Origin of the sequence: Vitreoscilla sp. C1 (assembly GCF_002951955.2) — a bacterium.
GTDB classification, from domain to species: Bacteria; Pseudomonadota; Gammaproteobacteria; order Burkholderiales; family Neisseriaceae; genus Vitreoscilla; species Vitreoscilla stercoraria.
Genome location: NZ_CP019644.2, coordinates 2,300,164 through 2,415,506 on the forward strand (window position 1 = coordinate 2,300,164; position 115,343 = coordinate 2,415,506).

The window sequence follows — 115,343 nt, forward strand, 5'->3', positions numbered from 1 at the left end:
TCACGCCAAGATTCCGCTTCTAAAATATTAGGCTGGTTTGAAACTTGCTCTAATGCAGCAGGATTCAGATGAATATGATTCATGTATTGATTGTTATTAATGCCGCCAATAAACTGACATTTCACTTCAGACATCAAGTCCGCCACTTGGTGTAAAGTGAAACAATCCCAGTTTGCATTAAAATATTCATGCAACAAATAATTGCGATTGGCATTGACCACACGACCCCAAGAGTTTTTCAAACTTGGATTTTGCTCTAACAATTGCGGGTTTTTTTCAAAAATTCCAGCAATATATGCCAACGTCGCTTCAATTCGCTGTAATGCAGGACCTGATTGGCTGTTGAAATGATTCACCATCATATTGCGCCACGGAATAAATGCCGCATGACCTGCAAGAATGTTATAGCTGTTGTAAACCACTCCACCGGGTTTCAAACAACGTTGAATCAGATTCAACATGTGTTGGCGGTTTTCATCATTAATCCAACTCCAAATACCATGAAAACTGATACTGCTACACATAGGCAAATCACTTCTGGCATCCAATTGGGCAAAACTCTCATCGCTGAATTGAGTATGCGCCCCTGAAGCCAATGCCAGTTGCTGCGCATGTGCAGCATGAGTAGGATTGAAGTCGTTACCAATAAAAAATCCAGGCTGCACCGCAGCATGAATATTGATACTCACCCCTTGACCAAAACCCAACTCCATATGTGCATCATTGGGACCCACTGGAGGCAAATCATAACCATTAAGCAACGCAGAAAAACGTTGCATTGTTGGGCTTAATTCTTTGTAATAGCCAGAAGTATATTCCGCTTCTACATGATATCCGTCAGACCAGCTCATCATGACTCCTTTATCTTAAGTGTCAATATTGTTTATTTTTAGCAACGCATTACGTCCAAACAAACAAGTCAAAAAATATTCAAGCAGACTATTCTAAATTCATAATAGTTCACTAAGTCAATTCAATACACCCATTTTTTAACTTAAAGTGTACACTCTCGTTTTTCATTTCTTCTTTAACTTGTACTGTGTATCACAATGAATTTATTAAAAACATTAGCTAAAGTCAGCAGTATGACGATGGTTTCACGGATATTAGGGTTTGTTCGTGATGCCATTATTGCGCGTATGTTTGGTGCAGGCATGGCAACAGATGCTTTTTTTGTAGCCTTCAAATTGCCCAACTTATTGCGCCGTATTTTTGCCGAAGGCGCTTTTGCACAAGCTTTTGTGCCCATCTTGGCGGAGTATCGTCAAACTCGTTCACCAGAAGCGACCAAAGCATTTGTACAACACATCACAGGTTTGCTCAGTTTCGTGCTGGTCATTGTCACAGCCATCGGTATTTTGGCAGCACCTTGGATTATTTATGTGACGGCACCCGGATTTGGCACTGACGGAGACAAATTTGCCTTGGCCACAACCATGTTGCAAATCACTTTTCCATATATTTTGCTGATTTCACTGTCGAGCTTGGTTGGCAGTATTTTAAATACTTACCACCAATTTTCCATTCCCGCGTTCACGCCCACTTTTTTAAATATTTCATTCATCGTCTTCGCTTTGTTTTTCACACCTTATTTTGATCCCCCTGCTTTGGCATTGGCATGGGCGGTATTTGTAGGTGGTATTTTGCAATTGGGCTTTCAATTGCCTGCTTTGGCAAGATTGGGCTTTTTGAAAATGCCGAAAATCAATTTCAAAGACCAAGCGGTTAAACGGGTTTTAATCAATATGGGCCCAGCCATTTTGGGCGTATCGGTATCACAAATTTCTTTGGTGATTAACACCATTTTTGCATCCTTCTTGGTCGCAGGTTCGGTGTCGTGGATGTATTACGCTGACCGCTTAATGGAGTTACCCACAGGCGTTTTGGGTGTAGCATTGGGGACAATTTTATTGCCAATGCTATCGAAACATGCCGCCAATCAAGACACACAGAATTTTTCTGCCTTGCTCGATTGGGGATTGCGCTTGTGCCTATTATTGACTTTACCAGCTGCGGTAGGATTGGCTGTCTTAGCATTCCCACTGGTGGCCACTTTGTTCATGTACAACCAGTTTAGCGCCTTGGATGCAGTCAATACGCAATGGGCCTTGATAGCGTATTGCGTGGGCTTGGTGGGTTTGATTATGGTAAAAGTCTTGGCACCTGGTTTTTACTCACGCCAAAACATCAAAACTCCTGTCAAAATCGCCATTTTTACATTGGTTATGACCCAAATCATGAACTTAATCTTTGTGAATCTGTTTGCTGAAGGTTATAAACATGCAGGCTTGGCTTTGGCCATTGGTTTAGGTGCTTGTTTGAATGCAGGTTTATTGTATGTATTGTTGCGCCGCACAGGTTTTTACCAACCCAAAGCAGGTTGGAAATCCTTTTTGCTAAAAGTCATCGTCGCAGTCTCAGCCATGGGTGGCGTATTGTGGGCTTTGCTATACGCTCAAACCTTTTATTACTTCGATTGGTATGCCTCAGGCTGGATACGTTGTGTGCAATTGTTTGGCTTAGTGGGTCTTGGCATCTTCGTGTATTTCTTGGTTTTAGGTTTACTAGGCTTCAGACCTCGCCACTTTAAACGCTCTGAAATGTCATAACCTCAACTTAAAAACCTCCCCAAAAGGGAGGTTTTTTTACAGGACGCTGATAATTCATTCATGGTTTTGTGGATAACGCTTGGAAAACCAATTCAAAGTTTGACCCAAAACAGGACCAATCAACAAAGCAAACAACACCGTACCCAAACCCAAATTACCACCCATCATCCAACCACTTAAACAGGCAAAAATTTCAATTCCCGTACGCACGTGACTGACTTGCCAATGATAACGTGCACTCAATACCACCATCACACCATCACGCGGACCTGCACCCATATTGGCACTCAAATAAAACGCACCGCAAACGCCTGCCAACACAATTCCAAATACGCCCAAAACCACTTGCTGCCACAACAATTCAGGTGTCGGCACAATATAACGGGTCAAATCGATGGCAGCAGCAATCAACAATGCATTTAAAATCGTGTTCAAACCCGGCTTAATCCGCAATGGTAACCACAATAATAAAATCACGGCGCTGATCAGTACGCTGGCACCACCAACCGACAAAGGCGTGTGTAAAGACACACCTTCGGCAAAAATCGTCCACGGTGAATTGCCCAGTTGTGATTGCAATAACAAGCCGTCACCGATGCCAAAACCAAACAAAGACAACACGCTCACCCACAAAGAGTAGGGGCGCAAAGACCATAGCTTTGGCGCACGCCAAGGCACAATGGGAATGGGTGTTTTTTTCATACCAAGTCCAACTAAAAAAGCGCTCAGTGAGCTCTGAACGCTTGTATTTATTATTGTTTCATTCAAGCGTCCTGTAACAATTGAGCGGCGTTACAGGACGCCTTATTAATGTTGTTTGGCTCTAAAGTGACGCAAATGTTGACTGGTTGCCAAAGTCGCGCCAACGATCGCCAACACGCTCATCAAACCAAACAACACTGCCAATTCAGTCGGCGTGAAAAACCGCCATGCCATATTGATACCATAAGGTGCCAACACGCTGCTAAGCATCGGTGTCGTTTGTTGCACCAAAACCGCACACAAACCCAAACTCAACCCTAAAGCCAATAAACCTTGCCACCAAGCTTGGTATAAAAATGGACGGCGCACAAATGACGACGGTGCGCCCAAAAGTTTGGTGATTTCGATTTCTTCTTTTTGACTCAAAATCTGCAAACGAATGGTATTGTGTGCCACCAACACAAACGCCACACACAAAGTCACTGCCAAAAACCACACCAATTGTTGAATCAAATGATTCAATTGATACAAAGTACGTATCCATTGAGCATCCATTTGCACCAAATCTACATTGGGTAAAATACTCAAAGCGTCCTGTAAACTTTGCATTTGCGCTGGGCTGTATTCAGGCTTTAAGGTCAATACAAACGCATCGGGCAAGGGATTTTCTTCTAAAATCGACACCAAATCTTGCTCGCCCATACTGTCTTGCAAAGCTTCCAAAGCTTGCTGCTTGGGCACATATTCTATCTGCGCCAATTCAGGACGCTGCGACAAAGTGTTTTGCAAAGTCTGCACAGCACTGTCATCTGCAGTCAAATCCACAAACACCGTCATTTGCGGCTCTGTGGTCAATTGCCCTAATATTTGCTCATTGCTTTTCACCAACAAATAAAATGCCAATGGCAAAGTCAAAGCAATGCCCAACATCACCAAAATCAACAATGTTCCAAAAGGTTGGCGCAAAAATGTCTTCAACGCACGCAACGCCGCTTGCGTGTGCATGGAAATGGCATGCTTCATTTAGATTAACCTGCCTTGTTGTAAACGCAAAATGCGATGGCCGTAGTCTGCCATCAAAGATTCATCATGAGCGGAAATAACCACAGTGGTGCCCGCTTGGTGAAAAGAACGGAACAATTCCATGATATCCAAAGCATAAGCACGGTCTAAATTGGCAGACGGCTCATCGGCAATCAACAAAGTCGGTTGATTAACCACCGCTCGTGCGATGCACAAACGCTGTTGTTCGCCACCTGACATCGTCACAGGCAAAGCTTTTTCCTTGCCAGCCAAACCGACTTTCTCAATCGCCATATGGGCACGCTTAAGCGCATCTTTATGACTGTATTTACCCGAAATTTGCAAAGGCAATAACACATTGGCCAATACATTGCGATCAAACAAAAGTTTGTGATCTTGAAACACAATACCAATGTGTTGACGTAAAAAACCCAAATGGTTGTCACTCAAATCGCCCATATTGTGCTGATTGAGCCATACCGCACCATCTGATGGCTTGGTAATGCCAGCAATGAGTTTCAAAATCGTGGATTTTCCAGCGCCAGAATGTCCCGCCAAAAAAATCATTTCCCCTTTGTCTATTTTGAAACTCAGATTTTTCAATGCTTCATGGCCACCAGGATATACCTTGGTGACTTGTTCAAATCGTATCATGTCAGCCTCTTTGATTGTTTTCAGGACGCTTTAAAACGTGCAGACACCACAACAGCCATGATGATCAAACTGCCCCCTAACATCATGCGCAGCGTGGGCACATCGTGCAAAAAAATCCAAGCAATGGCAATGGCGTATACAGGCTCTAAAGCAATCACCATCGCAGCAGTGCGTGCGCTGATGACTGTTAAGCTGTCAATGAACAACCAATATGCCAAACCCGTACACAACACACCCAAGCAAGCCAACCAAAACCAGCCTGCTATGTCCAAACTGCCCAATTGCGGTATCGCAAACGCGCTGACCACACTAATCGCCGCAAATTGCCACCAACAAGATTGCATCGAATCGGCTTGGCGTTGCGCAGCACCTGCTCGGTTCAGTGCGGCAATCACGGCATACACCAAGCCTGAAAAAATGCCCCACAACAAACCCACTGTGCCAGAATTGCCCATATCAAAACTGGGTACCACTAAGATTAAACCGATGCTGATGAGAACAATCAACACCATTTCCAAACGGCTGATTTTGTCTTTGAATATGAGCGCTTCAATGATGGCAATCGCGGCAGGAAAACAGGAAAACCCCAAAGTACCTATCGCCACGCCACCAAGTTGAATGGCATAAAAAAATGCCCACCAATGCAAACCCAATAAGCAACCAATGAACAGCAATTGGGCAATTTCTTTCGCTGCCACATCTTGCCACGGCAAACGTTTTTTCAGGGCGCACACCAAACCCAAAACCACTACTGCAAATGCACAGCGCCCCCAAACCATGGCTGCCGCAGTAGTGGGCACCAAAGCAGCAAACACTCCAGATAAACCAAAGAAAATCGTTGCAAAATGCATGTTCCACAGCGCGCGGCTTCGGGTCATGATGTGGCTTTCAAAAAGTTAATCAATCACCTAACAAAGCTTCGGCATAATCGCGCGCATTGAATGGGCGCAAATCTTCGATGCCTTCACCCACGCCAATGAAACGAATTGGAATCGGACGGGTTTTTGCCAAAGCAGCAATCACGCCACCTTTGGCAGTGCCATCGAGTTTGGTCAAAATCAAACCTGTCAAACCCAAAGCATCGTCAAACGCAATCACTTGATTGATGGCATTTTGACCAATATTGGCATCCAAAACCAAGATAATTTCATGTGGTGCAGTGTCCATAGACTTTTGCATCACACGTTTGACTTTTTTGATTTCTTCCATCAAATGCAATTGTGTCGGCAAGCGGCCTGCAGTGTCTGCCAAGACAATATCGGTACCACGCGCTTGCGCTGCATGCATCGCATCAAAACACACCGCTGCAGAATCGCCTGTCGCTTGAGAAATCACGGTCACATTATTGCGTGCGCCCCACTCAATCAATTGCTCACGTGCTGCCGCACGGAAAGTATCCCCTGCCGCCAACAACACTGATTTGTCTTGTCGTTGGTAATGCGTCGCCAATTTACCTATTGAAGTGGTTTTGCCCGCACCATTCACACCTGTCATCATAATCACAAAAGGTTTGGCATCCGCAGGAATTTCCAATGGTTGTTGCAAGGGCTCAATCAACTCAACCAACGCATCTTTCAAGGCCTCACGCAGCTCTTGTGGGTCTTTCAAACCTTTCAAACTCACACGCTCGCGCACTTCTTTTAACAAATGCTCAGTTGCGGCCACACCCATATCACTGGTCAACAACACATCTTCCAACTCTTCGTACAAATCTTCATCGATTTGCGCACCACCAAAAACGCCCGCCAAAGACTTGCCCAATTTGTCACGCGATTTGCTCAAGCCTTGCTTCAAACGTGCTGTCCAACTGCTCACAGATTCATTGGGTTCAAAATTGCTAACAGGATTGCTATGCACCGGCTTCACAACAGGTGCCGTCGTTGGCGCAATCGTTTCAATAATGGCTTCTTCTACTTCAACAACATTGGTTGCCCAATTGCCCGTAAAGAACGAAGATTCTGAAGATACTGGTACTGTTTCTTCTACAACAACTGCCACCGCTTCTTGAGTCGTCACGGCAATATCCTGCACCTCTGCCAAGGCTATCGGCTCAACTGTTGCCGCAACGTTTTCAACCTTAGTCGGCACAATACCTCTTGCCCAACCTTGTACGGCTGGCTGGGCGTCCTCCACTAAAGCTGCTGGTTTTTCTGCTTCGTCAGCCGAGATAGTCTCCTCCGCAGGCACCACCATAACCACTTCTTCAGGTATTGTTGCAATTTCAACAGCCGCACTTACCAAAGGTACAGGTGCTTCTAATCCCGACTCCGTCAACACTTCAGACTGTGGCAATACTGCTGCTTCTGGTGCGGTCACAGTCTCAACAGCTTTTTGCGCAGGCTCTTGGGCTATCAATGCAACCGATTCTGGTGTCACTTGCGCCATCACAACAGGTTCTGTTACCACAACAGACTGAGGCTGATTGTCCAACGTATCAAAACTCAATGCCGTAACGCTAGGCGACACAGTGTCAGAAACCTCTGGCGCCACAACAGGCTCAACAATCGGTTCTGCCACTTCAACGTCATGGATGACTATGGGCGCCTCTTTAGGCTCAATAGCAATATTTTCAACAGGCAATGTCGCCTCAGCCACAACTTCCTGAACCACAGCTTCCTTGCTAGAATCTATCAGTGGTTCAGCAGGAAGTTGCTCTTGAATGTGCTCTGGCTGGGTTTCCGGTACGTTTTGTTCCGGTTCAGATTTTCTAAATCGTTTGAAAAATTTGGAGAACATTTAGTCTTTCAATCACAATATGCCTAAGTAAGGGCTATTGTAGCGTAAAAATCAAGGATAAATCATGTATCTAAAAGTTTGGAGCAGTGCTTTATTACTCGCTGCATCGTATAGCAGTGCTTGGGCTCAAACCCTCAGCCACACCTTGGACAATGGTTTGAAAATCATCGTGCGAGAAGACCAACGTGCACCCGTTGTCGTCACACAACTTTGGTACAAAGTCGGCAGCGTGGATGAAGAAACAGGCAAAACAGGTTTAAGCCATGTTTTGGAACACATGATGTTCAAAGGCACACCAAACATACCATCAGGTGAATACGCCAAACGCATCAGCGCCTTAGGCGGCTCACTCAATGCTTACACCAACCGCGATGAAACGGTTTATTACCAAACCATTGCCAGCCAACATTTGCCTGAAGTCTTGAAAATGGAAGCCGATCGCATGGTGAATTTAAGCTTTAGCAATGCCGATTATGTCAATGAATTGGAGGTTGTCAAAGAAGAACGTCGCTTGCGCACCGACGACAGCCCTTCAGGACGCTTGTTTGAAACCTTGTATGAAACGGCTTTTGTCACCAGTGGCAACCGTTCACCCATCATTGGCTCGATGTCTGATTTAGGCAAAATGACAGGCGATGATGCCAAAGCATGGTATCGAAAATGGTATGCACCCAACCATGCCACTTTGGTCATTGTTGGCGATGTGGATGCGAAAAAAACCATTCAAAATGTCCAACAAACTTTTGGTGACATTCACGCCAATACATTTACGCCACCTACTTTGCCACAAGAGCCGATTCAAACCCAAACACGCCATGCGCAAACCTCAGCGCCATCTGAAGTGCCTATGGTCGCTTTGGCTTATCAAGTACCACACTTAAAAACATTAGACGAGCGCTTGCCTTATGCTTTGGATACCTTAGCCAACGTTTTGGATGGCAATGCTGCCAGTCGCTTAGAAAAAAATTTGGTGCGCGGTCAACCGATTGCATTGTCGGTCGGTGCCAATTATTCTTTGTTAAGCCGTTCGGATGAGTTGTTTATTTTATCGGGCGCACCTGCACAAAACATCGATGTCACCACCTTAATCAATGCCTTAAAGCAAGAAATCAAGAAAATTGCGACCGATGGCGTGGACGAAGCAGAATTAACCCGCATCCGCACACAGCGTGAAGCTTCTGAAATTTACGCCAAAGATGCCATTACAGCCCAAGCGTCTTTATTGGGCAACTTAGAAAGCAAAGGTTTTTCGTACCAAGACGAAGATGCCATCCGCCAAAAGCTCAACAGCGTTACTGCCCAAGAAGTACAACAAGCAGCGCAATATTTAACCGATGACAAATTGACCCAAGTGATTTTGCAGCCTGAATCCTTGTCAAGCAAAGGAGCGGCGCAATGAAAACCATCGCCACCATCAGCATTTTAAGTTTGGCTTGGCTTAGCCAATCGGCTTTGGCACAAACCACCACCACGCCATCTACCATAGCTCAAACCAACCCACATCAACTGCATATTCAAAGCTGGCATTTAAAAAATGGTGCCAAAGTATTGCTAGTCGAACGACACGCGCTACCGATTGTAGACATCAACGTGGCTTTTGATGCTGGCAGCCGCCGCGATGATGCACAAAAAATAGGTGTCGCCAATTTTGCAGGCAGCTTGATGGACATGGGTGCAGGCAAATGGAATGAAGAAGACATACGCCGCTTGAGCAGCGATTGGGCAGTCACTGTGAGCAGCTTCAGCGACACCGAACAAGCGGGCATCCGCATTCGCAGCCTCAGTCAGCCGCAAACTTTACAGGACGCTTTAAAACTTGGACAAACCATTTTAAGCCGACCGACTTATCCACAGACTGTTTTAACACGTGAACAAGATCGTGCCGTATTGGGATGGAAACAAAACCAAACCGATCCTCAATTTTTATCTTCACAAGCCATGACCCGTTTGAATTATCCACAACATCCTTACGGTTATTGGGCACAAGAAAACGAAGCCAGCATTCGCGCCATCAAACGCCAAGATTTAATTGATTTTCACCACCGCTATTTCCGCCCTAGCACCGCTGTGGTTTCGATTGTCGGCGATATAAACCGCTCCCAAGCGCAAAAAATCGCCACCGAACTATTGGCAGACTTGCCACAACAAAAACTCAAACTGCCAAACATCGCAGCTGTGCCTTTGCACAAAGGTCAAACCACACACATCCATCATCCTGCCAGCCAAACCCATTTGGATTTGAGCTTGCCTGTTATCAGCCGCGATGATGTGGATTATTTTGCGCTATTGATTGGCAATTACACTTTGGGTGCGGGCGGTTTTGACAGCTTATTGATGAAAGAATTGCGCGACAATCGCGGTTTTACTTATGGCGCTTACAGTCATTTCAATCCGATGGCGCAAAAAGGCACATTTTCCATAGGCTTGAGCACGCAAGCGGCCAATGCCCCTGAAGCTTTGAAAGTCACCAAGCAAGTATTGGCCGACTACATCGCGCAAGGTCCTACTGAAGCGCAATTGCAACAAGCCAAAAACAATATCATAGGCGGCTTTCCGATGCGTTTTGATACCAACAACAAATTATTGGGCTGGCTCAGCACCATCGGTTTTTACCAATTGCCATTGGATTATTTAGACACTTATCCACAGAAAGTCCAAGCTTTGACCACCGAACAAATTCGCGATGCATGGCAGCGACGTTTGAAAGTCGAAGATTTGAACGTGGTGACAGTCGGACAAAGCCTAAAACAATAAATCATTTCATCATTTAAAGCGTCCTGTAAAAGTTACAGGACGCTTTTTTAAGTGGTTTATCATGATTTAATTCATTCAACTAGCATTTAAAATGCCGCTCGGTTTACACTGTTCACAGTTTGACAAAATCCGATTCATCGACCCCATCACAAAGGAAACCCATATGCAAAAACACTCAGTCGAATATTTCAATCAAGTGGTTAAAACCGAATTGCCTGCTGCACATTTTTGCGATGTGCGCGTCAAAAATCTGGATGAGAAGGTGTGCGATGTCACAATGACACACCAACATGCCAACCAAAATCCTTTTGGCTCGATTTATTTTGCCGCCTTGGCGATGGCAGCAGAGTTATCCACAGGTGCTATGGTGATTCGTGCCGTAGAAAATGCGCCTGAAGTCATTTCCATGTTGGTGTTGAACCAAAATGCCCATTTCAGCAAAAAAGCCCGTGGCACCATCACCTTTACCTGTACCCAAGGTCATTTCATCAATGCCGCTATCGAAGAAACCTTGCGCACGCGTGAAGGCGTGACTTTGTGGTTACAAAGCGTGGGAACAGACGAAGCAGGAGATGTAGTCACAACCATGAATTTTGAATGGACGATGAAAGTGAAAAACGCTTAAATTTTGTCAAAAATCAAAAGATTAAGACAAGCGTCCTGTAAACTTACAGGACGCTTCATTTTTATTCCAACCAACTTATCCACAAGCATATGGTTTGATATTTCTATCTCTGATTTAAGATATCCACATTTACTTTCCATCCATTTCTATCCTTTAAAGAGTGAATAAATGGCAAATATGGCAATTTATTGTCAAAAACCTGTGGATAAGTTGTGTATAACGTGGATAAGTCGCTGTTTTAGGAATTATTTCAAAGTCAAAATGAGTCTAAATCGTTCGAGCAATCAATGCCACAGCAAATTGTGTTACAATACGCGCCGCATTACAGTTTGCCAGACAGTCGCCGCGTGGCAACACGGGGAGGAAAGTCCGGGCTCCATAGAGCACAATGCCAGCTAACGGCTGGGCGTCGAAAGGCGACGGAAAGTGGAACAGAAAGCAAAACCGCCGATGGCCTTCGGGCACAGGTAAGGGTGAAAAGGTGCGGTAAGAGCGCACCGGGCACTTGGCAACAAGATGTCGCAGGCTAAACCCCATTGGGAGCAAGACCAAACAGAACCCGCTAATGTGGCTCGCATTGGGTTCGGGTAGGTTGCTTGACGGCATGAGCAATCATGCTGCTAGATGAATGACTGTCCAACGACAAAACCCGGCTTATCGACAAACTGTAATGCCCTCTCTCGCTACTTCATGCCCCTTCATATTTAGCCGTAATATCCCGCCACACCCAAACCAATAGTCCAGAAATGTTTGCCCATTTCCAAATCACGCGCCAACCATTCGTCTTCATCTGAATCACGGTCTTCTGCGGGGGTTTCATCCATGCTTTGTTGCACATCTGCATCGGTAAATTGTCGCCAAATGCCCATGGCCAAATGTGAAAAGGTATAACAATAAGGCGCATCGCTGTCATCAATAGCACTGCCACGATTGCATTTGGTCAACAAAGCCACCAAATCTGCCGCATCCAATTCAAACGGATTTTGTTCATACACCGACAACACCGTGCGCTCAGGATTGGGGCCAAAGACAAATTCAATGAATTCAATATTGCCTTCTTCATCAAAATCCAAACGGAACTCATGTTTTTTATAAAACCAAGAATGGTCATCGTGTTCTGATGGCAGACCCAAAAACTTGTGCACCGCTTCTTTGCTGGTACCCAGTTTTAATAAGCCTATGCCTTCTATTTCAATACCTTCTAAAGGCAACAAAGTGATGGTTTGCATGGTTGTTTGCTTTCGTACAAAAAGATGTGCACAAGCTTACCTTAAGTGTTTCGTTTTGTAAGTGTTATCCACAACAATGCTCAAAATAAATATTAAAAAAGCGTCCTGTAAACTTACAGGACGCTTGTGAATCATTTTGGACTTATCCACAGCTCATTACAAAACATAAAAATAAATACAAAAGAATTGGAACAAACTGCCCATCAACACAAACATGTGCCAAATACCATGACCGTGTTTAATTTTAGTGTCTTGGATAAACCAATAAATACCACCGCTATAAGCCACACCTCCTGCAACCAGCCAAAATAAGCCCCAACTTTCCAAACCGCGCAGCAAAGGCATAATGGCCACCACAACCAGCCAACCCATCAACACATAAATCAACATGGACAGCCAACGAGTAGGAGAGCGCAAACCGATGGTCAATTCTTGGATGATGCCAAACAATGCCAATCCCCACGACACACCAAACAAAGACCAGCCCCAAGGACCATTCAAAGTAATCAAAGTGAACGGTGTATAACTGCCCGCAATCAGCAGATAAATGGCGCAGTGATCAAATTTTTGTAACACGGTTTTGGCCAACTCAGGCTTGATGCTGTGGTACAAAGTTGAAATCAAATACAAAAAAATCAACGTGCCACCATAAACACTCGCTGCCCAAATAGCCAATTCACCTTGACCTATGGATTTTAAAACCAATAAAACCGTCGCAGCGACCGCCAATATGACACCAGACAAATGACTGTATGCATTGAACCGCTCACCATAATACATGGATTTTTCCCTCAATTTTTAATCAAAATCACCCCAGCGCGCTTGTAAACAAGCAGTGGCCGTCATGGCAGCCGTTTCAGTGCGCAAAACACGCGGTCCTAAACTCAAAGGTACAAAACCACTGTCTAAAATCGCCGCTTCCTCTGCTTCGCTGAAACCACCTTCAGGACCTGCCATCAACACCGCTTGATTCACAGACTCAGGCAATGTATTCAAACCTTGCTTATTCACCACACTAAGTAAAATACACAGCTTATCAACAGGGGCTGTGGATAAGTATTCGGATAACTTAATCACAGGCAATACTTCTGGCACAACCGAACGACCACTTTGCTCACAAGCTGAAATCACAATTTCTTGCCAACGCTGCAAACGCTTGTCTGCACGCTCGCCCTGTAAACGCAACACACAACGCTCACTGATAATCGGTTGAAACTGACTCACGCCCAACTCGACACATTTTTGCAAAGTGAATTCCATGCGCTCACCACTGGACAAAGACTGTACCAAACTTAAATGTAATTTGGATTCAGTCTGACATGCTTTAACCTCTTTCAAACAAACGCTTACGAACTTTCTGGTCATTTCTACAATATGAGCTGTCACATCATTGCCATCACCATTAAATAACACAATCTCATCTTGTTCTTGCAAGCGCAAAACTTGTACATGACGCATTACACGCTCGGGCAATTCCAAATTTTGACCCACGACCAATTCAACAGGACAATAAAAACGTGGCATAAGACATCACTTTATATAAAAATATTAATGAACACTCATTGTACAATAAGCTTCATCAACGTAATGGATTGACTTCTCTCCATCATCGCCTAATAATCAATTTGAAAATAATTAGGCAATAATTTGCTAAAAGGTTGATGTATCGTGCTCAATGCTTTGATTCAATTGGTAAGAGATGTGGCACAAAACGAGGTGATGCCTCGATTTTTACGTGTCGGTAGCACACGCAAACAAGATGGTTCTTTGTTCACAGAAGCCGATTTAGCGGCTCAAAATGCATTTGCAGAAGGCTTAAAAAACTTATCCACATATCCCATGTTGGGTGAGGAAATGTCACGCCATGAACAAATGCAGTTGTGGCAAAACAATCCACAAGGTTTGTGGGTGGTCGATCCGATTGATGGGACAACCAATTTTATCAACGGGCTGCCTCATTTTGCTTTGTCTGTGGCTTTGGTCAAAAATGGTGTGAGTCAATTGGGCGTCATTTTCAATCCTTATACCAATGAAATGTATGCCGCAGAACGAGGTAAAGGGGCACATATGAACGGTATTCCTTTACCATTAAAAAAAACCTTAAATCCTTTAAGTGAGGCCATTGCAGGCGTTGAAGTCAAATATTTACGCTCAGGAAAACTGGCCAGCCGCATGCAAACTCTCGCTCCTTGTGGCAGCCAACGCAGCATGGGCAGCTCCACTTTGGATTGGTGTTATTTGGCTTCAGGCCGCTACGATGTTTATGTACACGGCGGTCAAAAATTGTGGGATTACGCCGCAGGTGCTTTGATTTTTGAAGAAGCTGGTGGACAACTTGCCACATTAGAAGGAGATGATTTTTGGAATGGAGAACATGTATTCAGTCGCTCTGCCATTGCGGCTTTACAACCTGAGTTATTCACAGCTTGGCTCAATTGGATACGCAAAAACCAATAAATCACCCAAAATCAATCAACAAAATCAAAGCGGCCTGTCACATTACAGGCCGCTTTTTATCAGCAGAATAATTACTTATCCACTTTATTCACAACTTATCCACAGACTTATACAGATTCATTCACAGGATGGAATGCCGTTGGCAAGTCTTTGTCACTTGGAAAAGTAACCCATTCAAAGCTATCTGGCTCAGAAAACATCTTACGTAACAACGCATTGTTCACCGCATGACCGGATTTATAACCTGTAAATGCACCAATAATCGGATGACCTGCAATGTATAAGTCACCAATGGCATCCAAAATTTTATGGCGCACAAACTCATCGGGATAACGCAAACCTTCAGGATTCAAAACATCAAAATCATCAATCACAATGGCATTGGTCAAATTGCCACCTAGACCTAAATTGTGGCTGCGCATCAATTCTACTTCTTGCATAAAACCAAATGTACGCGCACGAGCAATTTCTTCCAAATAAGAAGCACCTGCAAAATCAATACTGTAAGTTTGATTCGAGCGATTGAAAACAGGATGGTCAAACTCAATGGTCAAAGTCACTTTAAAGCCATCATAAGGCTCAAAAGACACTTTTTTACCCGGCTCTTCCACCACAATCGGGCGTTTGATGCGAATGAATTTCTTCTGGGCATCTTGATCGACAATACCAGCGTCCTGTAACACATAAATAAACGGCAAACTAGAACCGTCCATAATCGGAATTTCAGGCGCATTCAATTCAATCAAAACATTATCCACACCCATCGCAGATAAAGCAGACATGATGTGTTCTATCGTACCGACTTTAGCGCCATTTTCAGTTACAACAGTGGAAGACAGACGTGTATCGTTGATTAACCAAGGAGTTAAAGCAATAATTTCACCTTGCTCACCACTTAAATCTGTACGACGAAAGCGAATACCGCTGTCCACAACCGCAGGATGCATGGTCAAAGACACACGTTCTCCAGAATGCAAGCCAACGCCTGTCACATGTACTGATTTGGCTAAAGTTCTTTGTAACATAATCGTTTTACCAATAATAATGATTGCATTGCTGAAATTGTAACGGAGTTTACAACACAAAGTGACTTAAATTTCTGTACTAGAATATAGTTAAAATTTATCCACATTTTATCCACAAAATGCCTGTTTTTATCCACAATCTATCCACACCCATACACAGCTTATTAACATGCCAAAAAACTGTCCACAAACTATCCCCTGAGTACAAGACCATTTATACACAGACTTATATTTTCATAAACCATTTATTTAACAATAAAAATAGACTTATCCACAGATTTTCACTGCCTTCAGCATCATCATCTTTTTATATATAATAATATAATAATAAAAAACAGCTTCTTTAAAATTCTGACAATTTAATTAAATCTACAATTTGAACAACATTCTCTATAATTTTAAATCTGACCTCAAAACCATCTACTTGCATAAAATAAATGCGTTCAGGAATATTTTGATAAGCAGGTCTAGGATCTTGCGCTAAGGTTTGTTCAATTAATTTTTGATTGACTTGATTGAAATGCAATTGTTCTTGAACTTCTAAAGACCAAATTACTTGTAATTGTGGCGGTATACCATCTACAAAACCACTTTGAGCATTAGGCTTGGCTTCTACAAAAGCAATATAAGGCTTAATATCAATAATAGGCGTACCATCTAATAAATCAGCACCACTACAAATCAATGTAATAGGTTTACTGGTAATGACTTTGTCTAATTTTAATAAAGACAAACCCAAATGATTAGGACGATGCGGTGTACGAGTAGCAAAAATACCTTTTTTGGTTTTACCACCCAGTCTTGGAGGTCTAACCAATTCAGACCAACCCTCCCCTATTGCATCATGAAACACAAAATGCACCCAAATATATTCAAAATCTTCTAAACCACGCACAACATCTGGCGAAAATTCTTGATTTAAAACAATGCTGATTTTAGCTTCAGGTACCAGACCAGGCTGTCTTGGAATACCAAACTTTTGTTTGAATTGCGCTTGCACCATACCAATGGCTTCAATTTGAAACGATAAACCCATAATGACTTTTTCCAGTAAAATAAACCCCATTATGTTACCTGAAAGCACCCATGAACATTTTGTTGCTGCGTTTATCTAGCATGGGCGATTTAATACACACGTTGCCAGCCATTGAAGACTTATCCACACACAGACCAGATGTAAAGTTAGATTGGATGTGTGAAGCATCGTTTGCAGATATTGCTGCTTTACATCCATTTGTACAAAATGTCATACCAATGCATTGGCGACAATGGCGCAAACAATTGTGGCAATCGCAAACACGCTCTGCAATGATGCAATTGCGTAATCAATTAATCGGCAAAGATTACCAATTTGCATTAGACAGCCAAGGTTTAATCAAAAGTGCTTTGTTCGGAAAATTCGCCCACACTCCTATTGTTGGGTATGACCAACACAGTATTCGAGAGCCATTAGCCAGTATGTTTTATCAAAAAAAATATGCTGTGGATAAGTATGCTGATGCAATTTGGCGCAATCGCCAATTGTTTGCTTTGGCATTTGGTTATGAGTTTGATGTGGATAAAGTGGTGTTTGGTGCCAAAGTACCCACAACGGTGAATAACATTGTGGATAACATGACGCCTTATATTGTTGCATTACATGCAACTAGCCAAGATGAAAAACTGTGGCCTGAAACATTGTGGTTTGAATTATTTGAACGCTTGCATCAACAAACTGGTTTTGATATCTATTTACCTTGGGGAAACGATATTGAAAAAAATCGAGCTATCAAATGGGCTGCTCAATTTAATTATGTAAAATTGGCGCCAAAAATGAATTTACAGCAAGCAGCGAAATTATTAGCAGATGCACAATCTGTGATTGGTGTGGATACTGGCTTGTTACATTTGGCCAATGCGCTCAACAAACCTACAGTTGGAATTTATTTACATTCTAATCCTATGTTAACTGGTGTTCAAATTACGCCAATTTCTACCAATGTAGGGGATGTTGGTGTTTGTCCAACGGTTGACATGGTTTTCAATGCTTGGCAATATTGCTCTGCAGCAAAAATATAACTGAAATAATTACCGTAAATTAGCGTGAAAAACAGCATATATTTTGGCAGGGTGATGGCCTAACAAAGGCATTTTTCATGTTAATGAGTCGTACAAATGAGGATAGAGAATGAAAGCATTAGTAGCAGTGAAGCGTGTTGTTGATTACAACATTAAAGTGCGCGTCAAAGCCGATGGCTCAGATGTGGATATTGGCAACGTAAAAATGTCGATGAACCCATTTGATGAAATTGCAGTAGAAGAAGCAGTTCGTTTGAAAGAGGCAGGTCAAATTTCTGAAGTCGTTGCCGTTTCAATTGGTGTGAAGCAGTGCGAAGAAACTTTGCGTACAGCTTTGGCAATGGGTGCAGACCGCGCCATTCATGTTGAAACCGATGGCAAATTGGAGCCTTTGGCAGTGGCCAAATTATTGCAAGCGGTTCAGGCACAAGAAAATGCTGATATCGTGTTGCTCGGTAAACAAGCGATTGATGACGATGCCAATCAAACAGGTCAAATGTTGGCGGCTTTGTTAAATGCGCCACAAGCGACGTTTGCGAGCAAAGTAGCAGTCAATGGTGGTGAAGTGGAAGTGACACGTGAAATTGACGGTGGTTTGGAAACTGTGGCAATCAAATTGCCAGCGGTGATTACCACGGATTTGCGTTTGAACGAGCCTCGCTATGTGAAATTGCCTAATATTATGCAAGCGAAGAAAAAACCGTTGGCCAAACACACGCTTGCTGATTTTGGTGTGGATGTAACCCCTCGCTTTAGCGTTGTGAAAGTTGCTGAGCCTAAAGGCCGCAGTGCTGGTGTGAAAGTAGAAACCGTAGCGGATTTGGTTGGTAAATTGAAAAACGAAGCCAAAGTGATTTAAGGGGAAACAACATGACAGTTTTAATCATTGCTGAACACAATAACAGCGAATTGAATTTGGCGACTTTGAATGCGGTCACTGCTGCTCAAAAATTGGGTGCAGTACACGTTTTAGTGGCAGGTAGCGGTGCTCAATCGGTTGCTGATGCAGCCAAACAAGTTGCTGGTGTGGAAAAAGTATTGTTAGCTGATGCAGCGCATTATGAAAACAGCTTGCCAGAAGAAGTAGCACCTTTGGTGGTGTCTTTGGCAGGTGATTACAGCCATGTTGTTGCAACTGCAACGGCGTTTGGTAAAAACTTGTTGCCACGCGTAGCTGCTTTGTTAGATGTTTCTCAAGTGTCTGATGTGACCGAAGTCATCGATGCACAAACTTTCACACACCCGATTTATGCGGGCAATGCGTTTGAAACAGTGAAAGCATCTGATGCCAAATTGGTTTTGACCATTCGTGCAACCGCTTTTGATGCGGCAGCAAACGAAGGTGGCAACGCGGCAGTTGAAACAGTTGCAGCTTCTGCACCACAAGGCTTAAGCCGCTTTGTCGGTCGTGAATTGACCAAGTCTGATCGTCCTGAATTGACCCAAGCGAAAATCATCGTTTCTGGTGGTCGTGCAATGGGCAGTGCTGAAAAATTCAACGAATTGTTGACGCCATTGGCAGACAAATTGGGTGCGGCCATTGGCGCGTCTCGTGCGGCTGTGGATGCAGGTTATGCACCTAATGATTACCAAGTGGGTCAAACAGGCAAAGTGGTGGCGCCTAGCTTGTACATCGCTGTGGGCATTTCTGGTGCGATTCAACATTTGGCTGGTATGCAAGACAGTAAAGTGATTGTGGCCATCAACAAAGATCCTGATGCGCCGATTTTCAATGTGGCTGATTACGGTATTGTGGGCGATGCGTTTACCTTGGTACCTGAATTGGTGGCTGCATTGTAATAAACATGGCTAAAATTGTGATGATTTGAGCCAAAAAATCAATAAAGCGTCCTGTAAACGTTTACAGGACGCTTTATTATCGCTGTACAGCGTGTTTTACGCCTTAAGCAAGGTTCGGGTAGCCTTGTTGTCTTAAAGCCTCGTAAATCACGATGGCAGCGCTGTTAGACAGGTTTAACGAGCGAATGTGTTCCGATTGTGGAATACGCAAACAGTCTTGAGCGCGCGCTTGGGCAAATTCTTGTGGCAAACCGGTGGTTTCGCGTCCAAATAAAAAATAAATATCTTGTTCTTGGTGGCTAAAATCATGTTCACTGAACGGTACATCGCTGTAAGTTTCAATCAAATACACTTTGGCATTTTGGCTTTCGGTGTGGGCGATGAAAGCGTCTAAATCATCGTGGTAATGAATGTCGACATGTGCCCAATAATCCAAACCTGCTCGTTTGAGCATTTTGTCATCGGTAGAAAAACCCAACGGGCGAATCAAATGCAAGCTGGTGTGAGTGCCAGCGCAGGTGCGGGCGATGTTGCCTGTATTGGCAGGAATTTCAGGTTGGTACAAAGCAATGTGTAAAGGCATGTTTATCTTTCAGCGTAAAACAGTTGTTCTCAATCGAACAGCTTGGCAATAGTCAAATTATAAGCCAAAGTTTTTGTGATGGCTTAAGGGAAAGATTTGTTTGAAGCATTTTGATGTGGATGTTTATAATGTTTGCATGGAACCGACACACATCACTTCAATTGCTTCCCCTACCCTTTCTGAACACAAAGCCAAAGGCAGCCGTTTTTTGGGCTATGCTTATCCTTTGTCGCAAGCAGATGATTTGAAGCCTTTGTTGCAAAAATTGTATGACGAACACCCCAAAGCGGTGCATTGGTGTTATGCCTATCGTTTGGGCAGTGATGGCATGCAATTTCGTGCCAATGACGATGGCGAGCCTTCAGGCAGCGCGGGCATGCCGATTTTGCGCCAAATTGATTCGGCGGGCTTGTCGGATGTGGTCGTGATTGTGGTGCGTTATTTTGGCGGGACTTTGCTAGGTGTGCCAGGTTTGATTCAAGCTTACAAACAAGCGACAGTTTTGGCTTTACAGGACGCTATTCGTGTGGAAAAACCGATTTTAAAAACGGTTTCTTTGCGTTTTTCATATGAAAAAATGAGTGAAGTGATGCGTTTGATCAAGCGCACCGAAGCGCAAATGCTCCATCAGGAAATGGAAATGGAAGTCAGTTTGAGTGTGGCGGTGCCAAAATCACATGAAGAGGCTTTCATGCAACAAGTACAAGACTGGCATTGGTTACAATGGGAAGCTTAGCCTTTGGCTGAACTTCCCATTGCCGTGAACCAAAATCAGTTTGGCACGTGGTATTGTTTTAACTCTTCCAAGCGTTTTTGATTGGATTGTACTTCGCAATGCGCCAAAACATTTTTGCGTTCTGCATCGCTGCTGGCATTGGCAGCGGCTTGTTGACAAGTTTGTTGGCGTTTGTTGCGCCATTGATTTTGCTCGTTTTCCAAAGTTTGTTGCACGTCGCTTGGCAATTCAGACCAAATTTGTTCGACTTGCGCTTCAGAGCGATTGCGTTGTGCTTGGTTATGCGTCAAATCGTTAGGATTGGTATTGGTTTGGGTGTTTTGATTTTGTTGCACTTGATCAATCAAATCACTGATGGCATCTTTTGCTTCTGAAGCCGCCGCAGGTTTGGCTGGGGTTAAATCAATGGGTGCCTCCAAAACATCTGACACTGAGGCAGGCGTATTGGTTTTGAGTTGACCAATAGTGAGCAAGCGCAATAAAAACTGCGTCAGTTTGGTATCGGCATTGGATTGCACCATTGGGCTTTTGGTATCTGCTGCACCGCTGGCTTGGTATTGCACTGGCACTTGGTAAAAACCATTAGGAGATTGACCTAATTGCGCTTGGAATGCTTCGGCAGCTAAATTAAAGGTTTGATTCAATTCATTGGCTTTTAACTGAGCAGAGATGATTAAATCATTGGGAATCAAAACTTGTACATCTGCTTGACAAATTTGAGGGCTGTCAGTGGCAGCAGATGCGGTATTGATGCCGTCTAAATTGAATTGGATTTGCTTCAAGTCTTGCTCAATTTGGCTGAAATTCAAACTGCCATAAACCTCAGGTTGTGCTTGTGCCAAATATTTGAGTTTGGCCATGATTTGTTGTTTGGTGCCCAAATCAAAAGTGGTTTTGACCACGTCGCTGTCACATGCAATAGTCGGTGTTGCTTCTGGTGTTTGCGGTTGGCAGGCAGTGAACAATCCCAAAACAAGCAGTGATAAAGCGATTTTTTTCATGCAGTGCGTCCCATATAATTTGGTTAATTAAAACCAATATTATCCCCAAATTCAAACCAAAGCAGATTAATTTTTGCTTAGTTTGGCATTTAACTAGGCAAGGATGCGACACCGCTTTAAAATACGCCTTTGTTATTTCCTTTGATGCGGATGGATGATGAAAGTATTGGTAATCGGTTCAGGCGGGCGTGAGCACGCATTGGCATGGCGTTTGGCGCAATCTGCGCGTGTGGATGAGGTTTTTGTGGCGCCTGGTAATGCAGGTACGGCTGTTGAGCCAAAATTGACCAATATTGCTGTTTCAGCACATCAAGATTTGATTGAGTTTGTCAAAGCCAACGATGTGGCATTCACCGTTGTGGGTCCTGAAGCGCCATTGGCTGCGGGTGTGGTAAATGATTTGCGTGCTGCAGGTTTGAAAATTTTTGGCCCAACGCAATATGCTGCACAATTGGAAAGCTCAAAAGATTTTGCCAAAGCATTCATGGCGAAATACCACATCCCAACTTCGGGCTACCAAACATTCAGCGATGCTGCTTTGGCGCATGAATATGTGAACGGTAAAGGTGCTCCGATTGTCATCAAAGCCGATGGCTTGGCGGCAGGCAAAGGCGTGATTGTGGCGTTGACATTGGACGAAGCGCATGCGGCGATTGACGACATGTTGCTTGGTAATAAAATGGGTGATGCGGGCGCGCGTGTGGTGATTGAGGACTTTTTACAGGGCGAAGAAGCCAGTTTCATTGTGATGGTCGATGGTGAAAATGTGTTGCCTATGGCAACGAGCCAAGACCACAAGCGTTTGTTAAACGATGATTTGGGACCGAATACAGGCGGCATGGGTGCTTACAGTCCTGCGCCTGTGGTGACCGATGCGGTTTACCAACGTGTGATGGATGAAATCATTCATCCAACCGTACAAGGCATGAAAGCCGAAGGCCATCCATTCACAGGCTTTTTGTATGCAGGTTTGATGATTGATGCAAACGGTGCACCGTTTACGATTGAATTCAATTGCCGCTTTGGCGACCCTGAAACACAGCCGATTATGAGCCGTTTAGAATCTGATTTTGCGGACTTGGTGGAAGCGGCCATTGATGGTCGTTTGAATGAAGTCGAAGCAACGTGGAGCGATAAAACTGCGGTTGGTGTGGTTTTGGCGGCACAAAACTACCCAGAAACGCCACGCAAAGGTGATGTGATTTCAGGTTTGGATGCTGCCAATCAAATTGGCAAAGTGTTCCATGCGGGCAGTGCTTTGAATGAGCAAGGTGAATTGGTCACCAATGGTGGTCGTGTGTTGTGCGTAGTGGGTTTGGGTGATGGTGTGCAAGCGGCCAAAGACCAAGCTTACCAAGCTTTGAGCCATGTTTCGTTTGATGGCATGCAATACCGTACTGACATTGCCGACAAAGCATTGCGTTAATCTTTGAGTTAAACTGAGTCAGCGTCCTGTAAATCTTTACAGGACGCTTTTATAATGTCTGTTATGTACACACACAGAATCATGGGCGCCTTTGATTTGCGCCGTCTCAAACAACATTTGCGCCGTGGTGGCGTGATTGCTTATGCTTGTGAAGCTTGTTTTGGTTTGGGTTGTTTGCCCAATAATCAACGTGGTTTGCGCCAAATCATGACCATTAAGCAACGTCCTCAAAGCAAAGGTTTGATTGTCATTGGTGACAGTCTGAACCGCTTGCAACCTTTGTTAAAACCTTTAACACCTTCCCAAACCGAATTGGTGAATCAAGCTTGGCCTGCTGCCAAGACGTTTATCATTCCATGTTCAGATAAAGTGTCTGCCTTATTGCGTGGCAATGGGCGCGATAAATTGGCGGTGCGTGTTCCTGCGCATAATGATGCCCGTTTGCTGAGTAAGTTGGTGGCATCTCCGTTGGTTTCCACTTCTTGCAATCGCAGTGGTAAGCGTTTTTGTACCAATACCCGTGAAGTCAAACGGCAATTTGGTCGTCAAGTGATAGTGGTGGATGGGCGGATTGGTCGCAATAAACAGCCAAGTCAAATTTTTGATTTGCTCAGCGGTCGCCGCTTGCGTTGATTTTTCACCATGTATCTTTGCCTGAAAAACCAATACAGGTTTTTCAGGACGCTTTGCGTTGGTTTGCTTTGAAAGAGTTTTCACTTTAAAGTAGCAGTAATTGATACTTAAATAATAAAAAGGTGCAAACTATGGAGCAACAGCAAATTTTCAGGGTGTTGAAACAACAATTGCATGGTCAGGGGAAAAGTTATGCTGATTTGGCCGAATATTTAGAGGTTTCAGAATCCAGTATCAAGCGCTTGTTTGCCAAAAAAAGCACTTCGCTAGAACGTTTATTGGAAATTTGTGAATATTTGCAATTGAGTTTTGTGGAATTGGCGCGTTTGGTGGATGAGCAGCGTCCTGTATTGGATCAATTGACTTTGGTGCAAGAAAAACAATTGATGAGCGATCCGAAATTGATTTTGATGGCAGTTTGCATGATGAATCATTGGCCGATTGAAGCTGTGATTGCCCATTATCAAATTGAAATGCACGAATGTGTTTTGAAATTGGCACAGCTCGATAAAATGGGCATGTTGCAATTATTGCCTAATAATCGGGTACGTTTGCGGGTGAGCCAACAGTTTTCTTGGCAGCCTAATGGACCAATTCAGCGTTATATTCAAGAACAAGGCATGGCAGATTTTTTTGATTTTGAAAACGATGTCGCAGGTTATGAAGAGTTGTTGTTTGATCATGGCATGCTCAGTGCCGATGCGATTTTAACCATGCGCAGCACGTTGAAAAAATGCCAACAACAAATGGCACAGTCACACCGCCAATCTTTGAATGTGCCACAAGATCGCAAGCAAGGTATGGCTATGGTTTTGGCTTTGCGCACTTGGGAGCCTAAATGGTTTCGTGATTTGCGTCGGGATCAAAAATGAGGTTTATATGACGGCATTTTCATTTAAATGTAATAAAAAATAGCTATTTGCTTGAAATGATTTACATGAATATGAATGTGCTTTTATAATAGCGCCACTTCTTGAGGGAGTAATCATTACAGGACGCTTCTAGCGTTTTGAAACTCAGGTCAACATATTTGCTTGATTCAAGCATGGTCTGAGTGTCTGTTGCGGTGACGTAATCGGCTGATGAGACTTAAGACTGAATAAACGACCTATGTGGGCGGCGTTTATTTGGTCTTTTGTACATAATTCAGCCCACAAAACGGAACCTTGTACATGGACGCTTTCTTATCTTCTACCGCTGCGGTAGCTCTTGCCGAAATCGGTGACAAAACCCAATTATTGACTTTGTTTTTAGCGGCGCGTTATCGCAAGCCTATGCCTATTATTATGGGCATTTTGGTGGCAACAATTCTAAACCATTTGGTTTCAGGTTGGATCGGTGCATGGGTAGGACAGTCATTTAACGCCAATATCATGGCGTGGGTGATAGGCATCAGTTTTATTGCAGTGGGTTTTTGGTTATTGGTACCAGACAAAGACGAAGAAGTGAGTGAAAAATGGCTGACTGGTAGTGCGTTTGTGGCAACGGCAGTATTGTTTTTCTTGGCCGAAATTGGCGACAAAACCCAATTGGCAACCGTGTTTTTAGCAGCAAAATACCAAGATGTTTTTTGGGTGGTTGTGGGTTCGACTTTGGGCTTGATGATTGCCAATGTGCCGATGGTGTTTTTGGGTGATTGGTTGTTGAAAAAATTGCCTTTGAATATTATCCGTGTGGCTGCGTGTGTGTTGTTTGTTGTGTTAGGTTTGGTCACTTTATACCAACCCTTGATGGCATTGTTCAGTTAAAAAAACAGATTAAAAAAGCGTCCTGTAATATGTTTACAGGACGCTTTTTTAATATTTAAACACAATTAAGGCAAGCGTCTTGACGGTGTTTGGATAGAAGATGGAATGGTCACGCTACTGTCGTAACCGACGTATTCAAACCATGGATTGACTTCTTTAGGGTTGGTATGGGGGCTGGTTCGGTCTGCTAATTGTAAAGGGTGACCCATTACGTTTAAGTTGGATGCCGCATATGGATTGACCATAGGACCATTTTTATTGGCACCTGTGTATTGTGCTTGTGCCAACGATGCGCTCAGTAACAAAGTCATGGCAGTGGTGAACAGTATTTTGTGTTTCATGATGTCAAATTCCTGTAATCAAAAACAAGTGTATGTTCACATTTGTTTAATGGAACACACGTTGTTATTAAGACCGAATATGTTCAGTTAGGGTTTGTAGCATGAAGGTTAAAAGCAATTTGGATTTGTGTGTTTGAACACTGGTTGTGAAAATCCATTAAAAAGCGTCCTGTAAGGGTTTACAGGACGCTTTTTTAAGTTTACAGGACGCTTATTCTACAAAATGGGTGAATTCGCTCGCATCTACTCGTGGTGTGATGAATGTGTTGACAGTTGCGCTTGTGTCGGCATAACCCACAGCCATGCCGCACACCAATTCTTCGTCTTCACCTGCACCGATTATCGGTAAAATCACTTTGTGATAATGGTTCCACGCAGCTTGTGGGCAAGTGGCCAAACCGCGCGCTTGCGCTGCGATCATCACATTTTGCATCATCATGGCGATGTCCATTTTCGAGCCGATGCCCATGGCTTTGTTAACAGTAAAAAACAAAGCCACAGGTGCATCAAATAAGCGGAAATTGCGTTGATGCTGCTCGTGCATTTTGTCTTTTTCGCCTTTTTGAATGCCCAATAAGCCATACAAACCCCAACCATTTTCACGGCGGCGATCGATGTAAGGTGAAATCCATTTTTCAGGATAATAAGGATACGATTCGGTGTGTTGTTCGTTGATGCTGGCATCCAAGCGAGCCGCATCGTGCAAAGCGCACACTTCAGCCACGATTTGGTCACGTTTGTCGCCTGTCACCACATATACTTGCCACGGTTGGCAATTGGTGCCTGATGGTGCACGAGCAGCCACATTGAGCAATTCTAAAATCAAATCTTTTTCGACAGTTTGTGGGGTGAACGCACGCACAGAGTGGCGGCCTGTAATGGCATCGTAAACTGATTGGTAATCCATGTATCCATCCTAATTATTGGCTGAGAGTATGCAGCAATTGTTGTAAAAAACGGTCGCAACGTGCCAGTTGCGCCAGTTCAATGTATTCGTTCGGTTTGTGCGCTTGATTGATGCTGCCCGGGCCGCAAATCAAGGTTTGCATGTTCGCCAATTGAAAATGTCCGCCTTCGGTCGCGTAAGCGACTTTGCTTTGTTTTTGCTCATCCACCAAATTGGCAATTAACTCGAGCAAGGCGTGATTGTGAGTATCTTGCATCGCTGGTACTTGTGCCAGTTGTGTTAAGACGATGTCTGTGTGGATTTGCACCGCTTGCATTTCCGATACCAGTTGTGCCAAAAATGCTTTGAGCGGTGTTTCCAAGACAGCGGCTGATAAAGTGGGTAAATTGCGGAAATCAAATTGTACCTCACATTCGTTAGGCACAATATTGACGGCAGTTCCGCCACGAATGCGTCCGACATTGATGGTGCTAAATGGCACATCGAACGCAGCATCTTGAGCGTGCTCATTTTGTATTTTTTGTGCCAATTGCTGCAAAAAAACGATGATGCGAGCAGCGTAATCAATGGCATTTACACCAGATGGCGTCAATGAAGAATGTGCCGAATGTCCATGTATTTTGCATGAATAAACTTGTATGCCTTTGTGCGCGGTAACCATTTGCATGCTGGTGGGTTCTCCGACTATGCATTGTGTTGGTGACAAGCCGCGCGCTTTTAATTCATTTAACATTACAGGTGCGCCCAAACAACCTACTTCTTCGTCATAACTAAAAGCCAAATGCAAAGGCTGAGTCAGCTTGCTTTGCAGGGCGCTTGGTACCAGATTCATGCAAGCGGCAATAAAACCTTTCATATCACAAGCACCACGACCATACAATTTGCCATCGGCAATATGCGCTTGAAATGGGTCGCTGTCCCAAACCTGTCCATCCACAGGCACCACATCCGTATGACCTGACAACACCAAGCCACCATGGGTTTGTCCATCATGGGTAGGAATGGTGACAAACAAATTGGCTTTACTTTGGTCTGCATTGTGACTGAGCCAAGGTGACAAACCATGTGTGTGTAAATCATCAGCGAGTGCTTCAATCAGTTGTAAATTGGAGTGGCGGCTGGTGGTGTCAAATGCAATCAAGCGGCTGAGCCAATCGATGGTATTCATGTGGCATGTTTCCCAGAATGTTTGGTGGCTAACCTTAACATAAAAATGTTGTTTTTGCGCTGCCACACAAAGCGTCCTGTAAAGTCAGATGCACAGCTGGGAATAATCTGAACAGAAGTGTTTGAAACCGTTACAATTGATGCATGGATACTTCATTACTCAATGGCTTGAATGCCGAACAATTGGCTGCGGTAACGTGGCCGCCTGCTGCTGCTTTGGTGCTCGCTGGTGCGGGCAGTGGTAAAACCCGCGTCTTGACTACGCGCATTGCATGGTTACTCGATACCGAACAAGCGAGTGTTCACAGTATTATGGCGGTGACGTTTACGAATAAAGCGGCTAAAGAAATGCGAAGCCGTCTCAGTTCTATGGTAGAAAATGCCATTGCTGCGATGTGGTTAGGCACGTTTCACGGTTTGTGCCACCGATTTTTACGCACGCATTATCAAGATGCGCGCTTGCCAAGTACGTTTCAAATTTTGGACAGCGGTGATCAAGCTTCTGTCATCAAACGTTTATTGAAGAGTTTGAATATTGCGGAAGAAAGCTTGGCTCCCAAGACTTTGCAATATTTCATTAACAGCAATAAAGAAGCAGGTTTGCGAGCAAGCGACCTGAATGCTCATGACAAAACCACACGCCAATTGATTGAATGTTATCAAGCTTATGATGCATTGTGCCAACAAGAAGGTATGGTGGATTTTGCAGAATTGATGTTGCGCAGCTATGAAGTCTTGCTTCACAACGCCGCCATTCGAACTCATTACCAACAACGTTTTAATCATATTTTGGTGGATGAGTTTCAAGATACCAATAATTTGCAATACAAATGGTTGAAATTGTTGGCAGGCGATTCGGCAGCGGTGTTTGCCGTCGGCGATGATGACCAAAGCATTTATGCATTTCGTGGTGCGAATGTGGGCAATATGCAAACTTTGATGCAAGATTTTGGCATTCGTGAGCCATTGAAGTTGGAAGTCAATTACCGTTCGGTGGGTCATATTTTGACTGCTGCCAATACTTTGATTGCCAATAACAGCGGTCGTTTGGGTAAAAATTTGCGCTTGCCTGAAAGCAAGCAAGGCGAACAAGGTCAGAAGCTGCGTTTGTATGTGGCAGACAGTGATTTTATAGAAGCAGATTTTGTGGTGAGTGAAACCAAAGAACGCATGAAAGAAGGCGTGGCTTTGGACAATATGGCGGTGTTGTATCGCAGCAATGCACAATCGCGTGTTTTGGAACAAGCTTTGTTTGCGGCGAGCGTGCCGTATAAAATTTATGGTGGTTTGCGTTTTTATGAGCGCCAAGAAATCAAACACGCTTTGGCGTATTTGCGTTTGGCGGTGCAGCCACAAGACGATCAGTCGGTGTTGCGTGTGATTAATATGCCGCCACGAGGCATTGGGGCGCGCACGATTGAGGCAGTTCAGGCCGTTGCGCATGACAGACAATCGAGTTTGTGGGAAGCATTACAATTTTTGATTACCGAGCCTGCCAATCGCAAGCTCAAAGCTTTTGTAGACTTGATTGAACAATTGCAAGCACAAGCCAAAGGTTTGGAATTGACGGAAACCATTACTGCTGCTTTGGATTTGAGTGGTTTGCTTGAGTATTACAAAACCCAAAAAGGCGACCATCAAGACCGTATCGATAATTTACAAGAGTTGGTCAGTGCAGCGATGGTGTTTAACAGTGCCGATGTACAAACAGAGGAATGGGTGAAAACCGATGATGGTTTGTGGCCATTGGTGGCATTTTTGAGTAATGCATCGTTAGAAGCGGGTGAGCGTCAAGCTGGAGAGGGCGAGGCAGCTTTGCAATTGATGACGATACATGCTGCCAAAGGTTTGGAATTTGATACGGTGTTTTTAACTGGTTTGGAAGAAGGTTTATTTCCAAGTGAGTATTCTTTGCAAGAGCGCGGCGGTTTAGAAGAAGAACGCCGTTTGATGTATGTTGCCATTACACGTGCCCGTGAGCGTTTGTATTTGAGTGCGGCACAACAACGCTTGCTACATGGGCGCACGAATTATTCTATGTCTTCACGTTTTATGGATGAGTTGCCTGATGATGTGTTGCAATTTTTATCGAGCCATCGCAAAAAAAGACAAGAAACATTGAAAATACGCCAAGAACCTTTCATCCATGCCAAACGTGCCAAAGAAACTTTCGATGGTTTTGTGATTGGACAAAATGTGCGTCATGAAAAATTTGGTATGGGTGTCATTATGGATGCTAAACACAAGGGAGAACATGCCACTTTGAGCATTAATTTTGGTGCCAATGGTCTGAAAAACCTCAGTACTCAATTTGCCATTTTAGAAGTCGTTCATCGTTAAGTCAGTGGGTGTTAAAGCCGCATTTTTATGCGGCTTTTATTTTATTGAAATAATATGCTAATTTTATCCAAATTGATTATTAAATAACTTGCTTAATCAAGATGATGCTTATATTTTTGTCACAAAATGAATTAATATTGGAATATAATGTAGTTATTCATCAAGCCTTAGGGCTTGTTTTTTATTTTGGAGTGGTTAAATATGTTGTTTTCTTCGGCTTTACGTAGCACAGTGGCGGTTTTAGCATTGAGTTTGGGTTTAAGTGCATGTGGTGGACAAGAGTCTGCACCTGCAAAAAATGATGCATCAGCACCTGCTGAAACAGCCAGCGGTAAAACCTATCAAGTGGCATTGAATGCAGAATTTGCGCCATTTGAATCTATGACGACCGATGGCAAAGTAGAAGGTTTTGACGTTGATATGATGGATGCTTTGGCCAAAGCGGGTGGTTTTAAAGTGGAATACAAACACCAACCTTGGGAAGGTTTGTTTGCTACTATTCAAAATGGCGATGCAGACATGATTATTTCTGCTGTCACAATCACTGAAGACCGTAAGCAAACCATGGATTTCAGCGACCCTTACTACACGATTTCTCAAGTGGTATTGGTGCCAAATGGTAAAAATGTGACTTCTGTTGAAGATTTGAAGAAGTTGGGTAAAGTGGCTGTGATGACAGGTCATACCGGCGACTTGGTTGCACAAAAAATCTTGGGTGCGACCAGTGATAAAATCGTTCGCTTAGAAGCGTTCCCATTGGCAGCCAAAGAAGTGGAAAGCGGTGGCGTGGATGCGGTGATTTCGGACAGTGCTGTGGTGGCCAACTATGTGAAGTTGAACAGTGACAAAGGCTTTACCATGGTACGAGTGCCAGATTTTGCTGAAGAGTATTATGGCGTGGCTGTGGCGAAAAACAATCCTGAATTGGTTAATTTGCTGAATACTTCTTTGAAAACCATCAAAGAAAATGGTGAATATCAGAAGATTTTGGATCAGTATTTCGCAAAATAAAACACATATTAGGGCAGCTCTTCAATAAGCTGCCTTATTTTTTAATCGGTAAGGTATTAGGGAGTGAAACATGGCATTGAATCAAGTACGCAACTTGGGTTTGGCATTCATGGCCGCAGCTGTTTTGGCGGCGTGTGGCGGTCAATCTAATAGTGCAGCACCTGCGGCATCCAAACCAACTGAAGCAGCTGCTTCTACACCAGCTGCAGCAGGTAAGGTTTATAAAGTAGGTATGAATGCGCAATATCCACCGTTTGAATCTATGGATTCAAATGGCAAAATCGAAGGTTTTGATGTGGACTTGTTGGATGCCATTGCCAAAGAAGAAGGCTTCCAAGTGTCTTATCACCAACAACCTTGGGATGGCATTTTTGCCAGTTTGAAAACGGGCGACCATGATATTTTGATTTCAGGCATTACCATCACGCCTGAGCGTCAACAAGAAATGTTGTTCTCTGACCCTTATTATAAAATCACTCAAGTGATTTTGGTGCCACAAGGCAAAAATGTAAAATCGGTCGAAGATTTGAAGAGCTTGGATAAAGTGGGTGTGAGCTTGGGTACCACAGGTGACCATGCGGCTCAAAAAATCTTGGGTGCGACCAGTGAAAAAATCATCCGTTTGGAAAACTTGCCTTTGACTTTGAAAGAAGTGGAAAGTGGTGGCGTGGATGCGGTGATTTCTGACAGCGCAGTGGTGGCACATTATGTGAAACAACACGGCGACAAAGGTTTTACGATGGTTGAAGTCAAAGACTTTGATGTGGAAAACTACGGTATTGCTGTGGCACAAAACAACCAAGAGTTATTGGATAAAATCAATTCAGGCTTGAAAAAAATCCAAGCCAATGGTGAATATGCCAAAATTTCTGCCAAATACTTTGCTCAATAATATTGAGTTTTATCAGTCATGAATAAAGCGTCCTGTAAATGTTTTACAGGACGCTTTTATATGGTCACGATGATGATTACGCTTTGCGGCGTTTTTGCCACGAAGACAGCAAATACAAAATCACCGCAGCCCACACCAAAGCATAACCGATGAAACGGTCTTGATTAAAGGTTTCGTGAAACAAGATTAAGCCTGTAATCAATTGCAAAGTTGGTGAAATGTATTGGATGATGCCCATTTCTGTCATGCTGATGCGTTTGGCACCTGCGGCAAACAACAATAAGGGTACGGTGGTGATGATGCCTGAGCCGACCAAAATCGCCCAATTAAAAGACGATAAATCCAAATACAAAGTGTTTTGTTGTTGTTGAAATGCCAAATACAACAAAGCAATGGGCAACATGCACAAAGTTTCCAGCATTAAACCGGGTAAAGCAGGCAAAGGAGCGAGTTTGCGTACTAGGCTGTAAAAACCAAAACTGATGGTCAAACCCAAGGCAATCCAAGGAACGTTACCATACAACACAATCAACCAAATAACGCCCAAAGATGCGACGCCCACAGCAGCGACCTGTAAATAAGACAAACGTTCGTTGAAGAACAATCGTCCTAATAAAATGCTGAATAAAGGTGAAATAAAATAACCTAAGCTGGCATCTAACACATGATTGGAAGTAATCGCACCAATGTAAATTAGCCAGTTGGCACCCAATAAAGCCGCAGACAGAACAAACACACCCAATACTTTAGGCGTTTTAATCGCATCTACGACGATTTTGGTTTGGCGCAAGGCGACCATTAAAATTAAAGCAAATACGGTAGACCAAATGACCCGTTGTGCCAAAATTTGGCTTGCAGGCATATCGGTTTGAGTCAGCGGATACCAATACAGGGCAAACAAACCCCAAATCATGTAACAGCTGATGGCATAAATCAGCCCGAGCTTCTTCTCGGGATAGTGAATGTTGGACATAAGTCTTCCTGAATGAACAAAGCCACCTTAATAGGTGGCTTATCAATGTAACGCTTTTAAATGTTTACATCAAATTCAAATTGTTCACACGATCAAATACGGTTTTCTTGCTTTGACCCTCTTCCCAAAGTTTGATGCTCAAGCGCAAATCATTGATAGAGTCGGCATTACGTAAAGCCTCTTCATAATCAATCGTACCATCGATGTACAAACGCAATAAATGTTGGTCGAAAGTTTGCATGCCTTCGTCTTGCGCGCGGTTCATGATTTCTTTGATACCGCCAATATCGCCTTTGAAAACCAAATCTTGTACAGCAGGATTGTTCAGCAAAATATCCATGGCAACTGCGCGGCCTGTACCGTCTTTTTTAACCACCAAACGTTGTGAAATAATCGCTTTTAAGTTCAAAGCCAAGTCCATATACACTTGAGCGTGACGCGCTTCTTCATAAAAGTTAATCACACGCTCAACAGCTTGGTTGGCATTGGTGGCATGCAAAGTACATAAACACAAGTGACCCGTTTGTGCCAATTCCAAAGCTCGGCTCATACTTTCTTCGTCACGAACCTCACCAATCACGACAACATCAGGTGCTTCACGCATGGCACTTTTCAATGCAGCATGCCAACTCAAAGTATCCATTCCCACTTCACGTTGGGTGACGATGCTTTTTTGATGGCGGTGTACATACTCGACAGGGTCTTCAATCGTGACAATGTGACCTGCTTGCAATTTATTGCGATGGTCTAACATGGCTGCCATGGTGGTGGATTTACCAGAACCTGTGGCACCGACCACAATAATCAAACCACGGCGCTCTAACACCAAATCACGCAAAATATCAGGTAATTTCAATTCATCTAAAGTGGCAATTTCGGTGTTGATTTTACGCATCACCATACCCATGCGGCCTTGCTCGTGATAAGCATTCACACGGAAACGCACATCGGCATTGGCTTTGATGGCGTAGTTGATTTCCAACTCTTCGTGAAATTGTTTGATTTGCTTAGGTGTCATCGTAGACAACACGGTTTCACGTGTGTTTTCAGCGGTAAAAGGCTTGGAAGACAATGGTGTAATTTTGCCGTTGATTTTCACCGCAGGTGGGAATTCTGGCGCAATGAAAATATCCGAAGCATTTTTTTCGGCAGCGTAAATCATGATTTTTTGTAAATTCAAATACGCTTGCTGCAAGGTTTGTGATGAATGTATGGGTTGTGTGGTTGTGGTTGTTTGGCTGTTAGCTGGTGACTGTACTTCAAGCTCAGATGTTTTTTGGCTGGCCACATCATTGAGCATGGATAACAGTTCATTAGTATCATTAGACATGATGAAGCTCCAAATTAGCTATTAATTAAATCAGGATTGGAAGCCTTGCCGCGTGCCACATCCAAAGAAATTTGACCACGGCGTACCAAGTTTTGTAAGCATTGATCCAAAGTTTGCATGCCAAACTGTTGACCTGTTTGCATCACAGAGCCAATTTGCGCAATTTTGTTTTCACGAATCAAGTTACGTACCGCAGGCGTACTGATCATAATCTCATGTGCTGCAACGCGGCCTGAACCATCTTTGGTCTTGAGCAAGGTTTGTGAAATTACCGCACGCAAGCTTTCAGACAACATCGAACGTACCATCTCTTTTTCACCTGCTGGAAACACGTCTACAATACGGTCGACGGTTTTGGCTGCGCCTGTAGTATGCAAGGTACCAAACACTAAGTGACCCGTTTCCGCAGCAGTCAAAGCCAAACCAATCGTTTCAGGATCACGCATCTCACCGACCAAAATCACGTCTGGGTCTTCACGCAAGGCAGACTTCAAGGCATTGGCAAAACTGTGGGTGTGTTGGTGCAATTCACGTTGGTTGACCAAAGATTTTTTCGGTTGGTGTACAAACTCGATTGGGTCTTCAATCGTCAAGATATGCGCAGGATGGTTTTCGTTGATATAGTTAATCATCGCTGCCAAAGTGGTAGACTTACCAGAACCCGTCGGACCTGTCACCAAGACCAAACCACGCGGCGTATCGGAAATTTTTTCAAAAATCTTAGGCGCATTCAATTGTTCTAGCGTTAAAACCGTACTGGGAATGGTACGAAAAACGGCAGCAGGACCACGATTACCCATGAATGCATTCACACGAAAACGGGCAATATTGGGCAACTCAAACGAAAAGTCCGTTTCCAAGTTTTGTTGGAAAATTTTACGCTGATTGTCATTCATCACATCGGTAATCATGTCAAAAACCTCTTCTTGCGAAGCGGCTGGCAAATTGATGCGGCGCACGTCACCGTTCACACGAATCATTGGTGGCAAACCGGTACTGATGTGTAAGTCTGAAGCCTTATTTTTGACACTAAATGCCAATAAATCGGTAATTTGCATGGTCATCCCTTAATGTATGTATTCAATGAGTGGTTATTATGATGGCGGATTGTAGCCTGACACTGCCTTGCGAGCTTTGATTTATGATATGGTTTCATGTTGTTTCGGCTGCGAAAAATATGCCGATTGTTCAAAATTCGGAGCGGTGGTCATGAACCAAAACAGTTTAATACAAAACTATCAATCGGTTATCAATAAAGTCAAACAATTGTCACAACAGCATCGCCAAAGTGACAGTGCGGTCAACTTGATTGCCGTTAGCAAGACGTTTCCAAGTGCGGATATTCGCACGCTTTATGAGCAAGGACAACGACATTTTGGCGAAAATTATATTCAAGAATGGACGCAAAAAACCATTGAATTGGCGGATTTGGACATTGAATGGCACATCATTGGGCAAATCCAATCCAATAAAAGCCGTATCGTGGCCGAAAAAGCTGCTTGGGTACATACGGTAGACCGTGAAAAAATTGCCAAACGTTTGAGTGAGCAGCGTCCTGTAAACTTGCCGCCATTGAATGTTTGTATTGAGGTAAATACTTCAGGCAGCGATGCCAAGCATGGCGTGAATCCAAGCGATGTATTGGCATTGGCACAAACCATTGTCACTTTGCCGCAATTGCGTTTGCGCGGCTTGATGTGTGTGCCCAGCCACATGGATGATGTTGTAAAATTAGAGCAGGAACTTGCGTTGATGCAAACCTTGTTGCAGCAATTGCAAGCGGCAGGTTTGGCTGTGGATGTGTTGTCTATGGGTATGAGTGCGGATATGGAAGCGGCGATTGCTGCTGGTTCGACCCATGTGCGTATAGGCTCGGCTATTTTTGGCCATCGTCATTATCCTGCTTAAATCTACCAGCCAGTTTTGAATTTCCAATTATGATGATGAACAGACGCATACAAGCGTCCTGAAAGACACACATGCAAAAATTGTATTTTTTAGGCGGTGGCAATATGTGCCAAGCCATTGTTTCGGGTTTAATCAAAACACCGCGTTTTGATATTACGGTGATTGAAAGCCATGCTGACAAGCGTCAATATTTACAGGACGCTTATGGCGTGGCAGTGGCAGAAAGTTTGCCTTCATTACATGCTGAAGATGTGTTGCTATTGGCAGTGAAGCCACAAGACATGGCGCAAGCTTTATCCGATGTTCGCAGCAATGGCGCGTTGATTTTGTCGATTGCAGCGGGTTTAGATACGCAAACTTTGGCAGCGATGGCGGGTAATGAGCGTGTGATTCGCATTATGCCTAATACGCCTGCGCAAGTGGGCTTGGGCGTGGCTGGGCTGTATGCACCTGCACACATTGCTCAAAGTGATAAAGACATTGCCACACAAATCATGCAAAGCGTGGGAGCGGTGCATTGGTTGGACGTTGAAACGCAAATGCATGCCATTACAGGTGTGTCAGGTAGTGGTCCTGCTTATGTATTTTATTTGTTAGAAGCTTTGGCACAAGCGGCACAGCAACAAGGTTTTGATGTTGAAACAGCCCGTGAATTGAGTTTGGCCACCTTCAAAGGTGCGGTGACTTTGGCAGAACAATCGGGTTTGCCATTTGCACAATTGCAGCAAAATGTGACTTCTAAAGGTGGCACCACATTTGCAGCCATTAGCGCATTGGAAGCAGCACAAGTGGCACAAGGCATAGAACAAGGTGTGGCGGCTTGCGTGGCACGTTCTGAAGAGATGCAACAGCAATTGTCACAAGCATAAAGGTTACGGCGATGATGGTTGAAATCATGCATATGTTGGCGTTGATTTTTGGGATTTTGTGTTTTAGCCGTATGTTGTTGCAATACGGTCGTTTGCACATTGATCATCCATTGGCGCAATTTACGATGCGTACCACGCAATGGATGGTAAAACCCTTGCGCCGTATATTGCCGCCTTTAGGTTGGTTTGACATGGCCTCGGTGGCTTCGGCATTGATATTCATTTATGTGATGCATTTGGTGGTGGCGTTGTGGTTGTTTCGTGATGTGACTGTTTTGGGCAATGTGGTGTTTTTGGCAGGTAGTGTTTTGTCTACGGTTTTAACGGCCTTAAAAGCAGCGACTTATTCTTTGCTCATGGGTTTGTTGATTCAAACCATCTTAAGTTGGCAGCAACAACCCACTCATTTATTGACAGTCATGCAACGCATTTACCGTCCGTTGACCAAGCCTTTTGCATGGATGCGTTATCGCCAATTTGATTTTTCAGCTGCGATTTTGGTTTTGTTTTTATGGTGGTGGTTGTCAGCAGTATTACCATATTTGCAACAAAGCTTGAACGCTTGGTATTTGCAATGATTCTCTGCTGTAACCTGAATCCAAGCACGCAAAGAAACCTATTAGAATGTCAGAAGTCTTAGTTTTTCAGCTTAAGCTTTGCTATGTAATTGATGGGTATTGAAATCGGTAGCGGTAAATGTGTTAATATGCCGCGCGTTTTTTAATAAAAATCAAACCGATTTAACCGACGTTATCAAAATCAATGGTAACGCTAAGTGGAGGGGCTTTACTATGGCTAAATTAACCGAGAAAGACATCATCAGCTGGGCTGGTCCAGAAGAAGATTACATGAATGAAGACCACTTGGCTTTCTTCAAAGAATTGTTAAATTCATTGCAAGAAGAGTTGTTAAGCAATGCCAATGCGACAACCAATCATTTGCAAGAACAAGTGGTGACACCAGATCCTGCTGACCGTGCGACTTTGGAAGAAGAATATGCATTGGAATTGCGTACACGTGACCGTGAGCGTAAATTGTTGACCAAGATTCAATCGGCTTTGCGTCAAATTGAAGATGGTTCTTATGGCTATTGTAAAGATACTGATGAACCGATTGGTCTAAAACGCTTATTGGCGCGTCCAACTGCCAACTTGTCAGTAGAGGCGCAAGAGCGTCGTGAGCAAGTTAAAAAGCAATTTGCTGATTAATATTAGGTTTGTGAGATGTAAAAAGCCACAGCCGAGGGAAGGTTGTGGCTTTTTTGATGTAGATGAACCAAACAAACCCACCATACATTTAAAATAATTCGGGGGAGTTTGGTTAATTTAGGAGGAAATACAATGCTCAGTGCCATCATTGTGGAAGATGAAGTATTGGCTGCAGAACGTTTGCGTGTGTTGCTGAAAGATTGCCAAGTTATTTTATTACAGCATTTTGAGCACCCGCAAGCTGCTTTAGATTGGCTTACTCAACACCAAGTGGATGTTGCCTTTGTCGATATAGGTTTGCCTGAAATGGATGGATTAACGCTGGTGGAGCGCATCAACCGTTCCTCAGGCAATCCTCCAAAAATTGTTTTTACGACGGCATATGAAGAACATGCTTTGAAAGCGTATGATTTGGCGGCGGTAGATTATTTATTGAAGCCCATTAAAATCAGTCGCTTACAGGCCGCTTTGCAACGCATTTCGCATGATAAGCCTAGTGATGAATTTGATTGTTTTAAAGTCATGAGCCGTGAGCGTATGATTGAAATTCCATGGCAAAAGAGCCGTTATTTGATTGCAGAAGAAAAAAGTGTCATCTTGGTGACTGCCGATGGTTCGACTTATGATTTGCCCAAAACTTTGATTTATTGGGAGGAGTTGCTCGGTGATAAGGTGGTTCGCATTCACAGAAACGCCATTGTAATGAAACATGGTTTGGATTCTTTGGTGCGCTTGCCTGGTAAGCATACGGATGATGCTGCTAACTGGGGTGCCAAAATTATAGATTTGGAAGAAATCTTGCCTGTGAGCCGTCGCCAATTGGCCACGCTGCGCAAACAGATGCGAGAGCATTAATAACGTCTTTGGCTATTTGGGAAGGGTTGCAATGACAGTAACAATGCATATGCCTCGTATTGGCTTGGGTACGTGGTGTTTATTGGGTGAGCAAGCTACGGATGTGGTCACACAAGCGATTGAGCTGGGTTATCGTCATATTGATACTGCACCGCGCTATGACAATGAAGCTGCGGTTGGAGCGGGTATCATTCAAAGTGGCGTTAAACGCTCAGAGCTGTTTTTAACCACCAAAATTTGGCACGATCAATTAAGTCCTGTTGCAATGGAACGTTCCGCTGCGACCAGTCTTGAAAATTTACAAATGGATTATGTGGATTTGTTGCTGATTCATTGGCCAAGCACAGATTCTAATTGGAATATGGCAGCCAGTTTAGAAGCCTTGGTCAAAATCCAACAACAAGGTTGGGCAAAACACATTGGTGTGGCCAATTTTACCGTACCGTTGTTGCAACAAGCTTGGGGCATAGTCGGAGAACAACTGGCTGTCAATCAAGTGGAATACCATATCAGTTTGCAGCAAAAAGCGGTTTTGGGTTTTACGCAATCACACAATATGATGCTGACTGCGTATTGCCCATTGGCGCGCGGGGATTTGTCGCAATTTCCTGTGTTGCAAACGATTGCAGACAAATATGGTGTGACGGCTCATCAAGTGGCGTTGGCGTGGTTGTTGCAACAAGACCAGGTGGCAGTCATTCCCAAAGCCAGCTCACGTGAGCATTTGCATAATAATTTACAGGCCGCTCAATTGCAATTGGATGCACACGATGTGGCTTTGATTAATGCATTGCCAAAAAACATTCGCACCATCCATCCAGATTTCTCCCCTGCTTGGGATGTCTGAACCCATAATAAATCGGTGCTTGAATGGATTAAGCCATAGCAATGTGCTTGGGATGGGCTGCGATGCGTGACAACCAAGCTCGTAGCGCAGGATACATGCTTAAATCAAAACCACCTTCATCGGCCACATGGGTGTAAGCATACAAACTGATGTCGGCAATGCTCATCGTCTCACCGACCAAATACGCTTGTTGGCTTAAGGTATTTTCCATCATTGCCAAAGCTTTGTGGCCGCCGATTTGTTTGGATTCGTATTCGTGGCGTCGCGCTTCAGGCAGCCCTAAATATTTGGCAATAAATCGCGCCACAGCAATGTAGGGCTCATGGCTGTATTGCTCAAAAAATTGCCATGCCAACACTTGAGCATGTTGCAAGCGGTCGGTTGGTAAATGAGTGGTTTGATATGCCAAATAATTCAAAATGGCATTGGATTCATGCAAATATTTACCGCTGGGCAATTGTAAAACGGGAATTTTGCCATGAGGATTTTTGCTTAAAAAAGCATCGGTTTGTGTGTCACCCGCCAAAATATCGATGTTCACCCATTGATGAGCGATGTCTAAATGTTGCATTAACAATTGGATTTTATAGCAATTACCTGATTGGGTATCGCCAAAAACGGTATACATAGATGTTCCTTAAAGTGTTGTTTCACGTGAAACGTCAGAATTTTTCAATTTTACAACCACGTTGTTTTTTTGCAGTATCGGCCAAAGCCGCCCATACAGCCGTCTGTTCAGCTGTTTTGGTATCTGCCAAATGTGCTTGCCACAAAGGCATGAATTCGTCTGCTTGGTTGTCACGCACGACAAAACTGCCCATGCAAAAGCAATATACTTTGGTATCCACATTCACCGATGTTTGCTCTTTTAAACATTGGTCTATGTATTCTTGTTCAAAAGTTTCGCTAAAACCATTTTGAGCCACTTCTGATAGACGCGGTTTGGCGGGTGTGTTGTTGGTGTCTGTGGGTGTGCAAGCGCTAAAAATGACAGCGGCGCAAACCCATGAAAGTCGATGTAAATGATTCATGCCAATTCCTTAAAATGATGCTTATTTTAGCTTTTTGACCATGTTTTGTGTGTCTTTTGAGTATTGGAATGAACTTGTATGGAATATGAAGCGTCCTGTAAGCCTTGTATAGCGCATTCTAAATGATTAAAAGCAGCATTATCTGCCATTTTGTTGGTTTTGATTTGGATATCAGCGTTTACAGGACGCTTTAATAAGGTAAGATTTGCTATAATCTGCCTCTTTGCTATGGGCAAATCCTCTGTTTTTTAATGATTTTGGAACCACGTTTATGACCAGCAACCGTACCGAATTGTTGTACACACTCTTGAAACAACGCATTTTGCTCCTTGATGGCGGCATGGGCACGATGATTCAACGCCACAATTTGAGCGAAGCCGATTTTCGCGGTGAGCGTTTCAAAGATTGGCCGCAAGACATCAAAGGCAACAACGACATTTTGGTGTTGACCCAACCGCAAGTGATTGCGGGTATTGAGCGTGAGTATTTTGCAGCGGGTGCGGACATTGTGGAAACCAATACGTTTAACGCAACCAGCATCGCTCAAGCCGATTATGGCATGGAAGGTTTGGTGTATGACATCAACTTTGCAGCGGCACAAATTGCGCGTGGTTTGGCGGACGAATTTACCCAATTGACGCCAAACAAACCGCGTTTTGTGGCAGGCGTTTTGGGACCCACCAACCGCACAGCATCGATTTCACCTGATGTGAATGATCCGGGCTTTCGCAATGTGAAATTTGATGAGTTGGTCGAAGCGTATTTGGAAGCGATTGATGGCTTGGTCAATGGCGGTGTGGATTTGTTGATGGTTGAAACCATTTTCGATACCTTGAACGCCAAAGCCGCGGTTTACGCGATTGAAAAATATTTTGATGACAATGGTTTGCGTTTGCCTGTGATGGTTTCAGGTACGATTACTGACCAATCAGGCCGCACTTTAACAGGTCAAACTACTGAAGCATTCTATAACAGTTTGCGCCACGCCAAACCGATTTCGTTTGGTTTGAACTGTGCGTTGGGCCCTGATTTGTTGCGCCCATACGTGGAAGAAATGAGCCGTATTTCAGAAACCTTCGTGTCGGTGCATGCCAATGCAGGTTTGCCAAATGCATTTGGCGGCTATGATTTGACGCCTGAAATGATGGCGGTGAACATCAAAGAGTGGGCTGAATCTGGCTTGATTAATATTGTCGGCGGTTGCTGTGGCACCACGCCAGAGCACATTCGCGCGATGTGTGAAGCGGTCGAAGGTGTTGCGCCGCGCGCTTTGCCAGAACTCAAACCGGCGTTGCGCTTGTCGGGTTTGGAACCATTCAACGTGGATGCGGACAGCTTGTTTGTGAATGTGGGTGAGCGTACCAACGTCACAGGTTCAAAAGCGTTTGCACGTTTGATTTTGAACGGCCTGTACGATGAAGCTTTGGACGTAGCCAAAACCCAAGTGGAAAACGGTGCCCAAATCATCGACATTAACATGGACGAAGGCATGTTGGATGCCGAGATGGCGATGGTGCGCTTCTTGAATTTGGTTGCTGCCGAGCCTGATATTTCACGCGTCCCTATCATGATTGACAGCTCGCGTTGGAATGTGATTGAAAAAGGCTTGAAATGTGTGCAAGGCAAAGCGATTGTGAACTCGATTTCTTTGAAAGAAGGTGAAGCTGAGTTTATTGCCCATGCCAAAGAAATCAAGCGTTATGGTGCGGCGACGGTGGTGATGGCGTTTGATGAAACAGGTCAAGCCGATACTTACCAAAAGAAAATTGATATTTGCAAACGCAGTTATGACATTTTGGTTGATGTTGTGGGTTTTGACCCAAGCGATATCATTTTTGACCCGAACATTTTTGCAGTGGCAACAGGCATTGAAGAACATGCACGCTACGGTTTAGATTTTATTGAAGCGGTGGGTTGGATTCAGAAAAACTTGCCACATGCCAAAACTTCAGGCGGCGTATCGAACGTGTCATTCTCGTTCCGTGGTAACAACAAAGTGCGCGAAGCGATTCATGCGGTGTTTTTGTACCACGCGATTAAAAATGGTTTGACGATGGGCATTGTCAATGCAGGCGCGCTGGAAGTGTACGAAGAAGTCGAGCCTGAATTGCGTGAACGCATTGAAGACGTGGTATTGATGCGTGAGGCCCAAGATGGCGGTGATGTGACCGAGCGTTTGATTGAGTTGGCAGAACGCTTCAAAGGCGAAGCCGTTGGTGGTGCGAAACAAGAAGACTTGGCTTGGCGTGAAAAAGGCGTGCAAGAGCGCATCACCCATGCTTTGGTCAAAGGCATTTCGACTTATATTGAGCAAGATACCGAAGAAGCGCGCCAAGCGGCGAAACGTCCGATTGAAGTGATTGAAGGCCCGTTGATGGTCGGCATGAACGTGGTGGGTGACTTGTTTGGTGCAGGCAAAATGTTCTTGCCGCAAGTGGTGAAATCGGCACGCGTGATGAAGCAAGCGGTGGCATATTTGCAGCCTTACATCGAAGAAGAAAAACGCTTACTTGGCTTAGAAGACCAACCAGCGAACGGTACGATTGTGTTCGCTACTGTTAAAGGCGACGTGCACGACATTGGTAAGAATATTTGTGCGGTGGTGCTGCGTTGTAACAATTACAACGTGATTGATTTGGGCGTGATGGTGCCGAGTCAAACCATTTTGGACACGGCACGTGAACACAAAGCCGATATTGTCGCTTGTTCGGGTTTGATTACGCCAAGCTTGGAAGAGATGAGCCACATTGCCAAAGAAATGCAGCGACAAGGTTTTGATGTGCCGTTGCTTGTTGGTGGTGCCACCACCTCTAAAGCGCATACTGCGGTGAAAATCGAGCCGCATTACCAAAACAACATTGCCATGCATTCGTTGGATGCATCGCGCTTGGTGGGCGTGGTGTCGCAATTGTTACAGGACGACCAAACAGCAGTGGAAGCGTTCAAGCAAGGCGTGCGCGATGAGTATGTGCAAGTGCGTGAGAAGTACAATAATAAGCAAGCAAAATTGGTGTCGATTGAACAAGCGCGCGCGAACAAAACGCCGATTGATTGGGCAGCTTATGAGCCTGTGAAGCCAAGTTTCTTGGGTCGCAAAGTGTTTGATAATATTGATTTGGCTGAACTGGTAGAGCGTTTTGACTGGACGGTATTCTTCCAAAGCTGGGAATTGGCAGGTCGCTTCCCTGCGATTTTGACCGATGAAGTGGTGGGCGAAGCGGCAACCGATTTGTATAACAATGCGCAAGACATGCTCAAACAAATCATTGCTGAAAAATGGTTAACCGCTCGTGCGGTGATTGGTTTTTACCCTGCTAATAGCTTGGACAATGACGATATCGTCTTTGGCAATCCTAGCGGCGAAGGTGAAGCAATGCGTTGGCACACTTTGCGCCAACAATTGCCAAAAACCCGTGGCGCGTACAATTCGTGCTTGGCAGACTACATTGCACCAAACGACAGTGGCAAAACCGATTACATCGGCGCGTTTGCAGTGACCGCAGGCATAGGCATTGACGAACATGTGGCGCGTTTTGAAGCAGCGGGCGATGATTATTCAGCCATTTTGCTCAAAGCTTTGGCGGACCGCTTCGCCGAAGCTTTGGCCGAGCGCATGCATGAGTTGGTGCGCAAAGAGTATTGGGGTTATGCGGCGGCGGAAAGCTTGAGCAATGAGGATTTGATTGCCGAGAAATACCAAGGCATTCGTCCAGCTCCAGGCTATCCTGCCTGTCCTGATCACACCACCAAAGCCGATTTGTGGAAGTTGTTGCAGCCCGAAGACGTCGGCATCACCTTGACCGAATCGTATGCGATGTGGCCAACGGCAGCGGTGAGCGGTTTTTACATCGCGCATCCTGAAGCACGTTATTTTGGTACGGGCAAATTAGCACAAGACCAAATCGAAGACTACGCCAAACGTCGTGGCGTGAGCTTGGAACAAGCCGAACGTGATTTGGCACCTGTGTTGGGTTATTAAGCGTTTGGTTTGAATTTGTTGGCTTGAAATGAAAAGCGTCCTGTAAGGTTTACAGGACGCTTTTTTATTTTATATTTAGTGATAAGATTAATTATTCAATATGAATTTTATAGATTAATAAAGGTAAAGACTATGAAAGTACTGGAAGCACAAACAAAAACTCTTGAGTATCTTTTAAATTTGTCTAGCGGAGTTTTATCTATACCTTATAGTCAACGCCCATATGAATGGAAAGAAGAACAAGTACGTAGATTATTTAACGATTTTTATTCTGTTTTTATTAGTGATGATTCATCTCGAAACCATATTTTAAATTTTATAACCATTCGAATTGATGATGAAGATACTGACAAAAAATATATATATGATGGTCAACAGCGTACTGTCACTTCTCTATTGATTTTAGCAGCCTTGATAAGAAAGCTTAGACAAGTTGATGATAGCGATGCGGTTGATTCTGCAAATCAGTTGAAACAACTATATTTATATAATCAAAATTGGAAAGATGTTAAAGAAACCAAATATAAAATTGTTTTTAACTCAGATGCCGCAAATCAAATGCTACATGAGTATGTTTTTAAGGGTCAAGAGCTTGAAGATAATTATGAATTAACTGATTATGATAAGTCTATTTATGATAATTTTAATTTTATTAATAAATTAATCGATGAATCTTCAATTGGTAAAAATGCTAATCGAGAAAATTTAAGTAATTTTATTGCAACTATTTTGGATCGAGTTTTAATTATTATTATTGAAACATCTTATGAAAATATTGCTGAGGATATGTTTGAGACTCTAAATAGTACAGGATTACAAATTGAAGATTTTTATGTATTAAAAAATACTTTAATACAAACTCTTGGAGAAGATACTGTTCCTCCTTTGTGGAGTGCTATTGAAATTAATACAGACAGAATTAATAAAGGAAAATTTTTACATTCTTATCTGAATGCTATTAATGGTAAAGAAAATTCAGACAATTTATATCAAAAAATATTTGATTTAAAAAAATTGCATGATCCTAAATTTGCTTTGAATTTTTTAAATGAGTTGAAAAAAGCATCAGATGTGTTTATGAAAATAGACAGTCCTGAACAGCGTATTGAATCTGATGTTAAAGAAACAAGTTTGTATCTTAAAAATATCAGGACATTAAAAAATCTTAGTGCCAATCAATATAAGCCTGTCATTATTGCAATGGGATTGCAGGATTATGGTACCAAAGAAATTAATTTGGTATTGAAAGAAATCATCTCTTTGCAGTTGAGAAATATTTTTATTTCTGAAGAGCGTAGTAATTCGGTTGAAAAATTTTATCCAACATTGGCAAAGTCGATTTACAGCAGACAAATAAAAAGCATAGATGAAATAATTGATTCAATCAAATCAATTATGAAAGATGATTCAAGTGTATATAATAAATTTCTTGAAAAACAAATCACCTCAAAAAAAGATGAATCAATTATTAGATTTATTTTAAAAGAAATTTATGACCATGATCAGTTAGAGATCAGTATTAATACAAATTCAATAGACGTAAATTTAGAACATATTTTACCTGTTAAACCTAACGAGAATAGCAAGTGGTTACTTGATTTTCCAAACCAAGAGGATCGAATCAAGTTGACTCGAACGATTGGTAATTTAACTGTTTTACACAATAAACTGAATACAGCTGCTAAAAACAATGATTTTGAAATTAAAAAAACTAAATACAGAGAAAGTGTGATTCCACAAAATATCCTTATTGCTGAAAACTCAACTTGGGAAGAAGTAAATATTAAAAACAGAACCCATGATTTAGCAAATGCGTTTATGAAAATTTGGAAGAAGTAATTTAAAAAAGCGTCCTGTAAACATTTACAGGACGCTTGAATACCAACAATGACTTGTCTAAATCAATCTCAAACACTCAAATAAGACGATTGTTTCAGGCCATGACAGAAGACGGCGAAATAGGCTTTTTTGTCGTTGGCGCTCAAATCGGCCACGCGGATTTTTTCTTCGTAGCGGTTCAAGATTTCTTTCGATGACAAATGCACATACGCCAACATGTCTTCGATGGTGTCGTGTTCTTCGATGCCGTCCAAACGCACCGAGCCGTCATCGTTGACATAGACATTGATGGAATCGGTGTCGCCAAACAAATTGTGCATATCGCCCAAAATCTCTTGGTAAGCGCCGACCAAAAACACGCCCAACAAATAAGGCTGGTCGTTCAAATCATGCACAGGCATGTTGCTTTCAATCGATTGTTGGTCGATGTATTGGCTCACTTTGCCATCAGAATCACAAGTCAAATCTTGCAATACTGCGCGACGAGTCGGTTGTTCATCCAAGCGATGCAGCGGCATGATGGGCAACACTTGATTAATCGCCCAAGTGTCGGGCAGGCTTTGGAATACCGAGAAATTGCAGAAATATTTGTCGGCCAATTTGTCATTCAAAAGGTCAAAAACTTGGCGTTGTGAACGCTGGTTGGCAAGCAATAATAATTGTTTGTGCAAGCGTTGGCACAACACCGAATACAATTGCTCGCCCAAGGCTTTTTCGGCCAAACCAATTTTGCCTTCGGCATACAAAGTTGTCAGTTCATTGAAATAAACCGTGATGCGATGGTAGGTTTCGGTCACCATGTCTGCGTCATTGACTTTGGTATAGTCAAGCAATTTGCGCACAGGAAAAGACAAAGAATCCATGTCTTCGATGTGATCCCATTTCGATGGCAAACGCTCAACATCGGTCACATTCATCACCAAAACGGCATGGTGTGCCGTCATCGCGCGACCCGATTCTGAGAAAATATTCGGTTCTTGCAAACCATTTTCTTGGCAAAATTCTTGCAAATTGTTCACAATTACATGCGCGTATTCGCTCATGGAATAATTGATAGAGCTGTCGTTGCGTGAACGGGTGCCATCGTAATCGACACCCAAACCGCCGCCCACATCAATGGTGTCAATCGGCAAGCCCAAAGCACGCAATTCGGCAAAATAGCGCAAAGCTTCACGGAAACCCAGGCGATAATCGGCAATATTGGCGATTTGTGAGCCCATGTGAAAATGCATCAAGCGCACATATTCTGCCAAACCTGCGGCCTGTAATTTCTTTTGTGCCGACATCAATTGCGCTGCCGACAAACCAAATTTGCCTTTGTCGCCGCCTGTATCCGCCCATTTGCTGGAAGCCAAAGACGACAAACGCACACGCAAACCCAAATTGGCACACACGCCTAAGTGTTTTGATTCTTCAATAATCAAATCCACTTCGGATTCTTTTTCAATCACGATGTAAACATTGTGACCGAGTTTTTGACCAATCAATGCCATGCGGATGAAATCGCGGTCTTTATAGCCGTTGCAAACAATCGTGCCGCCTTTGGGTGCGAATGCCAAGACTATCATCAATTCAGGTTTTGAGCCTGCTTCCAAGCCAATCGATGCGCCTTGTTCGTGCGTGGCGATGATGTTTTTAACCACAGATTCTTGCTGATTGACTTTAATGGGGTAAATCGCAGTGTATTGACCTTGGTACTCGTATTTGTCGATGGCTTTGTCAAAAGCAGCGCACAAACGCTTAACACGATCTTGTAAGATGTCAGGAAAGCGAAACAGCATCGGCAAATCTTGACCACGTTGATTTACACGCTCAACCAATTCATACACATCAACACTGTGTTCGCTGTCGCCGCGAGGCGTGACCGACACATGACCTTTGGCATTGATGCCAAAATAACCATCACCCCAGTGGTTGATACCGTAGACGCTGGCGGCATCTTCAATTTCCCAACTCCAAGACATGTTATTTTCCTTTAGCTTACGCGTTACTTAGCCGCGCATGTAATGACCTAGCACTTTCTGCACAAGTCACAAGCTTAATCGATAGACTTCAGTAGGAGTTTTCATACCCAATGCCTGATGAGGTCTTCGTTCATTGTAAAACTGTATCCAATCGCTCAATACACGATTGGCATGTTGCAAACTCTCAAAGCGGTAGCGATGAACGCATTGCTCTTTAATGGTGCGAATCAATCTTTCCACCATGCCGTTTTGCTGTGGGCAATGCGGTGTGATGAATTCTTGCTGCAAACCATAACTGCTCACCAACGCAGTATATTTGCGACTGGTAAACACCAAACCATTGTCTGAACGCAATAAGAAACGTTCAGGCACCTTGCCCAAACAGCGAAAGCGGCTGATCAAAGCGTGTTCCAATGCACTCACAGCCGTACTGGCTTTACCAGTTTTGGAAAGTTGCCAGCCCAATAATTCACGGGTATGGCAATCCATTACCAAAGCCAGACTGAGCCAACCATCTTTACCACCCCAAACCCGACACAAATCTGTAGACCAACGTTGATTTGGCTCCTGTGCTTTGGATGGCACCGCTTGAATCCGAGGTCTGCGACCGACTGAGCGTTTACGTACTTGCCAACCTTTGAGCTGAAACACACGTTGGACAGTGTTTTTATTCATACTCAGCAAAGCAGCAACCGTCCTGTAACCAAATGATGGTTGTTCTTCAATCAATTGTTTAATCGGTTCTGAATAGCATTCTTTTACCACTGGCTGTTTGCGATGTGGTCGGTAATACACTGAACGACGAGCCACACCAAACCAAGCACACAAGCGGCTGATGCTGACGTGAACACCATCAGATGCAAACTGTTCATGCAAACGCCAAATCAGTTCTCGTCCCGCTCCAACCATTCCTCCAACTTTTTTCGCGCACGCAGCTCCAACATCGCTTCACCATAAGCGGCCTGTAATTGGTGAATTTGCTTTTCGTATTGCTGACGCACATCACGAGGTTTGGCTCGCAAAGCGTTTTCCATACCTTCTTTAGCTTGATCAACCCAGCTTTCCAATTCAGATGGCGTTAAATCAAATTGCCGAGAAGCTTCGGCTACCGTGGTCTTACCTTGGATGATTTCCAATACCAATGCACTCTTGCGTTTGGCACTCCAACGTTTGTTTTCATCACTCATTTGGCTACTCATTTTAGTATCTCCTAGATGGAATAATACCTGAGCAGAAATTTAGTGGGTCATTACACGCATGGTAACGCAAAAATAACCCCCTGTCCGACTTGTGTGGCATGTGAATGTTCAATTTTGATTTATTCAGCTGAAGTTGTTGCTTAATCTTTTGATTTAATAGAATTAAATTTGACAACTTAATGAGGTTTTTTTGAGAATAAATTGCGGTATTTTGATGATTTTTTGTGACAATCAAGCGTCCTGTAAAGGCTTACAGGACGCTTCAAATATTATGCTTCAGGGACCTCTGGAATGAGCAAACCTCGTTGCACCGCAGGTCTGGCTAAAAAGGCTTCTAAAACACGATGGATGTTGGTGAATGAGTCATAATCCACCAAATGTCCCGCTTCATAATACACATTGAATGAGCGTATCCACGGGAAAACAGCGATGTCCGCAATGGTATATTCATCGCCCATCATCCACTGTTTGCCTTCTAAATGTTGGTTTAACACGCCAAAAACCCGTTTGCTTTCGTTCAAATAGCGTTGTAAGGGACGTTTGTCTTCGATGTCTTTGCCAGCGTATTTGTAGAAAAATCCCACTTGTCCCAACATCGGACCCATGCCTGCACCTTGGAAAAACAACCATTGCAAACATTGGTATTGGCGCACGCTGTCTTGGGGCAAAAGCTTGCCTGTTTTTTGTGCCAAATAATACAAAATAGCATTCGATTCAAACAAAGGCTGCACGTTGCCATCCAAACCGTTTGGGTCAATGATGGCGGGCATTTTTTCATTGGGATTTAAGGTAATGTATTCCGGTGAGTGATGGTCGTTGCCATTGGGATGAATCAAATGCGCTTCATACGGCAAACCAATTTCTTCCAACATAATCGACACTTTCACACCATTGGGCGTGGGCGCAGAATACAGTTGTAGACGTTCAGGATGTTGTGGTGGCCATTTTTGCGTGGTGGGAAAATCAAATAGTGATGACATAGGCTGCTTTCAATCAAACAGTTGATTTGGATGAAACTCTAATGTAATGCAAATTGGCAATGGTGCAAATGCATTGTGTGATAAAGGTTTGCAAAAAGCGTCCTGTAAAGGGTTTACAGGACGCTTTAAACCTTCAAAACATTACACAGAATCGGTTTTGGGCTTCAACATTCTTTGACCATACAAAGTCATAAAAGCATAGTTTTCACGATCCAATTTTAAAATCAAATCCAAAGCATCGTTATAACCCAAGATTGGTGCATTGAATAAAGCGATTTGTGACAAGCGTTCTGCCAATAACAGACTGCTAACCCAGCCATCTTCATCCGCCAAAGAAGGAATAATGCTGTCTAAATACAATTGTACTTGTTTGGCGGTAATTGAAACGCTGAAAAAGTCATTTTGCTGCTGAATGTAATTCATTTGGTTCAGTAAAGTTTTCAGATCGGCATGACCGTATTGTTGCCAATCGTATTCTTGTAAAGCTTGTTCTATTTGTTCAATCGTTGCCCAGCCTTGTTCATTTTGTAATGGGCAAATGGTTTGACGCAGTTTTTTCTTCAACTCAATATCGCTGTTTAAACGCTCTTGGTTCCATGGTTCTTGCTGTGGAGGTGTTGGATTGATGATGGTGGTTGTATTTGTATTTGTATTTGTATTTGCGGTTGTTGCTGTCGCAGAAGTAACGGACTTGGGTTTGTTTTTATTGGCTCGTAGTCTGACCGTAGCAATGCTGTTTTCAACCCGCAATTCAAATTGCCCACCGCAAGCACGAATCCAATTACTGAGATTTTTGCAGCCATAATCTGCAACATTAAAGTCTTTGATTTGGGCTCTTAAGAATTTGCCAACATGTCCCACATTGGCCCAACCTTCCGCATCTTCGTATTCGGCAATCGCAGCTTTTAACAGCGCGCGTGATGAAGCATCGATTTTTTTATTGGCGACTTTGGGTGCTTGTACTTGGTTGTTGACGATGTCTTCGAGGTAAATGAACTGGTGGCAAGCATTGACGAAAGGTTCAGGCGATTTCTTTTGTCCGAAGCCAAAGACATTGATGCCTTCTTGTTGGATGCGAATCACCAACGGCGTGAAATCGCTGTCGCTGGAAATCAAACACACTGCATCAAATTTATGGCTGTGTAACAAATCCATCGCATCAATAACCATGGCAATATCAGAAGCATTTTTGCCTTTGGTATATGAAAACTGTTGTTTAGGTTCAATGGCATGTGGCAATAAAATTGGTTTCCATTGCGCCAATTGATTGCTCGTCCAATCTCCATAAATCCGTTTGACACTCGCCGTACCCAATTTATTGATTTCTTTGAATAAGGGCTCGATAATTTGTGCAGAAACATTTTCTGCATCAATCAAAACCGCTAATTTTTGTTGAGTGGACATGTTTTCCCTTTTGTAAATATATGAATTTAAGATATTGCGAGCTTAAGAAAAATGCATAGGTTGTTGGTTGATTTTTATTGGAATTTCAACAAGCCAAATGAATCATTCAGTATGGATTTTAATGTAAAAATAGGGAAGCAACCATTGTCAGCTTTTGGGATTGTGTGGATGGGGTATGGATTCATTTCAGTTTAAAAGACCGATATCGTTGGGCATGGTGTTGGTTGACTTGCTTTTGTACGACGGCAATCAGATGTTGAAAGCATGTGTTTCACAGTGCCTCTGATAGAATTTGAGCCTTTTAAGCCAAGCCGATTGAGCGTATCATTACCGCCGTTTGCGCAGCGATTGGGTCGCTGTCACATTGCCTTAGAGGAACGCCATGTCTAACCCGCTCTATCGCCAACACGTCATTTCGGTGGCTGATTTGTCTACCGATACCTTGACGCAATTGGTCAAAACCGCTTTGCATCTGAAGCAACATCCACAACCACATTTATTGGACAACAAGTTGGTCGCAACTTGTTTTTTTGAGCCTTCTACTCGCACACGCTTGTCGTTTGAAACTGCGGCACATCGTTTGGGTGCGGATGTGATTGGTTTTGCTGATGGCGCCAATACGAGCGCCAAAAAAGGCGAGACTCTGGCAGACACAGCGCGCATTATTGCAGGTTATGCCGATGCAATGGTAGTGCGGCACAATCAAGATGGTGCTGCTCGTGTGATGAGTGAATTTTCTTCTGTGCCAGTGATCAATGCAGGCGATGGCACCAACCAACATCCTTCGCAAACTTTACTCGATTTGATGACGATTTTTGAAACCCAAGGTCGTTTGGAAGGTTTGAACATTGTGTTGGTCGGTGATTTGAAATACGGCCGCACTGTGCATTCTTTGGCACAAGCTCTGAGCAATTGGAACAATACGTTTTATTTCGTTGCGCCGCCACAATTGGCAATGCCCGATTACATTACCGAAGAGTTGGACGAAAAAGGCTGCGCTTACCATGTGATTGAAAGCTTTGAAGAAGCTTTGAATTTGGCCGACATCGTTTACATGACGCGGGTGCAACGTGAGCGTTTTGATGAGCAAGAATTTTTGAAAATCCAAGGTTTGTATGTGTTGAAAGCGGCCATGCTGGCGCATGTGAGAGCCAATATGCGCATCATGCACCCGTTGCCACGCGTGGACGAAATTCATCCTGATGTGGACGAAACCGTTCATGCGTATTATTTTGAACAAGCGAAAAATGGCGTGTTTGCGCGCCAAGCTTTGTTGTCTGCGGTTTTGAATGAGGAGTTGCCAGCATGACCATCCACCAACGCAATGTCGAAGCCATTTGTGATGGCACCGTCATCGACCACATTCCAGCCGGACAAGGCTTGGTGATTTTGAAGCAGTTTGGTTTGAATGATTTGGGCGAACGGGTGACGGTGGGTTTTAATTTGACCAGCCAAGACATGGGCCACAAAGACATCATCAAAGTGGAAAACGTGCATTTCAACGCCGAACAAGCCAACCGCTTGGCCTTTTTTGCACCAAACGCCACCGTCAACGTCATTCGCAATTACGAAGTGGCAGAAAAATTGAATTTGCAGTTGCCTGAGCAAATCCAAGGCTTGTTTCGTTGTCCAAACGCCAATTGTGCCTCACACAAAGAGCCTGTTTTGAGCCGTTTCAAAGTCAAAAGCAAAGACGGCGATGTGAAACTTCGTTGTCATTATTGCGAAAAGACGTATGCGCGCAAATTGGTGACCGAAGCGTGATAATAAGCGTCCTGTAAATTACAGGACGCTTTTTTTGATGCAGTAAAAAGGATGCAAAACATGGCTTACCAAGCGGTCTTTTTTGATATAGACGATACCTTGCTCAATTTTGGGCAAAGCGGCAAACGTGCTTTGCAGCAAACTTTTGCCGATTATGAATTGTTATGGGATGAGCAAGCGCAAACGGTGTTCACCGAATTGAACGATGGTTTGTGGGCCAAGCAAAAACAAGGCTTAATGAAAGTACATGAAGTCATTAACAGCCGTTTTGGTCTGTTTTTTGAGGCGATGAATTGGCAAGATTTGGATGCGACAGCGGTGACGCTCAGTCATCAAAATAATTTGTCTCAACAAAGTGTATTGGAACATGGTGCTTTGGAGTTGGTGCAGCAAGTGAGTGCGACACGCCCGATTTATGCCGCGTCTAACAGCATGTTGGCTTTGCAAACCAAGCGTTTGAATCAAGCGCAATTGTTGCCATATTTTACCGATTTGTATATTTCCAGTGACATCGGTTATGAAAAACCCGATGCGCGTTTTTTTGAAACTTGTTTGCAGCGCAGCGGTTTGGCGGCGGATGAGGTTTTGTTTGTTGGTGACAGTGTTGAAGCGGACATGGTTGGTGCTTTGAACAGTGGCATGGACATGTGTTGGTATAACCCTAAGCAAAACCATTTGCATGTGGATATAGAGCCGACTTATCAAATTTCGGCTTTGTCACAGTTATTGCAATATTTGTAAACATGAAAAAAGCGTCCTGTAACATTTACAGGACGCTTCATCATGGCAAAAATCAATCTAAATGGGTGATGAAATCTGCACTGTTGCGGCGGTATTTGGGCAGTTTTAATAACCAATCCACCTCTTCATCACGATAACCTAGCGGCAATAGCAAAGCGGCGTGCAAATCCAACTCAGCCAATCCCAAAATCGCATCAACTTTGTCTGCTTCAAAACCCTCCATCGGCGTGCAATCAATGCGGCGTTCGGCAGCGGCATTCATCGCACACATCGCTGCTAAAAACGCTTGTTTGTCGGCATGATGGCGGTGTTCGCTTAAATCTTGTTTGGCTACTTGGGCAATCAAACGGGTGCGGTATGCATCGGTCAAACTGTCGGGCACGTTGCGAACACGGTTTTGCAGTTCAAAGACTTCGTTGATGCGCGCTTCGGTATACGTATTCCAAGCGGCAAACACCAATAAAGGCGAACAGTTTTTCACTTGTTGGTTGCCATAAACGCATTGTGACAATTGAGCGAGTAATTCAGGATTGCGAATCACAAACACGTGATACGGTTGTAAACCTGAAGAAGAAGGCGCAAGGCGTGCGGCTTCAACAATATCATCAACATCTTGCTGTGGGACAGTGTTGCCGTTTAAATGCTTGGCGGCATAGCGCCACCGTAAATCGTCCAGTAAACTCATGTATTTGTGGTCTTTCAGGCCGCCTCTTCATGAAGGAATGGCCGTGTTAGTGGTCTTGATAATTGCCGTATTGTTATTGTTCGGCTGCGTGTTATTGGTGCTTATTGTACCGCATCCCATCACTTGGTTGATGGCTTTGGTGTTGGGTTTGTTAATCGGGTTGATATTGTTACCCAAATACCAAGCACAAAAACAAGCACTTGAAAAAGGTGTGACAGTGATGGCGCAAGTGCAAAGCATACGACAATGGCAGCGCAAAGAAGGTGATGGCAACTATAAAACACAATATGAAGTCACCGCTCATTGGCTGCATCCAAACAGTGGTAAACTACATGTGTTTGTCAGCAATCCATTGGTTAAAAAACCTGTTGTCGCTGTTGGTGACGAGGTTGCCGTCTTGGTGGTGTGGGAGCGGTCTGAATATTACCAAATGGATGAAGCCTATTTACAATAACCGACAAGCATTATTGAATAACAAGGGGACGCAAAACGGTGTTTTTGCGTTTTTTTTATTTGGAGTATCGCCTTATGAGCACCCATTCTTTGATTCAAACCTTGCCCAAAACAGAATTACACGTTCACATTGAAGGCACGTTTGAGCCTGAATTGATGTTTGCCATTGCTCAGCGCAACGGCATTGAAATTCCTTATCAAAATGTTGAAGAAGTGCGCCAAGCGTATGATTTTCACAATTTGCAGTCTTTTTTAAACATTTATTATGCGGGTGCTAAAGTGTTGGTACACGAGCAAGATTTTTACGATTTGGCGTGGGCGTATTTTGAAAAATGTGCGCAAGACCATGTGGTGCATACTGAAATCTTTTTCGACCCACAAACTCATACCGATCGTGGCATCGCGTTTGAAACCGTCCTGAAAGGTTTAAAACGTGCTTGTGATGATGCACAAGAAAAACTCAATATCAGCTCGCATTTGATTATGTGCTTCTTGCGCCATTTGAGCGAAGAGGCGGCATTGGCCACTTTAGAACAAGCTTTGCCATTCAAAGACGATATTATTGGCGTGGGTTTGGATTCTAGCGAAGTGGGTCATCCACCTGAAAAGTTTGCGCGTGTGTTTGCCAAAGCGCGTGCTGAGGGCTTTTTGATTGTGGCGCATGCAGGCGAAGAAGGACCGCCTGAATATGTGTGGCAAGCTTTGGATGTGTTGCAAGTCAATCGTGTTGATCATGGTGTGCGTTCAGAAGAAGATTCCAAATTGATGCAACGTTTGATTGACGACAAAATGCCGTTGACCGTTTGTCCGTTGAGCAATTTGAAATTGTGCGTGGTGTCAGACATGCGTGAACACAATATTCGTCGCTTGCTGGCGCAAGGTGTGATGGTGACGGTCAATTCGGATGATCCGTCTTATTTTGGCGGTTATGTGAATGACAATTTCATCGCCATTGCTGAGGCTCTGGATTTGACTGCGGCTGAAATCAAACAATTGTGTGTCAATTCATTTATAGCATCGTTTTTGCCTGAATCGACCAAACAAGCTTGGATTGAAAAAATTCAAATGATGTAAAAGGTTTTGAAGCGTCCTGTAAGGTTTACAGGACGCTTATTTTTAACTTTGCCACGGCGCAATAATTAACAAAACGCCGGTTAAAATCACACCAGCTCCCAACCAATCACTCCATTGTAATGTTACTTTGTCTACCCATTGCAACCACAACAACGCACTGATGACGTACACGCCACCATAAGCGGCATACACGCGTCCTGAAGCCGTCGGATGCAAACTCAATAAATACACAAACGCACACAAAGCCGCCGCGCCTAACACCAATAACCACACAGAACCATTTTGTCTGAGCCAAATATAAGGCAAAAAACAGCCTAAAATTTCCATGAGCGCAGTGAGAAAAAACAAAGCCAAAGTTTTGAGCATAAGAGGATTACGAATGGTTTTTTTGATGCAGCGATTGTAACGTTTTTAACAATACTTGAGCGTCTATATCCAATTCATTGCAACAGATGGCAACAGGTGTTTGGAAACGTTTCCAGTGTTGGCGAGCGTCTACTTGGCGGTATTTGTATTGCATGTCTATAAACGCCAAGGGCGCATCTAAAAAAATCAAAATATAGGTTTGGTTTTTGTGTTGTTGCATGTGTATGCATTGAATCGCCATCCATGCCACACGGCTGCCATTTGCCAAGGTAATGCCAGCTTTCCCCCAGCGCAAAGCAGGTTTTTTACGCAGCAATTTGTATAAGGGTTTGGAAGAATATTGGGCAAAGGTGATGGCAATGATGCCAATGATGGGATAAAAAAAATAAGGAGATTGTAAAACGCCAAACAAAAACCGTTCACGCGCCACATCTGCGCCATCTAAAATCAAATACACACTGCTGACCATAATCAATAACATGGGCAACAAGGCAGTCAAGAGCATAGAGCGGTTGTAATAGACTTGATGCATAAGATAATGATGGATTCAAGGTACGGCGTTTGAGTGAAGTTGGAAATGATGTCAGCATTGCTTGAGCAGAACAAGTTGTGTGAATTAATCGGTCAATAATTGACGACAAGCGCATGAAGGGGTTTTTTGGCGTAAAATAGCTTGATACGAAATGAAAGAATAAAAAATGAACGAAACCTTTGATTTATTAGAACAACAGCACATTGCTTTGTGTGATTTATTGAAAATTACAGGCGCAGCCGAAAGTGGTGGTCAAGCGAAAGCTTTGATTAGCGATGGATTGGTTTTGCGCAATGGTCAGGTCGAAATCCGTAAAACCGCTAAAATTAAAGATGGCGAAACCATTACCATGCCTGAATTTAATGTCACGATTGTGGTCACTAAAAGTGCAATGGCATGAGCGAGTTATTGCCCGAACCTGTCATGCCTGAAGATTGGGAATGTTGTGGCAGCGATTGTGGTGATGTATGTGTCTGGAATATGTATTACCGTGACAAAGCCGCTTATGATGCGCAGCAATTGCAATTGAAAAACCAAGTGGCAAATGAAAAGGACATTGCTGATGAACATTGATTTACATTGTCATTCCAATGTGTCGGATGGTTCTTTGCCGCCTGTGGAGGTGGTGCGCTTGGCGCATCAAAATGGTGCCAAAATGTTGGCTTTGACCGACCACGATACCTTAACGGGTTTGCCTGTGGCTCGGGCGGAAGCTGCGCGTTTGGGTTTGCCATTTATCAATGGTGTGGAAGTGTCTGTGACTTGGAATAACAAAGTCATTCACATTGTGGGTTTGAACATGCGTGACGATGTGCCTGAATTTCAGGCCGCTTTGGATACTTTGCGCAGTGGACGCATCAGTCGTTTGCAATTGATGGCGGAAAAGTTGGACAAAAAAGGTATTGCAGGCGCATATGAAGGCGCTTTGGCTTTGGCTGGTAGCCCCGACAGCGTTGGACGAGCGCATTTGGCACGGTTTTTGGTGCAAGCGGGGCACGTTAAAAACATGCAGCAGGCATTCAAAAAATACTTGGGCGATGGCAAGCCAGCTTATGTCAAACACGAATGGGCCAGTTTACAGGACGCTGTAAAATGGATTGTCGATGCAGGCGGGGTGGCCGTGATTGCACATCCTGCACGTTACGACATGAGCGCCACCAAAATGCGCGAAATGATAGGCGAATTTAAAGAAGCGGGTGGCATCGGTATTGAAGTTGCATCGAGCTCACACAGTTTGAGCGAGCGTTTGAATTACGCTTTGTTGGCTGAACGATTTGAATTGTACGCAAGCGTTGGCAGCGATTACCATGGCGTCAACGAAGGCGGACAATTGGGTGTGCCGCCACCATTGCCACCGATTTGCAAGCCCATTTGGGAGTTGTTTGACAAAGCAGCATAATCATTTTGCGGTCATGGAAATGACACGATGAGCAGATGCGCATGGCAATATGGGTACAAGATTTTCACCATTTTGTTGGCGTTATTTTATGTGTTTGATGGGCAATAATCTGGTTGGGATAAATTGGGCTTGGTATTTTTAATCCCATGATTGACCGCACTGGTTTTGTTCATAGCGTCCTATAAAAATCAAGGGATGGTTGATCATCCTTAGCGGCAAAGCCGAGGCGTTTGATTCGGGGCTATTGGGTGCAGAGCAAATGCCTGTAACTGTTCGAAAAAAACGCTGGCTTACAGCAACCAGTTGGTTTTTCGGTGTGATGCTGCTATTGGTTTGTGATTTTGAATTGAAAGCTTGATTTGCCAATTAGACACACCATCATCAAAAAGGAAGACATCTTATGGCACAATTTTTGACCATCCATCCTGATAATCCGCAAGAGCGTTTGGTGCATCAAGCGGCGGAGTTGATTCGTGGCGGTGCGGTAGCGGTGGTGCCGACCGATTCTTGTTATGCTTTGGTGTGTGCTTTGGGTAACAAAAAATCGATGGAGCGCATTCAAGCCATACGTCGTCTGGACAAACACCATCATTTTACGTTGCTGTGTCATGATTTGAGTGAATTGGGGGCGTATGCTCGTGTGGACAATGCCCAATTTCGCTTGCTCAAAGCTGCCACACCAGGTAGTTACACATTTATTTTAACCGCAACCAAAGAAGTACCTGCGCGTACCATGCATCCTAAGCGCAAAACCATTGGTTTGCGTGTGCCTGAGCATGCCATTGTCAGTGCGATTGTGGCTCAGTTGGGTGAGCCTTTGCTCAGTTGTACTTTGATGCTGCCTGAAGACGATGAGCCTTTGACCGATGCTTATGACATTCGTGAGCGTTTGGATCATCATGTGGATTTGATTATTGATGGTGGTTGGTGCGGGACTGAGCCGACTACAGTCATAGACATGAGTGAAGGTACTCAATTACTGCGTGCAGGCAAAGGTGATGTGTCTTTGTTTGGTTTTTAAATTGAAGGAAAAACATGTTTCAGTCGTTTGATTTGGGGATTTTTTTACTGGCGATTGTGCCTGTCTTGTTGGCTTTAACCGTACACGAGGCTTCACATGGCTATATGGCGCGTCATTATGGTGACCGCACTGCCGAACAATTGGGTCGTTTGACTTTGAATCCATTGGCGCACATTGATTTGGTCGGCACCATTATCATTCCGTTGCTGACATTCATGTTCACACCATTTATTTTCGGCTGGGCAAAGCCAGTACCAGTACAAACTCGCAATTTGCGCAATATGCGTGTCGGCATGCGTATGGTGGCGATTGCAGGACCTGCATCTAATTTGATGATGGCTTTGGTTTGGGCAGTGATATTGGGACTCAGTTATGTGGTGCCGATGACTTTTCAAGAAGGTTTGGCGAAGATGGCAAGCATTGGCATTATGATTAATGCGGTGTTGTTTACTTTGAATATGTTGCCGATTTTGCCATTGGATGGTGGTCGTTTTGTCGATTCGTTTTTGCCTGCCAAAGCCTCACAAAGCTTTCAAAAGATTGAACCTTATGGCACTTGGATTTTAATTGGTTTGATGATTACGGGTTTGCTGTGGGTGATTATGGGTCCTGTTGTGACCATGATTATGAAATTTTCACAATTGATAGCAGCATTGGTCGCCGGTATTTTTTAAGATACGGTGATATGAAAAAGCGTCCTGTAAACGATTACAGGACGCTTTTTGATTATTGTTTTCAGTTTTAATAGACGTTGTGCATGCGTTGGAAATCGCGCAAACGATAAGCTTGGTGGTCGTATTCGGCCTCGGCTTGGCGCAAACGCAGATGTGCGCTGCGTCTTTCACTATGATAATGGCGTCGCTCATCGTCAGACAATTTGTCACGCAAGCGTCTGTCGATGCGTTCTAAGTTTTCAATTTGGTTCTCAACCTCTTTTTTGGCCTCTACATAATCATGTGGAACATGGTAAAAAGGCGCAAGCAAGGTTTGTTGTTGGCTAGGGCACACGTTGATATCGCCGCGTCCTTGCATGGCAAGGCTGAACACATTTTGCGGTTGGCAATAATTTTTCAAACCTTCTTGATAACCGAGGCGATATTGGTTGAAATCAGGTGTGATATTGGCCTTGGTGCAGGCTTTTTGGTGGCGTGCCAATTGTTGGTTGTTGTAACCTGCGTTGCCATCTTGTAAACCAATTTGGCGCCAATCTGCCACCATGCATTCTTCTGGCGACATGGAAGCGCAGCTGCTCACAGTCAATGTTGCCGTGATTAATGCCCAATAAAATGGTTTCATGCCGCCCCTTTGTCTGCTGTGTTTTTATGATATGTGCAAATAATCCCTGTTTTTCAACAGATTATCAAGCCAAAATATCGGTATTAGGTTCGACATCATTTTGTAAAATGTTGACGCACAAATCGACAATTTCTTGACCATATTTGGCTTGTTTGCTGCTACCCAAACCATAAATGCCATCCAATTGCGCCAAATTTTGTGGTGCATGTTCCACCAAACTGTCCAAAGTACGGTCGGCAAAAACCACATAAGCAGGCACGCTGTCCGCCAGCGCACGCGCTTTGCGCCAAGTGCGCAAGGCTTGCCACAAACGTTCTTGACGTTCGGTGCGCAAAACAGTGGTTTTAGGCGCAGACAATACCGCTTTTTTATCCCGTTTGAGTGGGCGCAACCACAATTGTTGTTCGCCTTTCAGGACGGCTTTGGATGCTTCGGTCAATTGCAAAGCTTGGTTGTGGCTGAGATTGACGCTGAGCAATCCGCCTGCCACGCATTGGCGCACAACCGAACGCCATTCTTTGTCGCTTAAGTCCGCACCAATATTGAAAGTAGACAGTTTGTCATGACCTAAGCGGCGCACCCAATCGCTGTCTTTGCCTCGTAAAACATCGATGACGTAGGAAGTGGCACAATTTTGTTTGAGGCGATAAACGCATGACAATAATTTTTGTACCAATTCGGTCGCATCAAAACGCACAGGCGTTTCCAAACAATTGTCACAATGGCCACAAGGCTCTGAAACTTCGTCAAATTGGGCCAATAACAATTGGCGGCGACAAGTAGCGGTTTCGCACAAAGACAAGACCGCATCGACTTTTTGTAATTCGATTTGTTTTTGCATTGAGCTGGCTTCGCCGTCTTGTATGCGTTGGCGTAGCAATACCCAATCGTTTAAGCCATAACACAACCAAGAAATCGCTGGCAGCCCATCACGTCCTGCCCGTCCTGATTCTTGATAAAAATGTTCGATGGATTTTGGCATGTCCAAATGTGCGACAAAACGCACATCGGGTTTGTCTATGCCCATACCAAACGCCACCGTCGCCACGACAATCACATTGTCTTCTTGGCTGAATTGTTTTTGATGGCGCGTACGAACAGCCATGTCCAAACCTGCGTGGTAGGGAATGGCATTGAAACCATTTTCTTGCAATAGCAAAGCCACTTCTTCCACCCGTTTGCGTGACAGGCAATACACAATGCCGCTGACTTGATGCCCTTGGCTTTTGATAAATTGTAACAATTGTTTTTTACCATTGTTCTTTTCGATGACTTGGTAAAAAATATTGGGACGGTCAAAACTGGACACAAAAGTTTGAGCGTCCTGTAATTGTAAATAATGGCGAATGTCGGCACGGGTTTCTTCGTCTGCGGTAGCCGTTAACGCCATGCGAGGAATGTGTGGGAATTCGTGGGCTAAAAAGCCCAATTGTTGGTATTCAGGTCGAAAATCGTGCCCCCATTGGCTGACACAATGCGCTTCATCAATGGCAAACAAACCGATATCGATAGAATGCATAAAACGCACAAAACGCTCGCTCACCAAACGTTCAGGCGCAACGTATAACAGTTTCAGGACGCCTTGTCGGATGTCGTGAGCGATGGCATGCAGTTTTTCAGAGGGAATGCCACTGTGAACCGCTGCCGCAGCAACGCCTGCGGCCTGTAAATTGGCGACTTGGTCATCCATTAACGCAATCAATGGCGACACCACAATGGTGACACCTGCACGCATTAAAGCAGGGATTTGGTAGCACAAAGATTTGCCGCCACCTGTTGGCATTAACACGATGGCATGGTTTCCTGTTGCCACACATTCGACAATGTCGGCTTGTTGACCACGGAAATTTTGGTAGCCAAAGGTGTCGTGTAAAATCTGTAAGGCGTGGGTGTTCATGTGATGCGCAACCGTGACGAAAACATCATTTTAGTCGCTTTAAGCTGCTAATGACAGTTAATAGCTGCTACACTGATTGCCTTAAATAGATGCTTTGATGGATGATAAATGGTGACACAATCAAAACCTTGGTTAGGCATATTGGGCGTGGTGGCAATCTTGATGTTGTCTGCTTGCCAAACCACTTCTCAAGTGGGTCCAGTAGGTTCTTGGAAAGCTTTGGGCGACTCTGCCAATAAAAATGTGAAACATGAAATTGACACTCAAAGCATACAAAAAAATGGCAATGTGGTGACGTATCGCACTCGCACAGTGGTCGATGATATCCGTTTGGAGTCTTTGCCGAATGTGCCAGTGTTCAAAACGGCGGTCAGCACTTATCAAATGCAATGTCGTGAACGCAGCTATCGTATTTTGGACACTGAATTGTATAACCAAAAAGGCGTGATGATTAATCAGCAAACTTTCGGTCATCAAGTCGGTTATAACTTGGTAACGACAGGCTCGGCGGCAAAAAAACAATATGATTTGGTGTGTCCACAGTAAATGACACAAAGGGGTAGAAAATGAAGCATTATTGGATGGCAGCAGTATGCTCGTTGGCGACAACTTGGGCTGTGGCGCAAACACCTATTGAAATGGAATTGTTGTCAGCACAAAAGTCGTATCAAACGGCTTTAAGCAGCATACAATTGAGCAAAACCCAATTGCTTGAAAAACAAAGCCAGTTGGTGATTGCCCAACAGCGTCTTGAGGCGGCTAAAAGCAGTGTGAGCCAATTGGAAGCAGAGGTTAGCCGTTTACAGGCCGCTCAAACCAGTGCGGAGCAACAGTTACAAAGTTTTGGAAGTCGTTTGGACAGCGCGTGGAGTGCCGCCAAACCTTAAGAGAGCGAACATGAAACAGTATTATCACAATCCTCAATGCTCTAAATCGCGCGAAGCTTTGGCTTTGTTGCAAGAAGCAGGGGTGGATGTGCAAATCATTTTGTATTTAGAACAGGTTTTGACGCCAGAGACGGTTTTGTCTTTGGCAAAAGCTTTGGGACAACCTGTTTCAGCCTTGGTGCGTGCCAGTCAAGATGAACATGAGTCGTGGCCACATTTACAGGACGCTGATGATGTGGCTTGGGCCAATGTTTTGGCTGAGCATCGGCATTTGTTACAGCGTCCCATTTTGGTATGCGGTGAGGATGCGGTGATTTGCCGACCACCGTCTTTGGCTTTGAGTTGGTTGGCTGAACAAGGTCATGAACAAGCATAAATCTTTTTGGTATTACCTGCGCCGTGGTGTGTATTTGAGTGTGTTGGCGGTATTGGTATTGCAAACTTGGGCTTTGTACCAAGTGTGGCATTATGCGCAGCCGCAAACTTTGCAACAGGCGGATGCTGCCGTGGTGCTTGGTGCTGCTGCTTGGGGTAAAAATCCATCACCTGTGTTCAAAGAGCGCATCAATTATGGTTTAAAACTTTACCGCGATGGCATGGTGGATAAATTGATTTTTACAGGTGGAACGCCTGTGGAAGGTTATCCGACTGAGGCGGCAGTGGCGGCGCGTTATGCAGGCAAGCAAGGCATCAAACAAGCTGACATGATTTTAGAAAGCCAGTCGCGCGACACATATGAAAATTTGTATAACACGCGGGAATTGTTGTTTGGCAGCGAGATGAAGCGTTTGATTGTCATCAGTGATCCACATCATTTGGCGCGCGCTCATTTTATTGCGGATGATTTGGGTATGGATGTGCAAACTGCTCCGACACCAACATCGCGTTATAACGACAGTGCGCAGAGCAAACAATTGCGATTGTGGTTAGAGGAAAGTTTTTTATTGGTGTTATACCAAGCTGGGCGTTTGTTTCCACAAGCTCGCGATCACATACGTACTTAATGAATAGTCTTTGCTTGATGCTAAGGGGGCGACATGTATTTGTGGTTCAAACTATTGCATGTGTTTTTTGTGATTTCTTGGTTCGCAGGTTTGTTGTCTCTGCCTCGATTGTTTGTCAATTTGGCACACATGCTGCCTCATACCACGGAAACCCAACGTGAGTATCAACGTTTGTTGGCTATGGCAGAGAAGTTATGGCGGTTCATGACACCTTGGGCGATATTGGCAGTGGTGTTTGGTTTATTCAGTTTGATGAGTGGCAGCTTATGGCAAGGATGGTCGCATTCTAAAATCACATTGGGTGTGATTTTGCTTGGCTATCATTTTTATTGTTGGCGTTTGTTGCAAGATTTTCGTGCAGAGCGAAATATTTATTCGCCACATTGGTTTCGTATATATGGTGAAATTCCAACCGTAATATTGGCGGTGGCTTTGTATTTGGTGGTGTTTAAACCATTTTGAGGATGTGTATGGCAGTTGAAATTGAACGCCGTTTTTTGGTGAAAAACGATGCTTGGCGTGGACAAGTTGAGCCTAAATTATTGTATCAAGCATATTTGAGCGTCGAAAAAGAGCGCACCATGCGTGTGCGTGTGGTGGGGGACGAGGCGTGGTTGACTTTAAAAGGGTATATTTCTGATGTGTCACGCCATGAGTTTGAATACCCCATTCCATTACAGGACGCTTTGAGCATCATTGATAATATGTGTCCGTTCAAGATGAAAAAACACCGTTATTGCATTGATTTTGGTGGACACACATTTGAAGTAGATGAGTATTTTGGCGACAATGCACCTTTGGTGGTGGCAGAAATTGAATTGCCATCGGAAGACACTGAGTTTGAGCGTCCTGAATGGCTGGGTGAGGAAATTACCCACGACGGTCGTTTTACCAATGCTTATTTGAGTCAACATCCTTACAGTGCGTGGTAAGCGTCCTGTAAACACAGTAGGAATCAAAACAATGAATCGCAATGAACAATTATTTGAACAAGCCAAAGCCGTTATTCCTGGTGGTGTGAATTCACCTGTGCGTGCGTTTGGTAGCGTCGGTGGCGTGCCACGCTTTATTAAAAAAGCACAAGGCGCTTATGTTTGGGACGAAGCCGATGTGCAATACATCGATTATGTGGGCTCTTGGGGTCCGGCGATTGTCGGTCATGCCCATCCTGAAGTGATTGAAGCCGTGCGTGAAGTGGCTTTGGATGGTTTGTCGTTTGGTGCGCCAACGGAAGGCGAAGTGCGCATTGCAGAAGAAATCATCAAGATTTTGCCTAGCGTGGAACAAGTGCGTTTGGTCAGCTCAGGAACCGAAGCAACGATGACAGCGATTCGCTTGGCGCGTGGTTTTACAGGACGCGATAAAATCATCAAATTTGAAGGTTGTTACCACGGTCATTCAGACAGTTTGCTGGTGAAAGCGGGCAGTGGTTTGTTGACATTTGGCAATCCAAGTTCAGCAGGTGTGCCGCAAGACTTTACTCAGCATACTATTGTTTTGTCTTACAACGATATCGAGCAATTGCAAAACACATTTGACAAAATCGGTGATGAAATTGCGTGTGTGATTTTGGAGCCGATTGCTGGCAATATGAACATGGTGCAACCAACACCTGATTTCTTAAAAGCCTTGCGTGGTTTGACTGAGCAACACGGTTCGGTATTGATTTACGATGAAGTGATGACGGGTTTCCGTGTGGCTTTGGGTGGTGCACAATCGTTGCACGGCATCACACCTGATTTAACGACAATGGGCAAAGTGATTGGTGGCGGCATGCCTTTAGCGGCATTTGGTGGTCGCAAAGACATCATGGCATGTATTTCGCCTTTGGGTGGTGTGTATCAAGCAGGCACTTTATCGGGCAATCCTTTGGCGGTCACCGCAGGCTTAAAAACTTTGGAAATCATTCAGCGTGACGGCTTTTATGAGCATTTGAATCGCAACAGTGAGCGTTTGGTCAATGGCTTGCGTGCTGCTGCTAATAAAGCAGGCGTGCCGTTTAGCGGTCAATATGTTGGCGGCATGTTTGGTTTTTATTTTAATGATCGCATTCCACAAACTTTTTCCGATGTTTCAGCCAGCGATCAAGAGGCGTTTAAACGCTTTTTCCATGGCATGTTAGATCGAGGCGTGGCATTGGCTCCATCTGCGTTTGAAGCCTCTTTCATGTCTGCGGCGCACAATGATGAACTCATTAATGAAACCATTGCAAGAGTTGAAGATTATTTTGGAATTTAATGACAATATAGTAAAATAGGTACCAGATGCCAAGGCTGTAAAAAGTATTGGCATTTTTTTATAGATATATTTTAGTATTGGTACTTTATTTCAAAATAAATTTTTCTTTGCTTTAAAGTAGCCAAAACTCAGTAAAAATTACCTGTTTGCTTTCTGGATTGTGCTAGAATTAGGTTCAAATTGAGCCTATACGTCGGTATTCATGGTTTAGCTGTCATCATGATGTCATTGATATAGTCTGTATGAATTTTTTTCTTGTTACACTTTAAGGATGTCATTTTGAAATATAGCAATGTGAACGAGTTCCTGAATCAGGTTGCCGTTCGAGATTCAAATCAGCCAGAGTTTTTGCAAGCCGTTAAAGAAGTGATGACCAGTTTATGGCCATTCATTGAAAAAAATCCACAATATGGCGAACATGGTTTATTAGAGCGCTTAGTGGAACCTGAACGTGTGATTCAATTCCGAGTGGCATGGGTCGATGATAACAACCAAGTTCAAGTTAACCGCGCTTTCCGTGTTCAATTCAATTCAGCCATCGGTCCTTTCAAAGGTGGCATGCGCTTTCACCCATCTGTCAATCTCTCGATTCTTAAATTCCTCGGCTTCGAACAAACTTTCAAAAATGCTTTGACCACTTTGCCTATGGGCGGCGGTAAAGGCGGCTCTGACTTCGACCCTAAAGGCAAGAGTGATGGCGAAGTGATGCGTTTTTGCCAAGCTTTGATGGTGGAATTGTACCGTCATTTAGGCTCAAATACTGACGTTCCTGCAGGTGATATTGGCGTGGGTGCGCGTGAAGTCGGCTTCATGGCTGGTATGATGAAAAAATTGAGCAATGATGCCAGCTGTGTGTTCACAGGCAAAGGCATGGCTTACGGTGGCAGCTTGGTGCGTCCTGAAGCAACAGGTTATGGCAATGTGTATTTTGCTGAAGAAATGTTGCGCACTCGTGGTATGAATTTGGATGGTCAAATTATTTCTGTTTCAGGCTCGGGCAATGTGGCGCAATATGCAGCGCAAAAAGCCACTGAATTGGGTGCCAAAGTGGTGACTTTGAGTGATTCAAGTGGCATGATTTATGTGAAAGATGGCATTTCTGAAGACATGCTAGCTGAAATTATGGACTTGAAGAACGTTCAGCGTGGTCGTTTGTCTGACTTAGCCAATGTTGCTGGCATTGAATATATTGCAGGTCAACGCCCTTGGGCTGTGCCTGTGGATATTGCTATGCCATGCGCAACCCAAAATGAATTGAATGGTGCTGATGCAGCATTGTTGATTCAAAATGGCGTGAAATGTGTGGCTGAAGGTGCTAATATGCCATCAACATTGGATGCAGTAGACGCATTTGTAGATGCGAAAATTTTGTATGCACCAGGTAAAGCATCAAACGCAGGTGGTGTAGCGACTTCTGGTTTGGAAATGTCACAAAACAGCTTGCGCTTTAACTGGACTCATGGTGAAGTAGATGAACGTTTGCATGCTATTATGAAAGACATTCATGGCAACTGCGTTCGCTATGGTAAGCAAAAAGATGGTTTCATTAACTATGTTAATGGCGCTAACATAGCTGGTTTTGTCAAAGTTGCTGATGCCATGATTGCTCAAGGTGTTTATTGATTTGAGTGATTTAATCGCAGAAACTTTAATCTAACCCAGCGTCATGCTGGGTTTTTTATTGCTATGATGCACACGGGCATTGCGCCTAGTAAGCCTTAAGTGGCTTATATGAGACTACACACACATATTTAAAACGGGAACATACCGCAATGTTTGATCACAAAATCATTGTTACCGGACCTGTAGGCGCCGGTAAAAGCACCGCCATTCGTACTTACAGTACGTCTCAGGTGGTTGAAACTGACATCTTGGCTTCAGACCAAACACAAACCATGAAAGAGGCAACCACTGTTGCGATGGATTACGGTACGATTGTTTTGGATGCGGAAACCAAAGTGCATTTGTATGGCACACCAGGTCAAGAGCGTTTTGATTTCATGTGGGAAATCTTAAGCAAAGGCAGCCGTGGGGTCATCATTGTATTGAATGCCAGCGCACGCAATCCCTTGCAAGATTTGCGTTTTTATTTGCATGCTTTTGCCGATGTTTTGGATCGTGTGCCTTTGGTGATTGGTGTCAATAAAATCAGTATGGAACAAAGAGAATCTGATTTTATTGAAAAACTGCAACAAGCTGCTATTGACTTTGGTAGTGATGCCGATGTGTTGGCGGTAGACATACGCAAGCGCAAAGACATGAATAAATTGGTCAAGCGTATTTTGTTTTCAGATAAATTGTTTGCCAAATAATCAAAGAAGCGTCCTGTAAACATTTACAGGACGCTTCTTTGATTTAGGCACTCTTTATTGCAATGAGTATGAGGCCGCATTCATGCACACCCTAAGGCATGTATGAATGCTTTAGGGTTGGTAACGAGGTGTATAACCATTTGGCAACAACATCCAAACTTGCCCTTGGTGTTTCATTTTGCCTGCCACATTGCCTGCGGCATCACCATAACCCCAGAAATAATCCACACGTATGCCGCCTTTGATAGCGGTGCCTGTATCTTGTGCCATGATTAAACGGTTGTGGGGTTGATTATGGAGTGGATGCGTGGTCGCCACAAAAATAGGTGAACCCAATTCCACATGATGGCGGTCTACTGCGGCTGAATATTCATCTGTCAACGGTGCACCTAAAGCACCGATAGGACCTTCATTGGCGCTGGCTGGGTTGGTGCGGAAGAAAATATAGCTTGGATTTTGTCCCAACACTTCAGACAATCGTTGAGGATTTTGTTGCATCCATGCTTTGATGCCTTGCATAGAAGTTTGCGCTAAGGGCAAATAGCCTTTATTGGCCATATAAGTGGCAACGGATTTGTAAGGATGTTCATTTTTATCAGCAAAACCCAAGCGCACAAATTGACCGCTTGGCGTTTGCAAGCGTCCTGAACCTTGAATGTGCAAGAAGAACAATTCGACAGGGTCATTGGCATAGGCCAAAACAGGTGCTTTGCCATTCAGGGCGCCTGCATTGATTTCAGCACGGGTGTAATACGGCACAAATTGATTGCCAACCACCCGACCTTTGAGATTGCGGCTGCGTTCGTTAATAGGGAAATTGTTCAAATTGGCGCTGAGGTTACCACCTGCAGCGATGCGACCTTGATTGGCACCTGTCACATTGATGTGCACATTGCCTTTACTTAAGCGATTGGCGTCAGGCAAAGGCACGCTGATAAAATCATTCGGAATGCCATAAATCGGGAAGCGTGCTTGTGATGTTTGGCGGGTATCGCCAAGCAAGACGGGTTCGTAATAACCCGTTACGGTACCTGAGTGATTGCCGTTATCGGTGATTTTCCAAGGTGTGAACAAATTCTCAAAAAACACTTTTGCCGCTTGATTGTTCATCGGTGTGATTTTAGCCTGTTGGCACACCGCTTGCCATTGCACTTTGTTGGTCAGTTTGGTGCAACCACGTTGGAAAGACAATAAAGATTGTTGAAACGCTTGGCCTTGCCATTCAGGGATGTCTTGGAATGTGGCTGAGGTATAGCGGACGTTTTGACCAGGTGTGGCAAAGGTTTGCCCTGCAGGCGTAGCAGGAATCGCAGAAATAGGACCTTGAATAGGGGTATTTGCATTGCCGCTGCTCGGAGGTGGTGTTGTGGTGGATGGGCAAGCGGTTAATAAGGCTGCTGTTGAGCAGATGGCGATTAAACGAAATTTATTGGAATGAAGTAATTGGTGTTTTTTCATGGCTTCTAAAGTCGAACAGGCAGCCAAGCTGCCTGTGGAATTAAAGTGGGTTGGTTACTTAAAAGGCATTGAAAGTTTCACGCCTACACCAGCACCATCGTATGTCGATACGTCAGCAGCATGGTTGTACCATACAGTTGAATCGACATTCAAACCATTTTTAAATGTCTTACCATAGCCGACTTCTAACATCGCCATTTTATCTGCATAAGATAAAATACGATTGTTGGCATGATCGGTTGGATTGACTTCTGCATAAGTGACTTTACCGCTGAGGCGTTGTTGGTCAGGCGTTGAGAAAGTGACTTTGGTGGTCACGGTTTTTGCATCACCACCTAAGGCATAGCCTAAAGGTGCACCTTGTTGGTAATAGCCATTGCGATAAATATGGTGATTGTAGGTAATGCCTTCTTTGCTGCCCAATGAAGTGGTGGTGTCTGCGCCTTCTACATACCAATTGACAGCATTGTTACCCATAGCATGGCTGCCTTCTACGCCAAGCAAATAAGTATTTTTAGAAGGTAAACCACCTGCTTCGTCTTCACCAATGGCTTGACCATAAATACTCACAGGTAAGCCAATTAAAGGTTGTAGTTTTAATTTGGCTTCAAAACCACCTAATTGATTGCCTGGTTCTTGGCTTTTTTCAGCAGCGGTATAAGTATTGTCACCTTTGCCAATCAGGCCATTCCAAAAAGATTTTGCAGATTGAGGACGACCTTCACCACCCCATTGCATGGCACGAGAAGCGCCCAGTTCCAAGTAATCAGTAGGTTGGATGTTCACGCGCATACCAATCAATTTGGCATCAGGTACGGCATCATAATGTGCCAATTGACCCGCAGTCAGTTGGTATTGCCAGCGACCTAACCATGATAACCAAGGAGATTCAAACGGTGTTTGCTCGGCACGTTGCAAGGCAAAACCAGTTACAGGACGGGCAGTATGACCCATAATCAAACTGCCTTCTTTGCCCGGACCCCACCAACGTTGTTGTTGGCCAAAAGACAGCCACTGATTGCCCAATTTGACTGCTCCATAAGAGCCATTCAAATTGCCATGACTTGAGCGATCTACACCCTCACCACCAACAGCATTGCCTTGTAAGCGCACATCAACATATTGATTTTGATATTGACCAATTGCAGACAGTTGGTGTTGGTCGGTGGTGGTGTCGCCCAAACCTTGACCCAAAGGATTGAAACCAGTGGCAGATTGTGCTTCGACGACAAAGCTGGATTTTAATGCTGCCAATCGATTGCGTACTTGGTCAATCATCAATTGGTCTTGAGTGGTTTGTGGTTTGGCGTCGCTTAATGCAATTTGAACCTCTTCGCCGCTCATCGGCCATGTAGACAAGCTGAGGTTAATCACACCACGGTTGCTTAACCAAGACAAATCTTGTTGTAATTGTTCATCAGGTAAAACCATGCCGTTGGCCAAAGCTTGCGCTCCTACCAAAGCCAGTGAACTTGCCAATAGTGTGCGTAACCAGTGTTGCATAGAATTCCTTAGGACAATCATGATAGTAGAATATTGTTTGGATTATAACAGTACGATGTCACAAGACTAAAGCAGCTTCGGTACAATATGGTTTGTTTTTACACTATATAGTTTAGATATTTATGAGTGCCAAGCCCACTGTTTCGCCAATGATGCTTCAATATTTGTCTTTGAAACAACATCATCCCGATAAATTGATGTTTTATCGCATGGGTGATTTTTATGAATTGTTTTTTGATGATGCATCCAAAGCAGCCCAATTGTTAGACATCACGTTGACCAGTCGTGGTCAATATGAAGGTGAGCCGATTAAAATGGCGGGTGTGCCGTTTCATGCCGCAGAGCAGTATTTGGCCAAATTGGTGAAGCTGGGCGAATCTGTTGCGATTGTGGAACAAGTGGGGGAAGTGGGTGCAAGTAAAGGACCTGTTGAGCGCAAAGTGGTGCGTGTGGTGACACCAGGTACTTTGACCGACAGTGCTTTGTTGGACGACAAAGACAGCAATCGCATTGTCGCCATAGCTAAACACAAAAAAGCTTGGGCAGTGGCATGGGCTTCGTTGCAAAGTGGTGAATTTCGTTGCCAATTGTGTGCAGCTGACCATATTGTGCATGTGTTGGGACGCTTGGAGCCTGCTGAGATTTTGATTGCGGATGGTCATGGTTTGGATTTGGGTGTTTTTGCCAAAATCACGACCCGTTTGCATGCTTGGCAAGTAGAAGCCGATGCAGGTCGTCAGCAGATTTTGCGTTATTACCAAATCCAAGATTTGCATGGTTTGGGCTTAGAGGGTGAAGCTTATTTGCCCGCAGTTGCTGCTGCGGGCGCTTTGCTCCATTACATTCAAATGACCCAACCACAAATGCCGCAGCACTTGGAAGCGTTGCAATGTGAACAATACAGTCAATACATTCAAATTGATGCTGCCAGCCGTCGCAATTTAGAAATCAGCCAAACCTTGAGCGGCAAAGCTGCCCCGACTTTATTGTCGCGTATGGATGTGTGTGCCACACACATGGGCAGCCGTTTATTGCATCAGTGGTTGCATCAGCCGTTAACGCACAAAGCGGAGATTGTATTGCGTCAACAAGCTGTGGTGGCTTTGTTGGCACATTACACATGGTTACAGGACGCTTTTAAACCCATTGCAGACATCGAGCGTATCACAGCACGCATTGCCGTTGGCAGTGCGCGTCCACGAGATTTGGCAGGATTGCGTGACAGTTTATCGGTGTTGGCACATTTGGCTTGGCCTGAAAAATGCACCAGCGAATTACTCACCAATTTGCAAACGGTATTGCCACAAGGCTTGGCTATCGCAGCCCGTTTACAGGCCGCTATCTTGCCTGAGCCTGCTGTGTGGTTGCGTGATGGTGGTGTCATCAATGATGGTTTTGATGCTCATTTGGATGATTTGCGCCATGTACAAAATCATGGTGATGAATTTTTACAAGCATTGGAAGCACGAGAACGTGAGCGCACGGGTTTATCGACGCTGAAAGTGGAATTCAATCGGGTACATGGTTTTTACATTGAATTGAGCAAGGCGCAAGCTGAGTCTGCACCAAGCGATTACCAGCGTCGTCAAACTTTGAAAAATGTTGAACGCTATATCACACCTGAATTAAAATCGTTTGAAGACAAAGTGTTGACTGCGCAAGATCAAGCTTTGGCGTTAGAGAAAAAACTGTTTGATGCGTTGGTGCTAGAGTTACAGGACGCTTTGAGTTTATTGCAGCAATTGGCGAAGGCAACGGCAACTTTGGACGTGTTGGCAAGTTTGGCGGCTGTGGCGGCGCAAGACGGATGGGTTGTACCACAATTATTAGATTTTCCGTGTATCGACATTCAGCAAGGTCGTCATCCTGTGGTGGCGGCACAAGTGACACAATTTATCGCCAATGATGCGCAACTCGATAGCAAACGCCGTTTGATGTTGTTAACAGGTCCCAATATGGGTGGTAAATCGACGTTCATGCGTCAAACGGCTTTGTTGGTATTGCTTGCTCATGTCGGTTCTTTGGTGCCTGCGCAGTCTGCTCGCATTGGTATGGTCGACCAAATTTTTACCCGTATTGGCGCATCCGATGATTTGGCGGGCAATCGCTCGACTTTCATGGTGGAAATGTCGGAGTCGGCTTATATTTTGAATCATGCCACGGAAAAATCGTTGGTATTGATGGACGAAGTGGGGAGAGGTACATCCACATTTGATGGCTTGGCGTTGGCGCAATCGATTGCCGAATATTTGCTACAAAAAAACAAATCGCTGACTTTGTTTGCCACACATTATTTTGAATTAACCAAGCTGCCTGAACGCTTTCAGGACGCTTTTAACATGCATTTGAATGCTTTGGAACAAGGACAAGACATTGTGTTCTTGCACCAAGTTCAAGCAGGACCTGCCAGCAAAAGTTATGGCGTGGCGGTGGCAAAATTGGCAGGTTTGCCGAATAAAGCTTTACATTCTGCACAGCAATATTTACAACAATTAGAGCAACAACAGCGTGAACAACAGGCACAATTGGGCTTGTTCCAAGAGTGGGAACCTGATGCTCAAATCACAGTCGATGAGCATGTTGATACAACTTGTATTCCTAATGAATATTTAGCTTGTATCGAAGCCTTACAACAATTGCAAGCCGATGAGCTCACCCCTAAAGCTGCTTTGGATGTGATTTACCAATTGCAAGCATTGCTGCCTCAAGCATAAATCCAATGGGAGTCTCTTGGCTGCGATACTGATTAAAACAGGAGTATGACCATGAGTTTTAGCCCATTTGTGATGTTTGATGGTGATTGTGAAGCGGCATTTGTGTTTTATCAGAGTGTTTTTGGTGGCAATGTGCGATTGTTGCGTTATAGCGATGCACCTTTGTTGGAGCAAGCCAGTGCTGCTTTGAGCCCAAAAATCATGTTTGCGCAGTTGGATTTGGGCGGGCAAGAATTATTAGGCTGTGATACGTCTGAAAACATGTATCAGCCACAACAAGGCATGTTGGTGTCGTGGCAAGGCGATACGGAAGAAGATGTGGAGCGTATTTTTGAAGCTTTGAGCGAAGCTGGTATGGTTCGCAAGGCTTTGGATTATACATTTTGGACACCTAAATATGGTTTGGTTGAAGACAAGTTTGGTGTGATATGGATGATTAGCTGTCGTTCTCATGCCACGCTTTGAGAGGCGAATGACATTTTTTATGTCAGTTTGGCTTGATGTCCGAACAGTTTGCCCTCATCTTAAATAAGTCAATCAAGGTGAAATATCCATAATTAAGGAGTTTATATGCAGCAATTTGACGGCACGACGATTGTGTCGGTGCGACGTGGTGAACATGTGGCCATCGGTGGTGACGGTCAAGTCACTTTGGGCAATACCATTATCAAAGCCACCGCACGCAAAGTGCGTAAATTGTATAACAATCAAGTGTTGGCAGGTTTTGCAGGCGGTACAGCAGATGCGTTTACTTTAATTGAGTTGTTTGAAAGCAAATTGCAAAAACACCAAGGCAAATTGATGGTGGCAGCGATTGAGTTGGCAAAAGAATGGCGTACAGACCGTGCATTGCGTCGCTTAGAAGCGATGTTGATTGTTGCGGACAAACACTATACTTTGGTGATTACAGGCAATGGTGATGTGTTAGAGCCTGAAGACAGCATTGCGGCGATTGGTTCGGGTGGTGCATTTGCACAATCTGCAGCGCGTGCTTTGATGGAAAATACGGATTTAGCGCCTGAGGTAGTGGTTAAAAAGTCGCTGGAAATTGCAGGCAGCATTTGTATTTACACCAATCAAAATCATACGATTGAAATTTTGGGCGCATAAACTTATTGCAGCAAGCAGTAAGCGTATAGTGGCTTATACAGGGAAAACAAATATGTTGAAAAAACTGACTTTGGGTTTGATGGCGGTATTAAGTACGAGTGCAGTCATGGCTGCTGGTTTTGGTGCACAAGATGCTGGTGTATATGAATTGGTGACGTTGAAAAACAACCAACCTGCAGGTTTGTCAGGCATTCAAATGCGTTTGACTCATCAAAATGGCCGTTGGGCTATGGATGGTAAAGACGGTACTTTAAAAGGTGCTGCTAAAAACCAATGGCAAAATATTTGTTCAACCAGTAATTGTGATTTTAAAGCCTCTACAGGCAGCCAACTACAAGCGATTTTCCCACAATTGGCGCAAATGAAAAAAGCCGATGATATTGGCTGTATTCAAAATCAAGTACAAGCATTTTGCCGTTTTGACAGCAAGGCTCAGAAAGGCTATACCAGCTATATGATGGTAGCCTTACAATCTAAGCCACCGGTGCAAATGATTTTGCAACGTCAAGAATAAAAACATTTTGATGCTCCGCGTGAGCATGAAGAACAGGATCTATTTATGTCAGCAGCCGTAATGACACCACAAGAAATTGTGTCAGAATTAGACAAACACATTATTGGTCAACACAACGCTAAAAAATCAGTTGCGGTCGCTTTGCGTAACCGTTATCGCCGCAGCCAAGTCGCTGAACCTTTGCGCACTGAAATTGTGCCAAAAAACATTTTGATGATAGGTCCAACTGGCGTAGGTAAAACCGAGATTGCACGCCGTTTGGCTCGCTTGGCAAATGCGCCTTTCATCAAAATTGAAGCGACCAAGTTCACGGAAGTCGGCTATGTGGGTCGTGATGTGGATTCAATCATTCGTGATTTGATTGAAAATGCGATTAAAAATGTGCGTGAAATTGAAATCAAAAAAAACCGCGACCGTGCGCAAGATGCAGCAGAAAATCGTGTTTTAGATGCTTTGTTGCCACCACCACGTCAAGTCGGTTTTGAAGGTGAAAAACCAGAAGCTTCACCTGAAACCAATACCCGTCAAAAATTCCGCAAAATGTTGCGTGAAGGCAGTTTGGACGACAAAGAAATCGAAATTGATGTGGCACAAGGCGCTGCAGCGATGTCGATTATGGGTCCTCCGGGAATGGAAGACTTTACCCAGCAATTGCAAGGTATGTTTGCCAATATGGGTCAAGGCAAAACCAAAAAGCAAAAAATGCGTGTTGATGCGGCGATGAAATTGTTGCTAGATGAAGAAGCGGCAAAATTAATCAACGAAGACGATATGCGTGAAAAAGCGGTGGCTGCGGTCGAAAACCATGGCATCGTGTTTTTGGATGAAATCGACAAAATTGCAGGCAGTGATCGTGCGGGCGCAGACGTTTCTCGTCAAGGCGTACAACGTGATTTGTTGCCATTGGTGGAAGGTACTACGGTACAAACCAAATACGGTATGATTAAGACCGATCACATTTTGTTTGTGGCTTCTGGTGCATTCCATTTGAGCAAGCCTTCAGATTTGATTCCTGAATTGCAAGGTCGTTTCCCGATTCGTGTTGAGTTGGATAATTTGTCGGTAGACGATTTCAAACAAATTTTGACTGGTACGGATGCTTGTTTGACCAAGCAATACCAAGCGTTGTTGGCGACCGATGAAGTAGAATTGGTCTTTACCGATGAAGGCGTGGAGCGTTTGGCGCAAATTGCATTCCAAGTGAACGAAAAAACTGAAAACATTGGCGCACGTCGATTGCATACAGTGTTGGAAAAATTGTTGGAAGAAGTGTCATTCTCTAGCCCTAAAGGTGAAGTAGTCATTGATGCGGCTTATGTGAATGAGCGTTTGCAAAATGTGGCAGAGCAAGAAGACTTGGCTCGTTATATTTTGTAAGATTTGAAGCTAGGCTCAGGCAGATGGTTCTGCTTGAGCGTCCTGTAAACAAGCAATACCTATTGAAACCAAGAGGGAATGTCATGTCTTACCAATCTGCTTATTTTAACCGCAAACAGCAAGCCATTCGTGCCATGAGTGATATTGCTGCGGGACATACTGAAAACACAGTGGCCGCTGATAGCCAAGCGACCGTGTTTCCAATTCGTTATGCCAAAGATTTAATGGTACAAACCGCAGACAGCTTGCAAGATGACGTGAAACAAGCATCTATGGCTGAGGCAGCGCATACTTCTAACCATGTGACACAAGGTGTGAGCGAACTGGTTGAGCCTAAATTGGCAGCGTCAGAAGCTGTAGCAGTCAATGAGGCTGAAGAAGTTGTGTTGGAAAAAGCATCAGACAATACAGCGGCAGCGCAAACAGAAGCAAACACGGATCAGCCAGCTGCATCTTCTGAAAAATACCAAACTTATACCGCTAATCAATCTTTAAATGCCAATGTGTCTAAAGATGAGCGTGGTTTGGCATTGGTCATGTGGTTGGGCAGTTTGGTGTTTTTGATGATTCCTGCCATGATTGTCTTGCTCAATGGCAATGCATCCGATTATTTGAAACAACAAGCGCGTGAAGCTTTGAATTGGACTTCTACCTTCTTGTTGGGCAGTGTGGCGTGTACGATTTTGATGCTGATTTTCATCGGTGGACCATTGCAAGTCTTGTTGAGTATCGCGCACGTGATATTCTGTTTGTTGGGTGCGAATGCGGCACGCTCAGGCAGTACATATCGTGTGCCTATGGCTTGGCGTCCATTGGATTAATCATTGGGTATTCCAACAAGCGTCCTGTAATATTACAGGACGCTTTTTAATTGATTTGAGACGGCTTAAAAATTACTCAGCCACAACCCATTGACCGTCTTTGATGGTGTAAATGGTTACCACGCCATCTTTCAAGTCGCCGCTTTCTGTGAATGAGATTTTGCCTGTAATGCCTTCAAATTGAGAAGCGGCCAATTTTGGCACATATTGCGCTGCATCTGCAGATTGTGCTTCATTCATGGCGTTAATCACCACATTGGTCGCATCGTAAGCATATGGAGAGTAAGCCACAACTTCGCCACCAAATGCGGTTTTGTATTTCTCAGCAAAGGCCGCGCGACCTGGCATCTTGTCGTCAGCTACTGAGGCGGTAGAAGCGAATGCGCCATTCGCAGCATCGCCTGCTAAAGTTGGGAAATTGCTGGTTTTCAAGCCATCAGCACCCATGTATTTGGCTTCAACACCTTGCTTACGCAATTCTTTCAACAATGGTGCACCTTGTGGGTCCATGCCACCGTAGAAAATCAAATCAGGTTTGGCAGCTTTCATCGCGGTTACAATCGCACCAAAATCGGTAGCACTGGTGCTGGTGAATTCGGTTGCAATTTTCTTCGCGCCAGCGGCTTCGGCAGCAGTAGCGAAGTCATTGGCCAAACCTTCACCGTAAGCCGTTTTGTCATGAATCACAGCAAAGGTTTTTGCACCCAATTTGCTAACTGCATAAGCGCCCAGGGCATCACCTTGTTGCTTGTCGTTCGAAATCACACGGAACGTGCCTTTGAAGCCTTGTTGGGTCAGTTTAGGACCTGTGAGCTATAGTCATTTCTGGTGTATGACGAACAAATGAAGAAGGCGTATCCTGTTGATTGATTTCCGACCAAAGATTTCAACCAACAAAAGGAATACGCCATGACTGATTCTAACCCAAATGCATTCGTACAACCACAGCAAACATTCAATGACCCATTGACCGATTTGCTGCGTCAGGGAGCCAGGGAGTTGATTGCCAAAGCAGTTGAAACCGAATTGCAGATTTTGCTGGAGCAACACTCACCCAAGAAACTTCCCGATGGTCGCCAAGCATTGGTCAGAAATGGTTATTTGCCGGAACGAACAGTGCAGACTGGCATTGGTGATGTACAGGTGAAAGTGCCGAAGGTACGAGATCGCAGTGGTGACGGTGTGTGTTTCAACAGTCAATTGTTGCCGCCTTATTTGAAACGTACCAAAAGCATCGAAGAATTGCTGCCATGGCTGTATTTGAAAGGCATTTCCACAGGTGACCACCAACAAGCTTTGGCGGCTGTATTGGGAGAGCAGGCCAAAGGCTTGTCAGCCAATACCATCAGTCGTTTGAAGCAACATTGGACGGACGAACATCGGCAATGGAGCCAGCGGGATTTAAAGGGCAAACGCTATGTGTATTGGTGGGCCGATGGCATTTACAGCAATGTGCGATTGGACGATAGACTGTGTTTGCTGGTCATCATTGGTGTGACTGATCAAGGACATAAAGAGTTGGTGGCGGTTGAAGATGGTTATCGGGAATCTGAAGTCAGTTGGTCAGAAGTGTTGATAGGCTTGCGTTTGAGGGGTTTGGAAACCAGTCCAAAATTGGCGGTCGGCGATGGTGCGTTGGGCTTTTGGAATGCCATGGCCAAGTCTTATCCAGACACCAAACATCAGCGCTGTTGGGTGCACAAAACGGCCAATGTGTTGGCAGCCGTACCCAAATCGGTACAAGGCAAATTGCGAGAGGCTTTGAAAGAAATTTGGATGGCCGAAACCAAAGAAAGTGCAGAACAAGCCTTCAAACAAACAGTGGCTCGCTTTGGTGACAAATACCCCAAAGCCATTAACAAACTGGTGAAGGATGAAGAAGAGTTATTGGCATTCTATGACTTTCCAAATGTGCATTGGACGCACATCCGCACCACCAACCCGATTGAATCCACGTTTGCTACCGTACGATTGCGTAGTAAGCGGGCTAAAAACTGCGGTTCCAGAGAAACCACTTTGGCGATGGTGTACAAATTATTGGAAACGGCCCAAAAGCGTTGGCGCCGGATTCAAGGATTCAACTTATTGACCTTGGTGGTCAACAACGTCATCTTCAAAGATGGCAAGCAGGAAGACGAGCAATCAACAGAGAAAGCGGCCTGAATGCCATACACCAGATTTGACAATAACTCAGGACCTGTTACAGAGTAGGCTACCAATGGAATATTGTGGTCGTTGTACACGATAGAAGCTGGCAAAGTCGCACCTGTTACCAAGTGACCAATCACCGCATTGACTTTGGCATCTACAAAACGGTCAGCCACTTGAGCCGCAGTTTTTGGGTCTGCCATGTCGTCTTCTGAAAGCAATTCAAATTTAACTACTTGACCGTTCCAAGTAAGTTGTTTGGCATTGGCTTCATCGACAGCCAATTTCACACCATTGGCTGCATCTTTACCCCATTCAGCAAATGCGCCTGTCAATGGGTTGGCTGTACCCAATTTCACCACAATTTCACCACCTGTGGTTGCAGGTGCTGAGGCGCTTGCGCCGCTGGCAGCAGGCTGTGCTGCGGTAGGTGCGGTTTCTGCTGGTTTGCCACCACAAGCTGCCAACAACAAAGCCGCGGCAACAGCGAAACTTACTTTACTTAAAGTCAACATGTCTCTTCCTAACCTTTGAATCGATAAAGTGATGTCGTGTGCCAAGGTATGGATTCTTTTTTGGTATTGTTGATGCCGAATCAATTGCCATGCACGTTTACGACCATCGCAATCATACTTAGCTTGAATGGTTTCCATGCTAAGTATGAAAATGTGTTAAGAATTGTTGCTTTTTTTATGGGTTTTCGTCAAGAGGATGGCTGATTTGACGCAAGATTGTGTCGCAATTTTGTATTTTAAGGCATCTTTGCGTCAGGAATTGCAATAGGATTAAATGGGTGTTGTTGTTTGATTTATAGTCATATTGATGTCAATTAAACATTGTTTTTAATGTTTCGATTAATCAAATAAACGCAATAAAATGCTAAGCCATATCATGACGAATTATAATTGTTTTATCATATTAAATGAAGAAAATATCCATATTTTGACAATTTGATAGGTCAAAACATCAAAAAAGAGCAATAAAAAAAGCCCTGATATTTTAAAATCAGGGCTGTTGGTATTGGGTGTTACAGGCTGCGACGGAAATGATGGCTGGCAATGAAAAACTCATTGTCAAAACACAAACGATGCATCGGCGCGCGTTCTGGGGATACATAAGCATTCAAATGAATTTCAGTGCAACCGAGTTTGCGCGCTTCGATGGTGACTGCATCCAATAAAGTTTGTGCATGACCTTGGCGGCGGTAGGCTTGTTGGGTGACCAAATCATCAATATGAATGAAACGACCCCATACCAAATTGTGGGTCAAACGGAAACCACAGACTGCGACGGCTTCTTTTTGCTCAGGTACAAACACCGCAAACAAACGGTAGCCTGCGCCACGTTGGATATTGTCTACTTGATTGGCAAAAGATTGCGTTGAAACCAAGCTCACACGCAACTCTTTCATGGCGTGATAAGCCAAGGCGGTGTCTGGTGGCAAAATCTCTTTGACTGTGATCGACTCAGGAGTGGTTGCAATGGCAGGCTCCATCGTTTTTTCTGCTTGTTCGATGGTGTTTTGTGCTGCGGCAATCACGGCTTTTTCAGGTGTGATGGTTGGGGTAGAGGCGGCGATGGCTTCAGATTCTGACATTTCTTTGCAGTCAATTAAACGCAAATCATTGTCTTGGGCAAAATCCATCAAAAACTGGAACATTTCAGGATGCAGTTCTGCCAATTTTTTATCCACTGCCACACAGCTCACATTGTCGACCAGCAACGGACGAACATACTGATGGTAAGACAGGCGTCCTGTATTGAATGAAGACAAAATACCAGACAGGCGTTCTGACCAGTCGCTTGGACGGAAACGTTTGCCTTTGGTCGTCATGCCTTGAATCAGAATTTCATACGGATTACATACTTGCATAAGATTCGCTCTTTTGGGACGCTTGATGCGCGGTGATTAGAATGGGCATGATTATACAGTAGCCTGTATGTACAGAGTATCCAAAACCGTCTTAAGAAGTGGTAAGTTGGTCGGATTGTGGTGAAATACATGCTTTGTATTCATCATGACATGCGGATTACATACTTGATCATCCGCATGATGGAATCAGATTCAAATGCGTTTGAATGGCGGTAAGGCTGCCAACATTTTTTTGCCATAATGGGCAGTGGTCAAACGATTGTCTAAGATGGTCACGCGACCTGTATCAGTTTCGGTACGAATCAAACGACCAACGGCCTGAATCAATTTGATGCTCGCTTCAGGTACCGTAATTTCCATAAATGGATTGCCGCCTTGGTCTGAGACCCAATCGCTCAAAGTTTTGTCGATGGGATTGTCAGGCATTGAAAACGGCAATTTGGCAATGATGACATGTACGCATGCAAAACCCGGCAAATCCAAACCTTCGGCAAAACTGTCTAAGCCGAACAATATGCTGGCACGATTTTGATTCACTGCTGCCAAATGTTGTTCTAATAAAATCGCTTTGGGTTTGTCACCTTGTATCAATAACATCTCTTGGTATGCATCAGGCAAGCGCATCGCCACTTCTTGCATTTGTTTGCGAGATGAGAACAAGACCAAAGTACCGACGCCTTGGCGCAAATCAATCAATTTGGGCAACCATTCGGCAATCATCAATGTGTGACCGTTGCTGTCTTTGGGACTAACTGGCAAAAATGGCAAATACAATTCGCCTTGCTGAGGAAAATCAAACGGTGATTCTAATGCCACAGTGGTGGTTTCAGGCAACCATTGCAAACCAGTTTGGCGCAACAGCAAATCAAAACTGCCCAAGCTTTGCAAGGTTGCCGATGTCAAAACTGCGCCTGCGGCACGGCGCCACAATTGATTGTTCAACATTGAGGCACTGGATACGGGGGACGCACAAAACAGAAAATCGATGCTGCTTTGGCGTTTGGCAACCATCCATTTGGCCAAAGGTGGTTCGGTTTCACGTGGAACAGTGACCATCAAATCCCACACAGCATTGATTTTTTCGGCATGGGCAATGGCCAAACCTGCTTCTAAATTCAAGCCATCTAATAAAGTTGCATTGTCATCGTTTTGGCGGCGAGCCAATGAAATGGCGTCATTGAGGTTGTACAAATGTTTGAGCAACATGCGTGCACTGATAGCGGTATTTTCGACCAACGTGTCCAAACCTTCAGGAATTTGACCACGTTCCCACAGCCACAAAGGGTCTGCACCGCTAGAGGTAGGCGCCAACTCATCGGCTTGCTGCACTTGGTACATCCAATCGCCAAATGCTTCTAATAATGCAGTAGCCGCTTCATCTGCCAAATTCGCCACTTCTGCTTTGTCGCAATGAGCGGCAATTTTACTGGTGGTCACTGGCAATTTTTCTAAAAAGCTTTGCGCTTGGCTCAAGCTGTGTTCGGCTGCAAATTGGTTGACGGCTTTTTTGGACAAATGATGCGCTTCATCGATGCAATAAAACGAGCGTTCAGGGTCGGGCAAAATCACGCCACCGCCCATAGAAATGTCTGCCAATAACAAATCGTGGTTGGCGACCACGACATCGACTTGCTCCAAAACCTCGCGCGCCAAGAAAAAAGGGCATTCAGGACGGTTGGGGCAGGCTTGTTTCAAACAGCCATGGCGGTCATTGGTGACACGGTGCCACAATCCATCGTCAATATTTTCAGGCCAAGTGTCGCGATCGCCATTAAAGCGACGTTCGGTAAAAGCGTCTGCCAATTCACGCAGCGTATCGAGTTCTTCTTGTTTGGGCTTTTTGTCCCAAAGCGTGGTATTTGGCTGCAATTCTTCAAAACCCAAAGCCGTTTGGGCATGCGTTTGCGTCAAATCGTATAAGCGTTTTGGACACAAATAACGCCCACGACCTTTGGCGAGCGCGAAACTCATTTGTAAGCCACTTTTTTCAATCACAAATGGCAAATCACGATGGACCAATTGTTCTTGTAAGGCGATGGTGGCGCTGGAAACAATCAATTTTTTGTCGCGCGTTTGCGCCATGATGCCGCCTGCGAGCAAATACGCCAAACTCTTGCCCACGCCTGTGGGTCCTTCGACCACCACAATGCTTTCGCCTTGACGCTCGATGATTTCGTCTTCAGAGGTGCGTATTTGGGTGCGGCTGAACGCATTGGCGATTTCTGCCAGCATTTTGCGTTGTGCCGCGCGCGGGCGGAAATTGGGCAAATTGCGAGCAATGTTTTTGTAATGGTCGGAGATGGCGTTTTTTTCGAGGTCGGTGAGCATTGACGCAGACTGATAAAGACAAATGATGTGACAGTATAAAGCTTTCTTTGCATACAAACTAATCAAATCAAACTATGCCCGATAAGCGGCCTGTAAACGCTTACAGGACGCTTGTTAGACTGTTTTTTTAAAAAGGCAGGTGTATACTGATTCGCTTCATTGTTAATGAATTGGCAGACCATGATTTCATTGTTAAACGATTATAGCGAAGGCGCACATCCGCGCATTTTGGCATTGTTGACCGAACACAATTTGGCGCAATGTGCAGGCTATGGTGAAGATGTGTATAGCGAGCAGGCAAAAGCGTTGATTCAGCAGCATTTGCACAATGAGCACGCACAGATTCATTTGGTCAGTGGTGGCACACAAGCCAATACGGTCATCATCAAATCCATTTTGCGCCCACACGAGGCGGTGATTGCCGCACAAAGTGGTCACATTGCGGTACATGAAACAGGTGCGATTGAAGCGACAGGTCACAAAGTCATTGTGGCGCCTAGCGGTGCCGATGGCAAATTGACGCCTGAGTCAATTGCAGACATTTGTCACAGCCATACCGATGAACACATGGTCAAACCCAAATTGGTATATATTTCGCAAACCACTGAAAATGGCAGTGTTTATACGGTTGATGAATTGACTGCGATTCGGGCTTGTTGTGATGCGTTGGGCTTGTATTTGCACATTGATGGCGCGCGTTTGGGTGCGGCTTTGGCGGCCAATAAAGCTTTGAGTTTGGCATTGATCGCACAAATTGCCGACGTGTTTTACATTGGCGGCACTAAAAATGGTGCATTGATTGGTGAAGCAATCGTCATTGTGAATTCTGATTTACAGGACGCTTTCCGTTTTGTAATGAAACAACACGGCGCTTTGTTGGCCAAAGGTCGTTTGTTGGGCATTCAGTTTTTGGGCTTGTTTGAAGACAAAATCTTTTTTGAATCTGCACAAAACGCGCATGCCAATGCAATGTATTTGGCAGAAGGTTTGCGCGCTTTGGGTTGTGAATTTTTAACGCCACCGCAATCGAATCAAATCTTCCCGATTTTCCCCAATTCAGTGATGGCGGCTTTGCAAGAGCAATTTGCATTTTATACATGGCAAGCGATGGATGCAGAGCGCAGCGCAGTGCGTTTGGTGACATCGTGGGCAAGCGATATTGAAAATATTGTATTGTTTTTGCAGCAAGCGGAAACGTTGTTGAATGAATATTCAGTATCTTAATCTGTGGTGGTTTTGAAAAATGAAAAGCGGCCTGTAAACATTTACAGGTCGCTTTTTGATAGGTTACATTGCCCATCTAAATCCAAATCTTTGTTTTCATCAGTTTAAAAAGGGGGAAGCGGGATGCAAAATAAAATCATATTGGCATTGTTGGGCGTTTTGATGGTAACGCAAGTACAGGCAAAAACATACCAACCGCAAGTGCCGACTTTTAATGAAACTAATGGCAACCAAAGAGCGAAAAACAATCCGTGGCAAAACATCGGCACGGCGATGGTCGCAGGACAACGTTTGCCTGCTTATGCCGTGTCTGTGAGTGACCCTATCGAAGAAGGTTGGATATCTGAAGACGATGCCTGTCATCCCAAGGCTTGTGTTTTGCCTGTGTCTGCCAATGTCAGAACCGAACAGTTGTATCGTTTGATGGCGGTGCGTGTGGCGGGCATGGGTTGGATATTGGCACCGAAAACGTGGCGCAATATCGAAGCGGATGTGGGCGTGAATGGTTCGCAGGCGTTGTTGATGAAAAGTGCAGATGGGCGTGAATATGTGAGTTATTACCACAGTGGCGCGTGTGTTGGTTGTGCGTTGACAGCTGCGGCACCATTTTTCCCACAAGCATTTAAATTGGCTCAGGCTGATGATTACGAGCCTAACCGTCCCAACCCAAGTATCCAATTGGTGCGTGCGCAAAACAACAAAGTTTTGTTCAGTTATACCTTGCCAAACCAATATACCACTCATGGCGTGGCGTTTTGGCAAAATGCTGATGATGAGCCGTATCAAGATATGCGTGTGACGGTGAGTCAAGACAATACGGCATTGGCTGGTGTGATATTGAATGCGGGTATGATGGCGTTTTAATGTTTTTATAGATGAAGCGTCCTGTAAAACCGTTTACAGGACGCTTGAATATTGCCGCTTGGGAGTGCGATATTTAAGTCAATATATTGTTCAAAGCCTCGATACAAGCCGCTTGATAATGGGTCATATCGTGCACCACCAAGCCATATTGGGACAATAACGGGCTATAGGCATTATCAGGCTTGAGCAATAACACTTTGGATTGTTGGTTTTGAAAAGCAGCCCAGCCCAATTGTGCTATATCGGGTTCAATCAGACCAAAGCCTGCCCAAGTGTTTAAAGCGGCCTGTAATACCGCTGTATTTTCCAGCTCGGCTTCCGCCATGATGAATTCGGGTTGGAACAAATATACCTCTGCCATCACATCGTCTTGCAGATTTAACGATAAGGTTTCGATGTCAAAGGTTTGCGTGTGGCTGCGGTATAAAATCATGGCTGGCTCTGTATCAATGGGTTTTAAGCGGCTGAATATTGCAATTGGGTCAATACTGCGGCGCAATCGGCAAAATAATAATCACTCAAGTGAGGCCATTCATTGAATTCAGGATGCAAAAGCATGGTGTTCACGCCTGCATTGCGTCCTGCGTTCAAATCAAAATGGTAGTCACCTACCATAATGGCATTGGCTTTATCGGCTTGCCATTTGTTCAAAACATGCAAAATGCCATCGGGTTTGGGTTTGGGTTGGCAGCTTTCTCGCCCTAAAATGCAATCTTCATCAAAATAATCCAATACGCCTATGGCTTCCAGCGTCACCATCGCCAAGCTTCTTTCGTTGCGGGTCAAAATCGCCAATTTGTGCTCTTGTTGATGTAAATGCGTGAGCAAAGCCACCGCACCTTGTGCCGCTTCGGCATTTTGAGCCAAATCCAAACCATAATCTTGCAACCATCTCACCATTTTGACCGCCGTAGCTGCATCTTGACGTGAAACATAAGCCAAAATATCGGTATCGCCATCAGCCATGCCCAATTGTTGGCGCATATAAGGGAAATCATGGCAAGCAACGGTTAAGGTACCGTCCATATCAAAAATCCAATGGTTAATGTTTTGTAAGGCTGTCGGCATATTTTCGTCCTGAAAGATTTGAAATTTTACTTTAGCTATTTTGAGTATAGCAGTGCAAGGTGTTTATCAGCTGGTTTGGATGAAAGTTCCTTGATGCAATGGTATTGAATAATGATATTTGCTTAAATTTAATGTTTTTAAAATAGATATGGTATTGAAATATATTAATTTAATATAAGACATTGAAATAAAAACAAATTGAAGATTTTTTCCAAGAAATGAAGCTTGTTTGTTTTAACGCAAGCGAAATCCAGTTTGAATACGCAAAATGGAATTTATTTAAGATGAAATGAATCTAATTTTAAGCAACATCCAATAAAGCCGATTTGTATTATTTATATATAATTATATACTGATTGAGTATTTTTATATCTTTTTGAATTATATGAATTTTTATCTATATTTTGATTTAAATCTAATTTCAAAAACAGATAAAACAGTATATTGGTTACATTGTAATTGAAAACCATTTAACTTGATTTGAAAAGCCTGATTATGAAGATTATTCCTTTTAATGCTTCAGCACCTGTTTCCTTATTTAAGGCAATGTCATTTGAGCCTCAGCGTGAGGAAGACATGCAAACCAAAGTAGAGCGTTTGGTTTTTTCGCTGACTGCTAAAAATGCGGTCATGTTTGAAGAAGGTGGTTTGGTGATTCAATTGGATGAAGGTGGTTGGTTTTTAAAACCTGTTCACAGTTACAATTGGTTATACCATCCTCATCTTTTTGAGCCGACTGAATTTGAAATTCAAAACCCTAAATGGAATGCAAAATTGCAGTCATTGTTTAAAAAACATTGCATGCCTGCATTGCAAATGATGGGTATTGGGTCATAGTATTGAACCTGTGTGGCACAGTGAGAAGCGTCCTGTAAATGTTTACAGGACGCTTTTTAATTGTCAATTGGCTTGGCAAAGACTAAGCATAGTATGCATCTTGATAATGGTAAAAACAATCTGCTGCCTGTGATTTTGCAAACAAAGGTATGATGGATACTTATTTTTAATTTAAATGGATGTGCGTGTGATGTCTGATTTGCCTGTTAGTCGTACCATTGCGCTTGCTGAACGCATGCAAGCGATTGAACCATTTCGTGTCATGGCTTTGCTCGCTCGTGCCAAGCAATTGCAAGCTGAGGGGCGGGACATTATCCATATGGAAATTGGTGAGCCTGATTTTACTACTGCCGAGCCGATTATCGCAGCCGCGCAAGAGGCTTTGGCACAAGGCAAAACCACGTATACCCAAGCGTTGGGTATTCCTGAGTTGCGCACCGCCATTTCGGCTTGGTATCAAAAACAATATGGCATAGATGTACCTGCCAGCCGCATTGTGGTGACACCGGGAGGGTCGGGCGCATTGTTGCTGTTGTCGGCTTTGTTGATGAATCCAAATGATGAATTATTAATGTCAGACCCCAGTTATCCGTGTAACCGTCATTTTTTGCGTTTGGTTGAAGGCAAAGCCCGCTTGATTGAAACCACTGCCGCTAGCCGTTATCAACTCACGCCTGCGATGGTGCGTGAGCATTGGAATGAACATACCAAAGGCGTACTGGTCGCCTCACCAAGCAATCCGACAGGCGAATTGCTCAGCCGTGAACAATTGCAAGCATTGGCTCAGGTGTGTCGTGAATTGGGTGGCGTGTTATTGGTCGATGAAATTTACCATGGCATGGTGTATGGCGAAGATGCGGTGTCGGTATTGGAAGTGGCGGACGATGTGTTGGTGCTGAACAGCTTTTCCAAATATTTTGGCATGACCGGTTGGCGCATTGGTTGGTTGGTCGCACCTGAAGCTTTGATTCCTGAAATCGAAAAATTGGCGCAAAACCTTTATATTTCCGTACAGACGATTTCGCAATATGCCGCTTTGGCCGCATTTTCGCCAGAAGCGGTCGCCATTCATGAAGCACGTCGAGCCGAATTTGCGCAGCGTCGAGACTATTTGGTGCAAGCTTTACGGGATTTGGGTTTGATTATTCCAAATGTGCCAGCAGGGGCATTTTATGTGTATGCCGATGTGTCAGCGTTCACCCAAGACAGTCGCAATTGGTGTTTGCAATTGCTAGAGCAAGAAGGCGTGGCCGTGACACCGGGTGAGGATTTTGGCACATTCCGTTGTGACGAGCATGTGCGTTTTGCGTACACTGACAGTTTGCCACGCTTGCAAGAAGCGGTGGCGCGGATTCAGCGTTTTATTCAAACGCAATCGGTTTAAGCCATAAGGAAAACATCAAAATGAGCAAACAAGCAATCGTGATACAGGCAGCTTTGCCGTTGGAATGTGATGAATTGGTGAAACAGTTACACAATGTTTCACGTGAAACACGAGGCGGTTGGGTTTTTTGGCATGGTACATATGCAGGTATCGACATCATTGTGTCTAAAACACGCATGGGCATGACCAATGCAGCAGCGGCTACGGCCATTGCCATTGAATGTTTCCAGCCCAAAGCCATCATCAATCAAGGCACCAGTGGCGGCCATGATCCGCAATTGAATGTGTTTGACATTGTTTTGGGTGAAAAAGTCGCCAATATCAATACAGTCAAAACGCCTGTGGCGGCTGTGGGCGAGGGCAGCAATGCTTTGACATGGGTAGAAGCGTTTGACATGTTGCCAGAAGACGAAAGCGATCCTGAGCCGATTCGCCAACGCTTTTATGCAGCCGATGCAGGCTTGATGCAGGCTGCGCAAGTTGTGGCAGCACAATACACTGAAGGCAAAGTGGTTGAAGGCGTGATTGGTTCGGCAGATTGCTGGAACAATGAACTCGACCGCATTGCATTTTTGCGTCAGCAATACGGAACGAGCGTTGAAGAAATGGAAGCGGCTTCGGTGGCGCAAGTGGCGATTCAATACGGTGTGCCGATGCTGGCCATTCGTGTGGTTTCAAACAATATTACCAACAATGGTCAATACAATCCTGACAGCGGTCGTGCTTGCCAAGCCTTTGTTTTGGAAGTGGTCAAACAATACGCAACAGCATAATGGGTTGAAGCATGATTTTAAGCGTCCTGTAAAAGTTTACAGGACGCTTTTTTATGCTCAGACTTTCTCATCGAGCATGATTGGTGTTATGGTCGTGTTTGTATGTTGATTCAATAGAAGTTTTCTAGAAAATATTAGTCTTGATTGTGATCGGGAGTATGTTGGATGAACAGATTGAATATTTGCTTTGCTGGTTGCTGTTTGTGGGTGCATTCATTTTGTTGGGCAGATGACATTCCAACCTCTATTTATGCCGATTATGTGATGAAACTAGAGGCAGAAGATAAAATTGGTCTGATTACGGCTTATATTGACCGTCCCAGCTGGGAGGCGATTAAAGAGGTGAGTGCGGATTCTACCTTGCAAAGCCAATATTCCTCTTTTGGTTTTGGTCCTAGTCTTGATTTGAGCCCTCAATTGCGTGCTTATGGCTTGGTCGGTTCTGCAACCACTTCGGATAGCCATCGTCAGGATTCTGCTTCTTTGCAAGCTTTGAGTTTGGATAAAGATTCTAGAATGTATGGAATGGGTCTGAGCATGAGCCCGAGTGAACAATGGGTGGTGGATATGCAATATCAAAACACGCAGTTTCAAACCCAAGGAGATGATGGCAAGAGGGTTAATTACTTTAATATAGGTGTTGCTTATCGGTTCTGAATATTTTTAATTCATATCTAAATGAATGGATTTGAAAATGGCTTTAGATGTGATTGTTAAATCAATAACCAGAGGCATATTTCTAAAAAAATAACCGTTTCAAGATTTTATTGGTGAGCAAATTTTCTAATACAAGCCTTGTCAGTGTTGGATAGATGCGGTTTGTTTGAATCTCCAATCAGATTGTTTGTATCACATAATTTTTAGCACTAAGCGGCAAAGATTATATTCTTTGTGAAAATGCTATGGATGGCTTTATGATGCGCTTTGTTAACTTCTCGTGAGCACAGAATTTGGCAGAATTATCTTCTTTAATTCAATTGATGATGTCTTATTTAAAGGCGTCCTGAAAGGGTGCAGGACGCCTGTTTTTTTATTTACCGATACAAAAACGGCTGAAAATCACGCCCAATAAATCATCGGCGGTAAATTCTCCTGTAATGTCATTCAAGCTGATTTGTGCCAAGCGCAAATGTTCGGCAAACAAATCAATCATTTCACCGCAATCGGCAGCAAATGCCAACTCTTGCTTGGCTTGTTCCAAAGCATGCAAATGGCGGCTTCGTGCCAAAAACAAACCTTCGGCTTCACCTTGCCAGCCAACTTGTTGGAGCAATGCTTGTTTCAAAGCTTGTAAACCTGCGCCTTTTTTGGCTGAAATGGTCATCACATCGTTGGCACGGGCAATGTATTGTTGGGTTTGCAAAACTTCGCTACCCATCAAATCGCTTTTGTTGTGAATTTCCAAACAAGGTAAGTTTTCAGGCAAACTGGCGACAATTTCTTGTGTGCGAGCATTCACACCTTCGCGTGGATCTATCAAAATCAATGCCACATCGGCTTCTTGTACGGCTTTGTGACTGCGTTCGATGCCGATTTTTTCGACCACGTCGTCGGTATCCCGCAAACCTGCGGTATCGATGATGTGCATCGGTACGCCATCTACAGTAATCATTTCACGCACGGTGTCGCGTGTGGTACCAGCAATGTCGGTCACAATCGCCACATCATCGCCTGCCAATGCATTGAGCAAACTGGATTTGCCGACATTGGGTGCACCAACCAATACCACTTGCATACCCTCACGCAAAATGGCGCCTTGTTGTGCTTGTGCCAAAACGCCGTCTAATTGCTCACGGATTTTGCGTAATTTGCCTTTGGCATCTGCCGCTTCTAAGAAGTCAATGTCTTCTTCAGGAAAATCCAAAGTCGCTTCGACCAACATGCGCAAAGTAATCACATCGTCAACCAAAGCGTGAATGTGATTGGAAAAAGCGCCTTTGAGCGAACGCAACGCCATGCGTGCGGCAGATTGGCTGGATGCATCAATCAAATCGGCAACGCTTTCGGCTTGAGCCAAATCGAGTTTATTGTTCAAAAAAGCGCGTTTAGTAAATTCGCCCGGTTCAGCAAGACGTGCGCCCAATTCCAAACAACGTGCGAGCAACATTTGCATCACCACAGGACCACCGTGACCTTGCAATTCAATCACATCTTCACCTGTGAAACTTGCGGGCGCAGCAAAATACAATAACAAGCCGTTGTCCAAAGCTTGACCATCTTCAGACAAAAAGTCGCTGTACAAAGCCATGCGAGGTTTGGGCGTTTTACCGCCAGTGATTTTTTGTGCCAGTGGCATTAGATTTTGACCCGACAAGCGAATCACGCCCACACCGCCTCGACCTGGGGCAGTGGCAATGGCGGCAATGGTAACGGTTTCAGACATGATGTCACTCTATCTTTGCAGCAAAAAGGTGATTGTAACGCAATCGGCGTTTTATCAGGGATTTACGAAATGGCTATCTATAAGAGTGGTGTTTTGTCAGCAATGAACAGTGAATATTCCAAACTGTTGTTGGTGATGGAGAAACATTTTAAAAAAATAATATCAGAACAAATAAGCCGTAGAAAACAGTTGGTATGGTGTTGAGGATTGGAGGATGGATGCATGATGTGTATGGTGAGGCTAAAAATAATTTGTTTTATATCAATCCTCAGACCGATTTAGTCTAATTGAGATTAGATTGTTTGCGTTAGCGCAAAGAGTCATGATGAAGTAAACATTATATTGACACCCGTGGTGAGGCAAACAGTGCTTGATGTTCATCACAGATGGTTGCTAGCGAGGATTTGTATTGTTTGTGGGAGCAAAACAAATCAAAGCCGCCAACCGTTTGACGCACAGTTTGATTCACGCACGATGTGTGTATGAACTTTCTTCATGATGATGTGATTTGAACCCGACTGGTTGAACAGTCGGGTTTTTTTTGTTAAAAAATGTTACAGGACGCTTAAAAGCGTCCTGTAAATGGCAATGCATCGAAATAGTGGTGAGATTAATCGATGTCATCACCTAAAAAACCACCACTTTGACGTTGCCACAAACGGGCATACACGCCACCTTTGGCAAGAAGCTGTTCATGGCTGCCACTTTCGACAATTTGACCACCGTCCAAAACAATCAATCTGTCCATTTGTACAATGGTAGACAAGCGATGCGCGATGGCAATCACAGTTTTGTTGTGCATCAATTGGTAAAGATTTTCCTGAATCGCCGCTTCTACTTCAGAATCGAGCGCACTGGTGGCTTCATCCAATAACAAAATCGGCGCATTTTTCAAAATCACCCGAGCGATGGCAATGCGTTGGCGTTGACCGCCCGAGAGCTTCACACCACGCTCGCCCACATGCGCATCCAAGCCACGTCGACCTTTGGCATCGACCAGATTGTCGAGAAATTCCAAGACTTGTGCTTGCTTCAAAGCGGCCTGTAACTGCGCTTCGCTCGCTTCGGGAAAACCATACAAAATATTGTCCCGCACCGAGCGATGTAACAAAGCCGTATCTTGGCTGACCATGCCGATGTGTTTGCGCAATGAAATTTGCTGTACCGCAGCGATATTCTGACCATCGATTTGAATGCTGCCGCTATCGATGTCATACAAGCGCAACAGCAAATTGACCAAGGTGGATTTACCAGCACCAGATCTGCCAACCAAACCAATTTTTTCGCCGCCTTGTATGTGCAAATTGAATTGTTCTAATAAATTCTTTTGCCCATAACTGAAATCAACATCTTGAAAACGGATGTTCGCTTGTGTCACTTGTAGTGCAGGGGCATGGTCATGGTCGGTGACATGGTGTTCTTTGGCTAAGGTGTTCATGCCATCTTGGATGGTACCCAAGTTTTCAAAAACCATCGCCGATTGCCACATCATCCATTGTGACAAACCATTCAAGCGCAAAGCCATCGCAGTTGCCGCAGCCACAGCACCCACGGTAATCATACCGTTTTGCCACAGCAACACGCACAAAATGCCTGTGAGTAAAATCAGCAACACATTGCCAGCGTGATTGATGGCATCCAGTTGGGTGCCGATGCGCATTTGCTTGTGCACCGTGAGCATGAATTCATCCATGGCTTCTTTGGAATAATCCAATTCACGTTCATTGTGTGAGAACAATTTGACCGTCAAAATATTGGAATAAGCATCGGTGATGCGACCTGTCATCAATGAGCGTGCATCGGCTTGGTTGCGAGCGGCTTTGGCCATTTTGGGAATAAAAAATGCCAACATGCAAGTGAAGGTGACAATCCACAATACAAATGGCAATAACAAACGCCAGTCAAATTGCGCCAAAATCACGCCAATAGACAGGAAGTAAATCAGCAAATAGACGGCCATTTCTGCTGCGGTCATGGTCAAGTCACGAATGGCTAAAGCCGTTTGCATCACTTTTGCCGACAAGCGTCCTGCAAATTCATCTTGGTAAAATTTCATCGATTGATTGAGCATCAGGCGGTGAAACTGCCAGCGCAAACGCATGGGCAACACGCCTTGTAAGGTTTGCAAATGCACAGATGAGCCCGTTAACACCCAAAATGGACTGAGTATCAAGATGACTGCCATGCCAAGCAACCACGCTTTTTTCTCTGCCCAAAATTGCGCAGGTGTGAGCGTGTTCATCGCATCGACCAAGCTGCCCATCATTTGAAACAAATAGGCTTCAAACATGCCGACACCTGCGGAAAAGACCATCATGATGCCTATCCAAAAGCCGCAACCTTTTAAGCAAGCCCGCACAAATTGCCACATATTGTCTTGGGATAGTGGTGGTAGGGACTCAGGGTAAAGCGGCAATCGAGTTTCAAACCATCGAAACCATTTTTTCATAAAGACAGCTTTCTTCTAAAATATGACCACAAACAGTTTTGTGATAAATGAGCTTATTATAATGATGGTGAGTTATTGTCAAATCTGGTGTATGGCATTCAGGCCGCTTTCTCTGTTGATTGCTCGTCTTCCTGCTTGCCATCTTTGAAGATGACGTTGTTGACCACCAAGGTCAATAAGTTGAATCCTTGAATCCGGCGCCAACGCTTTTGGGCCGTTTCCAATAATTTGTACACCATCGCCAAAGTGGTTTCTCTGGAACCGCAGTTTTTAGCCCGCTTACTACGCAATCGTACGGTAGCAAACGTGGATTCAATCGGGTTGGTGGTGCGGATGTGCGTCCAATGCACATTTGGAAAGTCATAGAATGCCAATAACTCTTCTTCATCCTTCACCAGTTTGTTAATGGCTTTGGGGTATTTGTCACCAAAGCGAGCCACTGTTTGTTTGAAGGCTTGTTCTGCACTTTCTTTGGTTTCGGCCATCCAAATTTCTTTCAAAGCCTCTCGCAATTTGCCTTGTACCGATTTGGGTACGGCTGCCAACACATTGGCCGTTTTGTGCACCCAACAGCGCTGATGTTTGGTGTCTGGATAAGACTTGGCCATGGCATTCCAAAAGCCCAACGCACCATCGCCGACCGCCAATTTTGGACTGGTTTCCAAACCCCTCAAACGCAAGCCTATCAACACTTCTGACCAACTGACTTCAGATTCCCGATAACCATCTTCAACCGCCACCAACTCTTTATGTCCTTGATCAGTCACACCAATGATGACCAGCAAACACAGTCTATCGTCCAATCGCACATTGCTGTAAATGCCATCGGCCCACCAATACACATAGCGTTTGCCCTTTAAATCCCGCTGGCTCCATTGCCGATGTTCGTCCGTCCAATGTTGCTTCAAACGACTGATGGTATTGGCTGACAAGCCTTTGGCCTGCTCTCCCAATACAGCCGCCAAAGCTTGTTGGTGGTCACCTGTGGAAATGCCTTTCAAATACAGCCATGGCAGCAATTCTTCGATGCTTTTGGTACGTTTCAAATAAGGCGGCAACAATTGACTGTTGAAACACACACCGTCACCACTGCGATCTCGTACCTTCGGCACTTTCACCTGTACATCACCAATGCCAGTCTGCACTGTTCGTTCCGGCAAATAACCATTTCTGACCAATGCTTGGCGACCATCGGGAAGTTTCTTGGGTGAGTGTTGCTCCAGCAAAATCTGCAATTCGGTTTCAACTGCTTTGGCAATCAACTCCCTGGCTCCCTGACGCAGCAAATCGGTCAATGGGTCATTGAATGTTTGCTGTGGTTGTACGAATGCATTTGGGTTAGAATCAGTCATGGCGTATTCCTTTTGTTGGTTGAAATCTTTGGTCGGAAATCAATCAACAGGATACGCCTTCTTCATTTGTTCGTCATACACCAGAAATGACTATAGCTCTGATGGTGGTTCCTGAAACACAAAACAGGCCAGTATAAACTGACCTGTTTCATATAGTGCTTAATTGGGCTTAGGCTTTTTGACGCATATTGTCCAAAGCAAATGCGCCTGCGCCTTTTACGCTGATGTATAAGAAGACGAACGACCATACAATCGCCAACTCACCGCCATTTAAAATAGGCATCAAGAAATTGCCTGCATTCATCACATGACCCATGATATAAGCCACCGCCATGAAGCCTGACAAAACAAAAGCAGTAGGACGGGTGAACAAGCCTAATAACAATAACATGCCACCGATGACTTCCAAAATGCCCGCCACGCCAAAAATTGATGCCATAGGAACGTTGGCAAATTTTTCAATATAAGGAAATTGGAACAATTTGGTCGTGCCGTGAAAAATAAACAAATATGCGCTGACGATGCGCAATAATCCCAAAGTAATGGGTTCTAACATTTGGATTTTGGTAGGATTTGACATGATGGCTCTTTGTATGTGATTGATTTTCAAATATGTTGTTGGTTTTGATGCAGATGAGCATTGTAATCATGTCTTATTTAGAAATCGATATGCATTTTGTTATAGAATTGTTTATCAATCGTTAAAGATAGAAACCATGGATTTACTGACCAGTATCAAAGTTTTTCGCCAAGTGGTGATGCGTGGCAGCTTTACCAAAGCTGCGGAAGATTTGAATATTTCGACAGCGATGGCAAGCAAGCATGTCACCAATTTGGAACAACAAGTACAAGCCCGTTTGTTAATGCGCACCAGTCGCCGTTTGCATTTGACTGAAGCTGGGCAATTGTATTTTGATGAATCAGGGCAGGCTTTGGACATCTTGCAACAAGCCAGCACCAATGCCAGCGCTGGTGTCAAACAGCCCAAAGGCATCCTGAAAGTGACGGCACCGGGTTGGATGGCGATTCCACAATTTGCCGATTGGCTGGCTCAATACCATCGCTTATATCCTGAGGTATTGGTACATTTGAGCTTGGAAAATCGCCGTGTGGATTTGGTGACCGAAGGCTATGATTTGGCTTTGCGAGTGTCGCACGACCCATCACCATCTTTGATTGTCAAACCGATTGACACCATTCAATTTTATTTGGTGGCTGCGCCTGAGTATTTGCAGCGTTATGGGCGTCCTGAAAGCATTGCTGATTTGTCGCAGCACAAAGGCGTGATGCCCACTTATACCAATTTATCGCAAATTGTCATCAATGCTGATAAATCTGCGCCTGTTTTTGACATTCCTGCTTCTATTTTAACCAGCGATACTTTGATGAATTATCGTTTGGCTTTGGCAGGCATGGGCATTGCGTATTTGCCTGAGCCGATTTTGTTGGAAGATTTGGCGGCAGGGCGCTTGGAACGGGTTTTGAGCCATGAGCATTACACGCCTGTGACATTGTATGCAGCTTATATTAATCGCCAATTCTTAAGCGCCAAAGTGCGCACGTTTATTGATTTTTTAGCCGAAAAAATTCAGCACGAGCGGGTTAAATATCCGCAAGCCTAGTCCGAACAGCGTTTGCTTCTTAACTAGGAAGTTTTAATTCTTTTGCAAATGCCTTGCTATCGCCTACAATTTTGGCACAGCTGTTTGATTGACGAATGCATATTCACATAAAGGAAGACACATGTTGGTATTGGTTACAGGAGCATCGGCAGGTTTTGGTGAAGCGACTTGTCGTTTGTTGGTCGCTAAAGGGCATCGCGTCATTGGTGCGGCACGTCGCATGGCGCGTTTGGATGGTTTGAAGCAAGAATTGGGTGACGCATTTTTGCCGTTGCAATTGGATGTCACACAATTGGAGCAAGTAGATGCGGCGTTGGCAGCTTTGCCGCAGGATTGGCAAAACATTGATGTTTTGGTGAACAACGCAGGTTTGGCTTTGGGTTTGGAAAAAGCGCCTCAAGCTGATTTTGCCGATTGGCTCACAATGATTCATACCAATATCATTGGATTGACTTATCTGACTCGCCAAGTATTACCGAGCATGGTCGCACGTGGGCAAGGTCATATTGTCAATTTGGGTTCGATTGCAGGCACGTATCCGTATCCAGGTGGCAATGTATATGGTGCAACCAAGGCTTATGTGAAGCAGTTTAGCTTGAATTTGCGTGCGGATTTGGTGGGAACGCCTGTGCGTGTGACCAATATTGAGCCCGGTTTGTGCGGTGGAACGGAGTTTTCCAATGTGCGCTTCAAAGGCGATGATGAAAAAGCTGCCAGTGTGTATGACAATGTGCAAGCTTTAACCGGTGAAGACATTGCCAATGCCATTGTGTGGGCGTTAGAGCAACCGAAGCATATGAATGTGAACAGCATTGAAATCATGCCTGTGGCGCAAGCATTTGCACCATTGGCAGTGGCACGCGAAGCCTAAATCTTCAAATTACAAGCGTCCTGTAATGATTTACAGGACGCTTTTTGTATGGATTGACGGTGTTTTGATTGGGTTAATATTGTTAAAGAAATGTATTTTGCCAAACTTTATTGAAAAGAAGCATGTCTGCATAAAGCAACGATTGATTGAATGACAAGGAGATTTGGATGAACAAAGATACAATGGCAGGCAAATGGGAACAGCTTAAAGGTAAAGCCAAAGAAAAATGGGGCGACTTGACCGATGATGAATTGTTAGAGGCCAAAGGCAATGCCCAATATTTGGCGGGTAAAGTGCAAGAGAAATACGGTAAAACCAAAGAAGAGGCTGAAAAAGAAGTCAATGATTGGTTTGACAGCAACAAAGATTGAAAGCGCATCAACAAAAAACCGCAGCGATGGGCTGCGGTTTTTTTGATACATTGTTTTATTTGAGCATGTTTTTCAAAGCCAAACGCACGCCTTCGCTGACATCGCAATCGGCAGGCAAGGTTTTGGTCGCTGCATTGGCTTCACGCTCGTTATAGCCCAATGCCAATAAAGTGCTGATGATGTCGTCTTTGGTATCGGTTTTGGGGGTGAATAAACCTTCAGGCATATCAACCGCACCACCAATGTGCAATTTGCCACGCAATTCTAAAGCCAAGCGTTCGGCGGTTTTTTTGCCAATGCCTGGTACAGAACTCAACACTTTGATGTCTTCATCGGCAATCGCCCGAGCCAAATCGTCGCTAGACAAAACCGATAAGATGCCCAAAGCGGTTTTGGCACCGATGCCAGAAACTTTGATGAGCAAGCGAAAGGTTTCACGCTCGGCAGTATTGGCAAAGCCAAACAGCAAATGTGCATCTTCACGCACAATCAATTGTGTGTACAAACGCAGTTTTTCACCCACAGCAGGCAAAGTGTAAAAAGTTTGCATCGAAACATGCACTTCATAACCGACACCATTGACATCCATAATGATGATGGGCGGTTGTTTGTCGATGATATTGCCGGTCAATTGACTGATCATACAGGCTTTCTAAAAAAATACAGGACGCTTAAAAATACAGGCTTAACGTGCGGTAAAACGACCGCCTTTGATGCTCAAACCTTGTTGAATTTGTGCTGCCAAATTGTGGTTGCGCAACGCGTGGGTCAGACAAACTGCCAACGCATCTGCCGCATCGGCGGAAGGTGTGCCATTTAATGCCAACATTTGTACCACCATGTGTTGCACTTGTTCTTTGGCGGCTTTGCCTTGTCCGACCACCGCTTGTTTGACTTGCAAAGCGGTGTATTCATGCACAGGTAAAGATTGGTGTACCAATGCAGCAATGCACGCACCGCGCGCCTGACCTAGCATCAATGTCGCTGCGGGATTGACGTTGACAAAGACTTGTTCGATGGCGCTAACAGTCGGTTGATAAGTGTCGATTACTTCGACAATGTGGCGAAACAACACATCAATGCGTTCGGCTAAAGTGGCTTTGGGTGGCGTTTTGATGCAGCCTGAAGCCACATAAACATGTTGGCGACCAACCAAATCAATCACACCAAAGCCCGTAATGCGACTGCCAGGATCGATGCCTAAAATTCGGGTAGGAGTGTTCATGGCGAAGATTGTAGCCCAAATTGTTGGTGACTCAAAAGTGTGGTTTGTCGGTGCTGAGTTTGGAGTTTTGGTTTTAAAGAAGGTAGTGATGAATTGATGGCCACAATATGAAGGTGTTGGTTGATGGAAATGTTGACGCAACTAAGACAATATTTTTTAAAAACAAGCTCATCAATGGCTGTGGAAACGCTTTCAAATTTGATATTGAATCAGCTCATGAAATGATGACAAGCGTCCTGTAAAGGTTTACAGGACGCTTGTTGGCTTGGTGGATGATATTAAATGGTTAATAACGGTATTTTGCCAATTGGGCTTTGATTTGCGGCAATGCTTTTCGTGTGGCATCTTCGCCCAATTTGATGGCATGGTCACGTTGGTTGAAGCCGCCAATGGCACCCAATTGCTGCACTTGTGGACGGATGACGATGTTGGCTTGTTTGAGTTCGCCATTCAAAGCGGAAACGCTCATGATGTTCAAGCTTTGATCCAATTGGGCTAAAAAGCCTGTGGCGCTTTTGGCAGGTTTTTGTGAAATGTCGACTGCAATGACAAAATTGGCACCTAAACTTTTTGCAGATTTCACAGGTACCGGTGCGACCAAACCACCATCAACATATTGTTTGCCGCCAATGATGGTCGGTTGGAATACATTGGGAATGCTGACCGATGCACGCACGGCTTGACCCACATTGCCATGGGTGAATGTGACCATTTTACCGCTGCCAAACTCGGTCGCAACTGCGCCAAATTTAATGGGAAACTGTTGTATTGGCTTGTTTTTGACTTTGCCATTGATGAAGTCTTGCAGCTTTTGCCCTTTGATAAAACCACTGGTGGACAAAGTCAAATCGACCAAATTGGTCGAATCCATGATTTGGGCTTCCAATTCTAAGCGATCAGGACTCATGCCTGAAGCGTAAAGACTACCGACCACAGAACCTGCACTGGTACCTGTGACCACATGAATGGGAATATGGTTTTCACGCAAAACTTTAATCACGCCAATATGGGCGAAACCTTTGCTTGCCCCGCCGCCTAAAGCCAAGCCAATGACGGCTTTGGGTTTGGAGTGTGTCACAGATGTTGGTTTGGTTTGGGGTTTGTCTGTGCTGCCGCAAGCACTTAATAATACAGCGAGGCTGCCCAATATCCAATAACGGTTGGCTAACATAAGCGTCCTTAAGCTTTGGGTTTGGATGGGTAAAAATTCACCAAAGATTCGTTTTCAGGCAAAACCAGTTTTTTCACTGCATGACCAAAAATCACTTCTAATGTGATGTTTTTCAATTCGCCATTTTGCAAAGATTGGCTGATGATTTTTTGTGCATTTTCTTGATCATCGTCTGCAATGCCCAAAGCCTGCCACACTTGCAATACTTCCATATCACGCCAAAAGCGTTGTGGATTTTGATAGCTTAAATGGATGCGATCGACATCCATCACCGGGTCGTAAAAACCATGATGGAACAACATATCGCCCAAGTCATGCATGTCCCAAAAACGGTTTTTGGCCACTTGGATGCCATGGATTTGCAATAACATGATGATTTCTTGCAAAGTATCGGGACCAAAATGCGTGAAATACAGCAAGCCATCTTTGCGCAATACATCTGACCAATGTTCAAACAATTTTGTCGGTTCGCTCTCGGCAACAAATGCCAAATTGCTCCACAACACATCAAAACTGGCAGTGGCGCCAATGTCGGTTAAGACGCCTTGGGTTTGGATGGTTTTTTTGCCCATCAATTTTTGCCACATATTGCGCTTGGAAGCACGTTGCTCGGCGCTCAGTTCCAAATAATCGCTGCGAGCATCAAATTCTTGCAGGCTTGCTTGTGGATAGCGTTGCGACAAAGCGGCATGGCTTAAATCAAAATCTGCACCAAAAATGGCAATGTCTTTGGGTGTGTTTTTCAAGACGTCCAAGCGTTCGTCCATTTGTGTTACCAAACGCTGGTGTACAAACCAATCGTTTTCTTGCCAATCAAGCTTCATGAGTGTTCCAAAATTCTATCAATGCGTTCGCCATCACATCAGGATGGGAAATAAATGGGGCGTGTACGGCTTTGGGAATGGTCAATAATTGTGCATTGGGCAAGTGAGCGGCCAAATATTCGCCCAAGCGCACAGGGGTAATGGTGTCTTTGTCGCCAAAAACACACAAAGTAGGCGTGGTGATGTGAGCCAACAAGCTGCGCGCATCGGCAGCGCTGGCATATTGCTGCGCACTGTGTAAACCCGCAGGCACACCACAAGCGATGGTGGCGGGCAATATGGCTTCAACCGCCGCTTTGCGCTCTGGCGTGTACAAAATTTGCAATTGCAAAAATTGCGTCATGGTTTTGCCATAGTCGGCCTGAAACACAGGAATCATGCCCAGCAGTTTGGATTGAACCAAACCTGCATCATAACCCTCAGTTTGTAACAATTTGGCAAATGTGGCGCACAGGCACAAGGTTTTGACTTTATCAGGATGGCGAGCTGCCAATTGCAGCGCCACTTGTCCGCCCAAAGACCAAGCCACAATGTGATGTGCTTCGTCCATTTGCGCCGCCAATTGGTCGGCAAATACGGCAGCATCAAATTCGGTCTCGTGATGGTCGCCATGACCTGGTAAGTCGGGCGCCCAAATGGAATCTGTGGGTAAATATTGACGGAAATCGTCGTAAACGTGGTGGTTGGCAGCCCAACCATGTAGTAGCAGCACAGGCGAGGTTAAATACATGTGGCAATCTTTTCTGAAATCTTGTGATTCATGGCTTAATCCATCTCAAGGCTGTTTATTATGCCACGATTCCATCGAGCGTTTGCATTTGTGTGCCGACTGTTTGCCTTTGTTACAGCAGCTTATCATGTCTGAACAAGTGTGTCCTTGGTGTGCGCATTTAAGTGTCGGTGGTGCTATTTGTGGGGAGTGTCAGCAAAACATGCCTTATTTTGATCGTTTGTGGGCGAGTTATCACTTGGCATTTCCACTACATCAAATCATTACCGAATATAAGTTTCACAAGCAATGGTCGTATGCACCGATTTTGGCAGCTTGGATGCAGGAAAATCCGCCCAAATGGCTGTCTGATTTGGCTTTGGATGGTGTGATTGCCATGCCTTTGAGCCGAGGACGTTTGTTTGAGCGTGGTTATAACCAGTCTGAATGGTTATTTCAGTTTCTTAGTACATCATCATTAATATCTTCTCAACATTCAAAAGTCAAAATTAGGCGTCTTTACAGGCCGCCTCAAAGTTCATTACCACTGCAACAACGTTATGAAAATGTAGATGGTGTATTTTCGATTCAGAACGATGTTAATGAACGTCATTTGCTGTTAATTGACGATGTTGTGACCACTTGTGCAACATTAAATGAATTGGCTCGAAAGCTAAAAGGGGCGGGGGCTGCGAGTGTTTCTTGTTGGGTTCTTGCGAAAGCGTAATTGCAAAAAATTTGACCGTGTTTGCGGCTTGCTGCATAGTAGCGATTGTTAAGTAGTTGATTTTAATATTTTATGTAAAAATTTAACTATTTTTTACATTTTTATGTCATAAAAAATGGTGGCTTTGGCGAGGTTAGATAAGGTTTAAAAACGGACTTTAGAACGATTGCCTTTGCGCATATTCAATGCGTGAGACACCAAAAGTACCAAGCTGATGTGATGGCTCAACAATAGGTTGAAATTTGTTCGATGCGAAAGTCCTGTATTGGTATTGCCCCTTATAAACTCAAGAAAGTAGCCCCGGTTTGTCTAGCAAAAATGTTTTCTTCTGTACCATAGCCGCTATTGCAATCAGTAGCACCTTAATGACTCAGGCTCAAGCTGATACAGCGCGTGCACCTGTGGCTAAAGAACCGATTGCAATGTCGACTCAAAAAGCAATGGCGACCCAATTAAAAGTCGCCAATCATGCAGGTCGTACGCACAAACTGGTGCCTGACTCTGTGGTGAAAGCAGAAAAATTACATCCTAGCGCCAATCGAAGCTATCAAGTCAAAGGCCAGCGTTATCAGCCTCTCAATAAAGTATCGCAATTTTCTCAAGAAGGTGGTGCTTCTTGGTATGGCAAGCAATTTCATGGTCGTAAAACCTCTTCAGGTGAACGCTATGACATGCATGAGATGACTGCCGCTCACAAAACTTTGCCGATTCCAAGTTATGCCAAAGTCACCAATGTGAGCAATGGTAAAAGCGTGATTGTGCGTATTAATGACCGTGGTCCATTTCATGGCAATCGCATCATCGACGTTTCTTATGGTGCTGCGCAAAAATTAGGCATGGTCAATTCTGGTACGGCCAAAGTGCGTGTTGAGCAATTGGTACCTGGTCAATTAGCACAAGCGGAAGCGTCTAAAAATACTTATGTGAATTTGCATACTTTTGACCAAGTCAGCGATGCGCAAGCTTATTTGAAGCGCGTGAGCGATTTGGTGAAACAAGGTAGCCATGAACAAAAAGTGATTATGGTGCGTCAAAACGACCAATATGTTGTTCGCATCGGTCCATTTAGCAACAAAGAAAAAGCGGAATCTTTGAAGAAGAATATGCTCACCGCTTTGTAATCTGATTTGAATATTAAAATCGTCCTGTAAATATTTACAGGACGCTTTTTTATTGTTTAATGAGAATGTGTTCTGACTTTATCTCATCAGCAAAATACCATTTTTTTAGAGATGCAATGACCAAATATGACTCATATTATATGGAAGTTGGTACGCAAATCGATGTTGACGCTTCATTTGTTCCATTCTCATACTCATGAGAAGATAAGTGAAACAGGCAAATTTAAATGTTTGGATGACTGCTACTGGTAAATTGATTGTGAAACCATTGCAGCAGTTGGGTATAGGTTGGCTGTGATTTTTCAGATACCAATGTCAATTGACCTAAGCGTAGATAGATTTTTTTGGCATTGGACAATGTATCTTGTTCAATTTGATTTCTATGAACATACAGAACATCAAGAATAAAGTCGTTTAAAGTTTCGCCATACTCAGCTTGATGGAGCAGGTGACGACAAGCACAATAAGCTTCTTCGGCTAAATGCAGTTTAATGGCATTGCGTGCGACTTCATACCAAATCATATAGCGGTGTATGGGTTCGTTCACAAATAAGGTTTTTTGTGGGTCTGGCGGTGGCAGTGTGGAGGCTTTTTTAGCCACATCAAAGGCCAGTTGATATTGTTGGGTGTTGTTATACAGTTGTGCCAAGAGGGCTAGCGCTTCGGCATGTTTTGGCATTGCGTTATAAGCGTTCCACCAAGCTTCCGCTGTTTTGGCATGCTGATTCATGCGATTGTATTCTGTGCCCAGCGCAATATAACTAAAGCGAACTTCTTCGCCATGAGGTTCGCACAATTGAATATTGCGCTCAAACCATGTGACTGCCAAATCAGGACGATTACAGTCGCGATAAGATTGACCACAATAATAAGAATAGCGGCGTTTAAAAATGATATTGGTTTCGGTTTCAAAGGCAGCAGCCAAAACTTGTGCATCTTTTAAGTATTTGTTTGGGTCTTGGTTGCGTGCGCCAAAGCGTCCTGAAATCACATGATAAGGACCTTCAATATGTTGTTCTTGGTTGGCGTGATCCGTCTTAGGTAAAATCACTTCATGCAATACACCTTTCCAATAAACCGACCCATCATTTTTAGCCAATAAACGCCGTGGATAGCGTGTGGATCTTTGAGCATTGGTGAGGAATAAATTGTAAAAAGTGGTGGTTAAATTTTCAGGCAGCGTGAGTCGACCTTCAAACCGATCATCGGCATCAAAAAAGAACACATAATCGGTTTTGTCTTGCGCGGCTTCTAAAACCAATTGGCGATTGTGACCAAAGTCTTTCCATTCGTGTTGCAACAATTCGCCTGCAATACCACGCTCTTGAAAAAAAGTGCGGATAATGTCCATGGTCGCATCGCTAGAACCTGTATCAGCAATCACCCAGTAATCAATGTGAATATGCTCCACCACATTGGCCAACGTATCGGCAATGATGGCAGCCTCATTTTTCACAATCATATTCAAACAAATGGTACTCATGAATAGCCTTTTTGAAGTCAGTTTGAAGGTTGAGTGCGTTTAACTAGAACATGATACGCAAATACCAGCCGCCCAATCAGGTGGCAATGCGGCATATTGTTCGTATTCAGGTTGCTCATCATACGGTTTGGACATGACTTGGTATAGCTCGTTCATGCTGTCGACATTGCCTTGTTGAGCTTGCTCAATTGCTTGTTGTAATAAATATTGGCGCAAGACATATTTTGGATTGACGGCATTCATTCGCACTGCCCGTTCTTCATCGTTGAGCACTTCTTGTTGTAAACGATGGCGGTAGCGTTGCAACCAATCTGTTAAACCAACGTCGGGCAAAGGCCAAATATGGCGTAATTTTTGAGGAATGGTATTGTCATTGCGTTGGACTTGGCTTAGATAACGAAAGCCCAAACTAAAATCGACTCGTTGCGCTGCCATGGCTTTTAATAAGTCATCTATCAATTCTTGATCGTGTTCATCTTCTATATACAGGCCGAGTTTCGCACGCATTTTTTGCAAATAAGCGTCCTTGTATTGCGCTACAAAACCATTCAAAACGGCAACCAATTCTTCTTCAGTCGCCAAAGGCAAAAAGCAAGACGCCAAACATGACAAATTCCATTGCACAATGGCTGGCTGTGCTTGGTAAGAATAACGTCCATGATGGTCAGAATGATTACATATATAGTGTGGATCAAAACCATCCATAAAACCAAACGGACCATAATCTATGGTTAAGCCTAATATAGACAGATTGTCTGTATTCAGGACGCCATGACAAAAGCCCACTGCTTGCCACGAAGCGACCAAATCGGCTGTGCGTTGGCTAATGGTTGCAAACAATTGCAAATAAGGATTGTCAGCCTGTAAACATTCTGGATACAAATGATCCAAAACCCAATCGGCTAAAACCTGTACATCGTGATTCAAACCTTTGTGATACCAATGTTCAAAATGACCAAAGCGTAAAAATGAAGGCGAAACTCGAGTGACCACTGCTGCCGTTTCGGCTTGTTCGCGGTAAACCACATCATTAGATGCTGTTAAAGCCAAGGCTCGTGTCGTTGGAATGCCCAAAGCATGCATGTATTCTGAACACAAATATTCGCGTATGGACGAACGCAATACCGCTCGGCCATCAGCACGGCGTGAATAAGGTGTTTGACCGCCACCTTTTAATTGGATTTCCCAGTGTTCATGTTGGGACGAAACCACTTCCCCTAGCAACATTGCTCGACCATCACCCAATTGTCCAGCCCAAATACCAAATTGATGACCGCTGTATACAGTGGCAATAGGCTGTTGTGGTGGCGTTAATAAGCTGCCTGAAAAAAGCGCAATCCAATTCTCTAAATGTTGAACCGTAGCTGGTAAATTCAAACTCGTTGCCAACTCTGTATTGTAGGCAAGCAAAGAAGCTTGGTGTAAGGGTTGCACATCTATTGCGCTGTAATGATGTTCAGGCAAAGACAATAATCGAGAAGGCTGAAGAGATGTTGGCATGTGTGGGCATTCTGAAAGTTTTTTGGGCAGTATATACCCAATCAAAAAAATGTATATCGATGCACTCAAGTCTTTAAAACATACTTATTAGTGTGATTGAAGCAATAAAAAAGCAATCCAAGCGTCCTGTAAAGGAGTTGCAGGACGCTTGGATTGCTTTGTTTAGTGATATTTCGGTTATTTTAAAAAATATTTTGATGTGATGTTTGTGGTTTTTTGAAGGTTGTTAAAATAATTTGTAATAAGATTTCCTTTAAATTCAGTGTGCTTGTGTTTTTATAGCCATATTTTTACAATTAGGTGTTGACGGGTTTTCGGTGTTTCTGTAATATTCGGTTTCTTCGCTGCTGAGACAGAAACGAAACAGACCAAACGGTCAGCTTCACAAGTTTCACAGCACAGCTCTTTAAAAAAACAGATTACCGATAAGTGTGAGTGCGAAGAGCCTCACACTGCTAAAGAAGTAAAGACAAGATATGATTTTTAATCATTTCTCGCTCTTTTTCTTTGAGAAGCAGACCAGAAATTAAATAGTAAGCTTAGAGATTAAACATAAGAGTTTGATCCTGGCTCAGATTGAACGCTGGCGGCATGCTTTACACATGCAAGTCGAACGGTAGCAGGAGAAAGCTTGCTTTCTTGCTGACGAGTGGCGAACGGGTGAGTAATGCGTCGGAACGTACCAAGTAATGGGGGATAACTACTCGAAAGAGTGGCTAATACCGCATACGCCCTACGGGGGAAAGCAGGGGATCTTCGGACCTTGCGTTATTTGAGCGGCCGACGTCTGATTAGCTAGTTGGTGGGGTAAAAGCCTACCAAGGCGACGATCAGTAGCGGGTCTGAGAGGATGATCCGCCACACTGGGACTGAGACACGGCCCAGACTCCTACGGGAGGCAGCAGTGGGGAATTTTGGACAATGGGCGCAAGCCTGATCCAGCAATGCCGCGTGTATGAAGAAGGCCTTCGGGTTGTAAAGTACTTTTGTTAGGGAAGAAAAGCTTTTGGCTAATATCCAAGAGTGATGACGGTACCTAAAGAATAAGCACCGGCTAACTACGTGCCAGCAGCCGCGGTAATACGTAGGGTGCAAGCGTTAATCGGAATTACTGGGCGTAAAGCGAGCGCAGGCGGTTATTTAAGTCAGGTGTGAAAGCCCCGAGCTCAACTTGGGACGTGCATTTGAAACTGGATAACTAGAGTGTGTCAGAGGGGGGTAGAATTCCACGTGTAGCAGTGAAATGCGTAGAGATGTGGAGGAATACCGATGGCGAAGGCAGCCCCCTGGGATAACACTGACGCTCATGCTCGAAAGCGTGGGTAGCAAACAGGATTAGATACCCTGGTAGTCCACGCCCTAAACGATGACAATTAGCTGTTGGGAGATTAAAAGCTCTTGGTAGCGTAGCTAACGCGTGAAATTGTCCGCCTGGGGAGTACGGTCGCAAGATTAAAACTCAAAGGAATTGACGGGGACCCGCACAAGCGGTGGATGATGTGGATTAATTCGATGCAACGCGAAGAACCTTACCTGGTCTTGACATGTACGGAATCCTCCAGAGACGGAGGAGTGCCTTCGGGAGCCGTAACACAGGTGCTGCATGGCTGTCGTCAGCTCGTGTCGTGAGATGTTGGGTTAAGTCCCGCAACGAGCGCAACCCTTGTCATTAGTTGCTACCATTCAGTTGAGCACTCTAATGAGACTGCCGGTGACAAACCGGAGGAAGGTGGGGATGACGTCAAGTCCTCATGGCCCTTATGACCAGGGCTTCACACGTCATACAATGGTCGGTACAGAGGGTAGCCAAGCCGCGAGGTGGAGCCAATCTCATAAAGCCGATCGTAGTCCGGATCGCACTCTGCAACTCGAGTGCGTGAAGTCGGAATCGCTAGTAATCGCAGGTCAGCATACTGCGGTGAATACGTTCCCGGGTCTTGTACACACCGCCCGTCACACCATGGGAGTGGGGGATACCAGAAGTAGGTAGGATAACCGTAAGGAGTCCGCTTACCACGGTATGCTTCATGACTGGGGTGAAGTCGTAACAAGGTAGCCGTAGGGGAACCTGCGGCTGGATCACCTCCTTTCTAGAGATAGAAGAGGCTTAACGCATTCACACTTATCGGTAAACTGTAAATAAAGATGCAAGTAGCAACGACCTGGGTTTGTAGCTCAGCTGGTTAGAGCACACGCTTGATAAGCGTGGGGTCGGAGGTTCAAGTCCTCCCAGACCCACCATCAAACTTGGTAACAAGTAAGGTTGTGGAACATTGGGGGCATAGCTCAGTTGGTAGAGCACCTGCTTTGCAAGCAGGGGGTCATCGGTTCGATCCCGTTTGCCTCCACCAATGAACTAAAATACTTTGCAAATCAAAGACGATTGACAGCTGACGCTGTTTTTTATTTCACTCTTAATAAAGAGATGATATACTCTCAGTCTTCTTTGATTTGCGAAGCGTGTTAGCGGACAAGCAGTACAAAGCGAAACACACAAAAGCGACGCATCGATCTTTAAAAAATTAGAAAGCCGAAATCAACAAACAAAAGACAATGTTGTTGTTTAGACAGCCTTTACAGGCCGCTTAAATAACACAGTAAATTTGGGTGATGATTGTATCTGCAATCAACGAATTCAAAAGGCGTTGATTGTAACAACCAAGTAGTAAGCTTTAACATGAAGAGAATCAAGCAGAAGGAAGACACGTCAACTGTCTAATTCTGCAAAGTCAGAGGTTCTTGAAATGATAGAGTCAAGTGAATAAGTGCATCAGGTGGATGCCTTGGCGATGATAGGCGACGAAGGACGTGTAAGCCTGCGAAAAGCGTGGGGGAGCTGGCAATAAAGCTTTGATCCCGCGATGTCCGAATGGGGAAACCCACCTAATTTATTAGGTACCTTTGACTGAATACATAGGTCACTGGAGCAAACCCGGAGAACTGAACCATCTAAGTACCCGGAGGAAAAGAAATCAACCGAGATTCCGCAAGTAGTGGCGAGCGAACGCGGAAAAGCCTGTTAGTGATAGTAGTCGAGATAGAAGAACATTCTGGAAAGTATGACCATAGTGCGTGATAGTCGCGTATTCGAAATCTCAACTGCGGTACTAAGCTAACGACAAGTAGGGCGGGACACGAGAAATCCTGTCTGAATATGGGGGGACCATCCTCCAAGGCTAAATACTCATCATCGACCGATAGTGAACCAGTACCGTGAGGGAAAGGCGAAAAGAACCCCGGAAGGGGAGTGAAATAGAACCTGAAACCTGATGCATACAAACAGTGGGAGCGGACTTGTTCCGTGACTGCGTACCTTTTGTATAATGGGTCAACGACTTACGTTCAGTAGCAAGGTTAACCGAATAGGGGAGCCGTAGAGAAATCGAGTCTTAATAGGGCGATTAGTTGCTGGGCGTAGACCCGAAACCAAGTGATCTATCCATGGCCAGGATGAAGTTGCCGTAACAGGTAATGGAGGTCCGAACCCACTAATGTTGCAAAATTAGGGGATGAGCTGTGGATAGGGGTGAAAGGCTAAACAAACTTGGAGATAGCTGGTTCTCCCCGAAAACTATTTAGGTAGTGCCTCGAGGTACACTCATGGGGGTAAAGCACTGTTATGGCTAGGGGGTTATTGCAACTTACCAACCCATGGCAAACTAAGAATACCATGAAGTGATTCCTCGGGAGACAGACATCGGGTGCTAACGTCCGGTGTCAAGAGGGAAACAACCCAGACCGCCAGCTAAGGTCCCAAATGATAGATTAAGTGGTAAACGAAGTGAGAAGGCCCAGACAGCTAGGATGTTGGCTTAGAAGCAGCCACCATTTAAAGAAAGCGTAATAGCTCACTAGTCGAGTCGTCTTGCGCGGAAGATGTAACGGGGCTCAAATCTATAACCGAAGCTGCGGATGTGCACTTAGTGCATGTGGTAGGGGAGCGTTCTGTAGGCCTGCGAAGGTGGATTGTGAAGTCTGCTGGAGGTATCAGAAGTGCGAATGTTGACATGAGTAGCGATAAAGGGGGTGAAAAGCCCCCTCGCCGAAAACCCAAGGTTTCCTACGCAACGTTCATCGGCGTAGGGTGAGTCGGCCCCTAAGGCGAGGCAGAGATGCGTAGTCGATGGGAAACAGGTTAATATTCCTGTACTTGATTTAAGTGCGATGTGGGGACGGAGAAGGTTAGGTCAGCAAACTGTTGGAATAGTTTGTTCAAGCCAGTAGGTGGAATTCTTAGGCAAATCCGGGAATTCATTCAACACCGAGAAGTGATAACGAGGTTCTACGGAACCGAAGTGACCGATACCACGCTTCCAGGAAAAGCCACTAAGCTTCAGCTTAAATCGAACCGTACCGCAAACCGACACAGGTGGGTGGGATGAAAATTCTAAGGCGCTTGAGAGAACTCGGGAGAAGGAACTCGGCAAATTGATACCGTAACTTCGGGAGAAGGTATGCCTGGTATTGTGAAGGATTTACTCCGTAAGCAACGCCAGGCCGCAGAGAATCGGTGGCTGCGACTGTTTATTAAAAACACAGCACTCTGCTAACACGAAAGTGGACGTATAGGGTGTGACGCCTGCCCGGTGCTGGAAGGTTAATTGAAGATGTGCAAGCATCGGATCGAAGCCCCAGTAAACGGCGGCCGTAACTATAACGGTCCTAAGGTAGCGAAATTCCTTGTCGGGTAAGTTCCGACCCGCACGAATGGCGTAACGATGGCCACACTGTCTCCTCCCGAGACTCAGCGAAGTTGAAATGGTTGTGAAGATGCAATCTACCCGCTGCTAGACGGAAAGACCCCGTGAACCTTTACTGTAGCTTTGCATTGGACTTTGAAGTCACTTGTGTAGGATAGGTGGGAGGCTTTGAAGCACAGACGCTAGTCTGTGTGGAGCCGTCCTTGAAATACCACCCTGGTGACTTTGAGGTTCTAACCCAGGTCCGTTATCCGGATCGGGGACCGTGCATGGTAGGCAGTTTGACTGGGGCGGTCTCCTCCCAAAGAGTAACGGAGGAGTTCGAAG

The 115,343-nt window shown here is 44.4% G+C and carries 111 protein-coding genes, 2 tRNA genes, 2 rRNA genes and 1 other RNA gene (2 of these 116 only partly in view); 66 read left to right on the forward strand and 50 right to left on the reverse strand.

Annotation, left to right across the window (positions count from 1 at the left end; genetic code table 11):
- Positions 1-854, reverse strand: the 5' portion of a protein-coding gene (locus tag ADP71_RS11235; protein WP_171461159.1) for a class I SAM-dependent methyltransferase. Its footprint begins 691 nt before the window's first position; 854 of the gene's 1,545 nt are visible here — the first part of the coding sequence; it begins with the start codon at positions 852-854; its stop codon lies off the left edge, out of view.
- 195 nt (positions 855-1,049) lie between these two features.
- On the opposite strand from ADP71_RS11235, the gene murJ reads away from it, so the two are divergent.
- Positions 1,050-2,609 (forward strand): murein biosynthesis integral membrane protein MurJ, encoded by a 1,560-nt coding sequence (gene murJ / locus ADP71_RS11240; RefSeq protein WP_026353593.1) that lies wholly within the window; start codon positions 1,050-1,052, stop codon positions 2,607-2,609.
- 54 nt (positions 2,610-2,663) lie between these two features.
- On the opposite strand, the gene yczE is transcribed toward murJ, so the two are convergent.
- The 5 genes from yczE to ftsY form a co-directional block, all read right to left on the reverse strand.
- Positions 2,664-3,311, reverse strand: coding sequence for a membrane protein YczE (gene yczE / locus ADP71_RS11245; RefSeq protein WP_019958606.1), 648 nt, complete (start codon positions 3,309-3,311; stop codon positions 2,664-2,666).
- Positions 3,312-3,416: 105 nt separating this feature from the next.
- Complete coding sequence (ftsX, locus tag ADP71_RS11250; protein ID WP_104932197.1) at positions 3,417-4,334, reverse strand: permease-like cell division protein FtsX; 918 nt, start codon at positions 4,332-4,334, stop codon at positions 3,417-3,419.
- Positions 4,335-4,988, reverse strand: coding sequence for a cell division ATP-binding protein FtsE (locus ADP71_RS11255; RefSeq protein ID WP_019958604.1), 654 nt, complete (start codon positions 4,986-4,988; stop codon positions 4,335-4,337).
- A 20-nt stretch (positions 4,989-5,008) separates the two neighbouring features.
- The gene (locus ADP71_RS11260; RefSeq protein WP_019958603.1) at positions 5,009-5,866 is read right to left on the reverse strand and encodes a DMT family transporter; all 858 of its coding nucleotides are present in this window, start codon (positions 5,864-5,866) and stop codon (positions 5,009-5,011) included.
- Positions 5,867-5,888: 22 nt separating this feature from the next.
- On the reverse strand, positions 5,889-7,724 hold the full coding sequence (ftsY, locus tag ADP71_RS11265; RefSeq protein WP_171461160.1) for a signal recognition particle-docking protein FtsY: 1,836 nt from the start codon (positions 7,722-7,724) through the stop codon (positions 5,889-5,891).
- Positions 7,725-7,788: 64 nt separating this feature from the next.
- Here ftsY and ADP71_RS11270 point away from each other — a divergent pair, with 64 nt between their 5' ends.
- The 4 genes from ADP71_RS11270 (at position 7,789) to rnpB (ending at position 11,776) form a co-directional block, all read left to right on the forward strand.
- Positions 7,789-9,123 carry a M16 family metallopeptidase gene (locus ADP71_RS11270; protein ID WP_104932198.1) on the forward strand — a complete coding sequence of 445 codons (1,335 nt, stop codon included), beginning with the start codon at positions 7,789-7,791 and terminating at the stop codon, positions 9,121-9,123.
- Positions 9,120-10,478 carry a M16 family metallopeptidase gene (locus ADP71_RS11275; protein WP_104932199.1) on the forward strand — a complete coding sequence of 453 codons (1,359 nt, stop codon included), beginning with the start codon at positions 9,120-9,122 and terminating at the stop codon, positions 10,476-10,478. The genes ADP71_RS11270 and ADP71_RS11275 overlap by 4 nt, the downstream gene beginning before the upstream one ends.
- A 163-nt stretch (positions 10,479-10,641) precedes the next feature.
- Positions 10,642-11,103, forward strand: coding sequence for a DUF4442 domain-containing protein (locus tag ADP71_RS11280; protein ID WP_019958599.1), 462 nt, complete (start codon positions 10,642-10,644; stop codon positions 11,101-11,103).
- Between the two features lie 324 nt (positions 11,104-11,427).
- Positions 11,428-11,776, forward strand: an RNA gene (gene rnpB / locus ADP71_RS11285) — RNase P RNA component class A.
- Between the two features lie 31 nt (positions 11,777-11,807).
- On the opposite strand, the gene ADP71_RS11290 is transcribed toward rnpB, so the two are convergent.
- The 3 genes from ADP71_RS11290 to ADP71_RS11300 form a co-directional block, all read right to left on the reverse strand.
- On the reverse strand, positions 11,808-12,332 hold the full coding sequence (locus ADP71_RS11290) for a hypothetical protein (RefSeq protein ID WP_019958596.1): 525 nt from the start codon (positions 12,330-12,332) through the stop codon (positions 11,808-11,810).
- A gap of 156 nt (positions 12,333-12,488) precedes the next feature.
- On the reverse strand, positions 12,489-13,112 hold the full coding sequence (gene trhA / locus ADP71_RS11295; protein WP_019958595.1) for a PAQR family membrane homeostasis protein TrhA: 624 nt from the start codon (positions 13,110-13,112) through the stop codon (positions 12,489-12,491).
- An 18-nt stretch (positions 13,113-13,130) separates the two neighbouring features.
- Positions 13,131-13,856 (reverse strand): 16S rRNA (uracil(1498)-N(3))-methyltransferase, encoded by a 726-nt coding sequence (locus tag ADP71_RS11300; RefSeq protein WP_019958594.1) that lies wholly within the window; start codon positions 13,854-13,856, stop codon positions 13,131-13,133.
- A gap of 144 nt (positions 13,857-14,000) precedes the next feature.
- Here ADP71_RS11300 and ADP71_RS11305 point away from each other — a divergent pair, with 144 nt between their 5' ends.
- Entirely contained in the window at positions 14,001-14,789 is a 789-nt protein-coding gene (locus ADP71_RS11305; RefSeq protein ID WP_019958593.1) for an inositol monophosphatase family protein, read from the forward strand.
- A 107-nt stretch (positions 14,790-14,896) separates the two neighbouring features.
- Here the strand turns inward: ADP71_RS11305 and lpxC are convergent, their stop codons facing one another.
- Positions 14,897-15,814, reverse strand: coding sequence for a UDP-3-O-acyl-N-acetylglucosamine deacetylase (gene lpxC / locus ADP71_RS11310; RefSeq protein WP_104932419.1), 918 nt, complete (start codon positions 15,812-15,814; stop codon positions 14,897-14,899).
- A gap of 343 nt (positions 15,815-16,157) precedes the next feature.
- Entirely contained in the window at positions 16,158-16,850 is a 693-nt protein-coding gene (gene tsaA, locus ADP71_RS11315; RefSeq protein ID WP_019958591.1) for a tRNA (N6-threonylcarbamoyladenosine(37)-N6)-methyltransferase TrmO, read from the reverse strand.
- Between the two features lie 50 nt (positions 16,851-16,900).
- On the opposite strand from tsaA, the gene waaC reads away from it, so the two are divergent.
- From waaC to ADP71_RS11330, 3 genes are all read left to right on the forward strand, one after another.
- Positions 16,901-17,872, forward strand: coding sequence for a lipopolysaccharide heptosyltransferase I (gene waaC / locus ADP71_RS11320; protein ID WP_019958590.1), 972 nt, complete (start codon positions 16,901-16,903; stop codon positions 17,870-17,872).
- A 109-nt stretch (positions 17,873-17,981) separates the two neighbouring features.
- Positions 17,982-18,731, forward strand: a complete 750-nt coding sequence (locus tag ADP71_RS11325) for an electron transfer flavoprotein subunit beta/FixA family protein (protein ID WP_019958589.1) — start codon at positions 17,982-17,984, stop codon at positions 18,729-18,731.
- Between the two features lie 11 nt (positions 18,732-18,742).
- Positions 18,743-19,672, forward strand: a complete 930-nt coding sequence (locus ADP71_RS11330; protein ID WP_019958588.1) for an electron transfer flavoprotein subunit alpha/FixB family protein — start codon at positions 18,743-18,745, stop codon at positions 19,670-19,672.
- A gap of 103 nt (positions 19,673-19,775) precedes the next feature.
- On the opposite strand, the gene trmL is transcribed toward ADP71_RS11330, so the two are convergent.
- The gene (gene trmL, locus ADP71_RS11335; protein ID WP_019958587.1) at positions 19,776-20,255 is read right to left on the reverse strand and encodes a tRNA (uridine(34)/cytosine(34)/5-carboxymethylaminomethyluridine(34)-2'-O)-methyltransferase TrmL; all 480 of its coding nucleotides are present in this window, start codon (positions 20,253-20,255) and stop codon (positions 19,776-19,778) included.
- A gap of 100 nt (positions 20,256-20,355) precedes the next feature.
- On the opposite strand from trmL, the gene ADP71_RS11340 reads away from it, so the two are divergent.
- Positions 20,356-20,991: an IMPACT family protein gene (locus tag ADP71_RS11340; protein ID WP_237343015.1), complete on the forward strand. Its 636-nt coding sequence runs from the start codon at positions 20,356-20,358 to the stop codon at positions 20,989-20,991.
- A gap of 35 nt (positions 20,992-21,026) precedes the next feature.
- On the opposite strand, the gene ADP71_RS11345 is transcribed toward ADP71_RS11340, so the two are convergent.
- Positions 21,027-21,992 (reverse strand): lysozyme inhibitor LprI family protein, encoded by a 966-nt coding sequence (locus tag ADP71_RS11345; RefSeq protein ID WP_104932202.1) that lies wholly within the window; start codon positions 21,990-21,992, stop codon positions 21,027-21,029.
- Positions 21,993-22,149: 157 nt separating this feature from the next.
- Between ADP71_RS11345 and purD the strand changes: the two genes are divergently transcribed.
- The 4 genes from purD to ADP71_RS11365 all read left to right on the forward strand — a co-directional run bounded on the left by purD (position 22,150) and on the right by ADP71_RS11365 (position 25,799).
- Positions 22,150-23,418: a phosphoribosylamine--glycine ligase gene (gene purD / locus ADP71_RS11350; protein ID WP_104932203.1), complete on the forward strand. Its 1,269-nt coding sequence runs from the start codon at positions 22,150-22,152 to the stop codon at positions 23,416-23,418.
- A 54-nt stretch (positions 23,419-23,472) separates the two neighbouring features.
- Positions 23,473-24,051: an L-threonylcarbamoyladenylate synthase gene (locus ADP71_RS11355; RefSeq protein ID WP_019958583.1), complete on the forward strand. Its 579-nt coding sequence runs from the start codon at positions 23,473-23,475 to the stop codon at positions 24,049-24,051.
- A gap of 131 nt (positions 24,052-24,182) precedes the next feature.
- On the forward strand, positions 24,183-24,923 hold the full coding sequence (locus ADP71_RS11360) for a helix-turn-helix domain-containing protein (RefSeq protein ID WP_104932204.1): 741 nt from the start codon (positions 24,183-24,185) through the stop codon (positions 24,921-24,923).
- 300 nt (positions 24,924-25,223) lie between these two features.
- Entirely contained in the window at positions 25,224-25,799 is a 576-nt protein-coding gene (locus tag ADP71_RS11365; protein WP_019958581.1) for a TMEM165/GDT1 family protein, read from the forward strand.
- Positions 25,800-25,864: 65 nt separating this feature from the next.
- On the opposite strand, the gene ADP71_RS11370 is transcribed toward ADP71_RS11365, so the two are convergent.
- From ADP71_RS11370 to argE, 3 genes are all read right to left on the reverse strand, one after another.
- The gene (locus ADP71_RS11370) at positions 25,865-26,140 is read right to left on the reverse strand and encodes a hypothetical protein (RefSeq protein WP_019958580.1); all 276 of its coding nucleotides are present in this window, start codon (positions 26,138-26,140) and stop codon (positions 25,865-25,867) included.
- A gap of 211 nt (positions 26,141-26,351) precedes the next feature.
- Positions 26,352-27,047 carry a nitroreductase gene (locus tag ADP71_RS11375; protein ID WP_104932205.1) on the reverse strand — a complete coding sequence of 232 codons (696 nt, stop codon included), beginning with the start codon at positions 27,045-27,047 and terminating at the stop codon, positions 26,352-26,354.
- A gap of 13 nt (positions 27,048-27,060) precedes the next feature.
- Entirely contained in the window at positions 27,061-28,215 is a 1,155-nt protein-coding gene (gene argE, locus ADP71_RS11380; RefSeq protein ID WP_026353589.1) for an acetylornithine deacetylase, read from the reverse strand.
- A gap of 143 nt (positions 28,216-28,358) precedes the next feature.
- Between argE and ADP71_RS11385 the strand changes: the two genes are divergently transcribed.
- From ADP71_RS11385 to ADP71_RS11395, 3 genes are all read left to right on the forward strand, one after another.
- Complete coding sequence (locus ADP71_RS11385) at positions 28,359-30,554, forward strand: UvrD-helicase domain-containing protein (protein ID WP_104932206.1); 2,196 nt, start codon at positions 28,359-28,361, stop codon at positions 30,552-30,554.
- A gap of 201 nt (positions 30,555-30,755) precedes the next feature.
- Complete coding sequence (locus tag ADP71_RS11390) at positions 30,756-31,565, forward strand: basic amino acid ABC transporter substrate-binding protein (protein ID WP_104932207.1); 810 nt, start codon at positions 30,756-30,758, stop codon at positions 31,563-31,565.
- A 70-nt stretch (positions 31,566-31,635) separates the two neighbouring features.
- On the forward strand, positions 31,636-32,457 hold the full coding sequence (locus ADP71_RS11395) for a basic amino acid ABC transporter substrate-binding protein (RefSeq protein ID WP_019958575.1): 822 nt from the start codon (positions 31,636-31,638) through the stop codon (positions 32,455-32,457).
- Positions 32,458-32,533: 76 nt separating this feature from the next.
- On the opposite strand, the gene rarD is transcribed toward ADP71_RS11395, so the two are convergent.
- The 3 genes from rarD to ADP71_RS11410 form a co-directional block, all read right to left on the reverse strand.
- Entirely contained in the window at positions 32,534-33,430 is an 897-nt protein-coding gene (gene rarD, locus ADP71_RS11400) for an EamA family transporter RarD (RefSeq protein ID WP_040755812.1), read from the reverse strand.
- A gap of 64 nt (positions 33,431-33,494) precedes the next feature.
- Positions 33,495-34,760, reverse strand: coding sequence for a PilT/PilU family type 4a pilus ATPase (locus ADP71_RS11405; RefSeq protein ID WP_019958573.1), 1,266 nt, complete (start codon positions 34,758-34,760; stop codon positions 33,495-33,497).
- Between the two features lie 14 nt (positions 34,761-34,774).
- Positions 34,775-35,818 (reverse strand): type IV pilus twitching motility protein PilT, encoded by a 1,044-nt coding sequence (locus ADP71_RS11410; protein ID WP_019958572.1) that lies wholly within the window; start codon positions 35,816-35,818, stop codon positions 34,775-34,777.
- A 151-nt stretch (positions 35,819-35,969) separates the two neighbouring features.
- On the opposite strand from ADP71_RS11410, the gene ADP71_RS11415 reads away from it, so the two are divergent.
- From ADP71_RS11415 to ADP71_RS11440, 6 genes are all read left to right on the forward strand, one after another.
- Positions 35,970-36,668, forward strand: a complete 699-nt coding sequence (locus ADP71_RS11415; protein WP_040755811.1) for a YggS family pyridoxal phosphate-dependent enzyme — start codon at positions 35,970-35,972, stop codon at positions 36,666-36,668.
- A 71-nt stretch (positions 36,669-36,739) separates the two neighbouring features.
- Positions 36,740-37,537, forward strand: a complete 798-nt coding sequence (proC, locus tag ADP71_RS11420) for a pyrroline-5-carboxylate reductase (RefSeq protein WP_104932208.1) — start codon at positions 36,740-36,742, stop codon at positions 37,535-37,537.
- An 11-nt stretch (positions 37,538-37,548) separates the two neighbouring features.
- The gene (locus ADP71_RS11425) at positions 37,549-38,115 is read left to right on the forward strand and encodes a YggT family protein (RefSeq protein WP_019958569.1); all 567 of its coding nucleotides are present in this window, start codon (positions 37,549-37,551) and stop codon (positions 38,113-38,115) included.
- A 213-nt stretch (positions 38,116-38,328) separates the two neighbouring features.
- On the forward strand, positions 38,329-38,745 hold the full coding sequence (gene dksA, locus ADP71_RS11430; protein WP_019958568.1) for an RNA polymerase-binding protein DksA: 417 nt from the start codon (positions 38,329-38,331) through the stop codon (positions 38,743-38,745).
- A 132-nt stretch (positions 38,746-38,877) separates the two neighbouring features.
- Positions 38,878-39,600 (forward strand): LytR/AlgR family response regulator transcription factor, encoded by a 723-nt coding sequence (locus ADP71_RS11435; RefSeq protein WP_019958567.1) that lies wholly within the window; start codon positions 38,878-38,880, stop codon positions 39,598-39,600.
- A 31-nt stretch (positions 39,601-39,631) separates the two neighbouring features.
- On the forward strand, positions 39,632-40,447 hold the full coding sequence (locus tag ADP71_RS11440) for an aldo/keto reductase (protein WP_237343016.1): 816 nt from the start codon (positions 39,632-39,634) through the stop codon (positions 40,445-40,447).
- A gap of 28 nt (positions 40,448-40,475) precedes the next feature.
- On the opposite strand, the gene ADP71_RS11445 is transcribed toward ADP71_RS11440, so the two are convergent.
- Both ADP71_RS11445 and ADP71_RS11450 read right to left on the reverse strand, forming a co-directional pair.
- Positions 40,476-41,075 carry a glutathione S-transferase family protein gene (locus tag ADP71_RS11445; RefSeq protein ID WP_171461161.1) on the reverse strand — a complete coding sequence of 200 codons (600 nt, stop codon included), beginning with the start codon at positions 41,073-41,075 and terminating at the stop codon, positions 40,476-40,478.
- A 34-nt stretch (positions 41,076-41,109) separates the two neighbouring features.
- Complete coding sequence (locus ADP71_RS11450; RefSeq protein ID WP_171461162.1) at positions 41,110-41,478, reverse strand: hypothetical protein; 369 nt, start codon at positions 41,476-41,478, stop codon at positions 41,110-41,112.
- Positions 41,479-41,749: 271 nt separating this feature from the next.
- Here ADP71_RS11450 and metH point away from each other — a divergent pair, with 271 nt between their 5' ends.
- Positions 41,750-45,457: a methionine synthase gene (metH, locus tag ADP71_RS11455; protein ID WP_104932211.1), complete on the forward strand. Its 3,708-nt coding sequence runs from the start codon at positions 41,750-41,752 to the stop codon at positions 45,455-45,457.
- A 132-nt stretch (positions 45,458-45,589) separates the two neighbouring features.
- Positions 45,590-47,296, forward strand: coding sequence for a DUF262 domain-containing protein (locus ADP71_RS11460; RefSeq protein WP_171461163.1), 1,707 nt, complete (start codon positions 45,590-45,592; stop codon positions 47,294-47,296).
- A gap of 68 nt (positions 47,297-47,364) precedes the next feature.
- On the opposite strand, the gene speA is transcribed toward ADP71_RS11460, so the two are convergent.
- The 5 genes from speA to ADP71_RS11485 form a co-directional block, all read right to left on the reverse strand.
- Positions 47,365-49,260, reverse strand: coding sequence for an arginine decarboxylase (speA, locus tag ADP71_RS11465; RefSeq protein ID WP_171461164.1), 1,896 nt, complete (start codon positions 49,258-49,260; stop codon positions 47,365-47,367).
- 66 nt (positions 49,261-49,326) lie between these two features.
- Positions 49,327-50,169 carry an IS3 family transposase gene (locus ADP71_RS11470; protein ID WP_104931415.1) on the reverse strand — a complete coding sequence of 281 codons (843 nt, stop codon included), beginning with the start codon at positions 50,167-50,169 and terminating at the stop codon, positions 49,327-49,329.
- Positions 50,145-50,459, reverse strand: coding sequence for a transposase (locus ADP71_RS11475; protein WP_104931416.1), 315 nt, complete (start codon positions 50,457-50,459; stop codon positions 50,145-50,147). The genes ADP71_RS11470 and ADP71_RS11475 overlap by 25 nt, the downstream gene beginning before the upstream one ends.
- A gap of 269 nt (positions 50,460-50,728) precedes the next feature.
- Positions 50,729-51,439: a glutathione S-transferase N-terminal domain-containing protein gene (locus ADP71_RS11480; RefSeq protein WP_019958560.1), complete on the reverse strand. Its 711-nt coding sequence runs from the start codon at positions 51,437-51,439 to the stop codon at positions 50,729-50,731.
- A 141-nt stretch (positions 51,440-51,580) separates the two neighbouring features.
- A complete protein-coding gene (locus ADP71_RS11485; RefSeq protein ID WP_019958559.1) occupies positions 51,581-52,843 on the reverse strand; it encodes an NYN domain-containing protein in 1,263 nt (420 codons plus the stop codon).
- 382 nt (positions 52,844-53,225) lie between these two features.
- Between ADP71_RS11485 and pyrB the strand changes: the two genes are divergently transcribed.
- From pyrB to ADP71_RS11500, 3 genes are read left to right on the forward strand one after another with little or no spacing between them, the layout of a single operon-like run.
- On the forward strand, positions 53,226-54,152 hold the full coding sequence (gene pyrB, locus ADP71_RS11490; protein WP_104932213.1) for an aspartate carbamoyltransferase: 927 nt from the start codon (positions 53,226-53,228) through the stop codon (positions 54,150-54,152).
- The gene (gene pyrI / locus ADP71_RS11495; protein ID WP_104932214.1) at positions 54,149-54,607 is read left to right on the forward strand and encodes an aspartate carbamoyltransferase regulatory subunit; all 459 of its coding nucleotides are present in this window, start codon (positions 54,149-54,151) and stop codon (positions 54,605-54,607) included. Before pyrB ends, pyrI begins: the two co-directional genes overlap by 4 nt.
- A 60-nt stretch (positions 54,608-54,667) precedes the next feature.
- On the forward strand, positions 54,668-55,348 hold the full coding sequence (locus ADP71_RS11500) for a YjjG family noncanonical pyrimidine nucleotidase (protein ID WP_040755808.1): 681 nt from the start codon (positions 54,668-54,670) through the stop codon (positions 55,346-55,348).
- 52 nt (positions 55,349-55,400) lie between these two features.
- Here ADP71_RS11500 and ADP71_RS11505 read toward each other — a convergent pair whose 3' ends face one another.
- The gene (locus tag ADP71_RS11505) at positions 55,401-56,033 is read right to left on the reverse strand and encodes a nitroreductase family protein (RefSeq protein ID WP_104932215.1); all 633 of its coding nucleotides are present in this window, start codon (positions 56,031-56,033) and stop codon (positions 55,401-55,403) included.
- A gap of 43 nt (positions 56,034-56,076) precedes the next feature.
- On the opposite strand from ADP71_RS11505, the gene ADP71_RS11510 reads away from it, so the two are divergent.
- Both ADP71_RS11510 and ADP71_RS11515 read left to right on the forward strand, forming a co-directional pair.
- Positions 56,077-56,487 carry a hypothetical protein gene (locus tag ADP71_RS11510; protein WP_051083019.1) on the forward strand — a complete coding sequence of 137 codons (411 nt, stop codon included), beginning with the start codon at positions 56,077-56,079 and terminating at the stop codon, positions 56,485-56,487.
- Between the two features lie 74 nt (positions 56,488-56,561).
- Entirely contained in the window at positions 56,562-57,560 is a 999-nt protein-coding gene (locus tag ADP71_RS11515; RefSeq protein WP_104932217.1) for an adenosine deaminase, read from the forward strand.
- 42 nt (positions 57,561-57,602) lie between these two features.
- Here the strand turns inward: ADP71_RS11515 and ADP71_RS11520 are convergent, their stop codons facing one another.
- Both ADP71_RS11520 and ADP71_RS11525 read right to left on the reverse strand, forming a co-directional pair.
- Positions 57,603-57,926 (reverse strand): YnfA family protein, encoded by a 324-nt coding sequence (locus tag ADP71_RS11520; protein ID WP_171461165.1) that lies wholly within the window; start codon positions 57,924-57,926, stop codon positions 57,603-57,605.
- Between the two features lie 7 nt (positions 57,927-57,933).
- A complete protein-coding gene (locus ADP71_RS11525; protein ID WP_019958550.1) occupies positions 57,934-58,458 on the reverse strand; it encodes a hypothetical protein in 525 nt (174 codons plus the stop codon).
- A 166-nt stretch (positions 58,459-58,624) separates the two neighbouring features.
- Between ADP71_RS11525 and ADP71_RS11530 the strand changes: the two genes are divergently transcribed.
- The 5 genes from ADP71_RS11530 (at position 58,625) to ADP71_RS11550 (ending at position 61,552) form a co-directional block, all read left to right on the forward strand.
- Positions 58,625-58,858 (forward strand): RNA-binding S4 domain-containing protein, encoded by a 234-nt coding sequence (locus tag ADP71_RS11530; protein WP_019958549.1) that lies wholly within the window; start codon positions 58,625-58,627, stop codon positions 58,856-58,858.
- The gene (locus ADP71_RS11535; RefSeq protein WP_019958548.1) at positions 58,855-59,031 is read left to right on the forward strand and encodes an oxidoreductase-like domain-containing protein; all 177 of its coding nucleotides are present in this window, start codon (positions 58,855-58,857) and stop codon (positions 59,029-59,031) included. The genes ADP71_RS11530 and ADP71_RS11535 overlap by 4 nt, the downstream gene beginning before the upstream one ends.
- Entirely contained in the window at positions 59,021-59,857 is an 837-nt protein-coding gene (locus tag ADP71_RS11540) for a PHP domain-containing protein (RefSeq protein WP_104932222.1), read from the forward strand. The genes ADP71_RS11535 and ADP71_RS11540 overlap by 11 nt, the downstream gene beginning before the upstream one ends.
- A gap of 400 nt (positions 59,858-60,257) precedes the next feature.
- Positions 60,258-60,878 carry an L-threonylcarbamoyladenylate synthase gene (locus ADP71_RS11545; RefSeq protein WP_171461166.1) on the forward strand — a complete coding sequence of 207 codons (621 nt, stop codon included), beginning with the start codon at positions 60,258-60,260 and terminating at the stop codon, positions 60,876-60,878.
- A 14-nt stretch (positions 60,879-60,892) separates the two neighbouring features.
- Complete coding sequence (locus ADP71_RS11550; protein ID WP_171461167.1) at positions 60,893-61,552, forward strand: site-2 protease family protein; 660 nt, start codon at positions 60,893-60,895, stop codon at positions 61,550-61,552.
- A gap of 67 nt (positions 61,553-61,619) precedes the next feature.
- Here ADP71_RS11550 and ADP71_RS11555 read toward each other — a convergent pair whose 3' ends face one another.
- Together ADP71_RS11555 and recQ are read right to left on the reverse strand one after the other, a co-directional pair.
- The gene (locus ADP71_RS11555) at positions 61,620-62,174 is read right to left on the reverse strand and encodes a DUF2799 domain-containing protein (RefSeq protein WP_104932223.1); all 555 of its coding nucleotides are present in this window, start codon (positions 62,172-62,174) and stop codon (positions 61,620-61,622) included.
- A gap of 64 nt (positions 62,175-62,238) precedes the next feature.
- Positions 62,239-64,071: a DNA helicase RecQ gene (gene recQ, locus ADP71_RS11560; RefSeq protein ID WP_019958543.1), complete on the reverse strand. Its 1,833-nt coding sequence runs from the start codon at positions 64,069-64,071 to the stop codon at positions 62,239-62,241.
- 108 nt (positions 64,072-64,179) lie between these two features.
- Between recQ and ADP71_RS11565 the strand changes: the two genes are divergently transcribed.
- The 9 genes from ADP71_RS11565 to ADP71_RS11605 all read left to right on the forward strand — a co-directional run bounded on the left by ADP71_RS11565 (position 64,180) and on the right by ADP71_RS11605 (position 70,512).
- Positions 64,180-64,617: a surface-adhesin E family protein gene (locus tag ADP71_RS11565; protein ID WP_171461168.1), complete on the forward strand. Its 438-nt coding sequence runs from the start codon at positions 64,180-64,182 to the stop codon at positions 64,615-64,617.
- Positions 64,618-64,637: 20 nt separating this feature from the next.
- Positions 64,638-64,958, forward strand: a complete 321-nt coding sequence (locus tag ADP71_RS11570; protein WP_019958541.1) for a hypothetical protein — start codon at positions 64,638-64,640, stop codon at positions 64,956-64,958.
- A gap of 10 nt (positions 64,959-64,968) precedes the next feature.
- A complete protein-coding gene (locus ADP71_RS11575) occupies positions 64,969-65,334 on the forward strand; it encodes an ArsC/Spx/MgsR family protein (protein ID WP_019958540.1) in 366 nt (121 codons plus the stop codon).
- Positions 65,321-65,962 (forward strand): YdcF family protein, encoded by a 642-nt coding sequence (locus tag ADP71_RS11580; RefSeq protein ID WP_104932227.1) that lies wholly within the window; start codon positions 65,321-65,323, stop codon positions 65,960-65,962. Before ADP71_RS11575 ends, ADP71_RS11580 begins: the two co-directional genes overlap by 14 nt.
- A 33-nt stretch (positions 65,963-65,995) precedes the next feature.
- A complete protein-coding gene (locus tag ADP71_RS11585; RefSeq protein WP_104932228.1) occupies positions 65,996-66,424 on the forward strand; it encodes a CopD family protein in 429 nt (142 codons plus the stop codon).
- A gap of 8 nt (positions 66,425-66,432) precedes the next feature.
- Positions 66,433-66,894 (forward strand): CYTH domain-containing protein, encoded by a 462-nt coding sequence (locus ADP71_RS11590; protein ID WP_171461169.1) that lies wholly within the window; start codon positions 66,433-66,435, stop codon positions 66,892-66,894.
- 31 nt (positions 66,895-66,925) lie between these two features.
- Positions 66,926-68,200, forward strand: a complete 1,275-nt coding sequence (gene hemL, locus ADP71_RS11595) for a glutamate-1-semialdehyde 2,1-aminomutase (RefSeq protein WP_171461170.1) — start codon at positions 66,926-66,928, stop codon at positions 68,198-68,200.
- 279 nt (positions 68,201-68,479) lie between these two features.
- Positions 68,480-69,823, forward strand: a complete 1,344-nt coding sequence (gdhA, locus tag ADP71_RS11600; RefSeq protein WP_216604013.1) for an NADP-specific glutamate dehydrogenase — start codon at positions 68,480-68,482, stop codon at positions 69,821-69,823.
- A 149-nt stretch (positions 69,824-69,972) separates the two neighbouring features.
- Positions 69,973-70,512, forward strand: a complete 540-nt coding sequence (locus tag ADP71_RS11605) for a GTP-binding protein (RefSeq protein ID WP_019958534.1) — start codon at positions 69,973-69,975, stop codon at positions 70,510-70,512.
- A gap of 111 nt (positions 70,513-70,623) precedes the next feature.
- Here ADP71_RS11605 and mltA read toward each other — a convergent pair whose 3' ends face one another.
- Together mltA and ADP71_RS11615 are read right to left on the reverse strand one after the other, a co-directional pair.
- A complete protein-coding gene (gene mltA, locus ADP71_RS11610; RefSeq protein ID WP_104932229.1) occupies positions 70,624-71,970 on the reverse strand; it encodes a murein transglycosylase A in 1,347 nt (448 codons plus the stop codon).
- 54 nt (positions 71,971-72,024) lie between these two features.
- Positions 72,025-73,473 (reverse strand): capsule assembly Wzi family protein, encoded by a 1,449-nt coding sequence (locus ADP71_RS11615; protein WP_104932230.1) that lies wholly within the window; start codon positions 73,471-73,473, stop codon positions 72,025-72,027.
- Between the two features lie 122 nt (positions 73,474-73,595).
- On the opposite strand from ADP71_RS11615, the gene mutS reads away from it, so the two are divergent.
- The 6 genes from mutS to ADP71_RS11645 all read left to right on the forward strand — a co-directional run bounded on the left by mutS (position 73,596) and on the right by ADP71_RS11645 (position 80,009).
- Positions 73,596-76,187: a DNA mismatch repair protein MutS gene (gene mutS, locus ADP71_RS11620; RefSeq protein ID WP_237343017.1), complete on the forward strand. Its 2,592-nt coding sequence runs from the start codon at positions 73,596-73,598 to the stop codon at positions 76,185-76,187.
- 51 nt (positions 76,188-76,238) lie between these two features.
- The gene (locus ADP71_RS11625; protein WP_158667275.1) at positions 76,239-76,652 is read left to right on the forward strand and encodes a VOC family protein; all 414 of its coding nucleotides are present in this window, start codon (positions 76,239-76,241) and stop codon (positions 76,650-76,652) included.
- 105 nt (positions 76,653-76,757) lie between these two features.
- A complete protein-coding gene (gene hslV, locus ADP71_RS11630; protein ID WP_019958529.1) occupies positions 76,758-77,297 on the forward strand; it encodes an ATP-dependent protease subunit HslV in 540 nt (179 codons plus the stop codon).
- A gap of 52 nt (positions 77,298-77,349) precedes the next feature.
- Complete coding sequence (locus ADP71_RS11635) at positions 77,350-77,811, forward strand: hypothetical protein (RefSeq protein WP_104932232.1); 462 nt, start codon at positions 77,350-77,352, stop codon at positions 77,809-77,811.
- A 45-nt stretch (positions 77,812-77,856) separates the two neighbouring features.
- Positions 77,857-79,188 (forward strand): ATP-dependent protease ATPase subunit HslU, encoded by a 1,332-nt coding sequence (gene hslU / locus ADP71_RS11640; RefSeq protein WP_019958527.1) that lies wholly within the window; start codon positions 77,857-77,859, stop codon positions 79,186-79,188.
- Between the two features lie 83 nt (positions 79,189-79,271).
- Positions 79,272-80,009, forward strand: a complete 738-nt coding sequence (locus ADP71_RS11645) for a DUF4870 domain-containing protein (protein WP_019958526.1) — start codon at positions 79,272-79,274, stop codon at positions 80,007-80,009.
- A 72-nt stretch (positions 80,010-80,081) separates the two neighbouring features.
- Here ADP71_RS11645 and ADP71_RS11650 read toward each other — a convergent pair whose 3' ends face one another.
- Entirely contained in the window at positions 80,082-80,807 is a 726-nt protein-coding gene (locus tag ADP71_RS11650; protein ID WP_257793081.1) for a branched-chain amino acid ABC transporter substrate-binding protein, read from the reverse strand.
- 111 nt (positions 80,808-80,918) lie between these two features.
- Here ADP71_RS11650 and ADP71_RS11655 point away from each other — a divergent pair, with 111 nt between their 5' ends.
- Positions 80,919-82,172, forward strand: a complete 1,254-nt coding sequence (locus tag ADP71_RS11655) for an IS256 family transposase (RefSeq protein ID WP_104931213.1) — start codon at positions 80,919-80,921, stop codon at positions 82,170-82,172.
- Here the strand turns inward: ADP71_RS11655 and ADP71_RS11660 are convergent.
- The 3 genes from ADP71_RS11660 to dinG all read right to left on the reverse strand — a co-directional run bounded on the left by ADP71_RS11660 (position 82,079) and on the right by dinG (position 86,358).
- Positions 82,079-82,672 (reverse strand): ABC transporter substrate-binding protein, encoded by a 594-nt coding sequence (locus tag ADP71_RS11660; protein WP_237343019.1) that lies wholly within the window; start codon positions 82,670-82,672, stop codon positions 82,079-82,081. The two genes, ADP71_RS11655 and ADP71_RS11660, sit on opposite strands and share 94 nt — an antisense overlap.
- Before the next feature lie 512 nt (positions 82,673-83,184).
- Positions 83,185-84,030, reverse strand: a complete 846-nt coding sequence (locus ADP71_RS11665) for a GNAT family N-acetyltransferase (protein ID WP_026353580.1) — start codon at positions 84,028-84,030, stop codon at positions 83,185-83,187.
- Positions 84,031-84,222: 192 nt separating this feature from the next.
- Positions 84,223-86,358: an ATP-dependent DNA helicase DinG gene (dinG, locus tag ADP71_RS11670; RefSeq protein WP_019958522.1), complete on the reverse strand. Its 2,136-nt coding sequence runs from the start codon at positions 86,356-86,358 to the stop codon at positions 84,223-84,225.
- A gap of 180 nt (positions 86,359-86,538) precedes the next feature.
- Between dinG and ADP71_RS11675 the strand changes: the two genes are divergently transcribed.
- Both ADP71_RS11675 and ADP71_RS11680 read left to right on the forward strand, forming a co-directional pair.
- Complete coding sequence (locus ADP71_RS11675) at positions 86,539-87,582, forward strand: threonine aldolase family protein (RefSeq protein WP_019958521.1); 1,044 nt, start codon at positions 86,539-86,541, stop codon at positions 87,580-87,582.
- Positions 87,583-87,705: 123 nt separating this feature from the next.
- Positions 87,706-88,446 carry a DUF4850 domain-containing protein gene (locus ADP71_RS11680; protein WP_104932233.1) on the forward strand — a complete coding sequence of 247 codons (741 nt, stop codon included), beginning with the start codon at positions 87,706-87,708 and terminating at the stop codon, positions 88,444-88,446.
- A 73-nt stretch (positions 88,447-88,519) separates the two neighbouring features.
- Here the strand turns inward: ADP71_RS11680 and ADP71_RS11685 are convergent, their stop codons facing one another.
- On the reverse strand, positions 88,520-88,879 hold the full coding sequence (locus ADP71_RS11685) for a hypothetical protein (protein WP_019958519.1): 360 nt from the start codon (positions 88,877-88,879) through the stop codon (positions 88,520-88,522).
- 23 nt (positions 88,880-88,902) lie between these two features.
- A complete protein-coding gene (locus tag ADP71_RS11690) occupies positions 88,903-89,514 on the reverse strand; it encodes an HAD family hydrolase (RefSeq protein ID WP_104932235.1) in 612 nt (203 codons plus the stop codon).
- A gap of 495 nt (positions 89,515-90,009) precedes the next feature.
- Here ADP71_RS11690 and ADP71_RS11695 point away from each other — a divergent pair, with 495 nt between their 5' ends.
- From ADP71_RS11695 to ADP71_RS11710, 4 genes are all read left to right on the forward strand, one after another.
- Entirely contained in the window at positions 90,010-90,351 is a 342-nt protein-coding gene (locus ADP71_RS11695) for a hypothetical protein (RefSeq protein ID WP_171461171.1), read from the forward strand.
- Positions 90,352-90,541: 190 nt separating this feature from the next.
- On the forward strand, positions 90,542-91,735 hold the full coding sequence (locus ADP71_RS11700) for a pyridoxal phosphate-dependent aminotransferase (RefSeq protein WP_171461172.1): 1,194 nt from the start codon (positions 90,542-90,544) through the stop codon (positions 91,733-91,735).
- Positions 91,736-91,755: 20 nt separating this feature from the next.
- The gene (locus ADP71_RS11705; RefSeq protein WP_019958515.1) at positions 91,756-92,508 is read left to right on the forward strand and encodes a 5'-methylthioadenosine/S-adenosylhomocysteine nucleosidase; all 753 of its coding nucleotides are present in this window, start codon (positions 91,756-91,758) and stop codon (positions 92,506-92,508) included.
- Between the two features lie 165 nt (positions 92,509-92,673).
- The gene (locus ADP71_RS11710) at positions 92,674-93,165 is read left to right on the forward strand and encodes an outer membrane protein (protein WP_026353577.1); all 492 of its coding nucleotides are present in this window, start codon (positions 92,674-92,676) and stop codon (positions 93,163-93,165) included.
- 373 nt (positions 93,166-93,538) lie between these two features.
- On the opposite strand, the gene mnmE is transcribed toward ADP71_RS11710, so the two are convergent.
- From mnmE to ADP71_RS11730, 4 genes are all read right to left on the reverse strand, one after another.
- Complete coding sequence (gene mnmE / locus ADP71_RS11715) at positions 93,539-94,891, reverse strand: tRNA uridine-5-carboxymethylaminomethyl(34) synthesis GTPase MnmE (RefSeq protein ID WP_019958513.1); 1,353 nt, start codon at positions 94,889-94,891, stop codon at positions 93,539-93,541.
- A 610-nt stretch (positions 94,892-95,501) separates the two neighbouring features.
- The gene (locus ADP71_RS11720) at positions 95,502-97,340 is read right to left on the reverse strand and encodes an ABC transporter ATP-binding protein (protein WP_171461173.1); all 1,839 of its coding nucleotides are present in this window, start codon (positions 97,338-97,340) and stop codon (positions 95,502-95,504) included.
- 98 nt (positions 97,341-97,438) lie between these two features.
- A complete protein-coding gene (locus ADP71_RS11725) occupies positions 97,439-98,692 on the reverse strand; it encodes an IS256 family transposase (protein WP_104931213.1) in 1,254 nt (417 codons plus the stop codon).
- 169 nt (positions 98,693-98,861) lie between these two features.
- The gene (locus tag ADP71_RS11730; RefSeq protein WP_019958511.1) at positions 98,862-99,272 is read right to left on the reverse strand and encodes a DoxX family protein; all 411 of its coding nucleotides are present in this window, start codon (positions 99,270-99,272) and stop codon (positions 98,862-98,864) included.
- Between the two features lie 136 nt (positions 99,273-99,408).
- Here ADP71_RS11730 and ADP71_RS11735 point away from each other — a divergent pair, with 136 nt between their 5' ends.
- The 3 genes from ADP71_RS11735 (at position 99,409) to ADP71_RS11745 (ending at position 101,556) form a co-directional block, all read left to right on the forward strand.
- On the forward strand, positions 99,409-100,314 hold the full coding sequence (locus ADP71_RS11735) for a LysR family transcriptional regulator (RefSeq protein ID WP_104932240.1): 906 nt from the start codon (positions 99,409-99,411) through the stop codon (positions 100,312-100,314).
- Between the two features lie 121 nt (positions 100,315-100,435).
- Positions 100,436-101,185 (forward strand): SDR family oxidoreductase, encoded by a 750-nt coding sequence (locus tag ADP71_RS11740; RefSeq protein WP_019958508.1) that lies wholly within the window; start codon positions 100,436-100,438, stop codon positions 101,183-101,185.
- A 167-nt stretch (positions 101,186-101,352) separates the two neighbouring features.
- Complete coding sequence (locus ADP71_RS11745) at positions 101,353-101,556, forward strand: CsbD family protein (RefSeq protein ID WP_019958507.1); 204 nt, start codon at positions 101,353-101,355, stop codon at positions 101,554-101,556.
- 55 nt (positions 101,557-101,611) lie between these two features.
- Here the strand turns inward: ADP71_RS11745 and ruvA are convergent, their stop codons facing one another.
- The 5 genes from ruvA to ADP71_RS11770 all read right to left on the reverse strand — a co-directional run bounded on the left by ruvA (position 101,612) and on the right by ADP71_RS11770 (position 105,506).
- Positions 101,612-102,199: a Holliday junction branch migration protein RuvA gene (gene ruvA / locus ADP71_RS11750; protein ID WP_019958506.1), complete on the reverse strand. Its 588-nt coding sequence runs from the start codon at positions 102,197-102,199 to the stop codon at positions 101,612-101,614.
- A gap of 42 nt (positions 102,200-102,241) precedes the next feature.
- Positions 102,242-102,781 (reverse strand): crossover junction endodeoxyribonuclease RuvC, encoded by a 540-nt coding sequence (ruvC, locus tag ADP71_RS11755; RefSeq protein ID WP_019958505.1) that lies wholly within the window; start codon positions 102,779-102,781, stop codon positions 102,242-102,244.
- A 286-nt stretch (positions 102,782-103,067) separates the two neighbouring features.
- Positions 103,068-103,952, reverse strand: coding sequence for a patatin-like phospholipase family protein (locus tag ADP71_RS11760; protein WP_019958502.1), 885 nt, complete (start codon positions 103,950-103,952; stop codon positions 103,068-103,070).
- Positions 103,953-103,960: 8 nt separating this feature from the next.
- A complete protein-coding gene (locus ADP71_RS11765; protein ID WP_019958501.1) occupies positions 103,961-104,776 on the reverse strand; it encodes a hypothetical protein in 816 nt (271 codons plus the stop codon).
- Positions 104,766-105,506, reverse strand: a complete 741-nt coding sequence (locus tag ADP71_RS11770; protein WP_104932241.1) for an alpha/beta fold hydrolase — start codon at positions 105,504-105,506, stop codon at positions 104,766-104,768. Before ADP71_RS11770 ends, ADP71_RS11765 begins: the two co-directional genes overlap by 11 nt.
- On the opposite strand from ADP71_RS11770, the gene ADP71_RS11775 reads away from it, so the two are divergent.
- Positions 105,505-106,212: a ComF family protein gene (locus ADP71_RS11775; RefSeq protein WP_104932242.1), complete on the forward strand. Its 708-nt coding sequence runs from the start codon at positions 105,505-105,507 to the stop codon at positions 106,210-106,212. The two genes, ADP71_RS11770 and ADP71_RS11775, sit on opposite strands and share 2 nt — an antisense overlap.
- Before the next feature lie 440 nt (positions 106,213-106,652).
- Positions 106,653-107,333 carry a septal ring lytic transglycosylase RlpA family protein gene (locus ADP71_RS11780; RefSeq protein WP_443089129.1) on the forward strand — a complete coding sequence of 227 codons (681 nt, stop codon included), beginning with the start codon at positions 106,653-106,655 and terminating at the stop codon, positions 107,331-107,333.
- 223 nt (positions 107,334-107,556) lie between these two features.
- Here the strand turns inward: ADP71_RS11780 and ADP71_RS11785 are convergent, their stop codons facing one another.
- Positions 107,557-108,816, reverse strand: coding sequence for a glycosyltransferase (locus ADP71_RS11785; protein WP_019958497.1), 1,260 nt, complete (start codon positions 108,814-108,816; stop codon positions 107,557-107,559).
- A 39-nt stretch (positions 108,817-108,855) separates the two neighbouring features.
- Entirely contained in the window at positions 108,856-110,316 is a 1,461-nt protein-coding gene (locus ADP71_RS11790) for a protein adenylyltransferase SelO (protein WP_026353574.1), read from the reverse strand.
- A 548-nt stretch (positions 110,317-110,864) separates the two neighbouring features.
- Between ADP71_RS11790 and ADP71_RS11795 the strand changes: the two genes are divergently transcribed.
- From ADP71_RS11795 to ADP71_RS11810, 4 genes are all read left to right on the forward strand, one after another.
- Positions 110,865-112,406, forward strand: a 16S ribosomal RNA gene (locus ADP71_RS11795).
- Positions 112,407-112,480: 74 nt separating this feature from the next.
- Positions 112,481-112,557 (forward strand) — tRNA-Ile (locus tag ADP71_RS11800).
- A gap of 34 nt (positions 112,558-112,591) precedes the next feature.
- Positions 112,592-112,667: transfer RNA gene (locus ADP71_RS11805), tRNA-Ala, on the forward strand.
- Positions 112,668-113,067: 400 nt separating this feature from the next.
- Positions 113,068-115,343: ribosomal RNA gene (locus tag ADP71_RS11810) — 23S ribosomal RNA — on the forward strand; it runs 615 nt beyond the window's last position.
- Together the 16S and 23S rRNA genes with 2 tRNA genes alongside form the textbook arrangement of a ribosomal RNA operon.

Excerpts from the sequence above, each read along its gene's own strand:
- murJ (WP_026353593.1), top strand. The coding sequence starts at position 1,050 with ATGAATTTATTAAAAACATTAGCTAAAGTCAGCAGTATGACGATGGTT.
- yczE (WP_019958606.1), bottom strand. The coding sequence starts at position 3,311 with ATGAAAAAAACACCCATTCCCATTGTGCCTTGGCGTGCGCCAAAGCTA.
- ftsX (WP_104932197.1), bottom strand. The coding sequence starts at position 4,334 with ATGAAGCATGCCATTTCCATGCACACGCAAGCGGCGTTGCGTGCGTTG.
- ADP71_RS11255 (WP_019958604.1), bottom strand. The coding sequence starts at position 4,988 with ATGATACGATTTGAACAAGTCACCAAGGTATATCCTGGTGGCCATGAA.
- ADP71_RS11260 (WP_019958603.1), bottom strand. The coding sequence starts at position 5,866 with ATGACCCGAAGCCGCGCGCTGTGGAACATGCATTTTGCAACGATTTTC.
- ftsY (WP_171461160.1), bottom strand. The coding sequence starts at position 7,724 with ATGTTCTCCAAATTTTTCAAACGATTTAGAAAATCTGAACCGGAACAA.
- ADP71_RS11270 (WP_104932198.1), top strand. The coding sequence starts at position 7,789 with ATGTATCTAAAAGTTTGGAGCAGTGCTTTATTACTCGCTGCATCGTAT.
- ADP71_RS11275 (WP_104932199.1), top strand. The coding sequence starts at position 9,120 with ATGAAAACCATCGCCACCATCAGCATTTTAAGTTTGGCTTGGCTTAGC.
- ADP71_RS11280 (WP_019958599.1), top strand. The coding sequence starts at position 10,642 with ATGCAAAAACACTCAGTCGAATATTTCAATCAAGTGGTTAAAACCGAA.
- ADP71_RS11290 (WP_019958596.1), bottom strand. The coding sequence starts at position 12,332 with ATGCAAACCATCACTTTGTTGCCTTTAGAAGGTATTGAAATAGAAGGC.
- trhA (WP_019958595.1), bottom strand. The coding sequence starts at position 13,112 with ATGTATTATGGTGAGCGGTTCAATGCATACAGTCATTTGTCTGGTGTC.
- ADP71_RS11300 (WP_019958594.1), bottom strand. The coding sequence starts at position 13,856 with ATGCCACGTTTTTATTGTCCTGTTGAATTGGTCGTGGGTCAAAATTTG.
- lpxC (WP_104932419.1), bottom strand. The coding sequence starts at position 15,814 with ATGTTACAAAGAACTTTAGCCAAATCAGTACATGTGACAGGCGTTGGC.
- tsaA (WP_019958591.1), bottom strand. The coding sequence starts at position 16,850 with ATGGGTTTATCGTTTCAAATTGAAGCCATTGGTATGGTGCAAGCGCAA.
- waaC (WP_019958590.1), top strand. The coding sequence starts at position 16,901 with ATGAACATTTTGTTGCTGCGTTTATCTAGCATGGGCGATTTAATACAC.
- ADP71_RS11325 (WP_019958589.1), top strand. The coding sequence starts at position 17,982 with ATGAAAGCATTAGTAGCAGTGAAGCGTGTTGTTGATTACAACATTAAA.
- ADP71_RS11330 (WP_019958588.1), top strand. The coding sequence starts at position 18,743 with ATGACAGTTTTAATCATTGCTGAACACAATAACAGCGAATTGAATTTG.
- trmL (WP_019958587.1), bottom strand. The coding sequence starts at position 20,255 with ATGCCTTTACACATTGCTTTGTACCAACCTGAAATTCCTGCCAATACA.
- ADP71_RS11345 (WP_104932202.1), bottom strand. The coding sequence starts at position 21,992 with ATGAAAAAAATCGCTTTATCACTGCTTGTTTTGGGATTGTTCACTGCC.
- purD (WP_104932203.1), top strand. The coding sequence starts at position 22,150 with ATGAAAGTATTGGTAATCGGTTCAGGCGGGCGTGAGCACGCATTGGCA.
- ADP71_RS11355 (WP_019958583.1), top strand. The coding sequence starts at position 23,473 with ATGTCTGTTATGTACACACACAGAATCATGGGCGCCTTTGATTTGCGC.
- ADP71_RS11360 (WP_104932204.1), top strand. The coding sequence starts at position 24,183 with ATGGAGCAACAGCAAATTTTCAGGGTGTTGAAACAACAATTGCATGGT.
- ADP71_RS11365 (WP_019958581.1), top strand. The coding sequence starts at position 25,224 with ATGGACGCTTTCTTATCTTCTACCGCTGCGGTAGCTCTTGCCGAAATC.
- ADP71_RS11370 (WP_019958580.1), bottom strand. The coding sequence starts at position 26,140 with ATGAAACACAAAATACTGTTCACCACTGCCATGACTTTGTTACTGAGC.
- ADP71_RS11375 (WP_104932205.1), bottom strand. The coding sequence starts at position 27,047 with ATGGATTACCAATCAGTTTACGATGCCATTACAGGCCGCCACTCTGTG.
- argE (WP_026353589.1), bottom strand. The coding sequence starts at position 28,215 with ATGAATACCATCGATTGGCTCAGCCGCTTGATTGCATTTGACACCACC.
- ADP71_RS11385 (WP_104932206.1), top strand. The coding sequence starts at position 28,359 with ATGGATACTTCATTACTCAATGGCTTGAATGCCGAACAATTGGCTGCG.
- ADP71_RS11390 (WP_104932207.1), top strand. The coding sequence starts at position 30,756 with ATGTTGTTTTCTTCGGCTTTACGTAGCACAGTGGCGGTTTTAGCATTG.
- ADP71_RS11395 (WP_019958575.1), top strand. The coding sequence starts at position 31,636 with ATGGCATTGAATCAAGTACGCAACTTGGGTTTGGCATTCATGGCCGCA.
- rarD (WP_040755812.1), bottom strand. The coding sequence starts at position 33,430 with ATGTCCAACATTCACTATCCCGAGAAGAAGCTCGGGCTGATTTATGCC.
- ADP71_RS11405 (WP_019958573.1), bottom strand. The coding sequence starts at position 34,760 with ATGTCTAATGATACTAATGAACTGTTATCCATGCTCAATGATGTGGCC.
- ADP71_RS11410 (WP_019958572.1), bottom strand. The coding sequence starts at position 35,818 with ATGCAAATTACCGATTTATTGGCATTTAGTGTCAAAAATAAGGCTTCA.
- ADP71_RS11415 (WP_040755811.1), top strand. The coding sequence starts at position 35,970 with ATGAACCAAAACAGTTTAATACAAAACTATCAATCGGTTATCAATAAA.
- proC (WP_104932208.1), top strand. The coding sequence starts at position 36,740 with ATGCAAAAATTGTATTTTTTAGGCGGTGGCAATATGTGCCAAGCCATT.
- ADP71_RS11425 (WP_019958569.1), top strand. The coding sequence starts at position 37,549 with ATGATGGTTGAAATCATGCATATGTTGGCGTTGATTTTTGGGATTTTG.
- dksA (WP_019958568.1), top strand. The coding sequence starts at position 38,329 with ATGGCTAAATTAACCGAGAAAGACATCATCAGCTGGGCTGGTCCAGAA.
- ADP71_RS11435 (WP_019958567.1), top strand. The coding sequence starts at position 38,878 with ATGCTCAGTGCCATCATTGTGGAAGATGAAGTATTGGCTGCAGAACGT.
- ADP71_RS11440 (WP_237343016.1), top strand. The coding sequence starts at position 39,632 with ATGACAGTAACAATGCATATGCCTCGTATTGGCTTGGGTACGTGGTGT.
- ADP71_RS11445 (WP_171461161.1), bottom strand. The coding sequence starts at position 41,075 with ATGTATACCGTTTTTGGCGATACCCAATCAGGTAATTGCTATAAAATC.
- ADP71_RS11450 (WP_171461162.1), bottom strand. The coding sequence starts at position 41,478 with ATGAATCATTTACATCGACTTTCATGGGTTTGCGCCGCTGTCATTTTT.
- metH (WP_104932211.1), top strand. The coding sequence starts at position 41,750 with ATGACCAGCAACCGTACCGAATTGTTGTACACACTCTTGAAACAACGC.
- ADP71_RS11460 (WP_171461163.1), top strand. The coding sequence starts at position 45,590 with ATGAAAGTACTGGAAGCACAAACAAAAACTCTTGAGTATCTTTTAAAT.
- speA (WP_171461164.1), bottom strand. The coding sequence starts at position 49,260 with ATGTCTTGGAGTTGGGAAATTGAAGATGCCGCCAGCGTCTACGGTATC.
- ADP71_RS11470 (WP_104931415.1), bottom strand. The coding sequence starts at position 50,169 with ATGGTTGGAGCGGGACGAGAACTGATTTGGCGTTTGCATGAACAGTTT.
- ADP71_RS11475 (WP_104931416.1), bottom strand. The coding sequence starts at position 50,459 with ATGAGTAGCCAAATGAGTGATGAAAACAAACGTTGGAGTGCCAAACGC.
- ADP71_RS11480 (WP_019958560.1), bottom strand. The coding sequence starts at position 51,439 with ATGTCATCACTATTTGATTTTCCCACCACGCAAAAATGGCCACCACAA.
- ADP71_RS11485 (WP_019958559.1), bottom strand. The coding sequence starts at position 52,843 with ATGTCCACTCAACAAAAATTAGCGGTTTTGATTGATGCAGAAAATGTT.
- pyrB (WP_104932213.1), top strand. The coding sequence starts at position 53,226 with ATGTCTAACCCGCTCTATCGCCAACACGTCATTTCGGTGGCTGATTTG.
- pyrI (WP_104932214.1), top strand. The coding sequence starts at position 54,149 with ATGACCATCCACCAACGCAATGTCGAAGCCATTTGTGATGGCACCGTC.
- ADP71_RS11500 (WP_040755808.1), top strand. The coding sequence starts at position 54,668 with ATGGCTTACCAAGCGGTCTTTTTTGATATAGACGATACCTTGCTCAAT.
- ADP71_RS11505 (WP_104932215.1), bottom strand. The coding sequence starts at position 56,033 with ATGAGTTTACTGGACGATTTACGGTGGCGCTATGCCGCCAAGCATTTA.
- ADP71_RS11515 (WP_104932217.1), top strand. The coding sequence starts at position 56,562 with ATGAGCACCCATTCTTTGATTCAAACCTTGCCCAAAACAGAATTACAC.
- ADP71_RS11520 (WP_171461165.1), bottom strand. The coding sequence starts at position 57,926 with ATGCTCAAAACTTTGGCTTTGTTTTTTCTCACTGCGCTCATGGAAATT.
- ADP71_RS11525 (WP_019958550.1), bottom strand. The coding sequence starts at position 58,458 with ATGCATCAAGTCTATTACAACCGCTCTATGCTCTTGACTGCCTTGTTG.
- ADP71_RS11530 (WP_019958549.1), top strand. The coding sequence starts at position 58,625 with ATGAACGAAACCTTTGATTTATTAGAACAACAGCACATTGCTTTGTGT.
- ADP71_RS11535 (WP_019958548.1), top strand. The coding sequence starts at position 58,855 with ATGAGCGAGTTATTGCCCGAACCTGTCATGCCTGAAGATTGGGAATGT.
- ADP71_RS11540 (WP_104932222.1), top strand. The coding sequence starts at position 59,021 with ATGAACATTGATTTACATTGTCATTCCAATGTGTCGGATGGTTCTTTG.
- ADP71_RS11545 (WP_171461166.1), top strand. The coding sequence starts at position 60,258 with ATGGCACAATTTTTGACCATCCATCCTGATAATCCGCAAGAGCGTTTG.
- ADP71_RS11550 (WP_171461167.1), top strand. The coding sequence starts at position 60,893 with ATGTTTCAGTCGTTTGATTTGGGGATTTTTTTACTGGCGATTGTGCCT.
- ADP71_RS11555 (WP_104932223.1), bottom strand. The coding sequence starts at position 62,174 with ATGAAACCATTTTATTGGGCATTAATCACGGCAACATTGACTGTGAGC.
- recQ (WP_019958543.1), bottom strand. The coding sequence starts at position 64,071 with ATGAACACCCACGCCTTACAGATTTTACACGACACCTTTGGCTACCAA.
- ADP71_RS11565 (WP_171461168.1), top strand. The coding sequence starts at position 64,180 with ATGGTGACACAATCAAAACCTTGGTTAGGCATATTGGGCGTGGTGGCA.
- ADP71_RS11570 (WP_019958541.1), top strand. The coding sequence starts at position 64,638 with ATGAAGCATTATTGGATGGCAGCAGTATGCTCGTTGGCGACAACTTGG.
- ADP71_RS11575 (WP_019958540.1), top strand. The coding sequence starts at position 64,969 with ATGAAACAGTATTATCACAATCCTCAATGCTCTAAATCGCGCGAAGCT.
- ADP71_RS11580 (WP_104932227.1), top strand. The coding sequence starts at position 65,321 with ATGAACAAGCATAAATCTTTTTGGTATTACCTGCGCCGTGGTGTGTAT.
- ADP71_RS11585 (WP_104932228.1), top strand. The coding sequence starts at position 65,996 with ATGTATTTGTGGTTCAAACTATTGCATGTGTTTTTTGTGATTTCTTGG.
- ADP71_RS11590 (WP_171461169.1), top strand. The coding sequence starts at position 66,433 with ATGGCAGTTGAAATTGAACGCCGTTTTTTGGTGAAAAACGATGCTTGG.
- hemL (WP_171461170.1), top strand. The coding sequence starts at position 66,926 with ATGAATCGCAATGAACAATTATTTGAACAAGCCAAAGCCGTTATTCCT.
- ADP71_RS11605 (WP_019958534.1), top strand. The coding sequence starts at position 69,973 with ATGTTTGATCACAAAATCATTGTTACCGGACCTGTAGGCGCCGGTAAA.
- mltA (WP_104932229.1), bottom strand. The coding sequence starts at position 71,970 with ATGAAAAAACACCAATTACTTCATTCCAATAAATTTCGTTTAATCGCC.
- ADP71_RS11615 (WP_104932230.1), bottom strand. The coding sequence starts at position 73,473 with ATGCAACACTGGTTACGCACACTATTGGCAAGTTCACTGGCTTTGGTA.
- mutS (WP_237343017.1), top strand. The coding sequence starts at position 73,596 with ATGAGTGCCAAGCCCACTGTTTCGCCAATGATGCTTCAATATTTGTCT.
- ADP71_RS11625 (WP_158667275.1), top strand. The coding sequence starts at position 76,239 with ATGAGTTTTAGCCCATTTGTGATGTTTGATGGTGATTGTGAAGCGGCA.
- hslV (WP_019958529.1), top strand. The coding sequence starts at position 76,758 with ATGCAGCAATTTGACGGCACGACGATTGTGTCGGTGCGACGTGGTGAA.
- ADP71_RS11635 (WP_104932232.1), top strand. The coding sequence starts at position 77,350 with ATGTTGAAAAAACTGACTTTGGGTTTGATGGCGGTATTAAGTACGAGT.
- hslU (WP_019958527.1), top strand. The coding sequence starts at position 77,857 with ATGTCAGCAGCCGTAATGACACCACAAGAAATTGTGTCAGAATTAGAC.
- ADP71_RS11645 (WP_019958526.1), top strand. The coding sequence starts at position 79,272 with ATGTCTTACCAATCTGCTTATTTTAACCGCAAACAGCAAGCCATTCGT.
- ADP71_RS11655 (WP_104931213.1), top strand. The coding sequence starts at position 80,919 with ATGACTGATTCTAACCCAAATGCATTCGTACAACCACAGCAAACATTC.
- ADP71_RS11660 (WP_237343019.1), bottom strand. The coding sequence starts at position 82,672 with ATGTTGACTTTAAGTAAAGTAAGTTTCGCTGTTGCCGCGGCTTTGTTG.
- ADP71_RS11665 (WP_026353580.1), bottom strand. The coding sequence starts at position 84,030 with ATGCAAGTATGTAATCCGTATGAAATTCTGATTCAAGGCATGACGACC.
- dinG (WP_019958522.1), bottom strand. The coding sequence starts at position 86,358 with ATGCTCACCGACCTCGAAAAAAACGCCATCTCCGACCATTACAAAAAC.
- ADP71_RS11675 (WP_019958521.1), top strand. The coding sequence starts at position 86,539 with ATGATTTCATTGTTAAACGATTATAGCGAAGGCGCACATCCGCGCATT.
- ADP71_RS11680 (WP_104932233.1), top strand. The coding sequence starts at position 87,706 with ATGCAAAATAAAATCATATTGGCATTGTTGGGCGTTTTGATGGTAACG.
- ADP71_RS11685 (WP_019958519.1), bottom strand. The coding sequence starts at position 88,879 with ATGATTTTATACCGCAGCCACACGCAAACCTTTGACATCGAAACCTTA.
- ADP71_RS11690 (WP_104932235.1), bottom strand. The coding sequence starts at position 89,514 with ATGCCGACAGCCTTACAAAACATTAACCATTGGATTTTTGATATGGAC.
- ADP71_RS11695 (WP_171461171.1), top strand. The coding sequence starts at position 90,010 with ATGAAGATTATTCCTTTTAATGCTTCAGCACCTGTTTCCTTATTTAAG.
- ADP71_RS11700 (WP_171461172.1), top strand. The coding sequence starts at position 90,542 with ATGTCTGATTTGCCTGTTAGTCGTACCATTGCGCTTGCTGAACGCATG.
- ADP71_RS11705 (WP_019958515.1), top strand. The coding sequence starts at position 91,756 with ATGAGCAAACAAGCAATCGTGATACAGGCAGCTTTGCCGTTGGAATGT.
- ADP71_RS11710 (WP_026353577.1), top strand. The coding sequence starts at position 92,674 with ATGAACAGATTGAATATTTGCTTTGCTGGTTGCTGTTTGTGGGTGCAT.
- mnmE (WP_019958513.1), bottom strand. The coding sequence starts at position 94,891 with ATGTCTGAAACCGTTACCATTGCCGCCATTGCCACTGCCCCAGGTCGA.
- ADP71_RS11720 (WP_171461173.1), bottom strand. The coding sequence starts at position 97,340 with ATGAAAAAATGGTTTCGATGGTTTGAAACTCGATTGCCGCTTTACCCT.
- ADP71_RS11725 (WP_104931213.1), bottom strand. The coding sequence starts at position 98,692 with ATGACTGATTCTAACCCAAATGCATTCGTACAACCACAGCAAACATTC.
- ADP71_RS11730 (WP_019958511.1), bottom strand. The coding sequence starts at position 99,272 with ATGTCAAATCCTACCAAAATCCAAATGTTAGAACCCATTACTTTGGGA.
- ADP71_RS11735 (WP_104932240.1), top strand. The coding sequence starts at position 99,409 with ATGGATTTACTGACCAGTATCAAAGTTTTTCGCCAAGTGGTGATGCGT.
- ADP71_RS11740 (WP_019958508.1), top strand. The coding sequence starts at position 100,436 with ATGTTGGTATTGGTTACAGGAGCATCGGCAGGTTTTGGTGAAGCGACT.
- ADP71_RS11745 (WP_019958507.1), top strand. The coding sequence starts at position 101,353 with ATGAACAAAGATACAATGGCAGGCAAATGGGAACAGCTTAAAGGTAAA.
- ruvA (WP_019958506.1), bottom strand. The coding sequence starts at position 102,199 with ATGATCAGTCAATTGACCGGCAATATCATCGACAAACAACCGCCCATC.
- ruvC (WP_019958505.1), bottom strand. The coding sequence starts at position 102,781 with ATGAACACTCCTACCCGAATTTTAGGCATCGATCCTGGCAGTCGCATT.
- ADP71_RS11760 (WP_019958502.1), bottom strand. The coding sequence starts at position 103,952 with ATGTTAGCCAACCGTTATTGGATATTGGGCAGCCTCGCTGTATTATTA.
- ADP71_RS11765 (WP_019958501.1), bottom strand. The coding sequence starts at position 104,776 with ATGAAGCTTGATTGGCAAGAAAACGATTGGTTTGTACACCAGCGTTTG.
- ADP71_RS11775 (WP_104932242.1), top strand. The coding sequence starts at position 105,505 with ATGTGGCAATCTTTTCTGAAATCTTGTGATTCATGGCTTAATCCATCT.
- ADP71_RS11770 (WP_104932241.1), bottom strand. The coding sequence starts at position 105,506 with ATGTATTTAACCTCGCCTGTGCTGCTACTACATGGTTGGGCTGCCAAC.
- ADP71_RS11780 (WP_443089129.1), top strand. The coding sequence starts at position 106,653 with ATGGCGACCCAATTAAAAGTCGCCAATCATGCAGGTCGTACGCACAAA.
- ADP71_RS11785 (WP_019958497.1), bottom strand. The coding sequence starts at position 108,816 with ATGAGTACCATTTGTTTGAATATGATTGTGAAAAATGAGGCTGCCATC.
- ADP71_RS11790 (WP_026353574.1), bottom strand. The coding sequence starts at position 110,316 with ATGCCAACATCTCTTCAGCCTTCTCGATTATTGTCTTTGCCTGAACAT.